The 98,098-nt window shown below is 64.5% G+C and carries 96 protein-coding genes, 3 tRNA genes and 1 pseudogene; 46 read left to right on the forward strand and 54 right to left on the reverse strand.

The annotated features are described in order from the left end of the window. Window positions 1-345: 345 nt before the first annotated feature. Together XH81_RS11265 and XH81_RS11270 are read left to right on the forward strand one after the other, a co-directional pair. On the forward strand, window positions 346-816 hold the full coding sequence (locus XH81_RS11265) for an aminoacyl-tRNA deacylase (protein WP_028140455.1): 471 nt from the start codon (window positions 346-348) through the stop codon (window positions 814-816). 182 nt (window positions 817-998) lie between these two features. After that, window positions 999-1,418: a CBS domain-containing protein gene (locus XH81_RS11270; protein ID WP_028140456.1), complete on the forward strand. Its 420-nt coding sequence runs from the start codon at window positions 999-1,001 to the stop codon at window positions 1,416-1,418. Between the two features lie 318 nt (window positions 1,419-1,736). Here XH81_RS11270 and XH81_RS11275 read toward each other — a convergent pair. Together XH81_RS11275 and XH81_RS11280 are read right to left on the reverse strand one after the other, a co-directional pair. Continuing rightward, window positions 1,737-1,811, reverse strand: a tRNA-Glu gene (locus XH81_RS11275). Window positions 1,812-1,868: 57 nt separating this feature from the next. Further along, entirely contained in the window at window positions 1,869-2,213 is a 345-nt protein-coding gene (locus tag XH81_RS11280; RefSeq protein WP_028140457.1) for a hypothetical protein, read from the reverse strand. On the opposite strand from XH81_RS11280, the gene XH81_RS11285 reads away from it, so the two are divergent. From XH81_RS11285 to XH81_RS11300, 4 genes are all read left to right on the forward strand, one after another. Next, window positions 2,212-3,219: an RluA family pseudouridine synthase gene (locus XH81_RS11285; RefSeq protein ID WP_028140458.1), complete on the forward strand. Its 1,008-nt coding sequence runs from the start codon at window positions 2,212-2,214 to the stop codon at window positions 3,217-3,219. The genes XH81_RS11280 and XH81_RS11285 overlap by 2 nt on opposite strands. A 217-nt stretch (window positions 3,220-3,436) precedes the next feature. Further along, window positions 3,437-4,336, forward strand: a complete 900-nt coding sequence (gene rpoH / locus XH81_RS11290) for an RNA polymerase sigma factor RpoH (RefSeq protein WP_018318222.1) — start codon at window positions 3,437-3,439, stop codon at window positions 4,334-4,336. A 183-nt stretch (window positions 4,337-4,519) separates the two neighbouring features. After that, on the forward strand, window positions 4,520-4,861 hold the full coding sequence (locus XH81_RS11295; RefSeq protein WP_028140459.1) for a hypothetical protein: 342 nt from the start codon (window positions 4,520-4,522) through the stop codon (window positions 4,859-4,861). A 307-nt stretch (window positions 4,862-5,168) separates the two neighbouring features. Continuing rightward, window positions 5,169-5,516 (forward strand): hypothetical protein, encoded by a 348-nt coding sequence (locus XH81_RS11300; RefSeq protein ID WP_244439184.1) that lies wholly within the window; start codon window positions 5,169-5,171, stop codon window positions 5,514-5,516. A gap of 89 nt (window positions 5,517-5,605) precedes the next feature. On the opposite strand, the gene XH81_RS11305 is transcribed toward XH81_RS11300, so the two are convergent. From XH81_RS11305 to XH81_RS11320, 4 genes are all read right to left on the reverse strand, one after another. Further along, entirely contained in the window at window positions 5,606-6,232 is a 627-nt protein-coding gene (locus XH81_RS11305) for a peptidoglycan recognition protein family protein (protein WP_097668850.1), read from the reverse strand. Between the two features lie 34 nt (window positions 6,233-6,266). Further along, complete coding sequence (locus XH81_RS11310) at window positions 6,267-7,478, reverse strand: GGDEF domain-containing protein (protein WP_038948169.1); 1,212 nt, start codon at window positions 7,476-7,478, stop codon at window positions 6,267-6,269. Between the two features lie 622 nt (window positions 7,479-8,100). Continuing rightward, window positions 8,101-8,712 (reverse strand): LysE family translocator, encoded by a 612-nt coding sequence (locus XH81_RS11315; RefSeq protein WP_038971080.1) that lies wholly within the window; start codon window positions 8,710-8,712, stop codon window positions 8,101-8,103. Between the two features lie 243 nt (window positions 8,713-8,955). Further along, window positions 8,956-9,330 (reverse strand): response regulator, encoded by a 375-nt coding sequence (locus XH81_RS11320; RefSeq protein ID WP_028140464.1) that lies wholly within the window; start codon window positions 9,328-9,330, stop codon window positions 8,956-8,958. A gap of 121 nt (window positions 9,331-9,451) precedes the next feature. On the opposite strand from XH81_RS11320, the gene XH81_RS11325 reads away from it, so the two are divergent. Then, window positions 9,452-10,282 (forward strand): SDR family NAD(P)-dependent oxidoreductase, encoded by an 831-nt coding sequence (locus tag XH81_RS11325; protein WP_038971081.1) that lies wholly within the window; start codon window positions 9,452-9,454, stop codon window positions 10,280-10,282. A gap of 213 nt (window positions 10,283-10,495) precedes the next feature. On the opposite strand, the gene XH81_RS11330 is transcribed toward XH81_RS11325, so the two are convergent. Beyond that, complete coding sequence (locus XH81_RS11330; RefSeq protein WP_152103544.1) at window positions 10,496-11,302, reverse strand: lytic murein transglycosylase; 807 nt, start codon at window positions 11,300-11,302, stop codon at window positions 10,496-10,498. A gap of 188 nt (window positions 11,303-11,490) precedes the next feature. Here XH81_RS11330 and XH81_RS11335 point away from each other — a divergent pair, with 188 nt between their 5' ends. The 6 genes and pseudogenes from XH81_RS11335 (at window position 11,491) to XH81_RS11360 (ending at window position 16,730) form a co-directional block, all read left to right on the forward strand. Beyond that, the gene (locus XH81_RS11335) at window positions 11,491-12,018 is read left to right on the forward strand and encodes a hypothetical protein (RefSeq protein ID WP_152103545.1); all 528 of its coding nucleotides are present in this window, start codon (window positions 11,491-11,493) and stop codon (window positions 12,016-12,018) included. A gap of 146 nt (window positions 12,019-12,164) precedes the next feature. Next, window positions 12,165-13,079 carry an OmpA family protein gene (locus tag XH81_RS11340; protein ID WP_370126370.1) on the forward strand — a complete coding sequence of 305 codons (915 nt, stop codon included), beginning with the start codon at window positions 12,165-12,167 and terminating at the stop codon, window positions 13,077-13,079. Window positions 13,080-13,196: 117 nt separating this feature from the next. Continuing rightward, window positions 13,197-13,545: pseudogene (locus tag XH81_RS11345) on the forward strand (hypothetical protein). Between the two features lie 548 nt (window positions 13,546-14,093). After that, window positions 14,094-14,330 carry a hypothetical protein gene (locus XH81_RS11350; RefSeq protein ID WP_028140470.1) on the forward strand — a complete coding sequence of 79 codons (237 nt, stop codon included), beginning with the start codon at window positions 14,094-14,096 and terminating at the stop codon, window positions 14,328-14,330. 496 nt (window positions 14,331-14,826) lie between these two features. Continuing rightward, on the forward strand, window positions 14,827-15,771 hold the full coding sequence (locus tag XH81_RS11355; RefSeq protein ID WP_271596187.1) for a retron St85 family effector protein: 945 nt from the start codon (window positions 14,827-14,829) through the stop codon (window positions 15,769-15,771). Next, entirely contained in the window at window positions 15,768-16,730 is a 963-nt protein-coding gene (locus tag XH81_RS11360) for a retron St85 family RNA-directed DNA polymerase (protein ID WP_271596188.1), read from the forward strand. The genes XH81_RS11355 and XH81_RS11360 overlap by 4 nt, the downstream gene beginning before the upstream one ends. A gap of 85 nt (window positions 16,731-16,815) precedes the next feature. Here XH81_RS11360 and rpoD read toward each other — a convergent pair whose 3' ends face one another. Together rpoD and dnaG are read right to left on the reverse strand one after the other, a co-directional pair. Continuing rightward, window positions 16,816-18,954: an RNA polymerase sigma factor RpoD gene (rpoD, locus tag XH81_RS11365; protein ID WP_212474904.1), complete on the reverse strand. Its 2,139-nt coding sequence runs from the start codon at window positions 18,952-18,954 to the stop codon at window positions 16,816-16,818. Window positions 18,955-19,329: 375 nt separating this feature from the next. Beyond that, a complete protein-coding gene (gene dnaG / locus XH81_RS11370; protein ID WP_271596189.1) occupies window positions 19,330-21,354 on the reverse strand; it encodes a DNA primase in 2,025 nt (674 codons plus the stop codon). Between the two features lie 161 nt (window positions 21,355-21,515). On the opposite strand from dnaG, the gene XH81_RS11375 reads away from it, so the two are divergent. Then, window positions 21,516-22,079, forward strand: a complete 564-nt coding sequence (locus XH81_RS11375) for a chlorite dismutase family protein (protein WP_271596190.1) — start codon at window positions 21,516-21,518, stop codon at window positions 22,077-22,079. 77 nt (window positions 22,080-22,156) lie between these two features. On the opposite strand, the gene XH81_RS11380 is transcribed toward XH81_RS11375, so the two are convergent. Continuing rightward, complete coding sequence (locus XH81_RS11380) at window positions 22,157-22,555, reverse strand: gamma-glutamylcyclotransferase family protein (RefSeq protein ID WP_028140474.1); 399 nt, start codon at window positions 22,553-22,555, stop codon at window positions 22,157-22,159. Between the two features lie 75 nt (window positions 22,556-22,630). Between XH81_RS11380 and XH81_RS11385 the strand changes: the two genes are divergently transcribed. Beyond that, a complete protein-coding gene (locus tag XH81_RS11385) occupies window positions 22,631-23,434 on the forward strand; it encodes an N-formylglutamate amidohydrolase (RefSeq protein WP_028140475.1) in 804 nt (267 codons plus the stop codon). A 3-nt stretch (window positions 23,435-23,437) separates the two neighbouring features. On the opposite strand, the gene XH81_RS11390 is transcribed toward XH81_RS11385, so the two are convergent. Both XH81_RS11390 and XH81_RS11395 read right to left on the reverse strand, forming a co-directional pair. Next, window positions 23,438-24,058: a LysE family translocator gene (locus XH81_RS11390; protein ID WP_080670083.1), complete on the reverse strand. Its 621-nt coding sequence runs from the start codon at window positions 24,056-24,058 to the stop codon at window positions 23,438-23,440. Between the two features lie 318 nt (window positions 24,059-24,376). Beyond that, window positions 24,377-25,822, reverse strand: coding sequence for an LVIVD repeat-containing protein (locus XH81_RS11395; RefSeq protein WP_028140477.1), 1,446 nt, complete (start codon window positions 25,820-25,822; stop codon window positions 24,377-24,379). Window positions 25,823-26,029: 207 nt separating this feature from the next. Between XH81_RS11395 and XH81_RS11400 the strand changes: the two genes are divergently transcribed. Genes XH81_RS11400 through XH81_RS11410 form a run of 3 tightly spaced genes read left to right on the forward strand, consistent with a single transcriptional unit; the run spans window position 26,030 to window position 27,316 of the window. Then, the gene (locus tag XH81_RS11400) at window positions 26,030-26,344 is read left to right on the forward strand and encodes an ArsR/SmtB family transcription factor (protein ID WP_028140478.1); all 315 of its coding nucleotides are present in this window, start codon (window positions 26,030-26,032) and stop codon (window positions 26,342-26,344) included. Beyond that, window positions 26,337-26,807, forward strand: coding sequence for an SRPBCC family protein (locus XH81_RS11405; protein WP_028140479.1), 471 nt, complete (start codon window positions 26,337-26,339; stop codon window positions 26,805-26,807). Before XH81_RS11400 ends, XH81_RS11405 begins: the two co-directional genes overlap by 8 nt. Then, complete coding sequence (locus XH81_RS11410; RefSeq protein WP_028140480.1) at window positions 26,804-27,316, forward strand: SRPBCC family protein; 513 nt, start codon at window positions 26,804-26,806, stop codon at window positions 27,314-27,316. The genes XH81_RS11405 and XH81_RS11410 overlap by 4 nt, the downstream gene beginning before the upstream one ends. 18 nt (window positions 27,317-27,334) lie before the next feature. Here XH81_RS11410 and XH81_RS11415 read toward each other — a convergent pair whose 3' ends face one another. Then, window positions 27,335-27,514: a hypothetical protein gene (locus XH81_RS11415; protein WP_028140481.1), complete on the reverse strand. Its 180-nt coding sequence runs from the start codon at window positions 27,512-27,514 to the stop codon at window positions 27,335-27,337. A 389-nt stretch (window positions 27,515-27,903) separates the two neighbouring features. Here XH81_RS11415 and XH81_RS11420 point away from each other — a divergent pair, with 389 nt between their 5' ends. Continuing rightward, a complete protein-coding gene (locus XH81_RS11420) occupies window positions 27,904-28,710 on the forward strand; it encodes a transglutaminase-like domain-containing protein (protein WP_028140482.1) in 807 nt (268 codons plus the stop codon). Then, on the forward strand, window positions 28,710-28,901 hold the full coding sequence (locus XH81_RS11425) for a hypothetical protein (RefSeq protein ID WP_028140483.1): 192 nt from the start codon (window positions 28,710-28,712) through the stop codon (window positions 28,899-28,901). The genes XH81_RS11420 and XH81_RS11425 overlap by 1 nt, the downstream gene beginning before the upstream one ends. Before the next feature lie 28 nt (window positions 28,902-28,929). Here the strand turns inward: XH81_RS11425 and XH81_RS11430 are convergent, their stop codons facing one another. After that, window positions 28,930-29,703, reverse strand: coding sequence for a DUF2189 domain-containing protein (locus tag XH81_RS11430; protein WP_028140484.1), 774 nt, complete (start codon window positions 29,701-29,703; stop codon window positions 28,930-28,932). Between the two features lie 240 nt (window positions 29,704-29,943). Here XH81_RS11430 and XH81_RS11435 point away from each other — a divergent pair, with 240 nt between their 5' ends. Further along, on the forward strand, window positions 29,944-32,175 hold the full coding sequence (locus XH81_RS11435; RefSeq protein ID WP_028140485.1) for an ATP-binding protein: 2,232 nt from the start codon (window positions 29,944-29,946) through the stop codon (window positions 32,173-32,175). A gap of 1 nt (window position 32,176) precedes the next feature. Here XH81_RS11435 and XH81_RS11440 read toward each other — a convergent pair whose 3' ends face one another. The 7 genes from XH81_RS11440 to XH81_RS11470 form a co-directional block, all read right to left on the reverse strand. Further along, window positions 32,177-32,620: a hypothetical protein gene (locus XH81_RS11440; protein WP_028140486.1), complete on the reverse strand. Its 444-nt coding sequence runs from the start codon at window positions 32,618-32,620 to the stop codon at window positions 32,177-32,179. A gap of 2 nt (window positions 32,621-32,622) precedes the next feature. Then, a complete protein-coding gene (locus tag XH81_RS11445; RefSeq protein WP_271596191.1) occupies window positions 32,623-33,009 on the reverse strand; it encodes a nuclear transport factor 2 family protein in 387 nt (128 codons plus the stop codon). Window positions 33,010-33,089: 80 nt separating this feature from the next. Further along, the gene (locus XH81_RS11450; RefSeq protein ID WP_095426765.1) at window positions 33,090-33,557 is read right to left on the reverse strand and encodes a MarR family winged helix-turn-helix transcriptional regulator; all 468 of its coding nucleotides are present in this window, start codon (window positions 33,555-33,557) and stop codon (window positions 33,090-33,092) included. A 42-nt stretch (window positions 33,558-33,599) separates the two neighbouring features. Continuing rightward, window positions 33,600-35,210, reverse strand: coding sequence for an acyl-CoA synthetase (locus tag XH81_RS11455; RefSeq protein WP_271591252.1), 1,611 nt, complete (start codon window positions 35,208-35,210; stop codon window positions 33,600-33,602). Between the two features lie 159 nt (window positions 35,211-35,369). After that, window positions 35,370-36,506, reverse strand: coding sequence for an epoxide hydrolase family protein (locus XH81_RS11460; RefSeq protein WP_271596192.1), 1,137 nt, complete (start codon window positions 36,504-36,506; stop codon window positions 35,370-35,372). A 127-nt stretch (window positions 36,507-36,633) separates the two neighbouring features. After that, on the reverse strand, window positions 36,634-37,089 hold the full coding sequence (locus XH81_RS11465; protein WP_271596193.1) for a GatB/YqeY domain-containing protein: 456 nt from the start codon (window positions 37,087-37,089) through the stop codon (window positions 36,634-36,636). A gap of 51 nt (window positions 37,090-37,140) precedes the next feature. Continuing rightward, window positions 37,141-37,851 (reverse strand): alpha/beta fold hydrolase, encoded by a 711-nt coding sequence (locus tag XH81_RS11470; protein ID WP_271596194.1) that lies wholly within the window; start codon window positions 37,849-37,851, stop codon window positions 37,141-37,143. 146 nt (window positions 37,852-37,997) lie between these two features. On the opposite strand from XH81_RS11470, the gene carA reads away from it, so the two are divergent. Both carA and XH81_RS11480 read left to right on the forward strand, forming a co-directional pair. Further along, window positions 37,998-39,188, forward strand: a complete 1,191-nt coding sequence (gene carA, locus XH81_RS11475; RefSeq protein ID WP_038948142.1) for a glutamine-hydrolyzing carbamoyl-phosphate synthase small subunit — start codon at window positions 37,998-38,000, stop codon at window positions 39,186-39,188. A gap of 173 nt (window positions 39,189-39,361) precedes the next feature. Beyond that, the gene (locus XH81_RS11480; RefSeq protein WP_271596195.1) at window positions 39,362-39,883 is read left to right on the forward strand and encodes a hypothetical protein; all 522 of its coding nucleotides are present in this window, start codon (window positions 39,362-39,364) and stop codon (window positions 39,881-39,883) included. Window positions 39,884-39,998: 115 nt separating this feature from the next. On the opposite strand, the gene XH81_RS11485 is transcribed toward XH81_RS11480, so the two are convergent. Continuing rightward, window positions 39,999-40,523, reverse strand: a complete 525-nt coding sequence (locus tag XH81_RS11485) for a Dps family protein (RefSeq protein WP_028140495.1) — start codon at window positions 40,521-40,523, stop codon at window positions 39,999-40,001. A 114-nt stretch (window positions 40,524-40,637) separates the two neighbouring features. On the opposite strand from XH81_RS11485, the gene XH81_RS11490 reads away from it, so the two are divergent. Both XH81_RS11490 and XH81_RS11495 read left to right on the forward strand, forming a co-directional pair. Then, window positions 40,638-41,339 (forward strand): class I SAM-dependent methyltransferase, encoded by a 702-nt coding sequence (locus tag XH81_RS11490; protein WP_028140496.1) that lies wholly within the window; start codon window positions 40,638-40,640, stop codon window positions 41,337-41,339. 54 nt (window positions 41,340-41,393) lie between these two features. Next, window positions 41,394-41,469 (forward strand) — tRNA-OTHER (locus XH81_RS11495). Between the two features lie 109 nt (window positions 41,470-41,578). Here the strand turns inward: XH81_RS11495 and XH81_RS11500 are convergent. Continuing rightward, on the reverse strand, window positions 41,579-41,950 hold the full coding sequence (locus XH81_RS11500; protein ID WP_271596196.1) for an ArsR/SmtB family transcription factor: 372 nt from the start codon (window positions 41,948-41,950) through the stop codon (window positions 41,579-41,581). 113 nt (window positions 41,951-42,063) lie between these two features. Here XH81_RS11500 and XH81_RS11505 point away from each other — a divergent pair, with 113 nt between their 5' ends. The 3 genes from XH81_RS11505 (at window position 42,064) to greA (ending at window position 47,536) form a co-directional block, all read left to right on the forward strand. Continuing rightward, window positions 42,064-43,233 (forward strand): MFS transporter, encoded by a 1,170-nt coding sequence (locus XH81_RS11505; protein WP_028140498.1) that lies wholly within the window; start codon window positions 42,064-42,066, stop codon window positions 43,231-43,233. 142 nt (window positions 43,234-43,375) lie between these two features. After that, entirely contained in the window at window positions 43,376-46,840 is a 3,465-nt protein-coding gene (gene carB, locus XH81_RS11510; protein WP_028140499.1) for a carbamoyl-phosphate synthase large subunit, read from the forward strand. A 222-nt stretch (window positions 46,841-47,062) separates the two neighbouring features. Next, on the forward strand, window positions 47,063-47,536 hold the full coding sequence (gene greA, locus XH81_RS11515) for a transcription elongation factor GreA (protein ID WP_007596674.1): 474 nt from the start codon (window positions 47,063-47,065) through the stop codon (window positions 47,534-47,536). A gap of 165 nt (window positions 47,537-47,701) precedes the next feature. Here greA and XH81_RS11520 read toward each other — a convergent pair whose 3' ends face one another. Further along, window positions 47,702-48,181 carry an Lrp/AsnC family transcriptional regulator gene (locus XH81_RS11520; RefSeq protein WP_026201989.1) on the reverse strand — a complete coding sequence of 160 codons (480 nt, stop codon included), beginning with the start codon at window positions 48,179-48,181 and terminating at the stop codon, window positions 47,702-47,704. Between the two features lie 266 nt (window positions 48,182-48,447). On the opposite strand from XH81_RS11520, the gene trxB reads away from it, so the two are divergent. From trxB to XH81_RS11545, 5 genes are all read left to right on the forward strand, one after another. Then, the gene (trxB, locus tag XH81_RS11525) at window positions 48,448-49,413 is read left to right on the forward strand and encodes a thioredoxin-disulfide reductase (RefSeq protein ID WP_038971099.1); all 966 of its coding nucleotides are present in this window, start codon (window positions 48,448-48,450) and stop codon (window positions 49,411-49,413) included. Window positions 49,414-49,418: 5 nt separating this feature from the next. Continuing rightward, a complete protein-coding gene (locus XH81_RS11530) occupies window positions 49,419-50,342 on the forward strand; it encodes a LysR family transcriptional regulator (protein WP_026201990.1) in 924 nt (307 codons plus the stop codon). 459 nt (window positions 50,343-50,801) lie between these two features. Beyond that, the gene (dapA, locus tag XH81_RS11535) at window positions 50,802-51,710 is read left to right on the forward strand and encodes a 4-hydroxy-tetrahydrodipicolinate synthase (protein WP_028140501.1); all 909 of its coding nucleotides are present in this window, start codon (window positions 50,802-50,804) and stop codon (window positions 51,708-51,710) included. 160 nt (window positions 51,711-51,870) lie between these two features. After that, window positions 51,871-52,023: a hypothetical protein gene (locus tag XH81_RS11540; protein ID WP_154694126.1), complete on the forward strand. Its 153-nt coding sequence runs from the start codon at window positions 51,871-51,873 to the stop codon at window positions 52,021-52,023. Window positions 52,024-52,156: 133 nt separating this feature from the next. Then, on the forward strand, window positions 52,157-52,321 hold the full coding sequence (locus tag XH81_RS11545; RefSeq protein WP_131233054.1) for a hypothetical protein: 165 nt from the start codon (window positions 52,157-52,159) through the stop codon (window positions 52,319-52,321). Between the two features lie 79 nt (window positions 52,322-52,400). Here the strand turns inward: XH81_RS11545 and XH81_RS11550 are convergent, their stop codons facing one another. Both XH81_RS11550 and XH81_RS11555 read right to left on the reverse strand, forming a co-directional pair. Next, window positions 52,401-53,078 carry a ParA family protein gene (locus tag XH81_RS11550; RefSeq protein WP_025032179.1) on the reverse strand — a complete coding sequence of 226 codons (678 nt, stop codon included), beginning with the start codon at window positions 53,076-53,078 and terminating at the stop codon, window positions 52,401-52,403. Window positions 53,079-53,461: 383 nt separating this feature from the next. Beyond that, the gene (locus XH81_RS11555; RefSeq protein WP_095424844.1) at window positions 53,462-53,803 is read right to left on the reverse strand and encodes a hypothetical protein; all 342 of its coding nucleotides are present in this window, start codon (window positions 53,801-53,803) and stop codon (window positions 53,462-53,464) included. Window positions 53,804-54,230: 427 nt separating this feature from the next. Between XH81_RS11555 and XH81_RS11560 the strand changes: the two genes are divergently transcribed. Both XH81_RS11560 and XH81_RS11565 read left to right on the forward strand, forming a co-directional pair. Next, on the forward strand, window positions 54,231-55,397 hold the full coding sequence (locus tag XH81_RS11560; RefSeq protein ID WP_212429204.1) for a CaiB/BaiF CoA transferase family protein: 1,167 nt from the start codon (window positions 54,231-54,233) through the stop codon (window positions 55,395-55,397). Window positions 55,398-55,399: 2 nt separating this feature from the next. Next, entirely contained in the window at window positions 55,400-56,320 is a 921-nt protein-coding gene (locus tag XH81_RS11565) for an HpcH/HpaI aldolase/citrate lyase family protein (protein WP_271596197.1), read from the forward strand. Between the two features lie 48 nt (window positions 56,321-56,368). Here XH81_RS11565 and XH81_RS11570 read toward each other — a convergent pair whose 3' ends face one another. Next, window positions 56,369-57,508, reverse strand: a complete 1,140-nt coding sequence (locus tag XH81_RS11570; protein ID WP_028140505.1) for a helix-turn-helix transcriptional regulator — start codon at window positions 57,506-57,508, stop codon at window positions 56,369-56,371. A gap of 311 nt (window positions 57,509-57,819) precedes the next feature. On the opposite strand from XH81_RS11570, the gene XH81_RS11575 reads away from it, so the two are divergent. Both XH81_RS11575 and XH81_RS11580 read left to right on the forward strand, forming a co-directional pair. After that, window positions 57,820-58,758, forward strand: coding sequence for an AEC family transporter (locus XH81_RS11575; RefSeq protein WP_028140506.1), 939 nt, complete (start codon window positions 57,820-57,822; stop codon window positions 58,756-58,758). Between the two features lie 84 nt (window positions 58,759-58,842). Continuing rightward, a complete protein-coding gene (locus XH81_RS11580) occupies window positions 58,843-59,247 on the forward strand; it encodes a nuclear transport factor 2 family protein (RefSeq protein ID WP_028140507.1) in 405 nt (134 codons plus the stop codon). 35 nt (window positions 59,248-59,282) lie between these two features. Here the strand turns inward: XH81_RS11580 and tenA are convergent, their stop codons facing one another. The 4 genes from tenA to XH81_RS11600 all read right to left on the reverse strand — a co-directional run bounded on the left by tenA (window position 59,283) and on the right by XH81_RS11600 (window position 61,992). Further along, window positions 59,283-59,966 carry a thiaminase II gene (gene tenA, locus XH81_RS11585; protein WP_028140508.1) on the reverse strand — a complete coding sequence of 228 codons (684 nt, stop codon included), beginning with the start codon at window positions 59,964-59,966 and terminating at the stop codon, window positions 59,283-59,285. A gap of 433 nt (window positions 59,967-60,399) precedes the next feature. Further along, window positions 60,400-60,837 carry a hypothetical protein gene (locus XH81_RS11590; RefSeq protein ID WP_028140509.1) on the reverse strand — a complete coding sequence of 146 codons (438 nt, stop codon included), beginning with the start codon at window positions 60,835-60,837 and terminating at the stop codon, window positions 60,400-60,402. 178 nt (window positions 60,838-61,015) lie between these two features. Continuing rightward, window positions 61,016-61,092: transfer RNA gene (locus tag XH81_RS11595), tRNA-His, on the reverse strand. Between the two features lie 465 nt (window positions 61,093-61,557). Next, window positions 61,558-61,992, reverse strand: coding sequence for a phasin (locus XH81_RS11600; RefSeq protein ID WP_028140510.1), 435 nt, complete (start codon window positions 61,990-61,992; stop codon window positions 61,558-61,560). A 581-nt stretch (window positions 61,993-62,573) separates the two neighbouring features. Here XH81_RS11600 and XH81_RS11605 point away from each other — a divergent pair. Beyond that, on the forward strand, window positions 62,574-66,035 hold the full coding sequence (locus XH81_RS11605) for a PAS domain S-box protein (RefSeq protein ID WP_028140511.1): 3,462 nt from the start codon (window positions 62,574-62,576) through the stop codon (window positions 66,033-66,035). 131 nt (window positions 66,036-66,166) lie between these two features. On the opposite strand, the gene XH81_RS11610 is transcribed toward XH81_RS11605, so the two are convergent. From XH81_RS11610 to XH81_RS11665, 12 genes are all read right to left on the reverse strand, one after another. Further along, on the reverse strand, window positions 66,167-68,140 hold the full coding sequence (locus tag XH81_RS11610) for a methyl-accepting chemotaxis protein (protein ID WP_028140512.1): 1,974 nt from the start codon (window positions 68,138-68,140) through the stop codon (window positions 66,167-66,169). A gap of 247 nt (window positions 68,141-68,387) precedes the next feature. Then, window positions 68,388-69,560 carry a thiolase family protein gene (locus XH81_RS11615; RefSeq protein WP_028140513.1) on the reverse strand — a complete coding sequence of 391 codons (1,173 nt, stop codon included), beginning with the start codon at window positions 69,558-69,560 and terminating at the stop codon, window positions 68,388-68,390. 156 nt (window positions 69,561-69,716) lie between these two features. Continuing rightward, window positions 69,717-71,306: a phosphoglycerate dehydrogenase gene (gene serA / locus XH81_RS11620; protein WP_018318279.1), complete on the reverse strand. Its 1,590-nt coding sequence runs from the start codon at window positions 71,304-71,306 to the stop codon at window positions 69,717-69,719. Between the two features lie 168 nt (window positions 71,307-71,474). After that, window positions 71,475-72,647 carry a phosphoserine transaminase gene (locus XH81_RS11625; protein ID WP_028140514.1) on the reverse strand — a complete coding sequence of 391 codons (1,173 nt, stop codon included), beginning with the start codon at window positions 72,645-72,647 and terminating at the stop codon, window positions 71,475-71,477. Window positions 72,648-72,728: 81 nt separating this feature from the next. Beyond that, entirely contained in the window at window positions 72,729-72,920 is a 192-nt protein-coding gene (locus tag XH81_RS11630) for a hypothetical protein (RefSeq protein ID WP_240536301.1), read from the reverse strand. A 172-nt stretch (window positions 72,921-73,092) separates the two neighbouring features. Next, window positions 73,093-73,557, reverse strand: a complete 465-nt coding sequence (locus XH81_RS11635) for a GNAT family N-acetyltransferase (RefSeq protein ID WP_028140516.1) — start codon at window positions 73,555-73,557, stop codon at window positions 73,093-73,095. 17 nt (window positions 73,558-73,574) lie between these two features. Beyond that, window positions 73,575-74,165: a glutathione S-transferase family protein gene (locus tag XH81_RS11640; protein ID WP_028140517.1), complete on the reverse strand. Its 591-nt coding sequence runs from the start codon at window positions 74,163-74,165 to the stop codon at window positions 73,575-73,577. Between the two features lie 74 nt (window positions 74,166-74,239). After that, the gene (locus XH81_RS11645; RefSeq protein WP_028140518.1) at window positions 74,240-75,049 is read right to left on the reverse strand and encodes an outer membrane protein; all 810 of its coding nucleotides are present in this window, start codon (window positions 75,047-75,049) and stop codon (window positions 74,240-74,242) included. A gap of 168 nt (window positions 75,050-75,217) precedes the next feature. Continuing rightward, window positions 75,218-76,069 carry an outer membrane protein gene (locus tag XH81_RS11650; protein ID WP_028140519.1) on the reverse strand — a complete coding sequence of 284 codons (852 nt, stop codon included), beginning with the start codon at window positions 76,067-76,069 and terminating at the stop codon, window positions 75,218-75,220. A 226-nt stretch (window positions 76,070-76,295) separates the two neighbouring features. After that, window positions 76,296-77,540, reverse strand: coding sequence for an MFS transporter (locus XH81_RS11655; protein WP_028140520.1), 1,245 nt, complete (start codon window positions 77,538-77,540; stop codon window positions 76,296-76,298). A gap of 268 nt (window positions 77,541-77,808) precedes the next feature. Continuing rightward, a complete protein-coding gene (gene glmM / locus XH81_RS11660) occupies window positions 77,809-79,152 on the reverse strand; it encodes a phosphoglucosamine mutase (RefSeq protein ID WP_028140521.1) in 1,344 nt (447 codons plus the stop codon). Window positions 79,153-79,372: 220 nt separating this feature from the next. After that, the gene (locus XH81_RS11665) at window positions 79,373-79,540 is read right to left on the reverse strand and encodes a hypothetical protein (RefSeq protein ID WP_162832259.1); all 168 of its coding nucleotides are present in this window, start codon (window positions 79,538-79,540) and stop codon (window positions 79,373-79,375) included. 116 nt (window positions 79,541-79,656) lie between these two features. Between XH81_RS11665 and XH81_RS11670 the strand changes: the two genes are divergently transcribed. Then, window positions 79,657-80,793, forward strand: coding sequence for an alpha-hydroxy acid oxidase (locus XH81_RS11670; RefSeq protein WP_028140522.1), 1,137 nt, complete (start codon window positions 79,657-79,659; stop codon window positions 80,791-80,793). A gap of 236 nt (window positions 80,794-81,029) precedes the next feature. Here the strand turns inward: XH81_RS11670 and XH81_RS11675 are convergent, their stop codons facing one another. The 8 genes from XH81_RS11675 to XH81_RS11710 all read right to left on the reverse strand — a co-directional run bounded on the left by XH81_RS11675 (window position 81,030) and on the right by XH81_RS11710 (window position 90,035). Beyond that, on the reverse strand, window positions 81,030-81,632 hold the full coding sequence (locus tag XH81_RS11675) for a hypothetical protein (protein WP_038974633.1): 603 nt from the start codon (window positions 81,630-81,632) through the stop codon (window positions 81,030-81,032). A gap of 29 nt (window positions 81,633-81,661) precedes the next feature. Further along, window positions 81,662-82,288, reverse strand: coding sequence for a hypothetical protein (locus XH81_RS11680; RefSeq protein WP_018318290.1), 627 nt, complete (start codon window positions 82,286-82,288; stop codon window positions 81,662-81,664). 56 nt (window positions 82,289-82,344) lie between these two features. After that, a complete protein-coding gene (locus tag XH81_RS11685; RefSeq protein ID WP_028140524.1) occupies window positions 82,345-83,184 on the reverse strand; it encodes a shikimate dehydrogenase in 840 nt (279 codons plus the stop codon). A 73-nt stretch (window positions 83,185-83,257) separates the two neighbouring features. Next, the gene (locus XH81_RS11690) at window positions 83,258-85,000 is read right to left on the reverse strand and encodes a SulP family inorganic anion transporter (RefSeq protein WP_028140525.1); all 1,743 of its coding nucleotides are present in this window, start codon (window positions 84,998-85,000) and stop codon (window positions 83,258-83,260) included. 95 nt (window positions 85,001-85,095) lie between these two features. Next, a complete protein-coding gene (locus XH81_RS11695; RefSeq protein WP_026201995.1) occupies window positions 85,096-85,368 on the reverse strand; it encodes a helix-turn-helix domain-containing protein in 273 nt (90 codons plus the stop codon). Between the two features lie 317 nt (window positions 85,369-85,685). After that, window positions 85,686-87,734 (reverse strand): elongation factor G, encoded by a 2,049-nt coding sequence (locus XH81_RS11700; RefSeq protein ID WP_028140526.1) that lies wholly within the window; start codon window positions 87,732-87,734, stop codon window positions 85,686-85,688. A 190-nt stretch (window positions 87,735-87,924) separates the two neighbouring features. Beyond that, window positions 87,925-88,404, reverse strand: coding sequence for a DUF992 domain-containing protein (locus XH81_RS11705; RefSeq protein WP_028140527.1), 480 nt, complete (start codon window positions 88,402-88,404; stop codon window positions 87,925-87,927). A 428-nt stretch (window positions 88,405-88,832) separates the two neighbouring features. Next, entirely contained in the window at window positions 88,833-90,035 is a 1,203-nt protein-coding gene (locus tag XH81_RS11710) for a pyridoxal phosphate-dependent aminotransferase (RefSeq protein WP_026201996.1), read from the reverse strand. Between the two features lie 638 nt (window positions 90,036-90,673). Between XH81_RS11710 and XH81_RS11715 the strand changes: the two genes are divergently transcribed. The 6 genes from XH81_RS11715 (at window position 90,674) to XH81_RS11740 (ending at window position 94,542) form a co-directional block, all read left to right on the forward strand. Next, on the forward strand, window positions 90,674-91,324 hold the full coding sequence (locus XH81_RS11715; protein ID WP_028140528.1) for a glutathione S-transferase family protein: 651 nt from the start codon (window positions 90,674-90,676) through the stop codon (window positions 91,322-91,324). A gap of 150 nt (window positions 91,325-91,474) precedes the next feature. Further along, complete coding sequence (locus tag XH81_RS11720; RefSeq protein WP_018318299.1) at window positions 91,475-91,651, forward strand: hypothetical protein; 177 nt, start codon at window positions 91,475-91,477, stop codon at window positions 91,649-91,651. Between the two features lie 73 nt (window positions 91,652-91,724). Next, window positions 91,725-91,880, forward strand: a complete 156-nt coding sequence (locus tag XH81_RS11725) for a hypothetical protein (RefSeq protein ID WP_092255007.1) — start codon at window positions 91,725-91,727, stop codon at window positions 91,878-91,880. Window positions 91,881-92,008: 128 nt separating this feature from the next. Then, on the forward strand, window positions 92,009-92,821 hold the full coding sequence (locus XH81_RS11730) for a PAS-domain containing protein (RefSeq protein ID WP_028140529.1): 813 nt from the start codon (window positions 92,009-92,011) through the stop codon (window positions 92,819-92,821). 71 nt (window positions 92,822-92,892) lie between these two features. Further along, entirely contained in the window at window positions 92,893-93,348 is a 456-nt protein-coding gene (locus XH81_RS11735; protein WP_028140530.1) for a GNAT family N-acetyltransferase, read from the forward strand. A gap of 252 nt (window positions 93,349-93,600) precedes the next feature. Then, window positions 93,601-94,542, forward strand: a complete 942-nt coding sequence (locus XH81_RS11740; protein WP_028140531.1) for an aldo/keto reductase — start codon at window positions 93,601-93,603, stop codon at window positions 94,540-94,542. 16 nt (window positions 94,543-94,558) lie between these two features. Here the strand turns inward: XH81_RS11740 and XH81_RS11745 are convergent, their stop codons facing one another. The 3 genes from XH81_RS11745 to XH81_RS11755 all read right to left on the reverse strand — a co-directional run bounded on the left by XH81_RS11745 (window position 94,559) and on the right by XH81_RS11755 (window position 97,736). Then, window positions 94,559-94,873 (reverse strand): antibiotic biosynthesis monooxygenase family protein, encoded by a 315-nt coding sequence (locus tag XH81_RS11745; RefSeq protein WP_028140532.1) that lies wholly within the window; start codon window positions 94,871-94,873, stop codon window positions 94,559-94,561. An 86-nt stretch (window positions 94,874-94,959) separates the two neighbouring features. Further along, window positions 94,960-96,177: a DUF1501 domain-containing protein gene (locus XH81_RS11750; RefSeq protein WP_049801861.1), complete on the reverse strand. Its 1,218-nt coding sequence runs from the start codon at window positions 96,175-96,177 to the stop codon at window positions 94,960-94,962. Between the two features lie 2 nt (window positions 96,178-96,179). After that, window positions 96,180-97,736, reverse strand: coding sequence for a DUF1800 domain-containing protein (locus XH81_RS11755; protein ID WP_028140534.1), 1,557 nt, complete (start codon window positions 97,734-97,736; stop codon window positions 96,180-96,182). A 114-nt stretch (window positions 97,737-97,850) separates the two neighbouring features. Between XH81_RS11755 and XH81_RS11760 the strand changes: the two genes are divergently transcribed. Then, entirely contained in the window at window positions 97,851-98,057 is a 207-nt protein-coding gene (locus XH81_RS11760) for a cysteine-rich CWC family protein (RefSeq protein WP_028140535.1), read from the forward strand. The last annotated feature ends 41 nt before the right edge of the window (window positions 98,058-98,098 follow it).

The following is a 98,098-nucleotide window of genomic DNA, read 5'->3' on the forward strand; positions in this document are numbered from 1 at the left end:
GAGGCTACGTGCGTAGCAGAGCGGTCTCTCCAGGCTCACATGGTTGCCCAGAGTGTGCAGGTTTTCAATGGCTTAGGATTTGTCCGGCGCGCCGCTCAGGACATCGCGAACTCTTATGTAATTGAAATTGCCATACAACTTCGGCGAGACCTGGTGCCCAAACGGAGCGCAGCAAGAGCCGGTTCGAAAGAGGAGGCGATTATCCGACTATCTGATGATGATTTGCAGCTTGCGGATGGAAGACCTATGTTGAGTCTCTAGTCAGGCAGCCGCCCATCGTATGGCGAGAGTCTGCAGGGTCGACCTCACGGTGGATGGTTTGCATTCCGCATCGGAGGTGATGTCATGGCCATTGCTCCCACGCTCCAAAAATACCTCGCCGCTGAGAACATCCAGTACGAGGTGATCCCGCACGAACTCAGCATGACGTCGGCTCGAACGGCCGAGGCATGCCATATCTCGGGGGACCGCCTCGCCAAGGGCATCGTGTTGCGGCGCGACGGCGGATACATGCTGGCCATCTTGCCCGCATCGCATCACCTCCGCCTGTCGGACCTGAGGACAAGCCTCGGCGACAATGTCCACATGGCCAATGAAACCGAGGTCAATCGGCTGTTCAGCGACTGTGCACACGGTGCGGTTCCCGCCGTCGGCAAATGCTACGGATTGGAAATGATCGTCGACGACAGCATCGAGGCACAGCCAGACATCTATATGGAAGCCGGCGATCATGAGACGCTGCTCCATATGGGTCACGCGCAGTTTGCGCGCCTGACGGCCAACGCACCGCACGGGCGCTTCAGCGCGCATGACTGAGGATTTTGTAGACCGCCCATTGCCGTTGCGATCTTGGGCGGGAACTCTGGCCGCGAGGTCGCCGTCATACTGTTCCGCAGGGTGGCGGCGAGAGTGTCTGCGCTTGTCTGGTCGGAGTTCGGAAGATTGGGGGGCCGTTGCATTGCATCAACGCACTTGAAACCCACGAACGGAGGCTCGCCATGAAAGTCAAAGACGTGATGCACAAGGGTGTCGACTGGGTCAGCCCCAACACCCCAATCACCGAGCTTGCCAAACTGATGCGGGCGCATGACATCGGCTGCATTCCGATTGGCGAGGATGACAAGCTGGTCGGAATGGTGACCGACCGCGATATCGTCTGCAAAGGGCTCGCGAGCCACAGCTTCGATGCCGGCCGCGCGACGGCGCGCGACGTGATGACCGAGGGCATCCATTGCTGCCGCGAGGACGATGACCTCGCCAAGGCGATGCATCACATGGAGAAGCTGCAGGTCCGCAGGCTGCCGGTGATCAACAAGAGCAAGCGGATGGTCGGCATCATCAGCCTGGGCGACGTCGGCCATTCCGCGTCCGGTGATATGCTCACCGAGACCGTCAGGAGCATTTCGGCGCATCACTGAACTTGCGGCCAGGACTCACGGCCAAGGCTTACGGCCAGGGCTTACGGCCAGGGCTCTTCTCGCGATCGCCGCTCAAACAGGCGTCGAGCGGAGCCCGAGCCGCGCGCCTCGTCATGCAACCATCGCGCGGCACGGAAGCGACGGCGCGATGTGGCTTACTTTGCGCCGGAGTGAATGTGAGGGCGGGTCCACTCGATCGCTTCATCAGCATCAGCGTCGACGCTGCGGCGCGCAACCTATGACCAAGCGAGATCGCGCGGCCGGACGGGGCCGCCGTCGGATGGGGGCGCAGCAAAAAGTCGAGGAATATCGCGGATTTGGCGCTCCCTAGGGGAATCGAACCCCTGTTTCAGCCTTGAGAGGGCCGCGTCCTAACCGCTAGACGAAGGGAGCGTGAGGGCTAGCCAATAGCCTCGAAATTTGTCCGCCGCAAGGACCCCGAGGAGCCTTTTACGGCTCATTGGCGAATTTCAGCCGTCCGGCCGGCTTGAGGGTATGGGCGTCGAAGGTGCGGATCTCGATGACACCGCCGACATCCAGGCTGACAACGAGGCGGTCGCCGGCGAGGCCGGTCGAGACGATTTTGGCGCCCTTCGGCAGGATGGCGGTGACGTCACTGGCCGCCTCGGCCGCCCTTCCCTCGGACTTGAAAAGGCGGTAGCCCACCGCGATCAGCACGGCGCAGATCGCCAGCGCCGTGGTCAACCCCGCGATCAGCATCATCCGCCGCACCCGCGCGAACAGCGCGGCCTGCTCGGGGCTCGGTTCGGGAACAGCGGTATCAGTCGTCGTCATGGAAAATTCTGGCTCTGCGCAAAGGTTGGAGGTTGTCGTCGCCGGCAACGAGGGCTCGACCCGGCTCGACCGCGTGCTGGCGGTCCACCTCACCGACCTGTCGCGATCGAGGCTGAAAGCCCTGATCCTGGCGGGCGCGGTGAGCCTGAAGGCCTCCGCGGTCCGCGACCCCGCTTATCACGTCACATCCGGCGATACGATCATAATCGACGTGCCGGAAGCGGCCCCGCCGGAGCCGAAGGGGGAGGATATCGCCCTCGATATCGTGTTCGAGGACGACGACATCGTCGTCATCAACAAGCCCAAGGGCCTGGTCGTGCACCCCGCGGCCGGCCACGAGACCGGCACGCTGGTGAACGCGCTGATCGCCCATTGCGGCTCTTCGCTGTCGGGCATCGGCGGGGTGCGCCGGCCCGGCATCGTGCACCGGCTCGACAAGGACACCACGGGACTGATGGTGGTCGCCAAGAACGACCTCGCCCACGCCTCGCTGACCGCGCAATTCGCCGACCACGGCCGCACCGGTGCAATGCGCCGCGGCTACATGGCCTTTGCCTGGGGCGTCCCTGGCCGCCATCGCGGCACCGTCGACGCGCCGATCGACCGCCATCCGCATGCGCGCGAGAAGATGGCGGTGCGCCAGGGCGGCCGCGAGGCGGTGACGCATTGGGAGATCCTGGAGAGTTTTAACGGGCGCGACGGCAAGCCGATCGCGACGCTGCTGGCCTGCGAGCTCGAGACCGGGCGCACCCACCAGATCCGCGTCCACCTCGCCCATATCGGTCATCCCCTGATGGGCGATGCGGTCTATGGCCCGCATTTCAAGACCAAGGCGAACCAGCTCGGTCCCGAGTCGCAGGTCGCGCTGACCGCGCTTGGGCGGCAGGCCCTGCATGCGTATTTGCTGGTATTGGAGCACCCGAGGACCGGAGAATTACTCCACTGGGAGGCGGCTTTGCCGGAGGATTTGCTTCTCCTCCAGGGCTCCCTGAAAGCGGCGGTATGACGCAGGCCCTTTAAGAAAAGCGTTACATTACAAAAAGTTATAGCTGCCACACGGGGTCGTGACGTCAGCAATCCTTCCCTTTTTGGCCCCCCATGGGGTATATTGCGCGTGCGTTGGAAATGACCAACGGAACATCGCAGCTACGGCCGGCTTTAACACAGCGGTCGTCTGCCTGGCCCGCCGCTATCGGGGGCCTGAACCTTTGGAGGGCTTCAGTATGGCCCGTACCGCTGCTTTGCCGGTCCTCAATGGAGAATCCGGCCTTTCCCGTTACCTCGCCGAGATCCGCAAGTTCCCGATGCTGGAACCCCAGCAGGAATACATGCTCGCCAAGCGTTGGCGCGAGCATGACGATCGCGACGCGGCGCACCAACTCGTCACCAGCCATCTCCGGCTCGTGGCCAAGATCGCCATGGGCTATCGCGGCTACGGCCTGCCGATCTCCGAGGTCGTCTCGGAAGGCAATGTCGGCCTGATGCAGGCGGTGAAACGTTTCGAACCCGAGAAGGGGTTCCGTCTCGCCACCTACGCCATGTGGTGGATCAAGGCGTCGATTCAAGAGTACATTCTGCGTTCCTGGTCGCTCGTGAAGATGGGCACCACCGCGAACCAGAAGAAGCTGTTCTTCAACCTGCGCAAGGCGAAGAGCAAGATCAACGCGCTGGACGAGGGCGATCTGCGCCCCGACCAGGTGAAGATCATTGCCAAGCGCCTCGGCGTCACGGACCAGGACGTGATCGACATGAACCGCCGCCTCGGTGGCGACGCGTCGCTCAACGCACCGATCCGCGACGACGGCGAAGCCGGCGAATGGCAGGACTGGCTGGTCGACAATACGCCCAACCAGGAAGCCATGCTGGCCGAGCACGAGGAGTACGACGAACGCCGTGACGCGCTGAACGGCGCCATGGGCGTGCTCAACCCGCGCGAACGTCGCATCTTCGAGGCTCGCCGCCTCGCCGATGAGCCGATGACGCTGGAAGACCTCGCTGCCGAGTTCGGCGTGTCGCGCGAGCGCGTCCGCCAGATCGAGGTCCGCGCCTTCGAGAAGGTGCAGTCCGCGGTCAAGGGCACGATCGCAAGGGCCGAACAGGCCGCGCTGGAAGCCGCGCACTAAGCGGGGCTTCGCCGCGAAGAGAGATTGGCGGATCGAAAAGACAGAAAGCCGGCGGCAACGCCGGCTTTTTTGCGTGTGATGTCCAGCATGTTCGCGGAGGCGCGGGGCCAGTCATCTTGAACCAGCCTCGCCGCTCATCCGACTCAGAATGATCGGACCGACAGCATCGATTGGGCGATCACCATGTCGATCATCCTGCAATCCACCGTCGGCGGCTTCTCAGCCCAGTTCATGCGCAAGCTGCCGCTGGTCGAGCAGGCGATGCGCGAGCGCGGGCTGGAGCCGTCCGAGTTCGTGATATCGAAGGATTATGCGGGCACAGCGACCATCCCGCTCATGGGTCCGTTCTTCTTCAGTTACAGCGTGTTCTTCGGCGAGGAGAATTTCACCGTCACCGAGCCGAACGACATGGTGTTTTTGGATTACTTCTTCAAACGCGTGCTGGCGGCAGATGGACCGCCCGAATTGCCGAAGCGGCCGGGCCTGATCCGGCGGCTACTGGGCTGGATGGCGCAGCCGGTGTGAGACCGCGGTCGATGCGTCCCGCTCGATCGCGCTTGCCGCGTGATGCCTCCTCGTGTATGTGCTGCGGCCCCGGCGCGATACCGCGCCGCTTTGTTCACGCTCTCGAGGGAGGCGGCATGAAGTTGAAATCGACACGTTCCGACCGCCGCCCACGGCTCGCCCGCGGCCGGTCATGAGCTGAACGCCGCTTCGCGGCCGTTCTTCCGATCATTCAATCTGGTTACGAGGGGCGTGACGCAACACGGCGTCGCGCCGTGTCGTCATGTATTTGCGGTTCGTTACACCGCTCATCCACCCGCACAGCCGCGTGGAGAGCGGCTTCTTTCGTGCGTCCTGGTATCTCGACCGGACCAACTGCCCCGACTGGATCCGGCACGAGTTGGCAGACCAGTTCGACTGGTTCGCACGGCATCTGCCGATCCCCGGACGCATCGCGCGGCACTTCAAGCGGCGCGATTCGATCTGGGGCATCTGCTGGTTCGACCCCGGAGCCCGCGAGGCGGTCAGCCGCGCGCGTTACTGCGCCTGGCTGCTCGGGGAAGGCGGCCTGCCGGTGCGTGCAATCACGACTTCGCACCAGCGTGAAGTGATCTGGCGCGATGCGCATCAGATCGTCACGAAGCCTTCGGCCGACCTTCCCAAGGCCTTCCCCTGAACGGGGAAGGCTCGCCGGGCCTTGGCCATTCGGTGCCGGCGGTTTCGGCCGCCCGCTGCCGCGCCCCCTCCCCGGGCTCCGAATGCCGCCTACTCCCCCCACATCCTCGCCAGCGTCGCGAGCCAGCAGCCTTCGCAATAGCGCGCGTCCTTGTAGTCGATCCAGTTGTGGGCATAGACGCGTTCGAGCGGGATGTCGTAGCGCGCGCGCAGCACCTTCACGAGGATCTGCCACGCAGCGACCTGCGCCTCGGTGGGGCCGGCCGCGACATCAGGATAATTGCCGGCGAACTCGACGCCGATCGAATTGTCGCGCACGACCTGGCGATAGGTCGCGCCGTTGTCGATGAACTTGTTGTCGTTGCGGTTGGCGCCGTCGCCATGGGTCGGCACCAGGTTTTCCGCGACCGCCCAATACACCGTGCCGTCGGTCTCGACCCACACCGTGACGCCACGCCGCGTCGGGGTCTTCGCTTGCGCTTGCGCGCCGCCGCGCGCCGACCCCGCCGGCCCTTCGGTCTGGTGCACGATGATGTTGCGCCAGGGTCTTGCGCTCCGGACGTCACCCCATGGCGCCAGCCAGACCATCTTCAGGCCGGGAATATCGGGCGTGCCGGAGGCGCGGGCGAGCTTTGCGAGCTCGGCATCCTCGGCAGCGGCGGGGGCGATCAGAAAGAAAACGGCGAGGGCGGCCGCGAGCAGGCGAGCGATCATCATGCGGGTCCAACAGAGACCCAAACCTAGCATGGCCTCAGGCGAAATGGCGCGCGGTCTCGCCCCGGCCGATCGGCTCAGGCGAGAGCGGCGGCGACGGATCGTAGACGGCAAAATCGTTCTTGCCGTTCTTCTTGGCGGCATAGAGGGCGTGGTCGGCATTGGCCATCAGGCGATCCGGGAATTCTCCGATGCCGCGATCCCACTGCGCGACGCCGATCGAGATCGCGATCGGGATCTCGCTGCCGGTGCAGGCCTCGGCATCCTGACGGCAGACCTCGAGCACGCGGCGGGCGATCGCGGCGGCCTCGCGCAAGGACGAGGACGGCAGCACGACGCAGAACTCGTCGCCGCCGGTGCGGGCCAGCATGTCGCCGGGCCGGAGCCGCGTCTGCGCCATCAGTGTGAAGTGCTGCAGGCAGGCATCGCCGGCGGCATGGCCGTGGGTGTCATTGATGGTCTTGAAGCCGTCGAGATCGATCACCAGCAGCGAGAACGGCGCGCCGCTACGCTCCGAGCGGGCGCATTCCTCGGTCAGGCGCTGCAGCAGATGCCGCCGGTTGGCGACGCCTGTGAGATCGTCGAGCAGCGCGAGATCGGCGACCTCGCCGCGCAGCCGGTCCATCGCCATCAGCAGGAAGCCGAAATTGAGCGTCATCGACAGGAACAGCAGCCCCAGCACCATGACGGCATGGGTCTGGCCGCCGGCCTTCGCCGACAGATCATGCCCGAGCAGATTGCCGATCGTGCGGGCAATGAGGATCGCGATGATGGTGAGGATGACGATGCCGGACAGCCGCGCGCCCGGGCTGACGCGCCCTTCCGGCGGCGACAGCAGCAGGCGCAGCGCCAGCACCAGCGGCAGGGCCTGACCGAGCGTGTAGCTGAGCATGCGCAGTTGCATGTGCTCGAAGCCGACCATGAAGACCACGACGCCGGCAAGGCTCAAGCCTCCCGTAGCCGTCATGAGGCGCCAAGAGACAGGCCGGCCATAGAAGCGCTCAATGCCCATCGCGGCGAGGCAGCTCGCGGCGATGACGCCGGCCGCGCCGAGCAGAAGCGGGAGGGGAGAGGCGACGAACAGGCGGACCAGGGCCGTCATCGCCCCGATCGCGCCGACGAAGGACGATGCCATCCAGAACCGCGCGGCGACGAACTTCGGATAGGAGCGCGTCACGTAGGCCCAGATCACGCCGAGCGCCAGGAAGTTGACGACGAAGACGGTCCAGAGCGTCGGTACGTTCAGCATGACGCGCGCGGCATGCGCAGCGTCGCGCCCCCCGTCCCTGGCAGCCGTCCGTCCATGACCCATCCCCGTTTTCTTGCGGAGAAGAATGCGGCCCTCGCGCTTAATGGAGTCTCACCGCGATCCGGCAAAACGCGCCTTTGGTTTTGGATTCATGAACGGCGCCGCTTGCGTTGTCGGATCGTTAGGGATGTCGGCGGCGACGCTGCTTCGACGCCGCGATGCGGATTCGCGCACCAAAATCACCCGAAAATGCATCTGAGCTGTGGATAACGCGATGACACGGATGTGACAGCGCGGGGCAGAGACCCGCGAATCTGCTGAGTTTGTCGTCGAGGATGTTGCGAGGCTGGCCCTCCGCCGAGCATCCCTCGTGTCGCGTTCCACCATTAACCCTTAAGAGGATCCTATGGCTAAGAAAGCGAAGAAGGCGACGAAGAAGAAGGCGAAGAAGGCCAAGAAGGCGAAGAAGAAGTAACGAGGCTTCTGTTTCTTTGCCCGGGTGGAGCCTCGCTCCGCCCGGGCTTCGGGTAGAGAGTTTGAAGGCGGCGGGCGCGAGGCCCGCTTTTTTATTGGCTGAGTGTTGGAGACGCGGACGCTCCCGCACCTTCGAGAGGGAAAGAAGTTACCTCTCCGCGAAGGCCAGCTTGGCGCCGAGTGCGGCGAAACCGGCGGCGAAGCTGCGGCGCAGCCAGGCCATGATGCGCGGGCGGGAGATGACGTGCTCGCGCACCGAGGCGGCGCAGAGGCCGTAGACCACGAACACCGCAAGGGTCATCGCCATGAAGGCGCCGCTCAACTCCAGCATGCGCGCCAGCACATGGGCTTCGTCCGCGGTGATGAACTGCGGCAGGAAGGCGAGGAAGAAGATCGACAGCTTCGGATTGAGGATGTTGATGAGAAAGCCGGTGACGATCACACGGCCGACCGAACGCTCGCGGATCTCGCCCTCGACCGCCAGCGCACCTTGTTCGCGCAGCGCCTGCCAGGACATGTAGAGCAGATAAAGCACCCCGCCCCATTTCAGCGCGGCAAAGGCGAGCGCGCTGGTGTGGAGCACGGCGGCGAGCCCGAGCATCGCCGCCATCATGTGCGGCACGATCCCGAGCGTGCAGCCGAAGGCGGCGGCGAGGCTGGCGCGCGAGCCGCGCGTCAGCGCCGCAGCCAGCGTGTAGAGCACGCCGGTGCCGGGGGAAGCGACGACGATGAGCGAGGTGAGCAGGAAGGACCAGGACATGGGCCGACGCTATCACCCGGCATCACGGCGGGAAAGTCAGACCTTGGGCCTTCAGGTTCTCATTCCGTCACCCCCGCGCAACGGCGGAGCCGTTGTCGCTGGAGGTGCTCGCCTCTTCGGCCAGCCTCGAAGGGCGACGGCCCGGCTGCATCTCGGCCGTGCATCCTTCGAGGCTCCCGGTGGGGCGCCGAGCGCCCCATCACTCGCGCCTCAGGATGACGGATTTGATAGTGAAACCTTCGCTCAAGCCAGTTGCGCGAGCTCGGCTTCGCGCAGCACGTCGAGTGGCGCCCAGGGTTTGGCCCAGAACTTTGCGCCGTCGGGCAAGGGCTGCCTCAACGGACGGCCGGAGGTGACGACGACGTCGAGCTTGGGATTGCGGTCCTTGGCGACGTGCGCGAGTTCGACGCCGGTCATGCGCCCCGCGAGCTGGACGTCGGTCATCATCAGGCAGAGCGCGCCGGCGCTCTTGTCGAGGACGCGCTCGGCGGCCTCGGCGCTTTCGCACTGGATGACCTGGTAGCCGCTCTCCTCCAGCAGCAGGCTGAGCATCTCCCGCTGCATGACGTCGTCCTCGACGATCAGCGCAGTCGCGCGAAATGGTTGTGCTTGTCCCATCGGCGTCTCCCAATGCTTGCTCGCGTAACGTAAGTTAAGGAGCCAACTCGGCTGCGGTTCGGTTCCATTCTGAAAAAATGTAAAGCATAGTTCCCGCATCAGGGGCTTGACGGGGAACATCATGACAGCGATTCGCGGCGCCGCCGCCATCACGGGAGCCGCCAGCGGCATCGGCCGGGCGCTGGCGATCGAGCTTGCGCAGCGCGGCTGCGATCTCGCGCTGGCCGACCGTGACGAGGCCGGGCTGAAGACGCTCGCGGCCGAGATCGGTGCGGGACGCAAAGTCAGCGTGCACCGCATCGACGTCGGCGAACCCGACGACATCGCGCAGTTCGCAAACGAGGCGATCTCCGCGCATCCCGCGCTCGGCATCGTCGTCAACAATGCCGGCGTCGCGCTGATGGGCTCGTTCGAGGAGATCGACCAGGCGCAGATGGACTGGCTGTTCGACATCAATTTCTGGGGCGTGGTGCGCGGCACGCGCGCCTTCCTGCCGCATCTGAAGACGAGGCCCGAGGCGCATATCGTCAACCTCTCCTCGATCTTCGGCATCATCGCGCCGCCGGGGCAATCGGCCTATGCGGCGGCGAAGTTCGCGGTGCGCGGCTTCTCCGAGAGCGTGCGGCATGAGCTCGCGGTGGCGGGCAGCCCGGTCAGGCTGTCGGTCGTGCATCCCGGCGGCGTCGCCACCGCCATCGCGCGCAACTCCCGCACCGGGGTCGGCGTCACCGACAATTCCCGCCGCGCGCAATCAATCGAGCGGTTCGAGACCGCGGCAAGGACCACGCCGAAAGACGCCGCGCTGCGCATCATCAGGGGTGTCGAGAAGAACGAACCCCGCATCCTGATCGGCAACGACGCCCGCTTCATGGACCTTTTGCAGCGCTTCCGCCCGGCAACGTATTGGGCGCCGCTGCAGCGGCGGCTGGAGAAAATGGCGAAGGGGACGTGAATTCGTAGGATGGGTAGAGCGCAGCGAAACCCATCATGTTTCCGCAAAGAGAGTACGCGATGGGGTTCGCTGCGCTCTACCCATCCTACAAACGACAAGCTGCGCCGTCGTAGGGTGGGCAAAGCGGAGCGTGCCCACGACTTCCGACGACGGATGGAAATGGTGGGCACGGCGCGTTGCGCCTTTGCCCACCCTACGAGACTGAGTATGTGGTCACTGCCCCGCGAGCCGATCGGCGAAATACCCGATCGTCTTGCGATACACCACCGCCCTGTTCCACTCGCGCATCGCTTCGAAATTGGCGGTGCCTTCGCCGTAGGGCTGGCCCATCTTGAAGCCGCTGGTGTGGAGCAGGTTTGCGGTCGAGGCGAGCACGTCGGGGACGCTGTGGCGGAGATCGACATGGCCGTCGCCGTCGAAATCGACGCCGTATTTGATGTAGGACGACGGCAGGAACTGGGTCTGTCCGATCTCGCCGGCAAAGGCGCCGATGAGGTCGTGCAGCGGCAGGTCGCCGCGCTGCACGATCTTCAGCGCAGCGAGCAGCTCGCCCTGGAACAGATCGGTGCGGCGGCAATCATGCGCGAGCGTCGCCAGCGTACGCACCACCGGCATCTTGCCGATGTCGCCCTTGCCGAAATCGCTCTCCAAGCCCCAGATCGCGACCAGGATATAACGTGGCACGCCGAACTGCTGCTCGATGCGCGAGAGCAGCGCGGCGTGGCGCTGTAGCAGCGCGCGGCCGCCATTGATGCGGCCGGGGCCGACGCGGGTCGAGACGTACTGCTCAAAGCTCTTGTTGAAGGTGTGGCGCTGGCGCCGGTCGAAGGCGAGCACCGCGCCATCAGGAGTGACGCCGCTGAGCGCCGCGCTGGTTACGCTTGCCGAGACGCCGGCCGCTTGCGCTTCCTGGGCCATGCTGGCGACGAAGCTGTTGAAGTCGCCGCCGCAGCGCGCGGCCTGCGCCGATCCGCCGGCCAGACAAAGGACGGACGCGGCGGCGAGAAGCAGTCTCAGCATGTGGAGCAATCCCCTGAAAATCCTAGCTGCGAAGCAGCGTGCGGATCATGCCCGGGAAAGACGCGAGCGTCAAAGCGCAAGGCTTGAAAGCGCAAGACTTGAATCAGAAGGCTTGATCCGCATCAAACTGTCTCACGTCCCGCTTCCTAGATTGCAGCGAACAGGAGAGTCGCCCAGGAGAAGCGTCCATGACCGGAATTACCTTGACCGCCGAGCAGATCCGCAATGCCCCCGCAGCGGTGCGGCAATGGATCGAACAGGAGGTCATCACCTCGCTCGGCCTTGCGCCGCGCGCGCCCGTGACGATCCCGCCCCAGGCCTCCCATCTCGTCGCCTGCAGCGTGGAGGACGTCGCCGGCGTGCTCGAGCACATCAGGGGCGTGCTTCCGGCCGTGAACGTGCTGCTCGAGCTCGGCCGTCCCGGCATCAGCTTCGGCCAGCCCGCGGTGATGACCTTCCGCCTGATGGACATCCTGCATCACACCCGCCTGCCCGACATCGGCGGGGTCATGACGTGCCTGGAGATGATCAACCAGGCGCTGATCGAGGTGAAGAAGGACCCCTCGGTGCGGTTCTGCGGCTTCGACAATGAAGGCCACTGCCTGATCGCGCCGCAGACGCAAGCGAGCATCGCAACGCTCTGGCAGACCATGATGGAACGGCAGCAGGCGGCGCAGGAGCGTGGGGCCGTCGGCCGGGCCACGCCTGCGGCCTGAGGCGGCTGCGCGCTTTCCGGGACAATCGAACCGGGATTGGTTCGTCGGTTAGAACCGGCAGGACGGCGCGCGAGACTAACGTCTTGCGTCCCGTCCCCCGCAACCGACAGAGAGTGCCGATGTCCGCGCCGCAGAACATCCCGGGAATGCTCGTCCTTGCCGCCCTGCTCGTCCTGCACGCAATCCCCGCCTCCGCGCAGACGCGCGACGTGGCGGGCGCGCGCGACTATCCCGGCATCGGCCGGTTCGCCGGCAGCGTCGTCACCGGCTATGTGGTGAAGGATTTTGACGCGGCACGGATGCAGGCCGCAAGCTTCAGGGACGGCCAGCCGACCGACGCGCGGCGGCTCGAGGGCCGCATCATCCGCATCGCCTATCGCACCAATCCCGGGCCCTCGATCCTGGAGGTGTCGCGCAATTTCGAGACGCAGCTTGCCAAGGCCGGCTTCGAGACCTTGCTGGCCTGCGACACCGACGCCTGCGGCGCCATCCCCTTCACCGAAAGCATCGACACGCTGCCGGTGCCGCAGATGTGGGTCGACGGTTTCAACTACCGCTATTTTGCCGGCCGCAAGGCCGAAGGCGGGCGCGAGATTTATGCCAGCGTCATCGTCAGCCAGAACAACCAGGACATCACCGCGCAGGTCACGATCGCCGAGCTCGGGGCCATCGCGAACAAGATGGTCGACGCCGCCGCGATGGCGAAGGGTCTTGGCGAGACCGGCCACATCGCGCTCTACGGCATCTATTTCGACACCGACAAGGCGGTGCTGAAACCGGAAAGCCGGCCGACGCTGGAGCAGATCGCCAGGCTGCTCGCGAGCCAGCCGCAACTGAACGTCTTCATCGTCGGCCACACCGACAGCCAGGGCGCCTATGAGTACAATCTCGACCTCTCCAAGCGTCGCGCGGAGGCGGTGGCCGCCGAGCTGGTGAAGAGCTTTCGGATCGTGCCGACACGCCTGCGCACCGCCGGCGTCGGATTGCTGGCGCCGGTCGGCCCGAACGCGACGGACGCCGGCCGCGCGCTCAACCGGCGCGTGGAGCTGGTGGCGCCGTGAAACGTCGCGCGGGAGTTTGATGCGGGTCAACATCGCGGCGCGGACGGCGTGAGATGGATGCCGCAGACTTCTCTCTCTCGTCATTCCCGGGCGCGACAAAGTCTGAGGCAACCAGCGATGCCCGACCATCAGAACAAGCCGGCCCGCCCCTCGCTCCTGCGCATCCCCTTGTTCCGCCTGCTCGCCATCAACCTCGCGATCGGCGCCTGCGCCGCGGCGCTGCTCGTCGGCGGCCTGCTCTGGCTCAACCCCGGACATCTGCGCGAGCTGATCTTCGCCGACAGTTCGCCCGGCATCGCGCTCGCGCTGCTGCTGGCATCCTTCCTCATCACCTTCGGCTCGGCTGCGATGGGCAGCGCGATCATGGCGCAGGGACTTAAAGAGCACAGCGGCAAGGGCGGCGGACACGGATCGCGGCTCGCGGCTCGCGGTGCAGGAGACGGCGCGGCGCACGCGCACGCATTGAGACATGAGCGGCGACGATGGAACCCGCTATTGCGGATCGGGATCACACTGTCTGCACGCAGGCGGGAAGAGGTGCAGGTTGGCGCGCCTTCCGACACTGCACGGCACGCGCGTTGCATCGCGAAGCCGGCAAGATGAACAAATTGATTTGACGTTCTAAACAATTGCTTCGACGTGGATGGTAATCACACGTCGCAACCCCCGCATATCTGATCCGCTGGCTGCGACATCGACGCCGCCACGATTTGCCTTGCCATCGCAGGGCACCTTCTATAGCCTTCTATTTTAGGTTGTCGCCCCGCCAGCCCCGGGCGACACTGAAGACCAGAAATAGACGGCGGGCTTCGGCCCGCCGTTTATTGAGGCAAGCGTTGCCTGAACAAGGGCTGGTTGAGCAAGGGTCTCGCCAGATCGCAACAGGCGCCCGCCGCCCTCCCCGCAGCCCGATTTCAATCAGCCGCATCGATCCCCGTCGCGTTCGGGCCTGGACTGACATCGGTGGCCGCCAAAGTCATTTGACTGCGGCCCTCCAATCGACGACAAGCCGCCATGGCCAAGAAACCCGGAACCAATCCCAAAGGCGAATTCGCCTTCTTCAACGTCTTCTATGAAGACGATTCCCAGCGCTCCAACCGCCGCGTTCCTAGCGAACTGCTCGGCGGCCTCGACGGCGACGAACCCGCGCGCAACTTCATCATGGAGCAGGACCGCGAGATCGCCGAAAAGAGCGGCCGCCCCGCGCTCGAGATCAAGCGGATCGAGCGGGTCGGGGTGAAGAAGAAGTAGGGCGGTGGTCGCGCGACACACGACGCGTCAGCACAAATGAAAAACGGCGGGCTTTGCGGCCCGCCGTTTTCGTTTGGGATGGATGCCCGGGTCGAGCCCGGGCATGACGATCCGAATCAGTTATCCAGGAACGACCGCAGCTTCCGGCTCCGCGACGGATGCTTCAGCATGCGCAGTGCCTTCGCTTCGATTTGGCGGATACGTTCGCGGTAGCAACGCGTTACCGTCTTTTAGACTCCCTCCGCCTGTTGACAACTTAGAGGGGATATTGACCAACGGAGATTCTTAATCCAACTGTTGTTCCACTCTTTACGCGTTCAAGTTCACTGGCTTGCTAGCTGAGCTTGTGTCGGGCGTTTCGCCAGACAATTCGGTATTGTTAAGGCTTATCGGTAGGAACAAATCCGTCGAGCTTATCTCTCGTCGCCTTCGCTCCTCGCCCTCCGGGACGATAAGCTCGCCAAACTTGTTCCTACCTTTAAGGGTAAAGAGACCTTTGGTCGCTGAGCTTCGTGTCCTCTACGACGATTTGAGACTGGACGGGGTAAGAGTATCTCGTCCGTCGAAGTTTATGTTTTTGTGCGGCGGTTATATTTCGAAAGACCAGAACGCCAAACCGGTCAATCTCCGGGATTATCTATTTCGCGTGAGACAGATTGCGAATCGCTACAATATCGTCCTCGCAGAGAAAGCAACGCAACTCTTCCGTGACAGCGAGTACGGCGATCTAATATCGTTTGAGGAAGATATCGCCAGAATATCTGCTGTCGTACTTGTCATCGCAGAAAGCCCCGGTTCGCTGGCAGAACTGGGAGCCTTCACCGCAAACGAAACGATACGCAGCGCTCTTCGAGTTGTGATTCAACAACAACACGAGATTGCCGAATCGTTTGTCCGCTATGGACCAATCGAAAGGATCAAAAATGCAAAGCGTGCGAACTTGGCAGTCTATCCATGGCGGGTTCACGCTAACGGCACGCTAAACTTAAGCTCAACGAAGCCCCATTACGCACAAATTGTAAAATTTCTTGACGAACACGTCAGTTCAGTTCCAGCATCAACTATCTTTACTAAACTCGGCGAAGCCGAAATCTTCTATGTAATCTATTGGATTGTTCATCTCTGCCTCGCGGTAAGCACTACGCAGCTTCGAGACTATGTCCGATTAATCCTTCCGAGCGCCACTGACGAAACAATAAAGAACAAACTTTACTGCATGCAGCTCGCTGGCTGGATTGAACGTCGATCGTATTCGAATAAGGACTACCTCTGGGCCCTGCACGACGCTGATCCATTTGAATATGAATTCAAACCTGGAGTGAGCGAACGCGTTAGCGTGCGTCGAAAGTTGACCGTAACGGCCGCACTACGCAAGGCCGTACCTCTGCCGTCCCATATCCGCACCGAGGCAACGGCCGCGAGATTGGCAGCAACCGCATGAGCCTGCTGCGCGAACTTGTAGAACAAATCGGGCTAAGTGCGGCTGAAATACAGCGCATTATTGGGACGGCCCCTGCACGATACAAGGTCTATGACATTCCAAAGCGCGATGGAGTTGGTTGGCGAACAATCGCCCAGCCTTCGAGAGAACTTAAGGCCATTCAGAATTACATACTTTACAAGAAACTGATTGGCTATCGTGTTCATCCGAATTCCATGGCCTACGCCAAAGGCCGCAATATCCTGCAGAATGCATTAGCTCATGCGGGGTCTCGTCCAATTCTAAAGCTAGATTTTCAGCAATTCTTCCCGTCAATCAAGGTTGCGGATTGGGAGAAATTTGCGAAGCGCACCCCAAACGCCGAGGTGCAACATAGCGACATTAGACTCTATTCGCAGATCATGTTCTGGGGGCAGCAGAAGAGATCAATTACGCCAAGATGCTTGTCGATTGGTGCACCTACGTCGCCGGCGCTTTCGAACATTCTGCTCTATGATCTAGACGTCACGCTTAGCGCAGAGGCGGAGCGAGTAGGGGTCATCTATACGCGCTATGCTGACGACATCACCTTATCTGGGCCGACATTGGACGTTATCCAGGCTTTCGAGAAATTTACGAGGCGCTCCGTAAAGAGTTTGAAATCGCCAGTGCTTGCTTTCAATGATGAAAAGCGAGGCCTTTACAAGAAGGGCCAACGAAGACTCGTCACCGGTCTCGTTGTGACCCCGATCGGAGACATCTCCGTAGGGAGAGAAAGAAAGAGATTGATCTCTTCGATGCTCCATAGATCGTCCAAGGAAATGTTAGACCGGAAAGAGCGAAGTCGCCTAAAGGGTTTACTTGGATTTTGTGTGGCAAACGAACCGTCATTCCTCAGCAGGATGCGGACAAAGTACGGCGACCAGATCGTAGACGCAGCCCTGAGATTTCATGCGCCTAAACGAAGCGAAATGGTGTAGCCCCCGAGCGCGGCAGCATCGCACAAAGATACAACTAAAAACGGCGGGCCTCGGCCCGCCGTTTTCGTTTTGAAGGATGCTTGGATCAATTATCCAAGAAGCTCCGCAGCTTCCGCGACCTCGACGGATGCTTCAGCTTCCGCAGCGCCTTGGCCTCGATCTGGCGGATACGTTCGCGGGTCACCGAGAACTGCTGGCCGACTTCTTCCAGCGTGTGGTCGGTGTTCATGCCGATGCCGAAGCGCATGCGGAGCACGCGCTCTTCGCGCGGCGTCAGGGACGCCAGCACGCGCGTGGTGGTCTCGCGCAGGTTGGACTGGATCGCGGCGTCGATGGGGAGGATCGCGTTCTTGTCCTCGATGAAATCGCCGAGGTGTGAATCCTCTTCGTCACCGACCGGCGTCTCGAGCGAGAGCGGCTCTTTCGCGATCTTGAGGACCTTGCGCACCTTCTCCAAGGGCATGCCGAGCTTTTCGGCGAGCTCTTCCGGGGTCGGCTCGCGGCCGATCTCGTTGAGCATCTGGCGGGACGTGCGCACGATCTTGTTGATCGTCTCGATCATGTGCACGGGAATGCGGATGGTGCGGGCCTGGTCGGCGATCGAGCGGGTGATCGCCTGCCGGATCCACCACGTCGCGTAGGTCGAGAACTTGTAGCCGCGGCGGTACTCGAACTTGTCGACCGCCTTCATCAGGCCGATGTTGCCTTCCTGGATCAGGTCGAGGAACTGCAGGCCGCGGTTGGTGTACTTCTTGGCAATCGAGATCACCAGACGGAGGTTGGCTTCCACCATCTCCTTCTTGGCCTGGCGTGCTTCGCGCTCGCCCTTCTGCACGGAGTGCACGATCTTGCGGAACTCGACGATCTCGAGGCCGGTCAGGGCTGCAAGCTGATGCACCTCGTGGCGGAGATCCTTGATGCGGTCCTTCTCGTGATGGACGAAGTTCTTCCAGCCCTTGGCCGAGAGTTTCGAGACACGATTGAGCCAGCGCGGATCGAGCTCCGAGCCGGTGTAGTTGCGCAAAAAGTCCTCGCGCGCGACGCCGTGGCTGTCGGCAAGGCGCATCAGGCGGCCCTCGTGCGAGACGAGGCGCTTGTTGATGTCGTAGAGCTGCTCGACGAGTGAGTCGATGCGCGCCTGGTTGAGGCGCAGCGACTTCACCTCGACGATGATCTCGTCCTTCAGTTTCTTGTACTTGCGCTCCTGGTGCGGCGAGAGCGACTCGTTCTGGAGCTGGTTCTGGATGTCCTGCTCCTGAAGCTTGCGCAGCTTCTTGTAGCTGTCGGCGATCTTGTCGAAGATCTCGACCACCTTCGGCTTGAGCTCGGCCTCGATGGCCGCGAGCGACATCTGGTTCTCGAACTCGTCGTCGTCCATGTCGGACTCGGCCGCGGCCTCGCCCGGATCCTTCTCCTCGCCGGCCTCAGCGCCGCCCGGCGCAGGTGCGGCACGGAACGGGGTCGGCGACGGCGGCGCGGCGGGCGGAGCGACATGCGCGGGGGCGCCGGTCGCGGCGGCCTGGCCCTCGGCGGGCGCTTCGCCGTTCTCGCCGGTGGGACCTGCGATCATCGCATTGTTCATGCCGGCCTTGGCGTCGGGGCCGGCATAGGTGGCTTCGAGATCGATGATGTCGCGGAGGAAGATCTTGCCTTCGTTGAGTTCGTCGCGCCAGATGATGATGGCCTGGAAGGTCAGCGGGCTTTCGCACAGACCCGCGATCATCGCCTCGCGGCCGGCCTCGATGCGCTTGGCGATGGCGATTTCGCCTTCGCGGGACAAGAGCTCGACCGTGCCCATCTCGCGCAAATACATGCGCACGGGATCGTCGGTGCGCTCGCCCGGCTCGCTCTTCTTGACCTCGGTGACGGCCTTCTGGGTGACCTCGACGAGCTCGTTGTCGGTCTCGTCCTCGCCGCCCTCGTCCTTGTCGTCCTCGCCTTCGCTATCGTCGGCTTCGGTGACGTTGATGCCCATGTCGGAGAGCATCGACATGATGTCCTCGATCTGTTCGGGCGAGGTCTGGTCGGACGGCAAGACTTCGTTGAGCTGATCGAAGGTCACGAAGCCGCGCTTCTTGGCCTGCTTGATCATCTTCTTTACGGCGGCGTCGGACAGGTCGAGCAACGGCGAGGGCGCGTCCTGGGAATCCTTTTCCGGCGCGTCCGCTGCCTTGTCGTCTTTTTCCTTGTCCTTCGCCTGCAGCGTCTTTGCCTTGGTGGCCATCCATTGCTCCTAAACGCGCTTCAATGCAGTCGGCTCGCCGCGCCTGCCTGAATTCACATGAACCTGTTGCCCGACGCTCTCGCTTCGGCAGCTCTCGACACGGAAAGGGCGGCGCACATGTCTCTCGCCACCCCCAACTCTCTCTCGCCGGAAATGCCTAACGCTTCGTCAGCCTCTTTGTCGCAGCGGATGCAGGTGTAGTGCCAACAGCAATGCGCGGATTCATTCCTGACGCGTCTGTTCTGCCTGCGGCCGCCTGGTGGCCAAAGTGCTACAAGACCGTTAAGCCTCGATTAACCCTGTTTTTGCCGCCAAACCTTGGATTTGGCGAGTCTTTTAGCGGTTCCGGCTCCGGCCGTCCGCATGATTCTTTCATCACACGCTCTTCTGGAACCGGCCCGACAGCTCGCCAAAACCCTCGATCAGGGCCTCGGTGCCGTCGACCTCGGCCAGACGGGCCTTGACGTCACGCAGCCACGCCAAATTGGCCTCGCTGGGGTCCTCCCCCAAGGCCAGCTCGGCGTCCTTCAACTCTCTAAGTAGTGAATGGTATTGCCGATGCAAGGCAACCAGCTGGTGCCAGGTGGCGAGAACGTCGTCGGGGGCGGCCCCTTCGCGGGCGCCCCACACCGCCGCGGTCGTGATGCCGCTCTCAACCCTTTGAAGAACTTGCGAAAATCCGCTCCTGGCGAGATCGCCGCGCATCTTTTCGGCCTGCTCGCCGGGGTCCGGGGAGTGGTGGTGGTCGTTGGCAAAGGCGGCGATGATGCCGGCCCTGAGCTTGTGGGCCTCGGGATGGGCCAGCTCCAGGGCGGCGACCTCCTCGAGGTGGTCGTGCAACAGCCAGGGATGGTTGATCAGGCTTTGCAGGATCAGGGCCTCACGGCGGGAGATGGCGCTGCGCTGGCCGCGCATGATCGGGCTTGCCGCCAGCTGCGGGCTCGCCGCCTGGTAGGGGCCGGAGGGTAACAGGGTGGGGCCGGGCGCGCCGCGGCGGCCGCCACCGAAGCCTCCACCGAACCCCTGGCCACCGAATCGATTCGCGCCTCCCGCAGCCCGGGGCTGGAATTGGCGGCCGCCGCCACCCTGGCGGAAATTGCCCCGGCCGCCGAAGCCGCCGCGCCCACCCTCGGGCGCAAAGGCGCGCTGCAGCCGCTCGACGAATTCGTCGCGATAATAGCGCCGCACCACCTCGTCTCGGATGCCGTTGGTGAGCTCCTTGATGCGCGCCTCCAGCGCGGCGCGGCGCTCGGGGGTGGCAAAATTGCCGCCTTCGAGCTCGCGCGACCAGATCATCTCGGCAAGCGGCTTCGCCGCCGCGATGACTTCCTCGATGGCGCCGCGACCGCCGGAGCGCGCGAGATCGTCGGGGTCCTGCCCCTCCGGCAACAGCGCGAAACGAAGACTCTTTCCGGGTGCTAGGAAAGGCAAGGCAAGGTCTGCAGCGCGATAAGCCGCCTTCTGGCCGGCGCGGTCGCCGTCGAAGCAGAGGATCGGCTCGTCCGCCATCTTCCAGAGCAGCGCGAGCTGGCTTTCGGTGAGCGCGGTGCCGAGCGGCGCAACCGCGCCCGCAAAGCCCGCGGTGACCATGGCGATGACGTCGACATAGCCTTCGACCACGACCAGCGCGCTGCCGTCATGGGTGGCTTTGCGCGCGGTCTGGTGGTTGTAGAGATTGTCGCCCTTGTGAAAGAGCGGCGTCTCCGGCGAATTCAGGTACTTTGCCGGAACGTCCTTCTCCAGCGCGCGCCCGCCGAAAGCGATGACGCGGCCGCGCAGATCGGTGATCGGGAACATCACGCGATCGCGGAAGCGGTCGTACGGCACGGGAATGTCGTTGCCGGCCACCAGCAGGCCGGTCTCGACCATGTCGTCGACGGAAACGCCGAGCTTGCCGAGGTGCTCCTTCAGCGCGAAGCGATCGGGCGAGGCATAGCCGAGGCGGAATTGCAACTGCGTCGCCGGCGAGATCGCGCGGTCGGCGAGATAGCCGCGCGCCTTGGCGCCGACGCGCGAGGCCAGGGTCTCCGCGAAATAGGTCGCGGCGAGATCCATGACGTCATGCAGCGTCCTGCGGCGCTGCTCCTGCCGCGCCGCATCCGGCGTCACCGCCGGCAGCGCCAGGCCCGCCATGCTGGCGAGCCGCTCGACGGCTTCCGCGAAGGGCAGGCCGTCGGTCTCCATCACGAAGCTGATGATGTCGCCGTGCTTGCCCGAGGAGAAGTCGTGGTAAAAACCCTTCTGGTCGTTGACGTAGAAGGACGGCGTCTTCTCCTGCTGGAACGGCGACAGCCCCTTCCACTCCCGCCCCGCCTTCTTCAGCTTGACGCGCTTGCCCACGACTTCGGAGACCGAAAGCCGGGCACGAAGCTCGTCGAGGAATTGGGGTGTGAAGCGCATTATGCTGATTTCTGGGCTGAGTCGGGCGTTATGGCCAACCGGATAGGCATATAGGGACGGTCCCGGGAAATACGAAGCATGTGTGGCTTCTCCCGGCTATTCACAGGCGAAAGTTTCGACGGAAAGCTTGAACCCGCCCCGGTTCCGCGCTTCCATAGGCCATGTTCAGGACGTTTCGAGGCGGCCACAGCGGGGGTTGGCGCGTCACCTCGATTTCATCAGTGACCGGCGAGCCCCTGCCCTTCATGCCGGCGCTGTCGGTCACCGACAGCGAGGCCGTCTCATTGCCGCTGGTGCCCTCGCGCAATGCGTGGCGGCTGGTCGGGGCCCCGAGCAATTTGCGCTACACCGAGCGGCCTGAGAAGGAGCAACTCGTGGCCGTGCAGGCCGGGCTCGGCCGGATGGAAGCAACCAGCGCGGCGCTGATCCCGATCCGCAAATCGCAGGCCTGGTGGGAGCTGACCCAGGAAGAGCGCCGCAAGATTTTCGAGGACAAATCGCACCACATCGCGAGCAGTCTTCGTTTCCTGCCCGCGATCGCGCGGCAGCTCTATCACTGCCGCGACCTCGGCGAGCCCTTCGATTTCCTGACCTGGTTCGAATTCGCCCCCGCGCACGCCCGGCTGTTCGAGGAACTGGTTGCGGCGCTCCGCGAAACCGAGGAATGGAGTTACGTCGAGCGCGAGGTGGACGTGCGCGTGGTGAAGGAAGTGCTGTCGGCTTAGAGCATGATCCGGACCCGGACGGCCGCGTCAGCGCAAAGTGCGAAGCGGTTTTCCGAGAAGATCATGCTCGAAAATAACTAATGCTCCAGAAAGCGCCCGGACTCGATGCGCGGCAGACCCGTGACCGGCCAGTTGTAGACATAGGTCCAGGCCTTCTCCGTGGCGCCATCAGCCAGCGTCACGTCGATCAGCCGGCGCAGATATTCGGTCGGCTCCGGAAAGCCTTCGCCGCAGGCTTCGTACATGTCGAGCTCACCCAGCAGCTCGTCAGGCACGCGCATCCGGAAGAGCTCGCCATGAACGATGTCGGAGGCTGCCTCCGACAGCAGCAATCCCGGATAATGCTTCACCAGGACGAGGCTGCCGCGGCAGGTCGCTTCACCCAGAAAATCCGCGTGGCCCGCAAGCAGCCGCGCCATCGGATGGTCGAAGCCGCGCATCAGGGTGCCGTAGACGAAAAGGCGATCGGAGGTCATGCTGCTCTAAAGTTGCGACGTCGGTGCAATATCGTTACTCCGTTTAGACACGTAATCGTTTCATAGGCAATCAGGATGGACCTGCACACGGCCGAGGCCGCCGATCAACTGCTCGATGAGGGCGATATTCCGCCGGTGCATGAGGTGAACGCGGGAGGGACTTCGCCCTTCCTGCTCACCTCGGATCATTACGGACGGGTGCTGCCGCGCGCGCTCGGCGATCTCGGCGTCACCGAGGCCGAACTGACGCGACACATCGCCTGGGACATCGGCATCGCCGGCGTCGCCGAGCGGCTCGCCAGGTTGCTGGATGCGCACCTGATCGCGCAGCGCTATTCGCGGCTCGTGATCGACTGCAACCGCCCGCCGGCCGCGGTGAGCTCTATCCCCGTAATCTCCGAAGCGACCGCGATCCCGCGCAACGAAGGGATTTCGGATGGGGAGCGCGAGGCACGGCGGCGCGAGATTTTCGAGCCCTATCATGATCGCATCGATGCCGCGATCGACGCCCGCCTGCACGACAAGTGGCCGACGGTGCTGGTCTCATTGCACAGCTTCACGCCCGTCTATGCCGGCGTCGCGCGGCCCTGGCACATCGCCGCGCTGTACAACCGCGACACCGTGCTGCCGCAGCTGCTGCTCAAGCATCTGCGCGCAGAGGGCGACCTCGTCGTCGGCGACAACGAGCCTTACGCGGTCAGCGACCTCACCGACTACACCATCCCCGTCCACGGCGAAGGGCGCGGCCTCGTCAACACCGGCATCGAGATCCGGCAGGATCTGATCGCCGACCACGCGGGCCAGCAGCAATGGGCCGAACGGCTGGCAAGAATCCTTGCCGGGGTCGCGGTGGAGCTGAAGGCGGAGCTGCTGGTATAAGCCTCACTTCGCCCTGGTCAGCGCCAGCCAGATGCCGCCGCCGATCATGAAGCCGCCGGAGATGCGCGACATCATCCGCGTGCGGCGCGCCGAGAAGAATTTTCGCGCGCGGCCTGCGGCAATGGCGTAAAGCGCATCGGTCACCACGGCGGTGACCATGAAGGTTGCGCCCAGCAGCGCGACTTGCGGAAAGTGCGGCTGGTTCATGTCCATGAACTGCGGGATGAAGGCGCCGAAGAACACCAGCACCTTCGGGTTCGACAGCAGCACCAGAAAACCCTGCAGGAAGAAGCCGCCGCGCGGCGGCGGAGGCGGTGTGTCGACATCGACGCCCTCGACCGGCGCCCAGATCAGCTTGATGCCGAGCCAGACGAGATAAGCGGCGCCGGCAAAGCGCACCCAGTCGAACCAGTAGCCCATGGTCGCCATCAGCGAGGTCAGGCCGACCGCGACGATGCCGATGACGATGGCAAGGCCGGCCTGCGCACCGGCCACGTTGGTCAGCGCAGCACGCGTGCCGTGGCGCAGGCCGTTGGCGATGACGAGGGTGACGATCGGCCCCGGCAGCAGCGCCAACGCAATGCAGGCGGCGACGAAGGCGAAATAGGCTTGCATGGACATCATGGGGAGGACTCGGCTGGTGGGGTCTGGGGCATTAATGCATGGGACGGGCGGGAACGGAAGCTGGCTTATTCCCTCTTCCCGCACGCGGCAGGGCAGTCGCCAATGGCATTTTTGCGCGACTCGAGCGCGCGCCTCGTCCTTCGAGACGACCGCTTCGCGGTCTCCTCAGGATGAGGCTAAGCAGTATCGGTGCTCGTTGAAACGACTGCCCACGCACTCGATCCTCATCCTGAGGGCCCGCCAACGGCGGGCGTCTCGAAGGATGGCCACGGGTGAAATCGCTCCATATGCGATAGTCCTAGCGCCCGCGCCGCATCGTCAGTTCTTCGGCAGGCCGGCGACATTGCGCGCCGGGCCGGTCAGCTCCAGGATATGCAGGCCGGTATTGGCGCGGTCGACGATGTAGATGAAGCCGCGATCATCGGTCTCGACATTGTTGGTCTGGATCGCGACCTTGCAACGCTCGCCGCCCTCGATCGGGATGCAGCGCTTGTCGGTTGCGCCAGTGATCGACGGAATGAAATAGCCGACCTCCTTCGGGTGATAGGGATCGCGGATGTCGAGCGCGCGCACGCCGGCATTGAAGAAGGCGATGAAAGCCATCTTCTTGTAATAGACCGGCGCCATGCTCTCGTTCGAGGAATGCGAGCCGAACCGGCCGCCGCGCTGGCAGAACTGCCCGCTCGCCTCCGGCACGGTGTAGCTCGAGATCATCATCGGCCGCGTCTCGGTGGTGACGTCGGCGAACCACACCATCTGCCGCGCCTCGCCGCATTCGTTGAGGATCGCTTCATTCACGATCATGACGATGTCGCGGGTCTTGCCGTCCTTGTCCTCGGCGAATTCGGCGATCGGCATGTCGAGCATCGGAAACGTCGTATGCGCTCCGTTGAAGGCCGACATCGGCATGCGCGAAATCTCGGGATAGCGCAGATTGTCCGGCGTCGGCTCTTTCGGCCCGTTCAGGAGCTTGTCGCGATCGACGATCTGCAAAATGCCTCCCTTGTTGGTGCCGTAACCGAAATAGACGCGGTTGCCATCGGGCCCGGTCGAGAACGGCCCGTGCAGCTCGGTCGGCACCGCGCCGGTCGAACCGGGCTCCTGACCGGGCAGTCCGAAGTCGCGGATCTTCTGCGGATGCGCGGGATCGGAGAGATCATAGACCTGCGTCATGCGCCGCGTGCGCCAGTCCGGCGCGCCCGAGACGAGATAGGCGATACCGGTGTCGCATTCCCACCAGCTCTTGTGCGTGTCCTTCAGGCCGCCGATGCGCGTGATGAGGACCGGGCTCGCGGGATCAGTGACGTTCCATATCTCATGCGCCTCGCCGCCGAAGGTCCTGAGCATGTAGACCGCGTTGGGATCACCCTTCGGCAACGCCTTGCCGTCGCACACCCGCACCATCTGCGCCCCGCCGGAGTCGTACTTGCCCTCCTGCCCCGGCAGATGCCTCAGATATTTCGGTCGCGCGGGATCGGTGACGTCGACGATCGAGGTTCCGTTCGGCTCGGCCTTGCCCGTCATCGGGTTGACAGGCGCGGGCACATCATCAGTGCCGCCGTGATGGCCGATATAGGCGATCCAGCGATCGCCCTGGTGATGGATGGTCGGCTGATAGGCGCTGCGGGCCTGGAGGTCGTTGCTCCCGACGAGCTTCATGTTGGACGCTTCGGGCGGCGCGCCGATGGTCTGCTTCTGCGCCTGGGCCCCGGTGCTGCACGCGAAAAGGACGAGAGCGGCAGCAAATGAAACGCGACGGAACATGAAAATCCTCCCGGAACCAATCTGCGTTGGCTGAGCTGAAAGGCTAGCACGGCCGATTGCGGGCGACCAAAACACGATTCTGCGGCTGGACATTCCGGGGCGCACAAAGTGCGAACCCGCAATCTCGAGATTCCGGATAATTGCTGCGCGGTTTCGGAATGACGGCGCGCTTGACACGCAACCATTTGGTTGCCTATTATCGGTGTCATGGATGAGGTCTTCAAAGCGCTCGCCGATGCGTCACGACGGTCGCTGCTCGACAGGCTTCACGCCAAAAACGGCCAGACGCTGAACGAGCTCTGCGAGGGCCTTGCGATGACGCGGCAGGCCGTGACCAAGCACCTTGTCATTCTGGAAGAGGCCAATCTGGTCACGGCTATCAGGCATGGCCGCGAGAAGCTGCACTATCTCAACCCGGTGCCGATCCATCAGATCGGCGAACGCTGGATCAAAAAATTCGAGCGCGGCAAGCTCGCCGCACTCAGCGAGTTGAAACGCCAGTTGGAGAAGCGCGATGAGTAAGCCGGAGTTCGTCTACGTGACCTATATCGAGACCACGCCGGAAAAGCTGTGGGAGGCGCTGACGTCGAGCGAATTCACCAGGCAATATTGGTTCGGCGCCGAGGTCCGCTCCGACTGGAAAGCCGGCTCGCCCTTTGCGCTCACGCTCGACGGCGAGATCACCGATTCCGGCGAGATCCTCGAGGCCGATCCGCCGCGCCGCCTGTCCTACAGCTTCAAGCACCAGAAGTTCGAAGAGCTGCGCGGCGAGCCGATCTCACGCGTCATCTTCACCATCGAACCGTTCGGCGCGCTCGTGCGTTTGACCGTGTTGCATGACGGCTTCGTCGAGGGCGGCAAATATCTCGGCGCCGTCTCCAATGGCTGGCCGGCGATCCTGTCCGGGCTCAAGAGCCTGCTGGAGAGCGGCAAAGTGCTCGCCATCCCGCGCACGGCGCTCAACAAGGGATTCGACGCAAAATGAACCTCGATCAATTCAAGCCGCTGACGGTCTACACCATCTACATCGCTTCGACGCCGGAGAAGGTATGGGAGGCGCTGACCTCGGCCGAGTTCAGCAAGCAGTATTTCTTCGGCAATGCCGTGGAGGTCGAGCCGCGTCTTGGCGGTGCGTTCACCGTGCGCACGCCCGATGGCGCGTTGCACATCAGCGGCGAGGTTCTCGCCTACGATCCGCCGCGAAAGCTTTCGGTCACATTCAACGTGAACTGGCCCAAGCTGATCGAGAAGCTCGGCCCGACGCTCGTCACCTACGAGATCGAACAGGCCGGCGATGCGGTCCGCCTCACCATGAGCGAAGGCCACGACCGCCCGCTCGGCGACGACATCCTCGAAGGCGGACGGCAGGGCTGGCCGGCGATCCTGTCCGGTCTCAAGAGCGTGCTCGAGACCGGCAAGCCGCTGGTGGTGAAGATGGGCCCGCCGCAGCGGATGCTGGATGCGCTGAAGGCGATGGGGATCAAGACGCCGTAGCGGCCGGAACCTGGGCCCTCATCGCTTCTTCTTCACCAGCGGCGGATGAATCTCGTCGATCTTGCGACGGCATTCCCCTTCAGAGTCGTGCGGCCCCGAGACAAAGGTCCCGCTGACTTTGATCGCGTACCAGCCCGACTCCACGCCGAGCCGGAGCGCTTCGTCTGCCTTGACGTGCCGTGGGGAGAGCGTTTGCATCAGGTGCTTTCGGTTGGCGTTCGATCTCACATCGACCGCGATGGAATCTTCCCGTCATCGAGCGGCACGAGCCCGCCGCGCGCGGCCCAGCCGCTGAAACGGGCAATACGCCAATGGTCGTCGTTACGACGTGTCGGTTCCGCCGACGCCAGAAATGAGCCGTTCACGTCGCGCGCTTGGAGTCGTAGCGGCCTGTGTGCGCAGAGACGACCGGCCTGCCCGACATTGGCGCACCGTGCGCGCAATCACTGCAATTAGCTATCGTTTTCTCGCCCGCGCCGCGCTTTTGAAGCGCCAAATGCCGCTCGCGGGCGAATAAGGCGGTCGAAGCCTTGTGTTCGACCGCTTCGTAGCCATGTTGAGAGCTTAGCCAAGGGAAAGTGTTTCGTATGAAGCTCCGCGTCGGGTACGAGATGCTGTACGAATTCCCGCAGCCGACGCCCATGATCATGGTGTTGGGCACGCACTTCACGCGCGCCTCCGATGTGATCGTGCCCGATCTGCTGACCACCAGCCCCTCGGTGGCGATCAGTCCCTATCGCGACCTCTTCGGCAATTGGTGCAGCCGCATCGTAGCGCCAGCCGGCGCCTTCCGCCTTGCCGGCGATGGCGTCGTTGGCGACAGCGGCCTGCCCGACCCGGTGTTTCCAAAAGCGATTCAGCACGCCGTCGAAGCGCTGCCGGCCGACGCGCTCGTCTATCTGCTCGGTAGTCGCTACTGCGAGACCGATCGCCTGTCGGACATCGCGTGGAAGTTGTTCGAGCAGACGCCGCCGGGCTGGGCGCGGGTCCAGGCCATCTGCGATTTTGTTCATCGCCGCATCACGTTCGGGCATGAGCACGCGCGTGCGACCAGGACAGCCCGGGAAGCCTACGACGAAGGCAAGGGCGTATGCCGCGACTATGCCCATCTCGCCATCGCTTTCTGCCGTTGCATGAACATCCCGGCGCGTTATTGCACCGGCTACCTCAGCGACATCGGCACACCGCAGCCGTGGCCTGCGGGAGATTTCGCGGCCTGGTTCGAGGCTTTCATCGGTGGGAGCTGGCACATGTTCGATCCGCGCAACAACACGCCGCGGATTGGCCGCGTGCTGATCGCACAGGGACGCGACGCCGCAGACGTCCCGATCACCCAGACCTTCGGGCCGAATACCCTGCTCAATTTCAAGGTATGGACGAACGAGGTCGCCTGATGACAGACAGCACCGCTGCGCTCAGCGCCGATGAATTCGCGTCGCTGGCCGAGGTCGGCAAGGGCAAGGCGCAGGACGATATTCCGCAAGGACACGGCGAACGCCTGGTCAACCTGGGTTATGCGATCAGGCGGCTCGGCGAACTCGAACTGACCTCATCCGGCGTTCGCCGCTTGGCAACGGGCGAATAGCTCGCCGCCGTCGCGCCCGGCTCCCTTCTTACGCCGCCGGCACCACCAGCCGCCGATAAAGATGCCAGGTCGCATGCCCGAGCACGGGCAGTGTCACGATCAGCCCGAGAAAGTAAGGCAGCGCCGAGACGATCAGCAGCATCACGATCACGGCGGCCCATGTGATCATCGGCAGCGGGCTCGTCACCACTGCGCGCACGCTCGTCACCATCGCCGTGACGAAATCGACCTCGCGGTCGAGCAGCAGCGGAAACGACACCACGGTCAACGAGAACAGGATCAGCGACAGCACCGCACCGACCGCATTGCCGATGCCGAGGAACAGCAGGCCTTCATTCGTGGTCAGCACCACGGTCATGAATTCCTGAAGGCTCGAGAACGAAGCGTGCAGGCCGAGCAGGAGCGCGATCAAAAGCCGCACCTGGTACATCCATATCACGAACACGAACAGCGTGACGAACGCCATCCAGCCGATCTCGCTGCGCGCGCGCACGGCCGACCAGATCGCGCCGAAGGAGACCGGCTCGCCGCGCTCACGGCGGCGGCTGACCTCATAGAGTCCGATCGCCACGAACGGCCCGATCAACGCGAAGCCGGCCGCCAGGGGATAGACGAGATAGACCATGCCGAAGGCGGTGAGGCACAGCATGATGGCGATGCCGCCGGCGGCGTAGAGCGCGCCGAAGCAGAGACCGTAGAACGGCAGCGCCTGGAAATCGCGCAGACCCTCGACCAGCGCCTCGGCGATGTCGGTCGCCGCGACGCGACGTACCACCGGATCGACCTTGCCGGAGATGGACATCAGCTCCCTCCACACATCGACGCGATCTTCGTCGCGCGCAGGCTGCGATACTAGCGCCGCCGCGCGCAGGCGCAACTTGATGCGAGCCGGCGCGAAGAATAGCGGCGAGGTAACTATGCTCGCGGTGTGAAATCCTTGACCATCAGTGCGATTTTCGCCCAATGGCTATGGACTGAGCAGACGATCGTGCCGCAAATTATACCTCCGAGCAGATACGCCTGAGAGCGGACCGCCCCACCGATGAGCCTGCGTACCCGGTTACTGATCCTCGTCATCGCCGCCATGCTCGTGCCGGCGATCCTGGTCGGGCTGCGCTTCGTGCAGAACCGGGCCAGCGAGATCGACGCGGCGCTGGCCAATCTGGCCGCATCCGCCGACGACATCGCCAGCGATCTGAACGAGAAGATCCAGGGCACCGCCCAGCTCCACTACGGTCTGGCCCGGGCCCGCGACCTCGACACGCGCGACAAGGCGGCGTGCTCGGCGTTTCTGTCGGAAGTGCGCGAAGAATACCCGCAGTTCACGGGCATCCTGACCATCGATCCCGACGGCAGCCTGTTCTGCGACTCGCTTCGGACCAACCGCACCCTCGACCTGAACGACCGTGGCTATTTCAAAGAGGTCAAGGGTCTTCAAGGCGTCGTTGCCGCAGAGCCGGTGTTCGGCCGTCTTACCGGGCTATCGGTGCTGCAGATCGCCTATCCCGTGCGATCGGAGACGGGCGCGCTGAAGTTCGTGCTGCTCGCGTCCTTCAACTTGAACAAATTCGCGGAATTTCACGACAAGCGGCTGCTCGCCGAGAAGGATATCCTGTTCGTCGACGCCAAAGGTACGGTCCTGGTCGCCCCCAAGGGCGGCGGCTGGAGCGAGCCTGTCGGCGGGACCATTGCGGGCTCCGATCTGTTCCGCTTTGCCGCAGCGCCCGATGGCGAGCCATTTCGGGAAGTCACCGACCGCGGGGGCCGCACGCAGATCTGGGGCGTTGCCCGCTCGCCCTCGATGCGCAAGGCCGGCCTCACCATCATGGTCGGACGCTCCAAGGACGGACTGGTCGCGGCGGCGAACCGCCGGCTTTACGAGGATATGGCGATTCTCGCGGTGGCCTTGCTGCTGCTCCTGGCCGGCTTATGGATCCTCACGACCGTGAGCATCGGCCGCCAGATCGGGCGGCTCGCCACCATGGCGAAGAGGCTCGCGCGCGGCGATCTCAGCGCCCGCATTCCGGAGCCCCATCCGGGCGGCGAGCTCGGCGGATTGATGAGCCTGCTCAACGGCACCGCCGAATCGCTAGAACAGCAGCGCGCCGCGATCGCGGATCTCAACCAGAAGCTCAGCCAATCCCAGAAGATGGAAGCCATGGGCCAGCTCACCGGCGGCGTGGCGCATGATTTCAACAATCTCTTGACCGTCATTCTCGGCAACTCGGAGCATCTCGCCGACCGGCTGGCGGGAAACAAGGAATTGCACCGCATTGCCGGCGACATCGCGACCGCCGCCGAGCGCGGTTCTGACCTGACGCGGAGCCTGCTCGCCTTCGCGCGCAAGCAGCCGCTGCGGCCGAGAGAGATCGACATCGCCGAGAAAGTGCTCGGCATGGAGCAGCTTCTGCGCCGGACGCTGGGCGAGCACATCGAGTGCCGCTTCGCGTTCGACCGGGATTTATGGCCGACCAGCGTCGATCCCGGCCAGCTGACGACGGCCCTACTCAACCTCGTACTCAACGCGCGCGACGCGATGCCGGAGGGCGGCAAGCTGACGGTCGAGGTCCATAACAGCTCGCTCGGTGAATCCGACCTCGACGTCAACGGCGAGCCGCGGCCCGGCGACTATGTGATGGTGGCCGTCACCGATACCGGCAGCGGCATGAGCGCCGAGGTGGTCAGCCGCGCGTTCGAGCCGTTCTTCACGACCAAGGAGGTCGGCAAGGGGACCGGCCTGGGCCTGAGCATGGTCTACGGATTTGCACAACAGTCCGGCGGACTTGTGCAGATGCAGTCCGAGCCGGGACGAGGCAGTGTCGTCAGGCTGTTCTTTCCCCGTATCGCAACGCCGCCAGGCCAGGACCTGCGCCCGGCGGAAGCGACCGTCACACAAGCGGGACACGAGACCATTCTCCTCGTCGAAGACGACGACATGGTGCGGGCCTATGTCGAGAACGAGCTCAGGACGCTGGGCTACCGGGTCATCGCCACGTCGAACGGACCGGCGGCGCTGGAGGTGCTGCGCCAGCCCGGGGACATCCAGTTGCTGTTCACCGACGTCGTCATGCCCGGCGGCATGTTCGGGCCGGAGCTTGCGAGGCAAGCAACCGGGCTGCGGCCTGATCTCAAGGTGCTCTTCACCTCCGGCTACAGCCAGACGCCCGTCAAGACACCGGACGGGGTCGGCGACGCCCGCATTCTGACCAAGCCGTTCCGGCGAAAGGATCTTGCGGCGATGCTGCGGGCCGCGCTCTCGGAGCCGTCGCGGTAGATCAGGATGCTATCGCGAGCTGGAGCGCCACTGCGAGATTGGCCGCGAACAGGCCCGCGTCGATGACGAAGATCCGGAGCATCGGCCCCTTCAACACCGGCCAGTAGGCGACCCCGACGCGTCCGCCACGCATCAGCACCGGGAGGTTATAGGCGAACTGGCTGAAATGGCAGGCCGAAAAGAACAGGAACAGCGTGAGCTGCGCCTCGACCGGCTGAAAGAAGAGCGGACGCGCAGCCAGAAGGTAGAACGACAACACCCCTATCGGCAGGTTCATCCCGCCCAGGAACGCGACGCTGGCCGCCAGGGTTGGCGCGATCGGATTGCTGCGCTCTTCCCGCGGCAGCAAGATCTTCAGGGTGTTGGCCTGCGCAATGCTGAACTGGATGAAGGCGCCGCCGAACCACAGCGTGTTGAGGAGCAGGACGATATCCGAAAGGCGCATGGTCATTTTCCGTAAAAGGCTTCGCTGCGCACGACGCGCCCCGTATCGTCGAAATCCATGAACTCGCTGGCGCGCGTGTCTCCCAGCTGCCACCACACCGTCAGGCGCGCGATGGTGTCGTCCCAGCTCCAGCTCAGGATCCTCAGGTCCGCGCTTTCGATGTGGCCATAGGCTTTGCGCCAATAGGCGCGGATATTCTCGATGCCGGCGACGACGGGAGAACCGGTCAGCGTCAGCGCCAGAGGGCTGCGCATCTGCGCATTCTCGGCAAAATGCGCCACCACCGCGTCGATATCGACCTTGCACCAGCTCGCGCACCAGGCCGCGACGAAGCGTTCGGCGGCCACGCGATTCATTTTCTGCGCGCTCAATGGATTCTGTCCGCTCATGACACGAGCCCTCCCCGGCTCGTTGCCAGGACAGTGACAAAGCCCGCTTCTCATGTCAACTATATTGACTTTAAGAACGGTCAATTGTTGTCGGCGATCGTCCCCATGACCGCCATCCATGCCGCCGCCCCGGATGCGCCGACGCGATCGAACGCCTCGCGCAAGACCTTGCGCTCGTGGTCCGAGGCCCGTTGCTCGATGCGCTGCCCGGCGGCCGTCAGACGCAGCAGCTTGGAGCGATGCTGCTCGGGCGAGCGCTTCGACGTCACCAGCTTGCGCTCGAGCAGCAGACTGAGCGGCCGGCTCAAGGCCTGCTTGGAAATGCCGAGGACCTCGAGCAGCGAGCCGATCGCAATATCGGGCCGCCGCGCCACCACGTAGAGGATGCGATGATGCGGACGCGACAGGCCCTGCTTTGCGAGATATTCGTCGGCTTCCAGCGTCATGCCGCGCCAGCCGTAATACATGAGCTCCAGCGCCGCATCGAGATCGTGCAGCTTGTCGAGCGAAGCGCGGTGAAGTCCCGCGGCTTGAGACGTCCTGGCCATTGTCGGAAGTCAGCCCTTGTAAGAAGTCAGCCCTTGTAAGAGTCAGCCCTTGGCCCGCAGCTCGCGCCGCAGCACCTTGCCTGTCGCCGTCATCGGCAGCGTCTCGGCGAATTCGACGAACCGCGGATATTCATGCGCGGCGAGCTGCACCTTGACGAACTCCTGGATCTCGCGCGCCAGCGCGTCGGTGCCGGTGAAGCCGGGGCGCAGCACGATCCAGGCCTTGATCGATTCGGTGCGGATCGGATCGGGGATGCCGACCACCGCGGCCATTGCCACCGAGGGATGCTTCATCAGCGTGTGCTCGATCTCGGACGGGCCGACGCGATAGCCGGCGGTGGTGATGACGTCGTCCTCGCGGCTGACGTACCAGAAATAGCCGTCCTCGTCCTGCACGCCGAGATCGCCGGTGAGCAGGAATTCGCCGGCATATTTCTTCGCCGTCGCCTCCGGATTGCGCCAGTATTCGAGCATGGTGACGGGGCATGGCTGGCGCACGCCGATGATGCCCCGCTGGCCGCGCGGCAATTCTTCGCCCTTGTCGTTGACGATGCGGACGTCGAAGCCCGGCGTCGCCTTGCCCATCGAACCCGGGCGGATCGGAAACAGATTGGAGTTGCTGCCGATCACGAGATTGCACTCGGTCTGGCCGAACACCTCATGGGCGTCGATACCAAAAGTCTCGCGAACCCAGCCGAGCAGTTCGCCGCCGAGCGATTCTCCGCCGGTGAAGATGCTGCGGAGCTTGACGCCCGGATGCTTCACCCCGGCCTGCCGCATCAGCTTGAGCGCGGTCGGCGGCAGGAAGACGTTGCGGACGCCAAGGTCGGCCATCATCTGCATCGCCGCCTGCGGCTCGAATTTGCGCGCGCGATGCCCGACCAGGGGGATGCCGTGATACCAGAATGCGAGCAGGCCGTTGACGAGGCCGCCGATCCAGGCCCAGTCCGCCGGCGTCCACATGAGATCGCCGGGACGCGGCAGGAAGTTGTGACACATCTCGACATTGGGGAGATGGCCTAGCACGACGCGGTGCGCATGCAGCGCGCCCTTGGGATTTCCCGTCGTGCCCGAGGTGTAGATGATCAGCGCGGGATCGTCGGCGGCGGTGTCGACGGTCGCAAAGTCCTCGGACGCGGTTTCGATCGCCGGCCAGAATGGCTTTGCGCCGGCGTGGACGGCGCCGCTCGTGACATAGATGTCCTGCAGATAGGGCAGCCGCTCGCGGATCTTCGTGAGCTTCTCCCAGCCCGCCTCATCGGTGATGATTGCCCTCGCCTGTGAATTCGACAGGCGGAATTCCAGCGCGTCCTCGCCGAACAGTGCGAACAGAGGGATCGAGACCAGGCCTGAGCGGAATGCCGCCATATGCGCGATCGGCAGCTCCAGCGATTGCGACAGGAACACCGCGACGCGGTCGCCGCGCGAAAGCCCATCCGCCTTCAGCACGTTGGCGAAGCGGCGCGACATGTCCGCGACCTCGTCGAAGGAGGTTCGCGTGGTGGCGCCGTTCTCGTCGACATAGATCAGCGCGAGCCGGCCGGTGCCGTCGGCATGCCGATCGCAGCACGCTTCCGCCATGTTGAAGCGCGCCGGGATGTCCCAGCGGAAGTTGCGAGTGAGTTCGTCGTAGGTTGCGGCTTCGGTCAGCATGGGCTTGGATCGTTTCCGTCAGTCTCGGTCATGGCCGGCAAAAGCGCAAAGCGCGTCTTCTCGATCAAGTCCCGGCCATCCACGCTCTTCTTGCTTCACTGCTAGTCTAAGGCCGTGGATGCCCGGGACAAGCCCGGGCATGACGTTTGAGGGGACCCTTCACCGCACCGTCGCAAAGAACTTCCTGACATCGCGCACGAACAGCTCCGGCTGCTCGAACGCGGCGAAATGGCCGCCCTTCTCCATCTCGCTCCAATGCCTGATGTCATGGAAGTTCGGTTCCATCCAGCGTCGCACCGGCGTGATGATCTCCTTGGGGAACGCGGCGACGCCCGTCGGCACCTTGACGACAGGCGTGGTGCGGCGTTTGCCAAAGCTCTCCCAGTAGAGCCGCGCCGAGGAGGTCGCCGTCTCCGTCACCCAGTACAGCATGACGTTGTCGAGCAGCTCGTCCTTGCTGAAGATGTTCTCGGGGTGCCCGTTGCAATCTGTCCAGGCCCAGAATTTCTCCAGAATCCAGGCCGCCTGCCCGCTCGGCGAATCCGTGAGGCCATAGCCGAGCGTCTGCGGGCGCGTCGATTGCTGCTTGGAGTAGCCGGAGTCGAGATCGACGTAATGCTTGAGGCCGGCGAGTGCTCGCTTCTCCTCCGCGGTCGGCTCGCCCTCCATGCGCGGCGGCGAGTTGAAGGACAGCGTGATGTGAATGCCGGCGCAGTGCGCCGCATCCTGCGCACCGAGCGAGGCCGTCACCGCCGAGCCCCAGTCGCCGCCTTGCGCGCCGTAGCGCGCATAGCCCAGCCGCTCCATCAGCTGCGCCCAGGTCGCGGCGATGCGGTCGACGCCCCATCCGGTCGCCTTCGGCTTGGCGGAGAAGCCGAAGCCCGGCAGCGAGGGACAGACGACGTGAAACGCGTCCGCGGGATTGCCGCCATGCGCGACGGGATCGGTGAGCGGCGCGATCACCTTCTGGAATTCGACGATCGAACCCGGCCAGCCATGGGTGATGATCAGCGGCAGCGCGTTTGGCTCTTTCGAGCGCACATGCGAGAAATGAATGTCGAGCCCGTCGATCTCGGTGGTGAACTGTTCGAAGCGGTTGAGCTTTGCCTCGCGCGCGCGCCAGTCGTAGCCATCGGCCCAATAGGTGCAGACCTCCTGAATCCACTTCAGCGGCGCGCCCTGGCTCCAGTCGTCGACCAGCTCCGCCTCCGGCCAGCGCGTGCGGGCGAGACGCGACTTGAGATCGGAGAGAATGTCGTCGCTGATGGCGATGCGGAACGGTTTGATGGCGGTCATTGGCTGCCTCCCTTCTTCTTCTTGTCATTCCGGGGCGCGCGTAGCGCGAGCCCGGAATCCATTAAGCAACGGACTCAGCAGCGCGATGGATTCCGGGTTCACGCTACGCGTGCCCCGGAATGACGACTTAGCCCGACAGCGCCGCCTTCACCAAACCGCTGGCCTTGCCGAAATCCATCTGTCCGGCATACTTGGCGCGCAGCACGGCGATCACCTTGCCCATGTCCTTCATGCCGGCGGCACCGGTTTCAGTGATCGCCTCCGCGATCGCCTTCTTCACCTCGTCGTCGGCCATCTGCTTCGGCAGATACGCCGAGATCACTGCGATCTCCTCGCGCTCCTGGGCCGCAAGCTCGGCGCGGCCGCCTTTTTCGTAGAGCTCGACCGACTCCTGCCGCTGCTTGATCATCTTCTGAAAGACGCCGAGCAGGTCGGCGTCCGACAACGGCGGCTTGCCCTGCCCGCGCGCATCGATGTCGGCATTCTTGATGGTCGAATTGACCATGCGCAGCGTGGACAGCTTGCGCTCGTCCTTGGCCTTCATGGCCTCCTTGACCGCATTGTTGATGTCGTCGCGCAACATGATCGTGATCCCTTCGAATATCTGACGCCTGATCTAGGCCGTTCGCGGCCCCTAGACAACCTCGGTTCCGAGCCATTCGGTCAAGGCCCGCACTGTCGCTTGCGGCTGCTCGGCTTGCGGCAAGTGCCCGCAGCGATCGAGGACTTTGAGCCTTGCGCCGGCGATGCCCTCGGCCATCTCCCTGGAGAGAGCGTTCGGGATGGTGTTGTCGGCATCGCCCGTCAACACCATCGTCGGGCATTTGATGGCTGCAAGCGTCGGGCGCGAATCCACCCGTGCGATGATCGCGGTCTGCTGCCGCAGATAGCCCTCGACACCGACATCCTCGTCCTGCGCATGCACCAGCTTGAGAATATCGGCATCATCGCGCCGCGACGGATGCACGAGCTCCGGAAAACTCTCCTCGCGGATTGCGCGGAGCTCGCCGCGCCGGGCGCGCTCCATCAGGCCGCGGCGGCGCACGGTCGCCTCCGGGGTGTCGGGCCGCGCCTGGGTGTTGATCAACGCGAGCTTGGCCACCCGCTCGGGCGCCTGGCGCATGATCTCGAACGCGATGTAGCCGCCCATGGAATGGCCAGCGAGCGCGAAGCGCGGCGGGGCCTCGCTCAGCACGCGGGCGGCGATCGCCGCCATGCCGTCGTCGCGGATATGGTTGGCAACCATGACCGGGCCGAAGCGCCACAGCGCCGGGATGACAGGGGCATAGATCCGGGCCGAGGAGGCCAGCCCCGGAACCAACAGAATCGGGGTGGTCTGGTCCATTATTGCCTCGCAAGCCCAGGAATTTGCCGGAAATTGTGCGGCCAAGCTTAGGAGCCCGAGACGGGCTGTCAAATATGCAAAAACGCATGTGAATCGGCGCATCTGCGCTTTGACGGGGGCGTCCGGCAGGCTTATGAAACGCGCTCATGACACAACATGACAACGATCCCGCCTGGCCGGACCATAAACCGACCGCGCTCCTCGTGCTCGCCGATGGCACCGTGCTCGAAGGCTTTGGCCTCGGCGCCGAAGGCCACGCCGTTGGTGAAGTCTGCTTCAACACCGCGATGACCGGCTATGAGGAGATCCTCACCGATCCCTCCTATGCCGGCCAGCTCATCACCTTCACCTTCCCGCATATCGGCAATGTCGGTACCAACGAGGAAGACATCGAGACGGTGAACATGGCCGCGACGCCGGGCGCGCGCGGCGTGATCCTGCGCACCGCGATCACCGATCCCTCGAACTACCGCGCCACCAAGCATCTCGACCAGTGGCTGAAGGCGCGCGGCATCATCGGCCTCTCCGGCATCGACACCCGCGCCCTGACTGCGCTGATCCGCAGCAAGGGCATGCCCAACGCCGTGATCGCGCACGCCAGGAACGGCGAGTTCGACCTGCATGGGTTGAAGGAAGAGGCGCGCGAATGGCCGGGCCTCGAGGGCATGGACCTCGTGCCGATGGTCACAAGCGGCCAGCGCTTCACCTGGGACGAGACGCCGTGGCTGTGGGACAAGGGCTTTGGCCGCCAGGACAAGGCTGAGTTCAACGTCGTCGCCATCGACTACGGCATCAAGCGCAACATCCTGCGCCTGCTCGCCGGCGTCGGCTGCAAGGTGACGGTGGTGCCGGCGACGACCTCGTCCGAAGACATTCTGGCGATGAAGCCGGACGGCGTGTTCCTGTCGAACGGTCCGGGCGATCCGGCCGCGACCGGCAAATATGCCGTGCCCGTGATCCGGGACGTCATCAAGTCGGGCACGCCGACCTTCGGCATTTGCCTTGGCCACCAGATGCTCGGCCTCGCCGTCGGCGCGAAGACGAAGAAGATGCATCAGGGCCATCACGGCGCCAACCACCCCGTGAAGGACGAGACCACCGGCAAGGTCGAGATCACCTCGATGAACCACGGCTTTGCGGTCGACGAGACCACGCTGCCGAAGGGCGCGACGCAGACCCACATCTCGCTGTTCGACGGCTCCAATTGCGGCATCCAGCTCGACGGCAAGCCGGTGTTCTCGGTGCAGTACCACCCGGAAGCATCGCCCGGCCCGCGCGACTCGCACTATCTGTTCCAGCGTTTTGCGGATCTGATGCGTCAGAAGAAGAGCGCGTAAGACGCGCGCTCTCATGCCCCCGCTGAACCGGGGCCTACCACTCGCGGCTCTCTGGGTCCCGGCTCTGCGCCGCAGCGTTGCCCGCTGCAGCGCGTCCGGGACAGGTGACCCGTTGAGGAACACCTCCACACGATAGAATGTTGTCCCGCTGTCTTTTGCAGCCGGAGCCCGCCATGTCCGTCGTCCGCGACAAGGCCGAGCCGCTCGCCATCGTGTTCGAGGATGATGGGCTCGTGCCGAACAACATCCGCCCCGTCCTGGTCTACCAGGGTGCGGTGGAGCTCGACCCGAAGCAGCCGGAAGAGACCATCGAGAACCTGTTCGAAGCGAACGGCTGGGGCGGGACGTGGCGCAACGGTGTCTACGATTATCTGCATTACCACGCGACGGTGCATGAGGTGCTCGGCGTGGCGCGCGGCAGCGCCCGCGTCCGCTTCGGCGGCGACCATGGCCAGGAGCTCGAGATCAAGGCGGGTGATGTCGCGATCCTGCCGGCCGGCACCGGACATCAATGCATCAGGGCGAGCCGTGATTTCTGCGTGATCGGCGCCTATCCGCGCGGCGCGAAGATGGAGATCACGCGCGCAACGCCGGACAACCACGCCACGGCGCTGAAGACGATTCCACAAGTCGCGCTGCCGCCGGCTGATCCCGTGACGGGCAAGGATGGGGCGTTAATGCGGTTGTGGCGGTAGACAAAAGCGAAGGTGCGTAGGGTGGATTAGCGAAGCGTAATCCACCACGTCTGTCTCCGCCGAAACAGAAGAGGTGGGTTACGCCTGCGGCTAACCCATCCTACGGCAGTTCGCCCTACGCCGCGTTGCTGCCTTCCTGCCGCGTGGCCTCGAACAGGAACCACGTCCGGCGCTCGGTCTCGTCGATGAACACTTCCAAAATGCTGGCGCTGGCGACATCGCCGGCGTCGTCGCAGACGTCGTGCGCTTTGCGCATCGCGGCCGCGACGTGCTTGTTGTCCTGCATCAGTTCGCGCAGCATCTCGCGCGGCGGGACGTAGTCCTCGTTGTTGTCCTTGATGGTCTGGAGCTTTGCGACCTGGCCGATCGACTTCAGCGTGGTGCCGCCGATCTTGCGGACGCGCTCGGCGAGCTGGTCGGTGGTGGCGAAGATCTGGTCGGACTGCTCGTCGAGCAGCAGATGATAGTCGCGGAAGTGGCGGCCGCTGATGTGCCAATGGAAATTCTTGGTCTTCAGATACAGCGCGAAGGCGTCGGCCAGAAGTACGTTGAGCGCCTCCGAGACCTTCTTGACCCCGTCGGGCGACAGGTCGGTGGGGGTATCGAGATCGGGCGAGACCTTGTTGTTGGTTTTGCTCACGGGAAGCCTTCCTGTTAGGACGCGGACATTGACGGCGCGCCGTCGCACCCCTAACGCAAGGCGGGCAGCGCCGGTTCCTTGACGGGAACCGTTTGGCCGGGACCTTCGAATACCATGGACGATTGGATCGATTATTACGACTCGACGCATACGATCTATGTCAGCAAGCTGCATCGCGACTTGCACTTCCAGATCATCGCGCGGGACATCATCGGCTACATCTCCTCGCCGGACGCGACGGTGCTGGACTATGCCTGCGGCGAGGCGCTGTCGGCGAGCCAGGTGGCTGGTAGCTGCGGCAAGCTGATCCTCGCCGAGCCCGCGCCGGGCGTGCGCGGCCGGCTGATCGCGCGGTTTGCCCCGAACACCAAGATCCGCGTCCGCTCGCTCGACGATGTCCGCAAGATGCAGGACCAGTCGATCGACCTCGTCGTGATGAACTCGGTCGCGCAATACATGGCGCCGGAGGAGCTCGACGCCGCGCTCCTCACCATCCGCCGTATCCTGAAGCCCTCCGGCAAGCTGGTGCTGGGGGACATCCTCCAGCCCAATGTCGGCATGGTCAGGGACGTCATGGCGCTGCTCGGCTTCGGCCTGCGCCACGGTTTCTTGAAGGACGCGCTGGTCGGGCTCATCAGCACCGCGCTGTCCGATTACCGACATCTGCGCACGCGCATCGGGCTCCAGCGCTACAGCGAGGAGGAGATCACCGCCAAGCTGAGAGCGGCCGGGTTCGCGGTCCAGCGCGCCCACACCAATATCGGCCATAATCGCTGGCGCATGACCTTCGTCGCGCGGCCGCCTCTGGTTCGTTAAGCATAACAATTAGCCGTTGTGGCTTGTCGCACTGCAATCGGTAATGATCGCCGTGGCCCGGTGGCGGAAGCGTCTACGCGAGGGCGGTGCAACGCTCTACATCCTGGTTCAAATCCAGGCCGGGTCTCCACGCTTCGCCTTCGGGTCAAGCGTGGCGCAGCCACGCTTGACCCGAAGGCGAAGCGTGTCCGGCATAGCTGGAGCGCAGCGGAAGCGTAGACGGACTGCCCGCGCAAACCTCAACCTGCCTCCACCACTTCACACTCAGCCATCAGCTGAAGCCGCTCGGCATCCTTGGCGGCAGAGCTGATCACCGCATCGAGCAGGCCGGGAAAACGCGCGTCCAGATCCTCACGGCGCAGCCGCATGAAGCGGTTGGTGCCGGCCACGCGCGTCTGCATCAGGCCGCATTCGCGCAGCTTGGCGAAGTGATAGGCGAGGTTGGATTTGCCCGCGAGCCCGTTGAAGTCGCCGCAGCAGAGCTCGCTGCTGACACGTTCCTGCTGGGCAAGCTGGTAGACGATGGCGAGCCGGATCGGATCGCTCAGGCAATCCAGCACCATCGGCAATTCGATCTGCTCGCGGGTCGGGTGGAGAGGTGTGCGGCTCATGACCCGGGAATCATAGCGAAGCGGCCGCAATGTTCAATAGTTCTTGAACCAATTGACTTACAAACCACCATATCCAATAGTTCAATAAACGTTGAACATAGGGATATCGTCCAATGAGCGTATTCTGGCTGGCCCTGGCGGCCTTTGCGATCGGCACCGAAGGCTTTGTCATCGCGGGTCTTTTGCCCGGCATCGCCGCCGATTTGCAGATTTCGGTCTCCGCCGCCGGCCAATTGGTCACGGCCTACGCCCTCACCTATGCCGTGGGCTCGCCGATCCTGGCCGTCGCGCTGAACAATATCGACCGCCGAACCGTGCTGGCCCTGGCGCTGGCGACCTTCATCGCCGGAAATCTCGCCGCGATGGTGGCTTCCAGCTACGCCCTGCTGCTGGCCTCGCGGATGCTGATGGCGCTGGGCTCCGGGCTTTGCATGCCGACGGCGCTCGCGGTGTCCGTGGCGGTCGCCTCGCCCGAACGGCGCGGCCGAGCGGTGGCGCTGGTCACGTCGGGCCTGACGGTCGCGACTGTCATTGGCGTTCCCCTCGGCAACCTCGTCGGCAGCCTCCTCGGCTGGCGCGCGACCTTTGCGATGGTCGCCATGATAGGCACCGTCGCGCTCGCCGGTCTGCTGCTCGGCCTGCCCCGCGGCCTGCCGCGCAACACGGCCTCGCTCGGCGAACGGCTGGCGGTGGCGCGTCACAGCAATGTCCTGGTCGCGCTTGTGATCACGATCCTATGGGCGCTCGGCGGCTTCACCGTGTTCACCTATTTCGCGGTTCCGCTGCGCGGCCTCGGCTTCGATGCGTCGCAAATCAGCCTTGCATTGCTGGTGTTTGGCGGCGCGGCCGCGATCGGGAACATGTTCGGCGGCTTACTTGCCGACCGGCTCGGTACGCTCGCCACCGTGGGCCTCGGCCTCGCCGGCATGGCAGCCGCGCTGATCCTTCACTCGGTGGTCCTGAAGCTGATGCCGGGCCAGGCGCACTATGCGGTGCTGGGCACGATCTTCCTCTGGGGCATCTCGGGCTGGGCATTCTACCCGGCCCAGGTCTCCAGCATCATCCGGATCGAGCCGCAGGCCTCGATGATCGCGCTCTCGCTCAACGCCTCCGCCATGTATCTCGGCTTCGCCATCGGCGGGGCATTGGGCGGGGCGGTGCTGGCCACCCTCTCGCCGAACGACCTCGGCTGGATCGGTGGAATGAGCGTTGCGGCCTCACTTCTGGTGCATCTCGCCCGTGGCTGGCAGGCCAGGCCAAAACCCGTCAAAATTGCCGGTTGATGGGCGTTTTTCGGGGTTTCGCCGCCCCGGAATCTGGTCTAAGACCCACCCGCGCGCGAGGGAGACCACCGCGCTCTCGGCCAAAGGGACGCGCAGGAGCGCGCCCTTTTTTTGTGCCCAAATTCCAGTCCGGCGAGAGTTGATGCCCAAACGTACAGACATCACCACCATCCTGATCATCGGCGCAGGTCCCATCGTGATCGGCCAGGCCTGCGAGTTCGACTATTCGGGCACCCAGGCGGTGAAGACGCTGAAGGAAGAGGGCTATCGCATCGTCCTCGTCAATTCCAACCCGGCCACCATCATGACCGATCCGGAATTGGCCGATGCGACCTATATCGAGCCGATCACGCCCGAGATCGTCGCCAAGATCATCGAGAAAGAACGTCACGTCATTCCCGGCGGCTTCGCCCTGCTGCCGACCATGGGTGGACAGACCGCGCTGAACTGCGCGCTGTCGCTGCGCCAGCAGGGCACGCTGGAGAAGTTCGACGTCGAGATGATCGGTGCCACCGCCGACGCGATCGACAAGGCCGAGGATCGCCAGCTGTTCCGCGAGGCCATGACCAAGATCGGTCTCGAGACGCCGAAGTCGCGGCTCGCCAATGCCTCCGCCCTGAAGAAGTCCTTCCGCGACAAGCGTCAGGCTGAACGCGAAAAGCTCTCGGGCGCGGCCCTCGAAGAGCACGATCGGCAGTGGACGCTGGGCGAAAGCGACCGCCGCAAGCGCTATCAGGAATATGCGCTGGGCCAGGCCATGATGGCGCTGTCCGAGATCGGCCTGCCCGCGATCATCCGCCCCTCCTTCACCATGGGCGGCACCGGCGGCGGCATCGCCTACAACAAGGAAGAGTTCCTCGACATCATCGAGCGCGGCTTAGACGCGTCTCCCACCAACGAAGTGCTGATCGAAGAATCCGTGCTCGGCTGGAAAGAGTACGAGATGGAGGTGGTGCGCGACAAGAAGGACAATTGCATCATCGTCTGCTCGATCGAGAACCTCGATCCGATGGGCGTGCACACCGGCGATTCCATCACGGTGGCGCCGGCCCTGACGCTGACCGACAAGGAATACCAGATCATGCGCGACGCCTCGCTGGCGGTGCTGCGCGAGATCGGCGTCGAGACCGGCGGCTCCAACGTGCAGTTCGGCGTCAATCCCGAGGACGGCCGCATGGTCGTTATCGAGATGAACCCGCGCGTGTCGCGCTCCTCCGCTCTGGCTTCGAAGGCCACCGGCTTTCCGATCGCCAAGGTCGCAGCCAAGCTCGCGGTCGGCTACACGCTCGACGAGATCGCCAACGACATCACCGGCGGCGCCACGCCGGCCTCGTTCGAGCCGACCATCGACTATGTCGTCACCAAGGTGCCGCGCTTCGCCTTCGAGAAATTCCCCGGCGCCTCCACCACGCTGACCACGTCGATGAAGTCGGTCGGCGAAGTCATGGCGATCGGCCGCACCTTCCAGGAAAGCCTCCAGAAGGCGCTGCGCGGGCTCGAGACCGGACTGACCGGCCTCGACGAGATCGAGATCGAAGGTCTCGGCCGCGACGACGACAAGAATGCGATCCGCGCCGCGCTCGGCACGCCGACGCCGAACCGGCTGCTCCAGGTCGCCCAGGCGATGCGGCTCGGCTGGTCGAACGAGGAGATCTTCAACTCCTGCAAGATCGACCCGTGGTTCCTCAGCGAGATGCGCGGCATCGTCGACATGGAGGAGAAGGTCCGCAAGAACGGCCTGCCGGGCAATGCCTTCGGCATGCGCACGCTCAAGGCCATGGGCTTCTCCGATGCGCGGCTGGCGGTGCTTGCCGAGACGACGGAAGCCGAGGTCACCGCGAAGCGCCACGCGCTCGACGTTCGCCCGGTGTACAAGCGCATCGACACCTGCGCGGCCGAATTCGCCTCGCCGACCGCCTATATGTATTCGACCTATGAGGCGTTGTTCGCCGGCGCACCGGCGGACGAGAGCACGCCATCCGACAAGAAGAAGGTCATCATTCTCGGCGGCGGACCGAACCGCATCGGCCAGGGCATCGAGTTCGACTATTGCTGCTGTCACGCCTGCTTCGCGCTGCACGATGCCGGCTACGAATCCATCATGGTCAACTGCAACCCGGAGACGGTGTCGACCGACTACGACACCGCCGACCGGCTCTATTTCGAGCCGCTCACTGCCGAGGACGTGCTGGAGATCATCGCCAAGGAGCGCACGAATGGCACGCTGCACGGCGTGATCGTGCAGTTCGGCGGCCAGACCCCGCTGAAGCTCGCGCGCGCCCTGGAGGCCGCCGAAGTGCCGATCCTCGGCACCTCGCCTGATGCCATCGACCTTGCCGAAGACCGCGACCGCTTCAAGCGCGTGCTCGACAAGCTCCGTCTCAAGCAGCCGAAGAACGGCATCGCCTATTCGGTCGAGCAGGCAAGGCTCGTCTCCGCCGATCTCGGCCTGCCGCTTGTGGTGCGCCCGTCCTACGTGCTCGGCGGCCGCGCGATGCAGATCATCCGCGAGGAGAACCAGCTCAACGACTATCTGCTCGGCACACTGCCGGAGCTGGTGCCGGCCGACGTCAAGGCACGCTATCCGAACGACAAGACCGGGCAGATCAACACCGTGCTCGGCAAGAACCCGCTGCTGTTCGACCGCTATCTCTCGGACGCAATCGAGATCGACGTCGACTGCCTCTGCGACGGCAAGGACACCTTCATCGTCGGCATCATGGAGCACATCGAGGAAGCCGGCATCCATTCCGGCGACAGCGCCTGCTCGCTACCGGCGCATTCGCTCGAGCCTGAGATGATCGAGGAGCTGGAGCGGCAGACCCGCGAGCTCGCGCTCGGCCTCGACGTCGTCGGCCTGATGAACGTGCAATACGCCATCAAGGACGGCGAGATCTACGTGCTCGAGGTCAATCCGCGCGCCTCGCGCACCGTGCCCTTCGTCGCCAAGGTGGTCGGAACGCCGGTCGCGAAGATCGCCGCGCGCATCATGGCCGGCGAGAAGCTCGCCGATTTCAAGCTGAAGAAGGCAAAGCTCAAGCACGTCGGCGTCAAGGAATCGGTATTCCCGTTCGCGCGCTTCCCCGGCGTCGACACGGTGCTCGGCCCCGAGATGCGCTCGACCGGCGAGGTCATGGGCATCGACCGCAATTTCGAGGTCGCCTTCGCCAAGAGCCAGCTCGGCGGCGGCACGCGAGTACCGCGCAAGGGCACGGTGTTCGTCTCGGTGCGCGAGAGCGACAAGACGCGCATCGCCGAGGCGGTCCGCGAACTGCATTCGCTCGGCTTCAAGGTGCTGGCGACCTCGGGCACCCAGCGCTTCCTGACCGACCAGGGCATCCCGACCGAGAAGGTGAACAAGGTGCTGGAGGGCCGGCCGCACATCGTCGACGCCATCACCAATGGCGACGTCCAGCTCGTCTTCAACACCACCGAAGGCCCGCAGGCGCTCGCCGACAGCCGTTCGCTGCGGCGCGCGGCCCTCTTGCATAAAGTGCCGTATTACACCACTCTTTCCGGGGCCGTGGCGGCCGCGCAGGGCATCCGCGCCTATCTCGGCGGGGACCTTGAGGTTCGTACCCTGCAGAGCTACTTTTCGGAAACCTGATCGCGAGCGGACGGCCGAGCCTTAAGGGTTAAGCCATCCGTTAAGTGATTGGCAATGAAGCCACAATGGCCGGAGGAACTGTCCGGCCATGGTGGTTGTTCTGTTCCGGCGCCAGCCCACATAACGTTCCGGTGGCCGCGTGTTCAGGGCCGGGAATACCGACGAATCAAGGTTGCCGCGCCCGCTGTTGTGGGGACGCGGAGCCGAAGGACGAGAGAAGAGATGGAAAAGGTTCCGATGACAGCGGGCGGCTTTGCCGCGCTCGGGGAAGAATTGAAGAAGCGCCAGTCCGAGGACCGTCCGCGCATCATCGAGCACATCGCGGAGGCGCGCTCGCACGGAGACCTGTCGGAGAACGCGGAATATCATGCCGCGAAGGAAGAGCAGTCCCACAATGAAGGCCGCATCGCCGAGCTCGAGGACAAGCTCGCGCGCGCCGACATCATCGACATCTCGAAACTGTCCGGCGATACCATCAAGTTCGGCGCCACCGTGACCTTGGTCGACGAGGACACCGAGAAGAAGACGGTGTGGCAGATCGTCGGCGAGGTCGAGGCCGACGCCAAGAAGGGCCGCATCTCCATCACCTCGCCGCTCGCCCGCGCGCTGATCGGCAAGAAGAAGGGTTCGACCGTCGAGGTCAACGCACCCGGCGGCGCCAAGGCGTATGAAATTACCAAGGTGGAATGGCGGTAAGAATTTGCCGCCCGCGCTGAGACGTTTCAAAAGGCCGCGCATCGCGCGGCCTTTTTGTTTCGGCGTGTTGCTTGTGTGGGTGGAGCACGCTCTCTCACCGCTGGTCGTTGCGAGCGCAGCCCGCACCTCAATCAGGATGACGGGACTGGCAGGACCTTGGAGCGGCTACCGCCGCCCCTTCACGTCCAGCGGCACCGCCGCCTCGTATTTCGAATTATGCAGCACCAGCGATGTCCGCACATTGCGCACGTGGGGCGCGGCGGTCAGATGCGTGACGAAATCCTGGAAGGTCGCCATGTCGGGGGCGACGCATTTGAGGATGAAATCGACCTCGCCCGACAGCATCCAGCACTCCCGCACCAGGGGCTCGGCGCGGACGAACTCCTCGAAGGCGCGTAAGTCCGCCTCGGCCTGGCTGGACAGGTGCACGGCGGCAAATACGGTGACGTCGAAGCCGAGCTTGCGGGCGTCCAGCAGGCCGCGATAGCCGTGGATATAGCCCTCCTCCTCCAGCGCCCGGACGCGGCGCAGGCAGGGCGGCGGCGAGATGCCGACCCGCTTGGCCAGCTCGACATTCGTGATTCGACCGTCAGCCTGAATCTCGGAGAGAATTTTCAGGTCGATGTCGTCTAGGTTCCGCGACACTTGATTGGAACTCCTGGCCTTTGCGGCTGTATTGGTGGGTTTGCCGCAATCCTCATAGCCCAGTCCGCGCGGCTAGCGCAATTTTATTGCGCGTGCACCGCAATCGACTTTTGTTCCTTGTTGGAAAAATCCGCCGATAGGCAATGCAATTCTTGCATAGCTCACCAGAAGGCTTAGATTAGCTCTGATATTTCAGCGCCTCCGCGAGGCCTCCCGGCACGTTCCGCTCCCGCGCTGTGAATCCCCCGTGAAAGGCGTCCGTCAATATGTCCGCCCCTGTCCATGCAAAGGTCGTCATTATCGGCTCCGGCCCCGCCGGCTACACGGCGGCGATCTACGCCGCGCGCGCGATGCTCGAGCCGATCCTGATTCAGGGCATCCAGCCGGGTGGCCAGCTCACCATCACCACCGACGTCGAGAACTATCCGGGCTTCGCCGACGTGATCCAGGGCCCCTGGCTGATGGAGCAGATGGAGAAGCAGGCGGTCCATGTCGGCACCAAGATCGTCTCCGACCTTGTGATCAAGCTCGACAGCTCGCAGCGGCCGTTCCGCCTCACCTGCGACTCCGGCGACGTCTATCTCGCCGACGCCGTGATCCTCGCCACCGGCGCGCAAGCGCGCTGGCTCGGGTTGCCGTCCGAAGTAAAGTTCCAGGGCGGCGGCGTGTCGGCATGCGCCACCTGCGACGGCTTCTTCTACCGCAACAAGGAGGTCGTGGTGGTCGGCGGCGGCAATACCGCGGTCGAGGAAGCTCTGTACCTCACCAACCATGCCTCGCAGGTCACCATCGTGCATCGCCGCGACCACTTCCGCGCCGAGCGCATCCTGCAGGAACGTCTGTTCAAGCACCCCAAGATCAAGGTGATCTGGGACAGCGCCGTCGACGAGATCTGCGGCACCGAGAACCCGAACAAGGTCACCCATGTGCGCCTGAAGAACGTCAAGTCCGGCGCGCTGACGGACGTGAAGACCGACGGTGTCTTCATCGCCATCGGCCACGCGCCGGCGACCGAGCTCGTGAAAGACCAGATCAAGCTCAAACCGTCGGGCTATGTCGAGGTCGCCCCGAACTCGACCGCGACATCGGTGCCCGGCTTGTTCGCCGCCGGCGACGTCGCCGACGAAACCTATCGCCAGGCCGTCACGGCCGCCGGCCTCGGCTGCATGGCAGCTCTCGAAGCCGAACGTTTCTTGGCCCTGCGCGCCAGCGAGCGCGCGGCAGCGGAATAAAGATCATGCCCCGAACACGCGACGGATTTACAGATATGGACTGGGACAAGCTGAAGGTGTTTCACGCAGCGGCGGAAGCTGGCAGCTTCACGCATGCGGGCGAGCAGCTCGGCCTGTCGCAATCGGCGGTGTCGCGCCAGGTCTCGGCGCTGGAGCAGGAGCTTTCGGTCTCGCTGTTCCACCGCCATGCCCGCGGCCTGATCCTCACAGAGCAGGGCGATTTGCTGTTCCGCACCGCGCATGACGTGTTCATGCAGCTCCAGGCGGCGCGCGCCAAGCTGACCGACAGCCGCGAGCGGCCGAGCGGCGACCTCAAGATCACCACCACCCCCGGCGTCGGCATCAACTGGCTGATCCCGCGGCTCGGCGAGTTCACCGCGCTCTATCCGGAAATCCGGATCTCGCTGATCGTCACCGACGAGGAGCTCGACCTGTCGATGCGCGAGGCCGACGTCGCGATCCGCACCCGCAAGCCGACGCAGCCGGATCTCATCCAGCGCAAGCTGTTCGCGATGGGATTCCACGCCTACTGCTCGCCGGAATACATCAAGCGCTTCGGCACGCCGCGCACGCTGGAGGAGCTCGACTCCCACCGCATCATCACGCTCTCGGACGGCAACTTCGCGCCGCATTTGCAGAACCGCAACTGGCTGGTCGAAGCGGGCCGCAACGGCTCGGGTCCGCGCGAAGCCTATTTCAGGGTCAACAACATCCTCGGCCTGGTGCGCGCCTGTCAGCAGGGCCTCGGCATCGCGGCGCTGCCCGACTACCTCGTCGAGGAACAGAGCAAACTCGTGCAGCTGTTCGGCGAGTCGGATTCGATCCAGCTCGATACGTACTTTGTCTATCCCGAGGAGTTGAAGACGGTCGCGCGCGTGCAGGTGTTCCGCGACTTCGTGGTGAGCAAGGCGCAGCGCTGGCCTTCCTGATTTCCGCATGACTGACATGCGGCCTCGGCTGTTGCTGCATGGCGCTCGTCAAGCTCATACTGCTTGCACGCTGAGCCTTCGCGTTGCGCATTTGTCCCCCTCCTCCAGTGGCGCGGGAGTTCAGTAATCCCTCTTGGAAGGTGATTGTGTCGGCCTCACGTGGCCAATACCTTAAGCCGGGCTCATTCGAGCCCGGCTTTTTTTCGGTCAAATCGGCTTTCGCCTTCCGCGTGTATTGACAGTTCCAGGCATACCCCGCATCATTTGCAGATGATCACGAAGTCGTGCGCAATCTCGTCGAAGGCGATCGCCTCGAAAAAAGGCCCCCATTTGGGGACCTCGGAGTTTTGCGCGCGCTAGACCGGCTTCGTCATCGCTGCAATCCCGAAAACCCCGCCGCCTGGACGGGGTTTTTTCATGTGCCCTCCGTCTCAGGTTTCCCGAGAAGGAGATGGAAACATGACCGGACTTGAAGATCATTTGCACGGGCTGTGGCTGCCGCTGGTGACGCCGTTTCAGGGCGGCGCGCTCGACGAGCGATCGCTGCGGCGGCTGACGCGACATTACAGCGCGCAAGGCATCGACGGCTTCATCCTGGGGGCGACCTCCGGTGAAGGCATGACGTTGCGCGAGGCCGAACTCGAACGTCTCGTCGCCATCGTGCGCGACGAGATGGCGGCGGGCCGGCGCACCTTGCCGATCTGCCTCGGACTGTCAGGCGCGGACACCGCGCGGCTGAAGGACCGTCTCGACGAGACCGCGGACTGGCCGATCGACGGTTATCTGATCGCAAGCCCTTACTATGTGCGCCCCTCGCAGCGCGGCCTCTTGGCGCATTTCGAGACGCTCGCCGATCACGCCGCCTGGCCGATTGCGCTCTACAACATTCCCTATCGCACCTCGGTGAACATCACCAACCAGACCATGCTGCGGCTCGCCGAGCATCCGAACATCGTAGGCTTGAAGGATTGCGGCGCGAGCCGCGAGCAATCGATCGCGCTGCTGCGCGACCGTCCGAAGGATTTTCGTGTGCTCACCGGCGAGGACGCCAACTATTTCGAGGCGCTCGTCGACGGCGCCGACGGCGGCATCGTGCTGTCCGCCCATGTCGAGACCGCGACCTTTGCGGCGGTGTATGCGGAAGCGAAGCGCGGCAACCACGACGCGGCTCTGGCGCGCTGGCACGAGGTCGCCGATCTGACGCAGCTGCTGTTCACCGAGCCGAGCCCGGCGCCGGCAAAGTATTGGCTGTGGCGGTGCGGCCTGATCGACAGCCCCGAAGTACGCCTGCCGATGGTGGAAGTGAGCAGCGAGCTCGCCGCCGCGATCGATCGCGAGATCGAGCGACGGACGAAGGTCGCGGCGTAGTATCGTTTACCCTCCCCTGGAGGGCCCCTCCAGGGGAGGGTAAGAGCGCCGCCCGTGGTTAACATCACCCCAACGGCCTTCGCGCCCGCCGCATGGCGCATCCACCGCTCGTTTACCCATCCGTCCCTATCGTTGCTCTCCAGGAACTTCCAGAGGGGGAATGACCATGGGACATCGCACCCGGCCTACGGCCGCGAGCCAATACGCGCCGGCCGATCTTTTGCAGGGAATTCTCGTCGTTTCGTCGTTCGGGTTCTGGGCAGTGATGCTCGGCCTGATGCCGGTGCTGCTGTATCGGATCTGGCTCGCCTGAAGGCGGCACGTCGCGCGGATGGTTAAGCGGCCGTCACAAATGCGCTCAAAATGCGCAGCGGTTTGCAAGCCGGAATCTTAAAACATCCCGCGTATCGTTCACGCCCATAAGCGAAGAAATCGCGGGGGCGTTTATGAATAGTCATAATGAGATGGCGTCGTATTTCGGCGCCGGACAGGAGAAGCTGTCCACCGAGCAGAGCTTTACCACCGAGGACATTCTCTGGGCCGCCGGCATCTGGTCGGTGATCCTGACCATGTCGCCGGTCATCGTGTTCTACATGCTGATGGTGGCGTAGCTCTCCTTCAGCAGATCCCGAAAACGCAAAACGCGCGGACGTTCCCGCGCGTTTTTCGTCCGGGGAATGATTTAAAGAATTAAGCAGCCTGCTTGTGCATTGCGCCGGACGCCGACGCCGTGCCGCGAATGGCCTTGACTGAACGCTCGATCGCCGCCCACAGCCTTGCGATTTCCTGAGCCGCACGGCTCTCGGCCTGATATTCCCGCGCGCCCTCGCCGTGGCTCAGCGCCATCAGGAGATCCGAACGGTTGGTGATCTGGCCGCCCCACACCGGAGCCCGGAATTTGGCCAGCGCTTCGCGGGCGATGGTGACGATCGGGCTTTCGGCTTCGTCGCGCTTGGCCGGTGCACCGTTGAGCACGACCGCATAGGGCTTGCGCGCGGCGCGGCACATCTGGATGGTTTCCTGCACCGCGTTGACGTCGAACACGCCGGGACGCGCCGGAATGACCACCATCGTCGCGTTCTTGATCGCGTCGTCGACCACGGCCGAGAGGTTCGGCGGCGTGTCGATCAACACCCATTCATAACCGTCGCGCTTGGCAGCGGAGACGATGCCGCTGACGGAGTTCACGGCCGCCTTGATCGGCGGTTCGTTGGTGCCACGCAGCTTGTGCCACAGCGTGAGCGAGCCCTGCGGGTCCGCGTCCACGAGCATGACCTGCTTGCTCGCCTTGATCTGCGCGGCGAGATGCGCGGCTAGGGTACTCTTGCCCGAGCCGCCTTTACGCGATGCAAAAACAATAACGTTCATACCTTCGGCCTCCAGATTGACCCTAGGCCGCGAAAATGAATCACCGCGCTGATTCGTGAAAGAAAAATTTATCGGGGGTTGCGTTACCGCCACGAAATAACAAGGCGTGTTGGCTTTTGAGTCACACTGCGTCGCAGGACGAGAGACCAACTGCAACGAAACGCCGCCCGCGCGAGCATCTGTGCGTTCTTTGAGCAGCCGAGCGGGACCAGGCGGAATGCAACCCTCCCGCGCAAACCCTTATCCGACTCTTTTCCATCGCGCGTTCGTAATTGCCGCAGGCATCAGCGCGGCCTGCGCGAACAAAAGGAGTCCGCTCGCTGGCGCAGGGCTGACGCCGGGCATGACGAAGGTTTCAGACAAGGAACGCGGCTGTCCCGCGCTCAGCTGTCGCTGGTCTTTTTCTTCTTCGCCGGCTTGGTGCTCTTCTTCGCGGTTTTGGGCGCGATGTTGGTCGGCTTGCCGGCGCGGGCCTCGCCCGGCTCGGGTCCGGGCCGGAAGAACACCCGGCATTGCGGCGAGAGCTGCGCCTTCTTCTTGATCATGCAGGCGGTGATGGCGTCGACGTTCGGAACGAACTCGCCGCACAGCCGCATCGCATCCGGCGTGCAGGCCTGCTGCTCCTCCGGGGTGTAGGCGAAGCCGGTGCCGGGCTGGACCAGCACCGCCAGGGCCATCCCGAGGGTTGCAGCAGCCAAGGATGTCTTGAAGCGAAACGCCGGCATCGATCCCCCCAACATGTCGAGTCGGAGGGAATAGTGGGTGAACGGCGGTTCGTTGGCAACGAGGGCAGATGCGAAAGGTCGGACCTGTGCGGTCTTGGCAACAGGATGGGGCAGACTTCCGCTAGCTGTCCAGACGTCATGGCCGGGCATGTTGTTTAGCCCGGGCATGACGACCACATGGAGGCGCGGGGGATGACAGCTGTGCGCGAGGAAAGAGTGCTCCGCCCCACAAAAAACGCGAAAACAACCCCATGCACAGCAGCCAAGTCGCGGCAATCGTTACGCATTTCACGACTTAGGATTTAACGAAGCCGAATTTGACTCGTCGGGCAAAACGGGGGCATGATGTCATCATCAAAAAGATGCGCGTGGGTGGTCGGCCTGTCTCCTGCGCTGGTCGGAAAGCGCACGAGAGGAAGCGATCGCAATGGAAGGGAATGAAGCGGATCTGCCGCTGTCCGGTGTCACGGTGGTCTCGCTCGAGCAGGCGATCGCAGCGCCGCTGGCCAGCCGGCACCTCGCCGACTGGGGCGCGCGGGTGATCAAGATCGAGCGGCCGGGCACTGGGGATTTCTGCCGGGACTACGACCACGTGATGAACGGCATGTCGAGCCAGTTCGTCTGGACCAACCGCTCCAAGGAAAGCCTCGCCATCGACATCAAGAGCGAGGACGGCCGCAAGGTGCTCGACGCCCTGCTGCCGCAGGCCGATGTGTTCATCCAGAACCTGGCGCCGGGTGCGGCGGAGCGGCTCGGCCTCGATGCCGCATCGCTTCTGCGCAGACATCCGCGCATCATCGCCTGCGACGTGTCGGGCTACGGCACTGGCGGCCCCTACAGCGACAAGAAGGCCTATGATCTGCTGGTCCAGTGCGAGGCCGGTGTTCTCGCCATCAACGGCACCGAGGCGGAGCCGGCCAAGGTCGGGCTGTCGGTGGTCGACATCGCCACCGGCATGTACATCCTCAACGGCGTGCTGATGGCGCTGTACCGTCGCGAGCGGACCGGCAAGGGCACCGCCTTTCAGGCCTCGCTATTCGATTCCATCACGGACTGGATGAGCTATCCCGCCTTCTACACGCAAAGCACGGGACGGCCGTTGCCGCGAACCGGGGCCAGGCACGCGACGATCGCGCCGTACGGCCCGTTCCGGGTCGGCGACGGCAACACCATCTTCTTCGGCATCCAGAACGATCGCGAATGGCGCTCGCTGTGCCGCATCGTGCTCGGCGACGCCGGCTTCGCCGACGACCTGCGCTTCCGCACCAATCCGCTGCGCATGCAGAACCGCGACGATCTGCAGGCGCATATCGAGCAGCGCTTTGCCGCCATGACCAGCGAGGAGGTGCTGCGCCTGCTGGATGAGGCCGCGATCGCCAACGCGCATCTGAATTCGGTCGAGGCCTTTCTGGAGCACGAGCAGCTCCGCGCGCGGTCCCGGGTGCAGAGCGTCGGCTCGCCGTGCGGGCCGGTGATGAGCTTCCTGCCCGCGCTCACCATTCCAGGCGTCGAGCCGCGGATGGATCCGGTGCCGGATGTGGGGCAGCACAATCAAGCCATTTTCAGCGAACTCGGTCTGGCGAAGGACATTTGACGATGGCACAACGGCCAACGCGGGCTTACCTCGCCGTCCCCGCGCATCGCTCCCGTCTCGTCGCCAAGGCAGCGGCCTCGGCTGCGGACGCGGTCTTCATGGATCTCGAAGACGCGGTGCCGCCATCGGAGAAAAGCCTCGCACTGGAGGAAGCCGTTCGCTCCCTCCCCTCGCTCGACTGGGGCAACAAGCGCGTCACGGTGCGGGTCAACGCCGCCGACAGCCGCTTCATCGCGCAGGAGATCCGCGCGCTGGCGACGCTTCCCCGGCTGGATGCGGTGATCGTGCCGAAGGCGGAGCGCGCCGGCGACATCGTTGCGATCGCCGATCAGCTGCGCGCCGCCGCGCCGGATCGCGCTTCGCCGGTCGCGCTGGAATTGCTGATCGAGACTGCGCTCGGCCTCGTCAATGTCGATGCGCTCGCCGCGTGCCACGACAGCGTCGCCGCGCTGCATCTCGGCGTCGGCGATTTCGCGGCGTCCATCGGCGCCCGCTCCTCCGACATCGGCGTGTCGCCGGACGGCTACCGCCATGTCGGATCGGCGCAAAGCGGCTATGCCTCTGCCCCGCTCGATCTGTTCGCCTATCCGATGGTGCGCCTTCTGGTCGCTGCCCGCGCGCGCGGCCTGATCGCCATCGACGGCCCCTGCGGCGCGTTCCGCGATGCCACGCTGACCGAAAGCAGCGCCCAGAAGGCCGCGGCGATGGGGTTTGACGGCAAGCAGGTCATCCATCCCGACCAGATCGAACCGACGCTGCGCGCGTTCATGCCGTCGGAGCAGGAGCTGGCCCAGGCGCAGCGGATCGTCGAAGCCATGGAGCAGGCTGAGGCGCAGGGACAGGGGGCGGTGACGCTGGACGGCAAGATGATCGACTATGCCAATGTGCGGATGGCGCGCAGGATCATCGCCCTGGGGTCGTAGCGGCGCTTACGAGCCGCTCCCGACGCTGATCCTTCAAAGGCCGGTGACTCAAGGCCCTCGCAACACGAGCCGGCCGAGCAGTGCCGCGAGCTCGCTTTGCCTGGATATGCCGAGCTTCTGAAATACGCGCTTCAGCACATTGCGCGCCGTGTCTTCGGCAATCCCGAGCCGGCCCGCAGCTTGTTTCGGCGGAACGCCCGAGCCCACCAGCGAGGCGATCCTGGCCTCCCCGAGCGTCAAGCCCAGGATGTCCCGCACGATGGCGGGATCCGGAGGCTCGGCAGATTTCTGCTCGATCGCGAGCACGATCGCTCGCGTGCGGGTCAGAAAATGGCCGTCTGAAAGTGCGCCGGCGGTGATCGGGAGCAGGTAGATGACGAAACGCCTGCCTGTTGCGCTCGACTCGACGAGAATGGGTCTCGGCTCGGCCAGCAGATCGCGCGCCTCGGCGCGAAGCGTTTGCGTCATGGCGGCCTCGAACGGCGCCCGGCTCGCCACCATGCGAACACGCAGACGATCGTTCACGAGGTCGAACACCTCGCCGAGAAGGCTCTCCCCCACCGGATTGGCGAACAGCACACGCGCGGACGAGTCCAGCGCGAACACGCCGATGCCGATCCGCGCGAGGGCGTCGCCAAGGCCCAGATTGGCCAGTTCGGTATCAAGCAGCCTGATCGACAGCCGCAACGATTTCTCGGCATGGCGCCCGAGCGTCGCTATCAGGTCCAGTTCGGCGTCGGAGAACTGCGGCCTGGCGAAGGCTCGCTGCACGCTGAGAGCCACGATGATCCGGGGGTCGGGTGACACCCCGATCGATCCGAACCAGCCCAAACCGTGCCTTGCAAGGAATTCCCTGCTGAACGGATGGTTGAGGTAGGCGTCGTCGATCGGGCCGATGTGTCGATCGGTGAAGGGCTCGCCGCTGACGTAAAGGCCGGCCGAGATGCAACGTTCGGCCTTGAAATCGTGCTGCGCCCAACGCGTCCCATAGTCGGTGAGCGCCGGCGCGAGGCTTTCGGAGGCGATGGCTCCGAAGGCCCCGTCGTCCCTTCGCCATTGCAGGATCGCGCCGGCGTCATCGAAGCAGCCTGCGATCTTGCCAAGAGCGGATGGCCAGAGTGATGGGCTCGCTGCTGTATCGTAGATCGCTTCGACGGCAGCGAGGAGACGGTCGGCGGCGAGGGGCATGGGATCCAAATCGATCAGAGAATGCATTCAGGTTACACGAGATTGCCCTCCAACAATTGCCGTCCGGCCGCTTTCCCGGGACTTCTACCGGATTTCTACGTGAGAGATCGGTTACGGGGGCGGTGCACAAAATTGTCTTTGGTCCGCCTTGCGGCTAACGTGGGCTCTGCGGTGCGGGCGTTCTTGTGGACTATCACCGTCATCAAGCACTGCCACCGTCATCAGGGGCGGTGACGCTGGAAGGCAAGATGATCGACTATGCCAATGGGCGGATGGCACGCCGGATCATCGGACTGGGGTCGTAGCGGCGCATGGCCACGCTATTGATCGTCGCGCCGGTGTTTGCGCTGATCGCGGCCGGCTATGCCGCGGTGCTGTTTCGCTTCGTCTCCGAGGCCGCGCACAAGGGCATCAGCGAATTCGCCTTCAGCATCGCGATCCCAGCGCTGCTGTTCCGCACCATCGTCGTGTCGGAATTCCCCGATGTCAGCCCCTACAGGATGTGGGGCGCCTATTACGGCGCGCTGGCCGTCATCTGGATCGCGGCGCTCGCGATCTCCGCGCTGCTCCGCGCGCCGCGGGAAGATCGCGAGGACGGCGTCGTGTTCGCGATCGGCTCGGTCTACGGCAACATCGTGATGCTCGGCATTCCCCTGACGCTCTCGGCGCTGGGTAATGAGGCCGCCGGACCGATGGCCCTGATCCTGTCGGTGAACACGCCGCTGCTCTGGCTCTGCGGCATCCTGCAGATGGAGCTGGTCAACCGCAAGCGGACCGGCTCGGCCCTGTCGGTGATCTGGCCGGTGCTCACGGACCTCGCCCGCAACCCGCTGATGCTGGCGATCGGCTTCGGCGTGGTCTGGCGTTTTACCGGCCTCGGCCTCACCCCGGTCGTCGACCGCACCATCGAGCTGCTCGCGCAGGCGGGCTCGCCGACGGCGCTGATCGCCCTCGGCATCAACCTGTTCCGCTTCGAGGTGAAGGGCGAGAAGCTGAGCATCTTGGTGATGTGCGCGCTCAAGCTGGCGGCGATGCCGGCGGCCGCGTTCGTGCTGGCAAAGCTGCTCGACCTGCCGCCGCTGGCCGCCGGTGTCGTCGTGCTGTTCGCGGCAATGCCGACCGGCGCGAATGCGTACATCTTCGCGGTGCAGTATCAGCGGCTGGTGAACCCGGTGTCGGGGGCGGTGGCGCTGGGCACGCTGCTGGCGGCGGCGACGCTGCCGGTGGTGGTTTGGGTGGTGGCGCGCTGAGCACGCGCAGCATCGTCTCGAAGATTTTGCCTTTACACGCGAAGGTCGCTAGGCTGCCCTGATACGTGTTTCAGGGAGGGGCACATGGCACAGCGCGAAGACATGCTCGCATTGATCAGGACCGCCTACGCCGCGCGCGGCGACGGCGACGTCGAAGGCCTGGTGGCGGCTTTTCATCCCGACGGCCACTTCACCTTGATGGGCGACAAGGGTGCGCTCGAACTGACGGGACGCATGGAGGGGCACCCGACCCTGCGCGGGGCTTTCACTCAGTTCACTGCCACCTTCGGCTTCGAAAGCCGCGAGATCCTGGCTGAGCTGGTCGACGGGGATCGCGTTGCAGTCCATTCCCGGGTTCTCGTTCGATACAATCCGAGCGGAAAGACTTTCAGCACCGAGATCCTGGACCTGTTCAGATTTCAGGATGGCAAGATCGCCGAGCTGATCGAGTTTGCGGACACGGCGCAGATCAAGGCGATGATTGCGTGAGGCGGGATGCAGCTCCGTAGGAGTTTCGCGCACTGTCACCGTAACTCGGCAACACGCTGGCCCTCGCGCCAGGCCATCTCCCAGAAGTCTGCCTCGAGCCGGGTGGCTTCCTTGAAGATCGCAGTCAGCTCGGCCTCGCGGGCCGGCGTGGCGTAGAGATCGGCGAGATGGTCGAGGTGCGCACGGGCTTTGGCAGCGACCTCCTGGTACGGCACGCCGGCGTACTCCGCGATCCAGACGCGATAGGCGTTCGTCGCAGCGTCCGCATGGGGTCGCGAGGCGAGCCGCGTTGCGATCTCGGCGTACCCGATCACGCAGGGGGCAAGCGCCACCTTGAGTGCCAGCAGATCGCCGCGCATTCCAGCGTCGAGCACGTAGCGTGTATAGGCCAGCATCTCGGCCGCCGGAGGGGCCTGTTCAAGATCGGCCGGGGATAGGCCCCAATCGGCACAGAGCTTCACATGCAGGTTCATCTCGACATCGAGGATGGCCGACAGGCCGGCCGCTGCTTCACGCATGTCGGCAAGCCTGGGCGACTTGTAGACCGCGAGCGCGTAGGCGCGAGCAAACTCGATGAGGAACAGGTAATCCTGAACGAGGTAGTGACGAAACGCAGCTTCAGAGAGCGAGCCGTCCGCCAATCCGTTCGTAAAGGGATGTTCGGTGTAGGCCCGCCACTCAACGGATGCTTCTGTCTTGAGACGCTCGAAGAAACTCACGATGGTTTTTGCCTGGCTTGTTGGTCCTTGAACGTCTTTGGTTCACTACCGATAGCGCATTGCGGAACGAGGAGCTACGGTGACGGCGGACAGAATTGGCTTTGAACAGCGTTGCGGATGGGGCACTCCCCGCGTCGAGGGTTTGGTGCACTGTCCGCGCAAACGTCTTTCGTGCACCCTCACCGCAATTCCCTGCTTGCGTTACGGCTGCGGCACCCATGCGTTCAGGCGGAAACTATCGCCCGGCGAATGCATGAAAATATCGCTCCGAATTACGGTGACAGTGCGCTTAACTGACAATGAAAGTTCTTCCGTCTTTGCCGCGGCTCGACCAGTGCTTACTCCGTTGCATGAGCAGTACTCGCGGCACTTCATTTTCCGGGAACGTTGAAAATATATCGCAAGGGACGCTACTGAAAGAGCAACACAATCGTTAGACGTCTGGCGCGACACGCGCGCGCGAGAACCACTGGCGGGCGTCGCTGCGAAAGAGCAGCACCACGGCGACTACCAACAATAGATATCCGATGTGAAAGAGGATCGCCGCAACAGCGTTGAGCCGGAAACGTTCGTCGAAGTCGATGATGACGCTCGGAATTCCGATAATGACCATGACGAGACTGATCCAGCGAGCCCAATTCTGTCGCTTTCGCGCAATCAGCCAAATCCAAAGCGACTGCCCTAAGATGGAGCAAAGGAACATGATCGGATAGCCGATTGGATACAGGCTGTAGTACTTGGCGAGGCTGGCGGGATTCGCAGCAGCCGACCCCAAGCCCGTGACAAGCGCCGCACCAGCCAGGCGCTCGTACCAAATGACACTATCCGGGCGGCTCGCGCCCCCTACTTTCTCCGAAGCTCCACCAATCATGCACCACCCCGACGACCAACGAGCCTCGGCCCAATGCGAAGACGATAGAGCGCTCAGTCCCAATCCGAGAAGCCGGTTGAGACGCATGCACGTTCAATCTTTGATTAAAGTGACTTGGCTTCAGGAGAGCTGCTGATCTCAGACCGTTCGACAAGCTGGATGGCTGACGTGGAGGCGCTGGTACAGTTGGGTGGGCTCGAACCACCGACCTCCTGTTCCACAGACAGGCGCTCTAACCAACTGAGCTACAACTGCATCCTGGCGAGCCGCCCTCGGGGCTACCTGAAAAGGCCGTCGACCTAGGGGGCTGGACGGGGCGGAAACTAGGTGCAACGGCCCGGTTTGGCAAGGCCGCAATGGGGCGAAAAACCAGCTGAAATCGCCGTCGATGCGACGAAATCGGGCTTGATGGCGGGCATCGAGGGGTTACGCTGCCCGCCGTCCGCTCGAGCAGGGCACCGCGTGTGACGCTGAAGCTTTAGGCGCTCAGGCTCCCACATCGTCATGGCCGGGCTTGGCCCGGCCATCCACGCCTTTGCGCGCGGCACTGAGAACGTGGATGCCCGGGCCTTCGCCTCGCCGAAGCGGCTTCGGCCGCGCAGGCGGGACAAGCCCGGGCATGACGACCTTCGTGGCTACCAGCATACCCGCAAGCGGGAGAGGCAAAGAAAAACCCGGGCGCTTGGCCCGGGTTTCGCCAGTTCAAACCTGCCTCACCGCTCAGGCGGCGGGCTTGTAGAACTTCGAGGCGCTGGCCTTGATCGGCTCGGCGGTCTCGGCGGCGACGCGCTGGGTGAGCTCGACCAGCTCCTTGGCCTGGGACTGGAGGGTCTCGAGCTGGGTGCGGGTGTGGCCGGTCCACAGCTCCAGCGCTTCCGCCGGCGACTTCAGGCCGAACAGCTGCTGGGCGAAGTCCAGCTGGGCGCTGGTGTTGGCCTTCATGAACTCCACCAGCTTGGCGGTGTATTCGCTCGCGCCCTTGCTGGCCGAGGTGAACACGGCCTCGACGGTGCCGTTGTGGCTCTCGGCCACGTCCTTGAACTTGGCGTAGTTTTCGCGGGCCTGCGACACGCCCTTTTCGGCGAACGCACGCATCTGCTCGGGGACCTCGAACGGAATGATCGAGGCAGAAAACGGATCAGTCGCACCTGTCATGGTTGTCCCTCACGCTAATTGAAAAAAATGGAGTGAGCCTTCTGGCGCGCCCGCCGGCCCCCGGTCTGGGCCGTCACACATTGAGCGGGTACGAAAGACTGGAAACGCGAAACAAAGAGATGGCTCGCCCAGCGCTCAGCATTATGGCTGCCTATCGTGTCAACATTGTGCAGCGCAATGCGCCAACAGGGTGCGCTGCGAAATTTAATCTAGGTTAGGATGAGGTTCCGGTATGGGGGAACCGGGGGTTGAGGTGGGTGGGTCGGGCTAGCCCGCTGTCATTCCGGGGCGCGCTCAGCGCGAGCCCGGAATCCATTCCACCACCGTCTCTGCGGCCCGATGGATTCCGGGTTCGCGCTGAGCGCGCCCCGGAATGACGGCGGAGAGCGCCTCGCCTCGAATCCCTTGGATGAACCGGGCGGCGGCTTGCGGGTTCGGGCTGATTAAGGTTATCGCGGCTTAGGGCCGCCGCCGCGGACCGGGGCCGTGGACCTGCCCGCGGGCGCGGGCGATACTAACCCTTTCTTAAGGCTGTCATTCCCGGCAGCCGCCAGCTTCAAGCGTGAGACACAGCCGGTCGGATGACGAGTTCGGATTTCCAGTTGCGAGGTGTGGGCGATCCCCGGCTGGCCGTGCATGCGACCTCGCAGCTCGCGACATGGCTGTGGTCGATCGACGGGACGCGCGTGCTGTGGGCCAATCCGGTCGGCGCAAAGCTGTTCGGCGCGGCGAACGGCGCAACGCTCGCGGACAAAGTGTTCGGTCCGGCCGACCCCCATCGCCGCCAGGTTGCCCGGCTCGCCCGGCAGTTGCCCGCGAATGGCACCGTGCGGCTCGAACGTCTGCGCGGCTTCGGCGCCCGGTTCGGCACGCTGATGACCTGCGCCTGCGCCCGGCTCGACTTTGCCGATGGCGGACACGCGGTGCTCGTCACCGCGATGGACGCGACCTTGCGCACCATGCCGCTGGTCGAGCGGCTGCATCGCCTGGTCGAAGACGCGAAGATGCCGATGGCGGCGTTCGCGCCCGACGGCCTGTTCGTCGGCGCCAGCGAGGCCGCCCGCTCCCTGCTCGGCTTCCGCGATCTCGGCGAGGCCGGCCTCGAACAGGCGCGCAACGATGCGCTGCGCGAGGGCCGCGTCGAAACGCCGATCGGCATCGGCCAGATGGTGCTGCAACGGGTCGGCCTAGGGGCCGATGTCGGCCTGATCGCGCTGATCGAGCCGGCCAGGCAAGCTGCGCCCGCAGCGGCCGTGCAAGAGAGCACGGCGGAAGCCGCAAACGAGACGCCGGTTGAATCTGCGCCGCAGGCCGCGGCCACGCCGAGCGAGCCGCCACCGGCGCAGGACGGATCGGCCGGGATCTCGTTGTTCGATGCGTTCGCCGAGCCGATCGAGGCGCCCACGGCAACCGAGACGACCGCGCCTGAACCGCAGGGCTCGGCAAGGATTGAGGACGCGGCCGAAGAGCCTGTTCGAGAACCAGCTCGCGAAACGCCGGACCAGACCGCCGACATCGCGCCAAAGACTCCGGTTGAAAACCCGCACCAAGCCATTGTGTCGCCGCAGGCTGCGCCGATCACATCAGGCATGGTCGAGCCGCCGTCGGGCCAGGAATCGTCTGGCCGGGAGTCGTCGGGCCAAGAATCGCCCGCACCGCGTCAGCATCCGCTGCGCTTCCTCTGGCAGATGGATGCAGAGGGTCGCTTTGTGCTTCTCTCCGACGAATTCATCCGCCTGATCGGCGCGCGCACCGCCGCCGGCTTCGGCCGCCCTTGGCGCGAGATCGCCGAACAATTCTCGCTCGATCCTGATGGCCGCGTCGCGGAGGCGCTTGCAAGCCACGACACCTGGGCCGGGATCACCGTGAACTGGCCAGCTGACGGCGGCGAGCATCTGCCGGTCGAGCTCGCGGGCCTGCCGGTCTACGACCAGTCGCGCAACTTTGCCGGCTTCAAGGGCTTTGGCGTCTGCCGCGATCTCGACGGCCTCAACCGTCTCGCAGCGATGAGGCGCTTCGAGACGGTGACCGAACCGCCGGCGCAGCACGGCCCGTCTGCCGAACTGGTCGCGCCCGAGGCCGAGCCGGTCGCGGAGGCGCCGCCTCCGCCGATCGAGCCGCCCGCAGCCGAGCCCGAGCCAACACCCGAACCTGAACTGCTAGAGCCCACCAGCGACGCGAATTCACACCCAACCGATCCGGAAACGTCAGTGGAAACGCCAGTCGAAACCCCTCCGAATGTCGTGCCGTTCCGCCCGCACGGCGACGTCAGATCACTCAGTGATCAGAGATCGCCGACGCTGACGCCGGTCGAGAACAGCGCGTTCAATGAGCTCGCCCGGCAATTGTCCGAGCGCCTCGAACGCGAGCGCGAGACGATCGCGGCAGAAGCTTCCGAGCCTGTGGCGGAGACCACCATAGAGCCGCCGGCGCCGGAGCCCGAACCGCCCCACGCGCCGGCCGAATGGCTGACCGAGCCCGCGCCGCCGGCGCGCGGCGCCAGCGCGCGCGACCGCACCCTGCTCGACCTGTTGCCGACGGGGATCCTGATCTACCGGCTCGACCGCCTGCTCTACGCCAACCCCGCCTTCCTCGCGCGCATGGGCTATGCCGGCATCAACGCGCTGGAGAATGCCGGCGGGCTCGATGCGCTCTATGTCGAGCCCGGCGTGTCCTCGGCCAGCAGCACCTCGCAAGCCGGCACGCCTGTCACGATCAGCGCGACGCTCGCGAACGGCGAGCAGCCGCTTGCGACCACCGAGGCGCATCTGCACACGATCGACTGGGACGGCGAAAGCGCGCATGCGCTCATCTGCGCGCTGCCGCAGGCGGCGCCCAGCGTCGCGGCGTCCGTGATCGCACAGACGATCGTCACTGAATCTGTTGTCGCCGAATCCTTCCCCTACGCGCCCGAGCTGGACTCCGCGGCCGGCGATGCCGATGCCGAGGATCTCGCCGCGATCCTCGACACCACCGCCGAGGGCATCGTCATGTTCGATGCCGAAGGCAACATCCACGCCTGCAACCGCAGCGCCGAAGCGCTGTTCGGCTATGACGGCGCCGACCTGCTCGAGCAGAATCTGGCGACGCTGTTCGCGCCGGAGAGCCGGCAGATCGTCGCCGACTATCTCGAAAGCCTCAAGAGCCAGGACATTTCGAGCCTGCTCGACCACGGCCGCGAGGTGCTCGGACGCGAGAAGAAGGGCGGCGTCATTCCGCTCGCGATGATCATGGGCCGCACGCGGCCGGACGGCCCGAACTTCTTCGCCGTGTTCCGCGATCTCTCGCAGAGCAAGAAGGGTGAGAGCGAGCTGACACAGGCGCGCCACCTCGTCCACAGCGCGGCCAACGCCAAGGCCGACATGCTGGCGCGGATCAGCCACGAGATCCGCACGCCGCTCAACGCCATCATCGGCTTTGCCGAGGTGATGATCTCCGAACGCTTCGGCACGCTCGGCAACGAGCGCTATGGCGAATACATGAAGGATATCCGTGCCTCCGGCGAGCGCGTCATCGCGATCATCGACGATCTGCTGGAGCTGTCGCGGATCGAGACCGGCAAGCTCGATCTCAACTTCGCCAACCTCAGCCTCAACGACCTCGTCGAAGCCTGCGTGACCGTGATGCAGCCGCAGGCCAATCGCGAGCGCATCATCATCCGCACCTCGCTCGCGCATGCGCTGCCGCAGGTCACGGCTGACGCGCGCGCGATGCGGCAGATCACCATGAATCTGATCTCGAACTCGATAAGGCTTGCCAGCGCCGGCGGCCAGGTCATCGTCTCCACCGCGCTGTCCGACCGCGGCGAGATTTGCTTGCGCATCCGCGACACCGGCCATGGCCTCTCCGAGCGCGAAGTCGCCGCCGCGATGGAGCCGTTCCGCACCCCGCCGCCCGGGGACGCCGCAGACAATTCGGCGCTAAGCCTGTCGCTGACCAAGGCCCTGGTCGAGGCCAACCGCGCCCGCTTCAACATCAAGAGCGCGGGGAATTCCGGCACGCTGATCGAAGTGGTGTTCGCACCGGTGGTGGCGGGGGCGTAGGCGTCGCCACAGGCGTCATGCCCGGGCTTGTCCCGGGCATCCACGTTCTAGGTACCGCAGGCAAGACGTGGATGGCCGGGACAAGCCCGGCCATGACGATGTGGAAGCATCGACGCGCTAGAACTCAGACATCACGCCGCGCGCACGGTGTCCAAGAACCTGCTCACCTCGATCTTCAGCCGGCTGCTGTCGTTCGACAGCGACTGCGCCGCGGACAGCACCTGCGAGGAGGCCGAGCCCGTCTCGGTCGCGCCCTGGCGCACGCTGCTGATGTTTGCGCTCACCTGCGTGGTGCCGGCGGCCGCGTTCTGGACGTTGCGCGAGATCTCGCCGGTCGCGGCGCCCTGCTCTTCCACGGCGGCAGCGATGGTGGAGGAGATCTCGGACAGCCGCTCGATGGTGCCGCCGATGGTCTTGATGGCGCCGACCGAATCCTCCGTCGCAACCTGGATGCTGGAAATCTGCTGACCAATGTCGCCGGTGGCCTTCGCGGTCTGCTCGGCCAGCGCCTTCACTTCCGAGGCGACCACCGCAAAGCCGCGCCCGGCTTCGCCGGCACGCGCGGCCTCGATGGTGGCGTTCAGCGCCAGCAAATTGGTCTGACCCGCGATGGCGCTGATGAGCTCGACCACGTCGCCGATGCGCGCAGCCGCTTTCGACAATTCGCTGACGCGGTCGTTGGTCTGCCCGGCCTGGCTGACGGCTTCGCCGGCCATGCGCGCGGAGGCCTGCACTTGGCGGCTGATCTCGTGGACGGAGGCGGTCAGCTCCTCCGCCGCGGAGGCCACCGACTGCACGTTGGTCGCGGCCTCTTCGGAGGCCGCCTCGACCAGCGTGGCAAGCTCGGTCGAGCGGCTGGCGGTTGTGGTCAGCGAGGTCGCCGACGCCTCGAGCTCGTTGGCGGCAGACGACACGGTCTCGACGATCTCGCCGATCGCGCCTTCGAAATCGTCGGCCATCCTGATCATGTCGGCGCGGCGGCGCTCGGCGGCAAGCTTGTCCTGCCTGATCTTCTCTTCCGCCTCTTCCTGCGCCTTCCGCTCGGCATTGACCTTGAACGTCTCGACGGCCTGCGCGATCTCGCCGATCTCGTCGGGACGGCCGAGCCCGGGCAGCACGATGGCGAAATTGCCGTTGGCGAGCTCGATCATCGCCGCGCGCATGGCCGACAGCGGCTTGGAAACCGAGCGGCCGATGAAGATGCCGAGGCCGAGCACGACGGATGCGATCAGCGCGATCGCAACGCCGATCCACCATTGGATGCTGTCGCGCTGGGCATCGTTCAGCCGGTCGGCTTCGGCGCGGATCTGGTCGACCGCTTGCGACACCTGCTCGATGACGGGCTCGACCGCGGAGAAGGCCTCCGACATCGCCTTGAGTTCGATTCCCAGAGCCAGCGCGGTCTCCATCCAGGCGAAGAAGTCACGCTGGTAATCGGCGAGCTTCTGGCGCAACTCGGCCTTCGCATCGGCGGGAATGGAGGGCTCGTCGAGGCCCGTCACAAACTCGGCCGCGCGCTTCTTCATGTCGTCGCCGTATCTGGCGTCGCGACGCAGCATGAAGTCCTTCTCGTGCCTTCGCATCATCAGCATGGTCACCTTGAGCGACGGATTCCGGAGCTCGCCGACCTTGGTCTCGATGTCGTGGACCGAGGCCCGCAAGCGGCCTTCGAGACCGGACTTTTCATCGAGTCCGAGCCGCTGTCTCTGCTCGACCACCGCGGCGAAACGGGTCTGATAGGTCTTCAGCGATGCGGTCATCGCGTCGATCCTCGCGACCAGCTCGGGCTTGCCGAGCCCTGAAATCCTGGCGCGAAGCTTCTCGATATCGAGCGAGACCTGCTGGCTGATCTCGGCCTGGCGCTGCGCCTTGGCCGGTTCGCTGCGCAAGAGGAAGTCCTTCTCGGCGCGGCGTCCCTCGAGCAGCTCGACGGCGATCCTGTTGTTCAGCTCGAAGATGGTGCGCGCCTTCTCGGCGGCGTCGCGATAGAACGCCATCGCGTTCTCGCCGTAGAGATGGATGCCGCCGATCAGGACGACACCGATGACGCCGATGACGCCGATCGCGGTGATCTTGTGGGTGAGACGAAGGGAGAGAAATCGCATCTTGGCTTCAAAAATCGGTTGTGGCTGATGCGAGTATGAAACGTCAGGGCGAGGAAACTACCGTTAATTTACCGGCACGTATGAATACGTACTTGTGCACGATACCCGTCATACGAGAGGTAACGAACTCCCCACGCCAGGTTTCTACTGGCATATTATGCACGGTGAGATACACAGGCGCGGACAAAAAAACACGGCGCTCGTGGCGCCGTGCTGTCCTGTCTTCAAACGACGGTGGCGGTCCGGATCAGCTGTAGATCTCGAACAGGCCGGCGCCGCCCTGGCCGCCGCCGATGCACATCGTCACGACGCCCCACTTGGCCTTGCGGCGCGCGCCTTCCTGCAGCAGGTGGCCGGTGAGGCGGGCGCCGGTCATGCCGAAGGGATGGCCGATCGCGATCGAGCCGCCGTTGACGTTGTATTTGGCGGGATCGATGCCGAGCTGGTCGCGGCAGTACAGGCACTGGCTGGCGAAGGCTTCGTTGAGCTCCCACAGGTCGATGTCGTCGACCTTCAGGCCGGTGCGCTTGAGCAGCTTCGGAATTGCGAACACCGGGCCGATGCCCATTTCGTCGGGCTCGCAGCCCGCGGTCGCCCAGGCGACGAAGCGGCCGAGCGGCTTGAGGCCGCGCTTCTCGGCGTCCTTGGCTTCCATCAGCACCACGGCGGCGGCGCCGTCCGAGAGCTGGCTGGCATTGCCGGCGGTGACGAACTTGCCGGGACCCTTCACCGGCTCGAGCTTGGCGAGACCTTCCATCGTGGTCTCGGGCCGGTTGCACTCGTCGCGATCGACGACGTAGTCGACGATGCTCTCCGCCTTGGTCGCCTTGTCGACGACCTTCATCTTGGTCTTCATCGGGACGATCTCGTCCTTGTACTTGCCCGCCTGCTGCGACGCCGCCATGCGGCGCTGCGATTCCAGCGAGAACTCGTCCTGATATTCGCGGCTGAGCTTGTAGCGCTCGGCGACGATGTCGGCGGTGTCGATCATCGCCATGAAGATATCGGGCGCGACCTTGAGCAATTCAGGATCGATCGATTCCTTCGGGGTGCCGCCGCCCGGCATCGAGATGCTCTCGACCCCGCCGGCTACGATGCAGTCGGCGCCGTCCGAGCGGATCGAGTTGGCGGCCATCGCGATCGTCTGCAGTCCCGAGGAGCAGAACCGGTTCACCGATACGCCGGCGGTGGTCTTCGGCAGGCCGGCGAGCAGCGCGGCCTGGCGGCCGATGTTGGGCGCGCCATGGGCGCAATTGCCGAGATAGCAGTCCTCGACATAATCCTTGTCGACGCCGGCGCGCTTCACCGCGTGCTGGATGGCGTGGGCCGCGAGCGACATCGGCGGCGTGATGTTGAACCCGCCGCGGCCGGATTTTGCGAGGCCCGTGCGCGCATAGGAAACGATGACGGCTTCACGCATTGTTTTCTCCCTTGTCGAGCGATTTTGAACGGAGCGCTCTTTGAACGAGTTGTCCTGGCGCCATTGGTACACAAAGTTTGGCAGGCGCGGAAAATAAAAACGCCGCCTCCCGTGACGGAGGCGGCGTTGTTCCGCGGGTCGGAATATGTCAGCGTCTCAGAACGTCAGCGCCTTGACCTGCTTGACCTGCGGCAGGGCCTGCACCTTCGCGAGCACGTCCGCCGGGACCGCGCCATCGACCTCGACCAGCGCGATAGCGTCGCCGCCCTGCTCGACGCGGCCGAGATGGAAGGTCGCGATGTTGATCTTGGCGTCGCCCAGCAGGCCAGCGAAACTGCCGATGAAGCCCGGCTTGTCCTCGTTGGTGACATAGATCATCGACTTGCCGAACTCGGCGTCGACGCGGATGCCCTTGATGTCGACCAGGCGCGGCTTGCCGTCGTGATAGACGGTGCCGGAGACCGAGCGCTCCTGGCGTTCGGTCGCGACCGTCACGGTGATCAGGCTCTCATAGTCGCTCTGGGCGGCGCGCACGATCTCGTCCACCACCATGCCGCGCTCCTTGGCAACGACGGGCGCGGACACCACGTTGACCTCGCCCAGCATCGGCCGCAGCAGGCCCGACAGCACGGCGGAGGTGATCGCCTTGATCTTCATCTCGGCGACGTGGCCCTCATAGGTGATCTCGACCTTGAGGATGCCGGTCTCGGTGAGCTGGCCGGCGAACGAGCCGAGCTTCTCGGCGAGCGAGATGAACGGCTTCAGCTTCGGCGCTTCTTCCGCCGTGATCGAGGGGAAGTTGACCGCGTTCGAGATCGCGCCGGTGAGCAGGTAATCCGACATCTGCTCGGCGACCTGGAGCGCGACGTTCTCCTGCGCTTCTGTGGTGGAGGCGCCGAGATGCGGCGTGCAGATCACGTTGGGATGGCCGAACAGCACGTTGGCGTTCGCGGGCTCCTCGACGAAGACGTCGAACGCGGCGCCGGCAATGTGCTTGGAATTGAGTGCATCGACCACCGCCTGCTCGTCGACGAGACCGCCGCGCGCGCAGTTGATCAGGCGCACGCCCTTCTTCATCTTGGCGATTGCGGCAGCGTCGATGATGTTCTTCGTCTTCTCGGTCAGCGGCGTGTGCAGCGTGATGAAATCGGCGCGCTTGAGCAGGTCGTCGAGCTCGACCTTCTCGACGCCGATGTCCTTGGCGCGCTCCGGCGACAGGAACGGATCGAACGCGATCACCTTCATGCGCAGGCCGAGTGCGCGGTCGGCGACGATCGAGCCGATGTTGCCGCAGCCGACGACGCCGAGCACCTTGCCGGTGATCTCGACGCCCATGAAGCGATTCTTCTCCCACTTGCCGGCCTGGGTCGAGGCGTCGGCCTGCGGGATTTCGCGCGCGAGCGCCAGCATCAGGGTGACGGCATGCTCGGCGGTCGTGATCGAATTGCCGAACGGCGTGTTCATCACGATGATGCCCTTGGCCGTGGCGGCGGGGATCTCGACATTGTCGACGCCGATGCCGGCGCGGCCGATGACCTTGAGGTTGGTCGCCTTGTCGAGAATCTTTGCGGTCGCCTTCGTCGCGGAGCGGATCGCAAGGCCGTCGTAATTGCCGATGATCTCGGCGAGCTTGTCCTTGTCCTTGCCGAGATTGGGCTGGAAGTCGACCTCGACGCCGCGGTCTTTGAAGATCTGCACGGCAGCGGGCGAGAGCGCGTCGGAAATGAGAACTTTGGGTTTGGTCATGGGATGTGTCCTTCACACCCTCCCCTGGAGGGGGAGGGTCGGCGCGAAGCGCCGGGGTGGGGTGAAGCTGCGAATTCGAAATTCGCCAGTGCGCCGTGTGGAGAGATCACCCCACCCCGCCGCACCTGACGGTGCGTCGACCCTCCCCCTCCAGGGGAGGGTCAGAACTCAGGCCGCCTTGGCGAGCGTGGCCTTGGTCTCGGCAAAAGCCCAGTCGATCCACTGCGTCAGCAGCTCGACGTCCTTGGCCTCGACGGTGGCGCCGCACCAGATGCGCAGGCCGGCCGGCGCATCGCGATAATACGCGAAGTCGTAGCCGGCGCCTTCCTTCTCCACCAGCGCCACCAGCTTCTTGGAGAAGTCGGCTTGCGCATCCTCGGACAGCGAGGTGATGGCGGGATCGGTGAACTTCAGGCACACCGAGGTGTTGGAGCGGATCGCGGCGTCCTTGGCCAGGAAGTCGATCCAGGGCGTCTTCGCCTTCCAGTCGGCGAGCACCTTGGTGTTGGCGTCGGCACGCGCGATCAGCGCCTTGAGGCCGCCGATCGACTTGGCCCAGTTCAGCGCGTCGAGATAATCCTCGACGCAGAGCATCGACGGCGTATTGATGGTCTCGCCGACGAAGATGCCTTCATTGATCTTGCCGCCCTTGGTCATGCGGAAGATCTTCGGCAGCGGCCAGGCCGGCTTGTAGGTTTCCAGCCGTTCCACCGCACGGGGCGACAGGATCAGCATGCCGTGCGCGGCTTCGCCGCCGAGCGCCTTCTGCCAGGAGAAGGTGACGACATCGAGCTTGGCCCAGTCCAGCGGCTGCGCAAACGCGGCCGAGGTCGCATCGCAGATGGTCAGGCCTTCGCGGGCAGAGCTGATCCAGTCGGCGTTCGGCACGCGCACGCCCGACGTGGTGCCGTTCCAGGTGAAGACGACGTCGCTCTTGGGATCGACCTTGGCGAGGTCGGGGATCTCACCATAGGCTGCGTTGAGCTTGGTGACGTCCTTGAGCTTCAATTCCTTGACGATGTCGCTGACCCAGCCCTCGCCGAAGGATTCCCAGGCGAGCGTGGTGACGGGGCGCGCACCGAGCAGCGACCACAGCGCCATCTCGACCGCGCCGGTATCGGAGGCCGGCACGATGCCGATGCGATAATCGGCGGGCACCTCGAGCACTTCGCGCGTCAGATCGATCGCGAGCTTGAGCTTGGTCTTGCCGACCTTCGCGCGATGCGACCGGCCGAGCGCTGCGTCCTGGAGATTTTGGGCGTTCCAGCCGGGGCGCTTGGCGCAGGGGCCGGAGGAGAAATGCGGCACGTTCGGCCGCGAAGCGGGCTTCGCTACAGTCATAATATCTACCCTTCCAGATAGTCAGCCTCCCGTTGGGGGGAGGTGTCCCGCCGCGGCTGATACGGGAAACAGGAAGAGTCGTCAAGGAAGTTCCGGCGTCTCACGGCGGCGTGATGGTGCTTCCGGTGCGATATCAGGGGATTCGACGACCGCGAGCGCATTCAGCAAGTCCGTGGCCTCGCTGATCAATTGCGCGGCTCTGCGACGGCTGCCGACTTTCAAAATGCACTTGTCATTGGCCTGCACGACGTAATCGTTGCCGACCTTGATCATTGAATAGCTTGTCATCGAAATCCCCGAACCGACAGAGCCCGGTGTCTGACGCTGCCTAGCACCGTTCGTTCCCGGATCAACGCGAACGACGGCTGGGTAGTTTATCAGCTGTTAATATGAACAAGCGCGCGATCCGAATTCGCTGATCGCGCAAGGCTCGCGAGGAGCTGCCTCAAAAGCGGACAGTCATACCGACGTGGCTCGCCGCGAACCCGAGCCGCTTGTAGAAGCGCTGCGCATCGACGCGGCTCGCATGCGTCAGCAACTCGACCAGACTGCAGCCGCGCGCTTTCGCTTCCGCGATCGCCCATTGCACCAACCGCTCGCCGATGCCGCGGCTGCGACAATCCGAAGCAACGCGAACGTCTTCGAGCAGGCCGCGCACGCCGCCTTGCGAGCTGATGCCCGGCAGGATCGCGAGTTGCAGGCAGCCGACCACCCTGCCCTCGCTCTCGGCAACCACGAGCGTGAGGTTCGGATCGCGCTCGACCCGCGCGAAGGCCTCGTAATAGGCGGCAGGCAACGGATCCTCGACGCGCTCGCGCGCGCGGCCCAGATGATCGTCGGCGAGCATCGCCACGATCGCTGGAACGTCGTCGCGGCGCGCGCGGCGAATGGAGACGGATTCGGCGTTCATGTCAGGCAACTCCAACCTCAGCGCGCCGGCGGGAGGCCGAGAAGCGCTTCGACCTCGCCGATCCAGCGGCGGAGAGCGGCATAGCGGCCGAGATCGAAGCCGCCTTCATGCGCCACGCGGGTATAGGCGAGCAGCGAGACGTCGGCGAGCGAAACCTCTTCACCGGCGAAGAAGCGGGAGGCCAAAAGATGCTGCTCCATGCGGTCGAGCGCCGCATAGCCGCGCTTGACCTTTTCGGGGTCGAGCTCGGATGCGTCCTTGCCGAGATAAACGAGGAGGAAGCGGCACACCGCGATATAGGGCTCGTGGCTGTACTGTTCCCAGAACAGCCATTCGTCCATCTTGGCCGCCATGAAGGCGTCGCGCGGGACGAGCGCGCTGTCGCGGGCGAGATAGCGGATGATGGCATTGGACTGCGCCAGCGTGCGGCCGTCGTCGAATGCGACGGTGGGCACCTGGCCGGCGCCGTTCATCTCAAGGAATTGCGGCGTGCGCGTCTCGCCCTTGCGCGTGTCGATCTCGATCCATTGGTAGGGCAATGCGAGCTTGTCGCAGACCCACTTCACCTTCAGACAATTGCCGGAATTGCTGTCGCCGTAGATCTTCATCGCTGCCGCCCCGCGTTGGAACGACAGAGCATCAGGACGGCGCGGAGCTGTCAACCGCGGCGTGCGCGGCTGCGTCAGAACTTGTAGCCGAGGCCGGCGCGGACGGTGTTGATACTGGTGTCGACCTGGGAAGTGAAGCGAATGTATTCCCACTCGGCGCGCATGAAGAGACCGCCGACGAGGTTGACGTCCACGCCGAGACCCCCGCTGTAGCCGTAGATCAGATGATTGTGCTGCGCCTCGCTCGCGGAAACCGGCCCCAGAAGAACGCCGGCAGGCGTCACGAAATCCTGAGCGCTCACCGTGCGGACGATATCGGCATTGCCGAGCGCGAGCCCGCCGAACACGTAGGGCAGGAAGCATCCCCATGCATAACCGGCCCGGCCGCGAAACGTTGCCATGTCCTTGATCGCGATCGAAGCCGTCGAGCTCGCCGTCACCGTGTGCACGTTGCCGTCGGACAGCGTATTGCTGCGAGCTTCGCTGGCAGTGGTCGATCCGCCGAACTTACCGTGCAGGTAACTGGCCTCCAGGCCGATCACGACATCGTCCCATTGGGCATTGTAGCCCACGAAAGCACCATATCCGCTGCTGCGCTGAGAGGCCTTTCCGAGGCCGAGATTCCATTGCGAGACCTGCATCTCCTGCTCGATCAGGGTGTCTGCGAGCAGCGCCGCCATCATATTGCTGGTCGACCCGTTGAAATTCTCATCGGACGAGCCGTAGCCACCCTGCCCGCCGACATAGAAGCCTTGCCAGTTGACGCTGGACCTGGTGAGACCGTCGGTGAAGCTGCCGCGCAGGATGGGAAGATCGGGCATATCGGCCGCATGCGCGGCAGACACCGTCCCCAACATCGCCGCCGCCAAAAAAAGGCCACGCATCGCAACGCTCCATCGAACTCGAACTTTCATCCGTGATCATGGCTCGTTAACCTTAACCAATGGTTGCGTCGGCCGCCTTCATCGCTACTCGCCATGAAAAATACGCAAAGCAAAACGGCGCGGGATGATCCCGCGCCGTTAAGAAGTCCTAACCGATCGAAGTGTCGATCAGCCCTTGGTGACAAGCGGCGGCGGCGGCATGTAGGCCGGCGCGCTGTCGAGATTCCAGCGCACGCCGAGCTTCAGGTCGTGCGAGGTGATATCCTTGAACTTGAAGACGTTGCCCGTGGTCCCACCGGTGTAGTCCGACAGGACACCGGTTTGTCCGGGGCCCAGGTCGACATAGCTGTAGGCGAGTTCGAGGACGAGATTGGGATTGACCTTATAGGCAAGACCGGCATGGGCCGCCCAGGCGAAATTCCACTTCGAGCCGGACGGCGCGCTCGCGAAGCTGGTATTTCCGACGGCGAGGTTGTTGATGCCCGTGTCGGTGAAGTTCGCGATCGAAACGCGTGCACCGCCGACGCCGGCGCCGATGAACGGCGTGATGCACCACCAGGTGCCCAGATCAACGTACGCGTTGGCCAAAACCAGCCATTCGGACTTGCTTGCGCTGTAATTGTCGATGCCGCTGTACGGCACGCCGCCCGCGGTCCCGGTGAAACGATCGGTGCCCTTGAAATTTGAATTGCCGCGATACTGCCCGGTCACGTCGGCACGGAACCAATTGTTGAACCGGTAGCCAACGCCCACGCCGTAGATGCCGGCCGCGTCGAACGAAGTCTGCTGATCGAACGAGGTGAGCTGCGAATAAGCCGACTCGCGACCGTAGCGCAGATCCTTCGTCTTCTGATTGCTGAAGCCGATGTCGCCGCGCAGATACCAGCCGCCGAAATCGGCGGGCGGGGCCGGCGGCGCGTACATGGGAGGGGGCGCCGCGATCGGCATATCGGCGGCGAATGCCATCGACGAGATCAGGGTTGCCGCACCCGCGGCAAGGAAAGACTTAACGCTACGCATTGGCTTCGTCCTTTTGGCCGGTGAGGCAAATACGCAGGCCTCACGTTCTGGAAACTCACGGAGCGGACGATGCCAGCAAATGTTTAAGCGCCACTTAACCCTAATTTTTAAGGTTGATTTTTCCTGACTGCTCGCGCGCATGGACGAGAAGCGTTGCAAAATTGCAGCGCCTCACGCCGCAATTGCTAACGATGTGTAAAGCCGCAGTGCAGCGGGAGAGAATCCGTTAACGCGCGTGCCGCGGCAGCTTGGGCAGGAACACCGCAAGCAGGCCGATCGCCGGCAGGTAGGCGCAGACCTGGTAGACGAACTCGATCGAGGTGTGGTCGGCGAGCTTGCCGAGCACGGCGGCGCCCAGGCCCCCGATGCCGAAGGCAACGCCGAAGAACACGCCGGAGATCATGCCGAATCTGTGCGGCACCAGCTCCTGCGCAAATACGATGATCGACGACGTCGTCGAGGAGATGATCAGGCCGATGATGACTGACAGCACCGCGCTGCCGACGAGCCCGGCATAGGGCAGCGCCAGCGTGAACGGCAGCGCGCCCAGGATCGAGATCCAGATCACGATCTTGCGGCCGAAGCGATCGCCCAGGGGACCGCCCAGAAACGCGCCGACCGCATTCGCCGCGAGGAAGATGAAGAGATAGATCTGCGCTGCCTGCGTCGACACGCCGAACCGGTCGATCAGGTAGAAGATGTAATAGCTCGACAGGCTCGAGACATAGAGCTGTTTTGAAAACAGCAGCGCGACCAGCACGAGCAGCGCAACGGCGACGCGGCGCGAGCTCGGCGCGTCGGGATGCGCCTGAACGGCCGCCGTCTTCTTCGCCTTGATCTGCGGCGCATACCAGCGGCCGATGCGCCAGAGGATGAGGATTGCGAGGAATGCGATCGAGGAGAACCAGGCGATGCTGCCCTGCCCGAACGGCACCACGATCAACGCCGCCAGCACCGGCCCCATCGAGGTGCCGAAGCTGCCGCCGAGCTGGAACACCGATTGCGCAAAACCGTAGCGGCCGCCGGAGGCGAGCCGCGCGATACGCGCGGATTCGGGGTGAAACACCGCCGAGCCGAGACCGACCAGCGCGGCGGCGACGAGGATGACGAGATATTGGTGCGCGGCACTGAGCAGCAAGAGGCCGAAGAAGGTCGAGGCCATGCCGATCGCCAGCGAATAGGGCTGTGCCTTCTTGTCGGTGTAATGCCCGACCACCGGCTGCAGCAGCGAGGCCGTGAACTGAAAGGCGAGCGTGATCATGCCGATCTGCGCGAAGTCGAGCGCGTAGGTGTCCTTCAGGATCGGATACACCGAGGCGATCAGCGACTGCATGGTGTCGTTGAGGAAGTGCGAGAAGCTGATGCCGGCGAGCACGACATAGGCCGGCCCTGCCGCTTTGGCGGCGGGTGCCACGTCGACGACGACGGGCTCGGTCAGCGTTTCCTCTGAGACGACGACAGGCTTGTTCAATGCAGCGGTCCCGGCCGGCGCGGCGAACCGCCGCATCGGCTCATTACGATGCAAGCGGCGATGGAACCACCGTCAATCGCAAATGGCTGGAATGCGCGGGTCTTACCCTCCCCGCGAGTCCGATATCGTAGGGTGGGCAAAGGCGCATTTGCGCCGTGCCCATCATCTTTCCGATACGCGCCAGAAGCGTGGGCACGCTGTCGCTTTGCCCACCCTACGATACTGCCCGTGGGGTGAGATCACCCTACCCGCTCGTGCTTGAAAGACCTCAGGCCGCCGCCTGGCCGAGTGCGAAGACGATGGTGTCGACGACGTCCTCGACCAGGATGCGGTCTTCGCCCTCGCCCATGACGCGGATCACCGGCTCGGTGCCGGAGGAGCGGATCAGGAGGCGGCCGTGGCCGTTGAGCCGTTTCTCGCCGTCGGAGATCGCCGACTTGACGTCGGAATCGTCGAGCGGCTTGCCGCCCTTGTGGCGGACGTTCTTGAGGATCTGCGGCAGCGGATCGAAGCGGTGGCAGACTTCCGACACGGGGCGGCGCAGCTTCTGCACCACCGCCAGCACCTGCAGCGCAGCGACAAAACCGTCGCCGGTGGTGGCATAGTCGGACAGGATGATGTGGCCCGACTGCTCGCCGCCGAGATTGTAGCCGCCGTTCAGCATCTGCTCGAGCACGTAGCGGTCGCCGACCGGCGTGCGCACCAGATCGAGCCCCTGCCCTTTCAGGAAGCGCTCGAGCCCGAGATTGGACATCACGGTGGCGACGATGCCGGGACGCGACAGGCGGCCGTCTTCCTTCCAGCTCTGCGCGATCACCGCGAGCAACTGGTCGCCGTCGACCACATGACCGCGCTCGTCGACCAGGATGACGCGATCGGCGTCGCCGTCGAGCGCGATGCCGATGTCGGCGCGCATCTCGCGCACCTTCCGCGACAGTGCTTCCGGCGAGGTCGAGCCGCAATCCTTGTTGATGTTGAAGCCGTCGGGCTCGACGCCGATCGGCACGACGTCGGCGCCCAACTCCCACAGCGCTTCGGGCACCACCTTGTAGGCGGCGCCGTTGGCGCAATCGATCACCACGCGCAGGCCGTCGAGCGAGAGGTCTCGCGGCAACGTGCGCTTGGCGAATTCGATGTAGCGGTCATGCACGCCGTCGATGCGGCGGGCGCGGCCGAGGCTCGCGCTCTGTGCCAGCCGCTTGTCGATGGGCTCGTCGAGCAGCTGCTCGATCTGCCGCTCGACGTCGTCGGAGAGCTTGAAGCCCTGCGGGCCGAACAGCTTGATGCCGTTGTCCTCGAACAGATTGTGCGAGGCCGAGATCATGACGCCGAGATCGGCGCGCATCGACTTGGTCAGCATCGCAACCGCCGGCGTCGGCATCGGGCCGACCAGCAGCACGTCCATGCCGACCGAGGTGAAGCCGGCGACCATCGCGTATTCGATCATGTAGCCGGACAAGCGGGTGTCCTTGCCGATCACGACTCGGTGGCGGTGGTCACCGCGCTGAAACGCAAGGCCTGCGGCCTGGCCGACCTTGAGGGCGAGCTCCGGCGTGATCAGTCCGTTGGCGCGGCCCCGAATCCCGTCCGTCCCGAAATATTTGCGACTCATATCGTCCCCCAAGCAACAACCAGGGGATCCCCTTGACAACCACGGGCTGCCCGAACGGGGCCCGCATCCCTGATTTGCTAGGCGTGTTATAATGCCTGTGAGGCTAACTTGGCTTCAAAAAATATGATGAATCATTACGGAACCGGGGCGCCGCCGTACCGACAACGTCTTGTTAACATTATATTTCCGGCCCATGGCCTCGAAACAGGGTGGAACCCGTTTAATCGCTGCGCTTCACGTGGCCATCGCCGCGGCTCGGCGCCGGCTGGGTGACGTTGACGGGATCGGAGCCCGGAAAGGTCTCTTCCAGACCCTCTTCCAGGGCTTCCTCGAGATCACGCTTCTCCTTGATCTCTTCCGGCGAAGGTCCAGCGTGCGGCTTCGTCATGGCGCCCTCCTGCAAAACGGTCTGCAAACGGATTTGGCTGTGCATCCAACCATGCTAGATGACCCCGAAATCTTCCGATGCAAGACTCTTGGTACAAGACGGGCCGGGGAACGATCATGAAACATATCACCTGTATCGACGATCTTCGCACGCTGCATAAGCGCCGCGTGCCGAAGGCGTTCTTCGACTATTGCGACCGCGGCTCCTATGCCGAGGAGACGCTGCGCGCCAACCGCGAGGATATGCAGGCGATCAAGTTCCGCCAGCGCATCCTGGTCGATGTCTCCAAGCGCGACACTTCGACCACGATTCTCGGCGAGCCCTCGACCATGCCGCTGATGCTCGCCCCCGTCGGGCTGCTCGGCATGCAGCATGGCGACGGCGAAATTTATGCCTGCCGCGCCGCGCAGGCCGCCGGTATCCCGTTCACGCAATCGACCATGTCGATCTGCTCGATCGAGGACATCGCCGCCAATGTCGAGAAGCCGTTCTGGTTCCAGCTCTACGTCATGAAGGACCGCGGCTTCATCAAGGAATTGATCCAGCGCGCGATCGCGGCCAAGTGCAGCGCGCTGGTGCTCACCGTGGACCTCCAGGTCATCGGCCAGCGCCACGCCGACATCAAGAACGGCATGACCGTGCCCCCCGAATGGTCGCTGTCGAAGCTGCTGGATTTCGCCAGCAAGCCCAGCTGGGTCTCCGGCGTGCTGCAGGGCAAGCGCCGCACCTTCGGCAACATCGCCGGCCACGTGAAGAACACCGAGGATCTCAATCGCCTCGCCGAATGGACGGCCTCGCAGTTCGACACCTCGCTGAACTGGAAGGACGTCGAGTGGGTCCGCAGCATCTGGCCGGGCAAGCTGGTCATCAAGGGCATCCTCGACGTCGAGGATGCCGAGGAAGCCGCCAAGACCGGCGCGCAGGCGCTCGTCGTCTCCAACCATGGCGGCCGGCAGCTCGACGGTGCACCGTCATCGATCGAGGTGCTGCCGGAGATCGCCGATGCGGTCGGTGACAGGATGGAGATCATGTTCGACGGCGGCATCCGCTCCGGCCAGGACGTGATGCGCGCGCTCGCGCTCGGCGCAAAGTCCTGCATGCTCGGCCGCGCTTATGCCTACGGCCTGGGTGCCGGCGGCCAGGCCGGCGTCGCCAAGGCGATCGACATCATCCAGAAGGAGCTGCTCACCACCATGGGCCTGTGCGGCGTCAACCGGATCGACGAGATCGACGATCATGTCATCGCGATGTGAAAGGCATGCCGGGACGCGGCAGCAACAACGGCTGTCGTCCCGGACAAGCGCAGCGCTCGACAACGCGTAGCGTTGTCGGGAGCGGAGCGCTGATCCGGGACCCATAGCCACAGGAAGGTGTGGTTACGCGACTCGGGGTTACCAATCTTCGCCAAACTCCGCCCTGTGGTTATGATCCCGGATCTGCGCTTACGCTTGTCCGGGATGACACCGAGAATGCATCGGCGACTCTAGCCTCACATCGGTGGCGTAACTCCATCGCGCCCGACATTGACGCGGTTGGCCTCCAGCGAGCCGTCGTCCTTCTTCGCCGCGCCGAAGATGATCAGCTTGGCGCCCGGCTTCACTTCCGACTTGTCCGTGGCGATGAAGGTGACGATTGGCGTGTCCGGCGGCACCACGACCTTCTTCTCGCCGTCCTTGTATTTGACCGTGATGTTCTGGCCGTCGGTGCCTTTCACCGTCTGCGCCACGGTGGCATTGGTCATGGTCGAATTGGCACGCGCGTCCCAGGGACGAAAACCCTCGGCCGCGCCGCGCTGGTTCTCCGGGAAGATATGCACCGCGATCGCCTTCTGCGTGCCGTCCGGTTCAGGCATGCCGGTGACGCCGATATAGGAGCCTTCCTTGATTTCCGACAGCTCCGTCTTCACCACGGCGAAGACGGCGACGTTGTCGGTCATGCGCACCTTCACGTCGCTGCCTTCGCGCGTCTTGATGCCGAGCATGTTGCCGTCGACACTTTCGATGGTGCCGCGGATGCGGACCGTCGGCGCCTGCTGCGCCGAGGCCGCGAACGAGGCGAGAGCGAGGACCGCTGCGAGCAGGCCGGATTTCATCGTCGAAGTCAGCATGATCCGGTCCTTTCTCACATCGGCGGCGTCAGGCCGTCACGGCCGACGCTGACGCGGTTGGTCTCGAACGAGCCGTCCGGCAGTTGCTTCATGAAGGCGATGACCTTGGCGCCGGCCTTGAGGTCGGATTTGTCGCCGGGCACGAAGGTCACCACCGGCGTGTTGTCGGCGACGAACACCTTCTTCTCGCCGTCCTTGTACTTGACCAGCAGCGTATGGCCGTCATTGCCGACCACGCTCTCCGACACCGTGGCGTTGGTCATGCTCGAATTCGGCTTGAGGTCATAGGGCCGCGAGCCCTCGCCGGTGCCGCGCATGCTCTCCGGAAACACGTGGACCTCGACCGCATTCTGGCCGCCGTCCGGTCCGGGCACCGTGGTGGCGCCGACGAAGGAGCCGACCTTGATGTCGGCGAGTGAAATTTTGGTAATCCCCGATACGTTCACGTCGGGAGCGATGCGCAGCTTGACGTCCTCGCCGCTGCGCGACTTGACCTGCATCGTGTCACCATTGACGCTTTCGATCGTGCCGCGCACGCGCGTCGGCACCGGTGCCCTCTGCGCGTAGGCATAGAGGGTGGAAGCGGCCACCATCGCGACGGCGATCAGCGGACGTGTGAAAGTTGCACGTTGAACAGACATGACGGTCTCCGATTGTCCCCACGGATGGAGAACTCCGGACGACGCGCGCTATTCTCTCAAGTCTTTGTGAGATCGGCCTCGACCAGCGCCCGCAGCTCGGCCGTGACCTCCGGCCGCCGGCCGAACCACAGCTCGAAGCCGCGCACCGCCTGGTGCAGCAGCATGCCGAGCCCGTCTGCCGTCTTCAGGCCGCGCGCCGTTGCGGCGGCGAGCAGCGGCGTCACCAGCGGCACATAGACGAGGTCGGCGACCACCGCCGCCTGCGGCAGGCGCGCGACATCAACATCGAGTGAGGGCTGGCCGTGCATGCCGAGCGAGGTCGTGTTCACGAGAAGTTTTGCGCGCGGCAGCACGTCGTCGATCCCGTCCCACGTCACGGGATGCACGTTCGGCCCGAACTGTCTTGCCAGCGTCTCGGCCCGCGCGATGGTGCGATTGGCCAGATGGATGCGCTTGATCCCACGCTCGAGCAGACCGAACACGACCGCCCGCGAGGAGCCGCCGGCGCCGAGCACCAGCGCCTCCTCGGCGGCATCCCAGCCGGGCGCGCTGGCGTCGAGATTGCCGATGAAACCTTCGACGTCGGTGTTGGTCGAGCGCAGCTCGCCGTCGGCAAACCACAGCGTGTTCGCCGCGCCGACGGCCTTGGCGCGGGCATCGGGCGCCGACAGCGCCAGCACGCCCTCCTTGTGCGGGATCGTGACGTTGGCCCCGACGAAGCCGCGCAGCGACAGCCGCAGCACGAAATCCCTGAGATCCTCGGGCGGAACCGCTTCGATGACATAGCCGCCGGCAATGCCGAGCGTGCGCAGCCAGTAATGATGGATCAGCGGCGAGCGCGAATGCGCGGCCGGCCATCCGATCAGACAGGCTGCAGGAGCTTTGGGCGCGGTCATCTTTTCCTCGGGGTCGTATTCCCGAGGCGATCCATTTCGCGTCCCGTGGGGCCTGTCAAGCGTGCGGAGGTCGCTAGTCCGCCGCTGCCTCCTCGCCCGCAGAGCCCTTGATGTCGGCAATCGCGCGATCGAGGCTCTGGCGATAGCGCGCCCGCGGCGGCGTCACGCCATGGGTGAGCAGCGCGCGGCGGACCGCGGGCGAGGCGCCTGTGATGAACAGCCGGATGCCCTGGCGGTGCGCCTTGGCGGCGACGCGGCCCAGCACGTTGGCCGCCGTCGAATCCAGGAACGGCACCGCGGCGAAATCGACCACGAAGGCCTTGCGCTTGTCGGCGACCTCGTCGAGCACGCCTCCGATGGCGGAGGCCGCGCCGAAGAAGAACGCGCCGGTGATGCGATAGACCAGCACGTCGCGATCGACCGCAAGCGCAGGATCGTAGCGAACGCGCTCGCCGTTGCCGTCGTCGGGACGATCGCCGGCGACCAGAGGCGAGCGTTCCTCGATGCCCGTCATCTCCGCCATGCGATGGATGAACAGCACGGCGCCGAGCGCAAAGCCGACCAGGATGCCTTCGGTCAGATCGCGGAAGATCGTCAGCAGGAAGGTCGCAAGCAGCACGACGGCGTCGCCCCACGACGAACGCAGGAGCGTGGCGAATTCGTGCTTCTCCGCCATGGTCCAGGCCACCACGACCAGCACCGAGGCGAGCGCGGCCAGCGGAATGTAGCTTGCGAGCGGCGCCGCGATCAGCATGAACAGCAGCAGGAACACGGAGTGCAGCATGCCTGCCAACGGCCCGCGCGCGCCGGCGCGGATGTTGGTCGCGGTTCGCGCGATCAGGCCGGTGACGCAGATGCCGCCGAACAGCGCCGAGCCGATATTGGCGGCGCCTTGCGCCACCAGCTCGCAATTGGAGCGGTGACGGCGCCCGGTCATGCCGTCGGCCACCACCGCCGACAGCAGCGATTCGATGGCGGCCAGCAGCGCGAATGAGATCGCATCCGGTAGCACGGCGGTCGCCTTCGCAACCGAGAACGCCGGCAGCACCGGCGAGGGCAATTCGCGCGGAATGCCGCCGAAGCGCGACCCGATGGTTTCCACCGGCAGCGACAGCACGGCACACGCAACGGCGGCGAGCACGACCGCGATCAGGATGCCGGGCCAGGACGGCCGCCAGATCCGCAAGGCCGCGATGATGGCGATGCTGATGATTGCGACCGCCACGGCGGATGGATTGATGGTGTTGAGACCGCCGGCGAGCGCGACCAGCTTTGGAACGAACTCGCTGGGCTCTTTCCCCGCAAGCGTGATGCCGCCGAGATCGCGGAGCTGGCTGGCGAAGATGATCACGGCGATGCCAGCGGTGAATCCGACCGTCACCGGATAGGGAATGAACTTGATGTAGGTGCCGACCCGGAGCAGGCCCGCGGCGATCAGGAATACGCCCGCCATCAGGGTGGCGAGGATGACGCCATCGACGCCGTGACGTTCCGCGGTCGCCGCGACCAATACGATGAAGGCGCCGGCGGGTCCGCCGATCTGGAACCGGCTGCCGCCGAGCAGCGAGGCGATGAAGCCGCCGACGACGGCGGTGTAGAGACCGCGGTCCGGCGTCACGCCCGAGGCGATCGCGATCGCCATCGACAGCGGTAGCGCCACGATCGCAACCGTCAGGCCCGCGAAGACGTCGGCGCGGAAGTCCGCGGCGCCGTAGCCTTCACGCCAGACGGTGACGAGCTTTGGCAGATACAGTTCGGCAAAGGTCGGCTGACGCAGCTGGTGCAGCCGGCTTGCGTGATCGCTTGTGATGCTCATGCTCCGCTGCCCCACAATGCTCCACTGCATCGTGCGGCCGCGATTCGGACGCGACGGTGCGTTGGTTCAGTCTGCTCCGGGCATGACCCGCAAGATCACGCCCCCACCCGACGCGGCGGCCCGGGCTCCTTCAGGCGGACGCCACGCCCGCCGCTGTCGCTGCGGACCTGCTCGCCGATCAGCTCGACACCGGCCCGGTCGAACGCCTCGACCACCTTGATCAGGGTCTCGACCACGCCACGCACATTGCCGGTGCTGGCCTCCATCCGCTGGATGGTCGGCAGCGAAACGCCGGCGAGCTCGGCCAGGGTTTTCTGGTCAATGCCCAGCAGCGCGCGGGCTGCCCGCATCTGGAACGACGTGATCACCTTGGCCTCACTTACCAGAACTTATAAATGATATCTGAGACGTGTACAATGATGTAAAATACATCATCGGTGGGCAAGCGCAAGAGGGCTTGCGCCTATCGCCTCCGTCATCGCGAGGAGCTCTTGCGACGAAGCAATCCAGGCTCCCTGCGCAGAGACAGTCTGGATTGCTTCGCTACGCCCGCAATGACGAGTGGAGAGAGGGCGCGGCCTGAATGAAGCGCCGCACCCGTGGAGACAGCCCTCACCCCAACCCTCTCCCCGTAAGGACGGGGAGAGGGTGTGAGAGAGTGCGGTCCCTGACTAAGCCAGCTTGATCAAGCCGCGTGTTGATGCGCGGCGATGATCTGATCGGCGGCGCGGCCCGTGACTTCGGCCATGTGGTCGAACTGGCGGGTGAAGCTGCCGGCGCCGGCAGTGGCCGAGCGCAGCTCCACGATCAGTTCGCCGATCTCGGCTTCCGGCATCATGGCGCGAACGCAGTCCCAGCCGCCCCAGCCGTCACGCGTGTCGAAGCCGAGGATCTGGCCTCGCCGCGCCGACAGGATCGCGTTGATCTTGGCGGTGGCGTCGGTCGGACAGACGATCTCGACCACGTGGATCGGCTCCAGCAGCACTGACTGACAATGCGGCAGGCCCTCGTTGAGTCCGATCCGCGCCGCCGTGCGGAAGGCGAGATCGGAAGAGTCGACGCTGTGATAGGAGCCGTCGGTCAGCGTCACCTGCAAATCGGTGACGGGGAAACCGAGCGGACCTCGCGTCAATCCGTCGACGACGCCTTCTTCCACCGCGCCGATGTAGTTGCGCGGCACGGCGCCACCAACGACCTTCTCGGCGAACTTGAAGCCCTCGCCGCGCGGCAAGGGCCTGATGTCGAGCACGACGTCGCCGAACTGGCCGTGGCCGCCGGACTGCTTCTTGTGGCGGCCGCGCTGGACGATCGGCTTGCGGATGGTCTCCTGATAGCCGATGGCGGGTGGATGCGATGTGATCTTGACGCCGAAGCGGTCGCGCAACCGCTCGCCTGCGACGCGCAAGTGCATCTCGCCCTGCCCCCACAGCACGGTGTCGTGGGTCTGGGCGTTCATCACGATGACGAGCGACGGATCCTCCTCGTGCAGCCGCGTCAGCGCCTGGCCGAGCTTGACGTCGTCCTTGCGGTCGGTGGCCGCAACCGAGATCGCGAGCACCGGTGGCGTCGGCTCCGGGACCGCGAGCGCCGCAGGCGGGGTCTTGCCGCTCGAGACCGTGTCGCCGGTCTTGACCGGATCGAGCTTGGCGAGCGCCACCGTGTCGCCGGCTTCGGCAGCGGCACGCTTGGTGTCGTAGGCGCCGTTGACGGCGAGGATGCCGGAGATGCGGCCCGCTCCTCCGGAAGCGGATTGCAGCGTGGCGCCGTCGTCGAGATGGCCGGCGAGCAGCCGCGTCAATGACAGTTTGCCGCCATGCTGCGAATGCAGCGTCTTGAACACGAAGCCGAGCGCGTCCCTGGTCTCGGGAACGCCGAGACGTTTTGCGGTCTCCGCTATTCCCGGCGCCTCGTGACGCAGCGCCTTCATCAGGCGCAGCACGCCGTTTTCGCGCGCGGCTGCCCCTAACAGCACAGGGCAGATCACCCCTTCGCGCAATTCGCGGGCGAGATCGTCGAACACGGCATCACGCGGCGGCTGGATGTCTTCGAGCAGCTGCTCCATCAGTGCGTCGTCGTGATCGGCGAGCTTCTCCAGCATCGAGAAGCGGGCTTCCTTCTCGCGATCGAGATTGCCGCCTTCGAGCGCGACCACCTCGGAGGCCTTGTGCTCACGATAAATGAAGGCGCGTTCCAGCGCGAGATCGACGAAGCCCTCGATCAGCTCGTCCTTCCAGATCGGGATCTGGCGCAGCACCAGCGGCACGCGGGAGGCGGGCTGCAGCATTGCGAGCGACTCGCGGATGCGCTGGCTCGCGCGGTCGATCTTGTTGAGGAACAGGAAACGCGGGATCTTCAGCTCCTCCAGCTCGCGCAGGATGATCTGAAGCTGCGGCAGCTTTTTCTCGTCGGCCTCGCAGACCACGATCGCGGCATCGACCGCGGGCAGCGCGGCGCGCATGTCGTGGGCAAACTCGACGGAACCGGGACAATCGAGGAAAGTGTAGCTGTCGCCCATGAAACTCGTGGTAGCGGCAGTGAGCCCGACGGTCATCTTGTGATGACGGGCCTCGGGCGCAGCGTCGCCGACGGAAGTTCCGGCGTCGACACTGCCGGCACGCGGGATTGCGCCCGTTCGCGCCAGTATTGCTTCGAGAAGTGTGGTTTTACCGCTTTGGAAAGGGCCCACCAGCGCGATGCACCGTGGACCTCGGGGACTTCTGACGTCTTGTCCCATTCGCCGCCTCCTTGGTGTGGAGCTCGGCCCGTGATTGGGTCGGCAATCGCGGATGCTCTGCCCGTCCCCGAGATTTGGCAAGCATCAAACGTCGCTGCGGTGCGTCGTCGATTAGTCCAAGTCTTAACAGTGGTGTTCCACCTCTTCCCGCTGGGAAGAGGTGGAGCAGCACCACCCGCCCGGCGCGCGATCAACGGCCCGGACGAAGTTCCAGGCTCTCGAGGCCGGCGGCAATGTTGAGGCCAACCTGGCCCTGCACGCTGAGCGGCTGGAGCGCGATCGAATTGTTGGAGCCGCCGACCAGCACGTTACCCCCCAAGCCGACACCGACCGAGGCGCTGCCCTGCGCACCGGCATAATTGCCGGAGAGGTCGCCGGGGCCGAGCCGGTCGACCGGCGCGAACACGCCCCACGCCAAAGCCGTCTCCTGGGTGATGCCGATGTCGAGACCGACTTTGCGGATGGTTGCGACGTAACGATCGTCGGGCAAACCGTCGGCGCGCAGCACGCAGCCGAGATGGGTCACCGATCCCACGATGAAGCCGACGCTGGCGCCGCCGCGGCATTCGAGCACGCCGACCCGCGCCATCCGCTGCTGCGCACTGCCGCTCACGCTGGAGGCAACGAGGCTGGCGGCGGCGAGCCCGGCGAAGATGAACGAACGGCGCATGAAATTTCTCCGGCGATGAAGTGATGCGAGCAGAGAAGGCGCACTGCACGCTGCGCGATGGTCTATGCCACAAGTGCGTTGTGGGTGCCAGATCGCAGGCGGTTAGAATCGAGCTTGTGGAGAGAGCCCCTCACCCCACCCTCTCAGGGCGAGCTTTGCTCGTCCCGCCCCCGTGAGAACGGGGCGAGGGAGTGAGAGAGCGGCGCGCCCCTCGCTCAAAGCCAATCAAACTTCAATCGCGCGTGGCGGGCGTCCTAACCTCTCCCCGCTCTTCAGCGGGGAGAGGTCGGATCACATCGCAGATGTGATCCGGGTGAGGGGCATGGCACAATGTCGGCCAGATCAATAGTCCATCCAACTCCACTTATCGAACACGCATAAAAAAGGCCCGCACGAAGCGGGCCTTTTCAATTCTCGTTGCGACAGTCTCAGCGCAGATTACCGCAGAAGCGCTGGATACGCTTGCAGGCATCTTCGAGGTCCGAGGTCTTGGTCGCGTAGGAGATGCGGAACGCCGGGCCGAGGCCGAAGGCCGAACCCTGCACCACCGCGACGCCTTCGGTCTCAAGGAGCTCGGTGACGAAAGTCTCGTCATTGTCGATCACCTTGCCCGACGGCGCGGTCTTGCCGATCGTGCCGGCGCAGGACGGATAGACGTAGAAGGCGCCCTCGGGACGAGGGCATTCGATGCCCTTGGCCTGGTTGAGCATTGAGACGACGAGGTCGCGCCGCTCCTTGAACACCTTGTTGTTGGCGGGGATGAAGTCCTGCGGACCGTTCAGAGCTTCCACCGCGGCCCATTGCGCGATCGAGGACGGGTTCGAGGTCGACTGCGACTGGATGGTCGACATCGCCTTGATCAGCTGCGCGGGACCGCCGGCATAGCCGATGCGCCAGCCGGTCATGCAATAGGCCTTCGACACGCCGTTCACGGTGAGCGTGCGGTCGTAGAGCTTCGGCTCGACCTGCGCGACCGTGGTGAACTGGAAGTCGTCATAGACGAGATGCTCGTACATGTCGTCGGTCATCACCCACACATGGGGATGCTTCACCAGCACGTCGGTGAGCGCCTTCAGTTCCGAACGCGTGTAGGCGGCTCCCGTCGGGTTCGACGGCGAGCACAGGATCACCCATTTGGTCTTCGGCGTGATCGCGCGCTCGAGCGCCTCGGCCTGGAGCTTGAAGCCGGTCGCGGCGGTGCAGACCACCGGCACAGGCTCGCCGCCGGCGAGTGCCACCATCTCAGGATAGCTGACCCAGTACGGCGCGGGAATGATCACCTCGTCGCCCGGATTGATGGTCGCCATCAGCGCGTTGTACAGCACCTGCTTGCCGCCGGTGCCGACGATGATCTGGTTCGGCTTGTAGGCAACGCCGTTCTCGCGCTGGAATTTCGCGATGATCGCGTCCTTCAGCTCGGGAATGCCGTCGACCGCGGTGTACTTGGTCTTGCCGGCCTCGATGGCGCGGATCGCGGCCAGCTTGATGTTGGCGGGCGTGTCGAAGTCGGGCTCGCCGGCACCGAGGCCGATGACGTTGCGGCCCGCCGCTTTCAGCGCGCGTGCTTTATCCGTGACCGCGATGGTCGCGGACGGCTTCACACGGTCGAGCGCAGCGGCAAGGAAGGACATCGTCATCTCCTGACAAGCGTCGAAAAGCCCTGGGCCTCACGACTCTGATTGTGGGAATGAGATACCCTAAAACGTGTGCCGCTGCGCCGCAAGAAACTTCGGCCCGATCTCGGAAAAACTTACGGATCTGGAGTGGTTCAAGCAACGATTCCAAGCAATTTTCCGCAACTTTACCGCGCGAATCGCTCATATCCCGGAAAGCTTGTCCTCGGAGCAATTTTGCGTGTTGCGCGCTCAAGCTCCGTCATGGCCGGGCATAGCCGCCCGAAGGACGGCGTCGCTCTCCGCTCGCCTGTGTCCCGGCCATCCACGCCTCACCGCGGCACGACGAACGTGGATGCCCGGGGACAAGCCCGGGCATGACGGCACACTGGATTGCACTGGATTGATGACAGCGCTCTTCCCCAATCGCTCGCCCTGCGCACGATCGCGCGAGCCAAGCGCTCGCATGCTGACGCAAGCGTGATCTGATTTGCATCGTCGCGCGGAAATGATCTTTCGCGGCGTTGCAGTGCGGTAGGGATTTCGAGTTTTTCTATTGGCCGGCCCTTGCGGCGGATTCGCATCGGCATCATTGTTTAGCCGCCTCGCGCGGCAACGAGCGACGCGTGTCCCCGTCTTCCGGAATCATTCTCAGAATGTACAAGCTCTATTCGATGCAACGCTCGGGCAACAGCTACAAGGTCCGCCTTGCGCTGGCGCTGCTCAACGTGCCTTACGAAGCGATCGAGGTGGACATTCTGCGCGGCGAGAGCCGCACGCCGGACTTTCTGTCCAAGAACCCGTCGGGACAGGTGCCGCTGCTCGAGGTCGGAGACGACCGCTTTCTCGCGGAGTCCAACGCCATCCTCTGGTACGTCGCCGTCGGCACGCCACTCGCGCCGGAGAACCGCATCGACCGCGCCGAGGCGCTGCAATGGATGTTCTTCGAGCAGCACGCGCTGGAGCCGAACATCGGCGCCGCCTATTTCTGGCTATCATTGGTCAAGGGCGGCCGCGACCTCCAGACCCATTCGCTGGAGGACTGGATGGAGCGCGGCTATGGCGCGCTCCAGGTGATGGAGAACCACCTCAAGACCAACGCCTATTTCGCCGCGCGCCAGCTCACGGTCGCCGACATCGCATTGTACGGCTACACCCACCTCGCCGACCGCTGCGACTTCGACCTCCAGGCCTTCCCGGCGATCCGCGACTGGCTGAAGCGGGTGGAAGCGGCGCCAGGCTTCGTGTCGATGGACTGGCGGCCGGCCGACGTCGACGACCCCGCCAGCATTGCCGCCGGCGCCTGAGCGCGCGCTCTGGCGAATAGCGGGTACAAGGGCAACATTCGCCGCAATCCCGCCATTTTCCGCGCGATAGCCGCCGCAATATTGCCGGTTGAAACTGGGAAATTGTGGAAAGTCGCGGGTGATTCGCTCGCGCTTTGAAGGATTTAGACCATGATACGGGCGTCCGGCACGGCAGGCTTTCAGGGCCATCCCGCTACCGTCGCGTCTTCCCGGCTGACCAACGCGGTCGCGGCCTCGCTCGCCGTCGCCGCGCTCTCGCTGTGCCTGATCGTCACCCTGACGGTGCTGTCGACCAAGGCGACCATGGCGATGGGCCTGCCGGTCTGATTCCCGTTTCATCCTGGTCCAGCCTTCAAGGCGCCGCGTGCCCCGCGCCTTCAGGCATCGCGACAGGACGTCGATGAAATCACCCGTGGTAGTCGTTGCAATCACACTGACTGCGGCCATTTTGGTCGCGGCGTCGCTGTTGATTGTCGTCACGCGCAAGGGCCCGGGGATTTCGACGCTGAATGCGCCGGCGCTGCAACAGCCCCTCAAGCACGCCCACTTGGTCTAAAATCATCCGAAAACCTGAAGCTTGCACGCAAGCGGGCCTTAAACACATCGCGGGAAAACGTATCGCGGTGACGCAACGATCAGTCAGTGTTGCGACGTTACCTCGTTCGGGAGTAGCGAGACGGGTCCATGCGGTTCGGATGGCGTGCGATCTCCGGTCCGGTGCTGACGGCAGCAACCCTGCTGCTGGCGATGCTTTTCGATCGCTTTCTCCCCACTACCTCGCCCGTTCCGCTGCTCGTCGGCATCGTGGCGCTCGCCGGCGCACTGTCGGGTCTCGCCTCCGCCGTCACCAGCGCGGCCGTCGCGGTGATCGGTGCGGCGCTGCTCCTCCTCGGCCGCCACGGTGTTTCCGGCTTGACCATCACCGATCTGGTCCAACTCGGCCTGCTGGCGATCACGGCTGCCGCCACCGCCGGCATCACCGGCCTGATGCGCGAGCGGCTGCTCGGCACGGTCGCGGCCGAGCGCCGGAGCCACGCCACGGCGGCACGGCTGTCGGCCGCGCTCGACCAGGTCGATATCGGCATCGTGCTGCTCGATACCGAGACGCGGGCCGAGTTCATCAACCGCGCGTTTCGCGATTATTTCGCGGTGCCGGACGAGATCGCCGACGGCAGGCCGCCCTTCATCGCCCTGATGTATCACGGCCGCGACACCGGCGCGTTCGAGCTGCCCGAAGACGAGCTCGGCACCTTCATCGCGCAGCGCATGGAGATGGTGCGCATCGGCGATGCCACGCCGATCAACATCGCCTTGCGCACCGGCGAGGTGTTGCGCTTCGTCTGCGCCGCGCTGCCCGACGGCGGACGCATGCTGAGCTACACGCCGGTGACCGACCTCGTCCGCCACACCGACGCGCCCTCACGCGCCGACTACTACCGCTCGCTGCGCGATCCCACGGGCCGCAGGCTGATCCGGCATCTGCGCGCCGCGGAGTGATGCGACTGGCGATTGATCGGCACGCCCGTCATCACGTATGAAGGACGTCCCATCGATCGCAGGAATTCCACATGTCGCTCACCATTCGCGCCGTCACCAGGCAGGACTACGATCAATGGCTGCCGCTGTGGGACGGCTATAACGCCTTCTACGGCCGCTCCGGCCCGACCGCGCTGGCGGGCGAGATCACTGCAATGACGTGGCAGCGTTTCTTCGATGCCTATGAACCGGTGCATGGGTTGGTCGCCGAGAGCGACGGCAAGCTGCTCGGCATGACGAACTACCTGTTTCATCGCAGCACCACCGCGATCGAGCCGTCCTGCTATTTGCAGGACCTGTTCACGCTGGAAGCCGCGCGCGGCAAGGGTGTCGCCTCGGCGCTGATCCACGGCGTGTATGAGCGGGCGAAACTGGCGGGATCGCCACGCGTCTATTGGCAGACGCACGAGACCAATCTCACGGCACAGCGCCTGTACGACAAGGTCGCGGAGCGTTCCGGCTTCATCGTCTATCGCAAGCTATTCTGATCCCCGCCCGCACCCTGTGGATAACTCCGCCTGTCACCCGCCCGTAACATAGCGGGGCTACGCTGCATTTGCGTCTGATCAGGCCCCCCGTCACCGATCAAGCGCCCCAAGCGGTCCCCGTCAGTCGCCGCGTCTGACAGGGGCCGCATTTTTTTGTCCGCCTTGTCAGCATGGCAGCAGCGCGGCGCGCGCCTTGCTGCTGCGGCGCACGATGGTCACAATGAGTGGCTGCTCTCTCTGACAGGATCTCCCATGGAAATTCGCAATCTCGGCGCCTCCGGCCTTCGCGTGTCCGCGGTCGGGCTCGGCTGCAACAATTTCGGCCAGCGCACGGATCTGGAGACCTCGCGCAAGGTGATCCATCGCGCGCTCGACCTCGGCATCACGCTGTTCGACACGGCCGACATCTATTCGAACATGGGCGGCTCGGAAAACGTGCTCGGCGCCGTGCTGGGCGACCGCCGCAAGGACATCGTGCTGGCGACGAAATATTCAAAGCCGATGGCGGAGGACGGAACCAAGCAGGGCGCCTCGCGCCGCTACATCATGGACGCCGTCGAAGCGAGCCTGAAGCGGCTGAAGACCGATTACATCGATCTCTATCAGCAGCACGACTATGACCCGCTGACGCCGATCGAGGAGAGCCTGCGCGCGCTCGACGATCTCGTCCGCCAGGGCAAGGTCCGCTACATCGGCAATTCCAACTTCCCGGCCTGGCGCGTCGCTGAAGCCGAGTACGTCGCGCGCGCGATGAATGTCAGCCGCTTCGTGTCGTGCCAGGACGAATACAGCCTCCTGGTGCGGGACATCGAAAAGGACCTGCTGCCGGCAGCGCAGGAGTACAAGCTCGGCCTTCTGCCGTTCTTCCCGCTCGCCAGCGGCCTCCTGACCGGCAAGTACCGGAAGGGCGAGGCCGCGCCCGACGACACCCGCTTCGGCAAGGTGGAGCGGCTGCGCGACCGCTACGTCACACCGCGCAACGAGGACATCGTCGAGAAGCTCCAGGCCTTCGCCAAGGCCCGTGGCCACAGCATGCTAGAGCTCGCCTTCTCCTGGCTCGCCGCCCGCCCGCAGGTGTCCAGCGTGATCGCCGGCGCCACCCGCGTCGAGCAGATCGAGCAGAACGTCAAGGCGATCGCCTGGAAGCTCAGCGCGGATGAGATGGCGGAGATCGACAAGATCACGCTGGGCTGACGTTCGAGGCGCGGCGCTACTTCGCGACGGTCTGAATCACCTCAAAGCCTTCGAACTGGGGATGGCCGAGATAGAGCGGCTTGTTGTCGCCTGCCTTGTGGTGCGCGGCCCGAAACGCTTCGGACTTGGTCCAGGCGTCGAACGCGGCATGGTTTGCCCACACGGTGTGCGAGGCAAAGAGCGTGTGGTCCTCGAGCTCGGGGCCGCGCAGCAGATGGAATTCGACGAAGCCCGGCACCTTGTCCAGATGCGTATCGCGGCCGAGCCAGACCTGCTCGAAGGCGGCCTCGGAGCCCTTGACGACACGGAAGCGGTTCATGGCGATGTACATGGGGATGGTTCTCCTGATGCTGCACCATTATCTCGTCATTCCGGGATGCGCCGCAAGGCGCAGGCCCGGAATGACGGGGCGTGGGGTTAGGCGACCAATCCCTTCATCGGCCGTACTCCCGCACTATCCGGGAACACCGTCTCGGCCAGCACGCGATCGGACAGGCCGAACTGGCCCTGCAGCACGCCCTTGATCACGGAGCGAAGATCGGTGGTCGGCTTGAGATCGCGAGCTTCATACAAGTTCGCGAGCTTGAGGCCCGGCCAGTCGGAGATGACCCGGCCGCCTTTCACGGCGCCGCCGGCGAGCAGCGCGATCGTGCCGGTGCCGTGATCGGTGCCGTCGGTGCCATTGATGCGCGCGGTGCGGCCGAATTCAGTGGCGACGATGACGACGGTGTCGCGCCAGCGCTCCCCCAAACCGCTTTGGAATTCGGCGAGTGCGCCATCGAGCCCGCCGAGCAGGAAGGCGAGACGACCGACCGGGCCGCCTTCATTGGCATGCGTGTCCCAGCCGTCGAAGGCGAGCGCGGCGATGCGCGGGCCATCGTCGGCCGCCATCAGCTTCGCAGTACCGCGCGCGACCTGGCGCATCTGCATCACCGCATTGCCGGGTTTTGGCTTCATGTCGTCACCGCTTGCGGCCTTGTCGAGCTGAAGGCCTTGCGACAAGGCCATCGCCAGCGCGGGATCGCGATGACGGTAGAGATCGACGAGGCGCATCGCGGTGTCGTCATCCGCCTGCGGCAGCGCCACCGGCGCCCAGCCGACGGTCGGCGCGTTTCCGCGCAGCACCAGCGGCGTGGTAGGCCCGACCGCAAGAGCGCTCGATACGCGCTCGCCGCGCGGCAGCGCTTCCAGCGCGCGATTGAGCCAACCGGACTGCACGCGGCCAGGCCCGGCATAACCGCTCTCCAGCACGTCCTGGCCGTCGAAATGCGAGCGGTCGCGATAGGGGGTCGCCACCGCATGGATCACCGCAGCGTGCTTGTCGCGATACATCCGCGCGAATTCCGGCATCGCCGGATGCAGCGCGAAGAAGGAGTCCAGCATGATCGCGGGATGCGCGCCGTCCGCGGCCAGCGCGATCGAACCGTGCAGGCCGGCATAGTCAGGGTCGCCGATCGGCGCGACGGTCGAGAGACCGTCGAGCGCGCCGCGCAGGATCACCACGAGCAGCCGGGGATCGCGCCCATCGGCGGCGCGTGCGAATTTCGGCAAGTAAGCCCAGGCCGCGAAGGAGGCGCCGCCGAGCAGCAGGCCGCGGCGCGAGGTGAGGAGCCGGTTCTCGACGCAGTCGACCATCATCATCTCCTCTGCATTTCCGGCGACATCAAGAGCAGCGCCAGCGCCTGCTGGCGCGACTCCGCGCGCTCGATGGTCCGGCGCGTTTCGATCGAGGCCGCATCCGCCGCCGCGAACTCCAGCAGATCCAGCGGATCGATGTTGGGCCCGAGCCGTGCGCCCATTTGCGCGGCGATATCGAGCCTGAGCTTCATGCCCTCGGGCGCGGCCCATGCGGCGCTGGTATCGGGGAAACCATTGGGGCCGGCCGGCGACCACAGCGGCTGTCCAAGCAGATTGAGATTGTTCAGATAGGCGCCGGGATCTTCCGGGACGCGCGCGAGCAGCCGGCCGCTCGCGACGAGGAAATCGTAAGGGCTGCGCATCTTGGTCAGCGGCGCCGTCCACGCCTCGTCGGAATCGACCAGCCCCGCGGCAAGCGCCTTGAGGTCGCCGTCGGTCTTGACGAAGAGTTCGCGCAGCCGCGCCACCAGGCCCGGCGGCGGATCGTCGGCAACGAAGTGGCGAACGAACTTGGTCGCGATGAAGTTCGCGGTCGACGGATGGCGCGCGATGTCGGCGAGCGCGGCCTCGCCTTGCGCGAGACCCGTCGCCTCGTAGCTCTTGCCGAGCAGCATCTGCGCGCCGGGCTGGTGCGCATTGGTGTTGAACACGAAGGAGCCTGGTGTGCCGAGCTGCCCCTGCCGTCCGGCAAAGGTCCAGCCGGTGATGATGCGCGCGAGCGAGGTGACGTCCTCCTGCGTATAGCCGCCACCGACGCCGAGCGTATGCAGCTCCATGATCTCGCGCGCGAGATTCTCATTGAGCCCGCGCTTGCGATTCTGGCCTGCGCGCGAATCCGGCCCCAGCGATTGCTGGTTGTCGAGGAAGAACAGCATCGCCGGATGCTGCTCGACCGCTTTCAGCATGTCGGCGAAGCGCCCGAGCACGTGCGGCCTGATCGCCTCGCGCTCGAACACGCCGGCCCAGATCCGCGCCAGCTCGCCCTTCGTCGCGGAAATGCAGAAATGGTTGGACCAGAACGCGACGAGACGCTCGGTGAAGCCGCAGGTGGCCAGCGTCGCGCGCTGCAGGCGCGCCAGCGCTTCGGTACGGAAGGTCTTTTGAATTACGTTGAGCGGCTGCGGGGCCGGCTTTGCCGCCGGCGGTGCAGCCGCATTGGGCTGCATCGCGTCCGGCTTTGCCGCATTGTCCGCCGGCTTGGTCTCCGTCATCTGGCCGGCGACCTCCGTTGCTGCCGCATTCAGCGAGAGATTGCGGCGGAGCCCGGGCTTCTGTTCGGTCGGCGCAGGCGACGGCGCCTCGGCGGGCGCGGCCGCCTTCGCCGCTTCGCGCGCCTGCCTGACCTGATCCTGATAGGCGAAGACGGCCTGCCCGAGTTGCTGCGTCGATTGCAGACCGGGCGCCTCCAGCAGCACCCCGCTCGCACGGAGCAGCTCTGCCTTCACGAAACCGCGCGGATCGGAGGCTGCGTTGATGAGATCTCCGGACGCGCCGCCGCGCGCGCCGAAGCCAAAACGGTTGAGCGCGACGAGCGCGGCTTGCGAATCGCGGGTCATCGATTTGTCCTTCGCGTGCCGGGAGCCGCTTTCGGAGTCCGTGCGCGACGCCTAATATACCGCAACGACCGATGAACCCGACATGAAAATCACGGCGAAGCTTCGACGCAAATCATGACAAATCCGAAAGAATCCCAGCCGCCGGAACCGCGCCGCCTCGCCTGCGCGCGCTGCGGCACCGAATTCGGCTGCGACCTCTCGGGCACCTGCTGGTGTGCGGAGGAAACCGCGAAGCTGCCGATGCCGGTCGAAGGCGAGGATTGTTTATGCCGGGAGTGTTTGCGCAAGGCGGCGGCGGAAGCGAGCGCGGCGGCTCGTTAACCGCGAGAGGATCACCGCACCCTCCCTGTCGTCCCTGCGAA

The sequence above is a fragment of the Bradyrhizobium sp. CCBAU 25360 genome, assembly GCF_028128695.1.
In the GTDB taxonomy this organism is placed as follows: Bacteria; Pseudomonadota; Alphaproteobacteria; order Rhizobiales; family Xanthobacteraceae; genus Bradyrhizobium; species Bradyrhizobium ottawaense.

Bases quoted from the DNA above. Each gene is read 5' to 3' on its own strand.
- XH81_RS11645 (WP_028140518.1), bottom strand. From the start codon at position 75,049: ATGCGTGGCCTTTTTTTGGCGGCGGCGATGTTGGGGACGGTGTCTGCC.
- XH81_RS11465 (WP_271596193.1), bottom strand. From the start codon at position 37,089: ATGTTGCGCGACGACATCAACAATGCGGTCAAGGAGGCCATGAAGGCC.
- XH81_RS11305 (WP_097668850.1), bottom strand. From the start codon at position 6,232: ATGATGATCGCTCGCCTGCTCGCGGCCGCCCTCGCCGTTTTCTTTCTG.
- XH81_RS11390 (WP_080670083.1), bottom strand. From the start codon at position 24,058: ATGATGTCCATGCAAGCCTATTTCGCCTTCGTCGCCGCCTGCATTGCG.
- XH81_RS11360 (WP_271596188.1), top strand. From the start codon at position 15,768: ATGAGCCTGCTGCGCGAACTTGTAGAACAAATCGGGCTAAGTGCGGCT.
- XH81_RS11410 (WP_028140480.1), top strand. From the start codon at position 26,804: ATGAACCTCGATCAATTCAAGCCGCTGACGGTCTACACCATCTACATC.
- XH81_RS11500 (WP_271596196.1), bottom strand. From the start codon at position 41,950: ATGAGCCGCACACCTCTCCACCCGACCCGCGAGCAGATCGAATTGCCG.
- XH81_RS11545 (WP_131233054.1), top strand. From the start codon at position 52,157: ATGAATAGTCATAATGAGATGGCGTCGTATTTCGGCGCCGGACAGGAG.
- dnaG (WP_271596189.1), bottom strand. From the start codon at position 21,354: ATGCGCTTCACACCCCAATTCCTCGACGAGCTTCGTGCCCGGCTTTCG.
- XH81_RS11445 (WP_271596191.1), bottom strand. From the start codon at position 33,009: ATGAGCGGACAGAATCCATTGAGCGCGCAGAAAATGAATCGCGTGGCC.
- XH81_RS11590 (WP_028140509.1), bottom strand. From the start codon at position 60,837: ATGATTGGTGGAGCTTCGGAGAAAGTAGGGGGCGCGAGCCGCCCGGAT.
- XH81_RS11340 (WP_370126370.1), top strand. From the start codon at position 12,165: ATGCTCGTCCTTGCCGCCCTGCTCGTCCTGCACGCAATCCCCGCCTCC.
- XH81_RS11265 (WP_028140455.1), top strand. From the start codon at position 346: ATGGCCATTGCTCCCACGCTCCAAAAATACCTCGCCGCTGAGAACATC.
- glmM (WP_028140521.1), bottom strand. From the start codon at position 79,152: ATGAGTCGCAAATATTTCGGGACGGACGGGATTCGGGGCCGCGCCAAC.
- XH81_RS11435 (WP_028140485.1), top strand. From the start codon at position 29,944: ATGAGCCTGCGTACCCGGTTACTGATCCTCGTCATCGCCGCCATGCTC.
- XH81_RS11280 (WP_028140457.1), bottom strand. From the start codon at position 2,213: ATGACGACGACTGATACCGCTGTTCCCGAACCGAGCCCCGAGCAGGCC.
- XH81_RS11745 (WP_028140532.1), bottom strand. From the start codon at position 94,873: ATGTACATCGCCATGAACCGCTTCCGTGTCGTCAAGGGCTCCGAGGCC.
- XH81_RS11600 (WP_028140510.1), bottom strand. From the start codon at position 61,992: ATGACAGGTGCGACTGATCCGTTTTCTGCCTCGATCATTCCGTTCGAG.
- XH81_RS11635 (WP_028140516.1), bottom strand. From the start codon at position 73,557: ATGAACGCCGAATCCGTCTCCATTCGCCGCGCGCGCCGCGACGACGTT.
- dapA (WP_028140501.1), top strand. From the start codon at position 50,802: ATGACCGGACTTGAAGATCATTTGCACGGGCTGTGGCTGCCGCTGGTG.
- XH81_RS11580 (WP_028140507.1), top strand. From the start codon at position 58,843: ATGGCACAGCGCGAAGACATGCTCGCATTGATCAGGACCGCCTACGCC.
- XH81_RS11270 (WP_028140456.1), top strand. From the start codon at position 999: ATGAAAGTCAAAGACGTGATGCACAAGGGTGTCGACTGGGTCAGCCCC.
- XH81_RS11440 (WP_028140486.1), bottom strand. From the start codon at position 32,620: ATGCGCCTTTCGGATATCGTCCTGCTCCTCAACACGCTGTGGTTCGGC.
- XH81_RS11385 (WP_028140475.1), top strand. From the start codon at position 22,631: ATGGACCTGCACACGGCCGAGGCCGCCGATCAACTGCTCGATGAGGGC.
- XH81_RS11700 (WP_028140526.1), bottom strand. From the start codon at position 87,734: ATGGGACAAGACGTCAGAAGTCCCCGAGGTCCACGGTGCATCGCGCTG.
- XH81_RS11720 (WP_018318299.1), top strand. From the start codon at position 91,475: ATGATACGGGCGTCCGGCACGGCAGGCTTTCAGGGCCATCCCGCTACC.
- XH81_RS11565 (WP_271596197.1), top strand. From the start codon at position 55,400: ATGGCACAACGGCCAACGCGGGCTTACCTCGCCGTCCCCGCGCATCGC.
- greA (WP_007596674.1), top strand. From the start codon at position 47,063: ATGGAAAAGGTTCCGATGACAGCGGGCGGCTTTGCCGCGCTCGGGGAA.
- XH81_RS11760 (WP_028140535.1), top strand. From the start codon at position 97,851: ATGACAAATCCGAAAGAATCCCAGCCGCCGGAACCGCGCCGCCTCGCC.
- XH81_RS11380 (WP_028140474.1), bottom strand. From the start codon at position 22,555: ATGACCTCCGATCGCCTTTTCGTCTACGGCACCCTGATGCGCGGCTTC.
- XH81_RS11605 (WP_028140511.1), top strand. From the start codon at position 62,574: ATGACGAGTTCGGATTTCCAGTTGCGAGGTGTGGGCGATCCCCGGCTG.
- carA (WP_038948142.1), top strand. From the start codon at position 37,998: ATGACACAACATGACAACGATCCCGCCTGGCCGGACCATAAACCGACC.
- XH81_RS11400 (WP_028140478.1), top strand. From the start codon at position 26,030: ATGGATGAGGTCTTCAAAGCGCTCGCCGATGCGTCACGACGGTCGCTG.
- XH81_RS11710 (WP_026201996.1), bottom strand. From the start codon at position 90,035: ATGTCCTTCCTTGCCGCTGCGCTCGACCGTGTGAAGCCGTCCGCGACC.
- XH81_RS11670 (WP_028140522.1), top strand. From the start codon at position 79,657: ATGAAACATATCACCTGTATCGACGATCTTCGCACGCTGCATAAGCGC.
- XH81_RS11330 (WP_152103544.1), bottom strand. From the start codon at position 11,302: ATGCTGAGACTGCTTCTCGCCGCCGCGTCCGTCCTTTGTCTGGCCGGC.
- XH81_RS11630 (WP_240536301.1), bottom strand. From the start codon at position 72,920: ATGATCAAGGTCGGCAACGATTACGTCGTGCAGGCCAATGACAAGTGC.
- XH81_RS11640 (WP_028140517.1), bottom strand. From the start codon at position 74,165: ATGAAGATCTACGGCGACAGCAATTCCGGCAATTGTCTGAAGGTGAAG.
- XH81_RS11350 (WP_028140470.1), top strand. From the start codon at position 14,094: ATGGCCAAGAAACCCGGAACCAATCCCAAAGGCGAATTCGCCTTCTTC.
- XH81_RS11610 (WP_028140512.1), bottom strand. From the start codon at position 68,140: ATGCGATTTCTCTCCCTTCGTCTCACCCACAAGATCACCGCGATCGGC.
- XH81_RS11555 (WP_095424844.1), bottom strand. From the start codon at position 53,803: ATGCCGGCGTTTCGCTTCAAGACATCCTTGGCTGCTGCAACCCTCGGG.
- XH81_RS11530 (WP_026201990.1), top strand. From the start codon at position 49,419: ATGCCCCGAACACGCGACGGATTTACAGATATGGACTGGGACAAGCTG.
- XH81_RS11730 (WP_028140529.1), top strand. From the start codon at position 92,009: ATGCGGTTCGGATGGCGTGCGATCTCCGGTCCGGTGCTGACGGCAGCA.
- XH81_RS11405 (WP_028140479.1), top strand. From the start codon at position 26,337: ATGAGTAAGCCGGAGTTCGTCTACGTGACCTATATCGAGACCACGCCG.
- XH81_RS11685 (WP_028140524.1), bottom strand. From the start codon at position 83,184: ATGACCGCGCCCAAAGCTCCTGCAGCCTGTCTGATCGGATGGCCGGCC.
- XH81_RS11505 (WP_028140498.1), top strand. From the start codon at position 42,064: ATGAGCGTATTCTGGCTGGCCCTGGCGGCCTTTGCGATCGGCACCGAA.
- XH81_RS11425 (WP_028140483.1), top strand. From the start codon at position 28,710: ATGACAGACAGCACCGCTGCGCTCAGCGCCGATGAATTCGCGTCGCTG.
- XH81_RS11540 (WP_154694126.1), top strand. From the start codon at position 51,871: ATGACCATGGGACATCGCACCCGGCCTACGGCCGCGAGCCAATACGCG.
- XH81_RS11665 (WP_162832259.1), bottom strand. From the start codon at position 79,540: ATGACGAAGCCGCACGCTGGACCTTCGCCGGAAGAGATCAAGGAGAAG.
- XH81_RS11680 (WP_018318290.1), bottom strand. From the start codon at position 82,288: ATGTCTGTTCAACGTGCAACTTTCACACGTCCGCTGATCGCCGTCGCG.
- XH81_RS11315 (WP_038971080.1), bottom strand. From the start codon at position 8,712: ATGTCCTGGTCCTTCCTGCTCACCTCGCTCATCGTCGTCGCTTCCCCC.
- XH81_RS11320 (WP_028140464.1), bottom strand. From the start codon at position 9,330: ATGGGACAAGCACAACCATTTCGCGCGACTGCGCTGATCGTCGAGGAC.
- XH81_RS11490 (WP_028140496.1), top strand. From the start codon at position 40,638: ATGGACGATTGGATCGATTATTACGACTCGACGCATACGATCTATGTC.
- XH81_RS11420 (WP_028140482.1), top strand. From the start codon at position 27,904: ATGAAGCTCCGCGTCGGGTACGAGATGCTGTACGAATTCCCGCAGCCG.
- XH81_RS11715 (WP_028140528.1), top strand. From the start codon at position 90,674: ATGTACAAGCTCTATTCGATGCAACGCTCGGGCAACAGCTACAAGGTC.
- XH81_RS11460 (WP_271596192.1), bottom strand. From the start codon at position 36,506: ATGACCGCCATCAAACCGTTCCGCATCGCCATCAGCGACGACATTCTC.
- serA (WP_018318279.1), bottom strand. From the start codon at position 71,306: ATGACCAAACCCAAAGTTCTCATTTCCGACGCGCTCTCGCCCGCTGCC.
- XH81_RS11625 (WP_028140514.1), bottom strand. From the start codon at position 72,647: ATGACTGTAGCGAAGCCCGCTTCGCGGCCGAACGTGCCGCATTTCTCC.
- XH81_RS11740 (WP_028140531.1), top strand. From the start codon at position 93,601: ATGGAAATTCGCAATCTCGGCGCCTCCGGCCTTCGCGTGTCCGCGGTC.
- XH81_RS11470 (WP_271596194.1), bottom strand. From the start codon at position 37,851: ATGGACCAGACCACCCCGATTCTGTTGGTTCCGGGGCTGGCCTCCTCG.
- XH81_RS11725 (WP_092255007.1), top strand. From the start codon at position 91,725: ATGAAATCACCCGTGGTAGTCGTTGCAATCACACTGACTGCGGCCATT.
- carB (WP_028140499.1), top strand. From the start codon at position 43,376: ATGCCCAAACGTACAGACATCACCACCATCCTGATCATCGGCGCAGGT.
- XH81_RS11575 (WP_028140506.1), top strand. From the start codon at position 57,820: ATGGCCACGCTATTGATCGTCGCGCCGGTGTTTGCGCTGATCGCGGCC.
- XH81_RS11310 (WP_038948169.1), bottom strand. From the start codon at position 7,478: ATGCTGAACGTACCGACGCTCTGGACCGTCTTCGTCGTCAACTTCCTG.
- XH81_RS11735 (WP_028140530.1), top strand. From the start codon at position 92,893: ATGTCGCTCACCATTCGCGCCGTCACCAGGCAGGACTACGATCAATGG.
- XH81_RS11455 (WP_271591252.1), bottom strand. From the start codon at position 35,210: ATGCTGACCGAAGCCGCAACCTACGACGAACTCACTCGCAACTTCCGC.
- XH81_RS11395 (WP_028140477.1), bottom strand. From the start codon at position 25,822: ATGTTCCGTCGCGTTTCATTTGCTGCCGCTCTCGTCCTTTTCGCGTGC.
- XH81_RS11335 (WP_152103545.1), top strand. From the start codon at position 11,491: ATGACCGGAATTACCTTGACCGCCGAGCAGATCCGCAATGCCCCCGCA.
- XH81_RS11705 (WP_028140527.1), bottom strand. From the start codon at position 88,404: ATGCGCCGTTCGTTCATCTTCGCCGGGCTCGCCGCCGCCAGCCTCGTT.
- rpoD (WP_212474904.1), bottom strand. From the start codon at position 18,954: ATGGCCACCAAGGCAAAGACGCTGCAGGCGAAGGACAAGGAAAAAGAC.
- XH81_RS11755 (WP_028140534.1), bottom strand. From the start codon at position 97,736: ATGACCCGCGATTCGCAAGCCGCGCTCGTCGCGCTCAACCGTTTTGGC.
- XH81_RS11285 (WP_028140458.1), top strand. From the start codon at position 2,212: ATGGAAAATTCTGGCTCTGCGCAAAGGTTGGAGGTTGTCGTCGCCGGC.
- rpoH (WP_018318222.1), top strand. From the start codon at position 3,437: ATGGCCCGTACCGCTGCTTTGCCGGTCCTCAATGGAGAATCCGGCCTT.
- XH81_RS11750 (WP_049801861.1), bottom strand. From the start codon at position 96,177: ATGGTCGACTGCGTCGAGAACCGGCTCCTCACCTCGCGCCGCGGCCTG.
- XH81_RS11295 (WP_028140459.1), top strand. From the start codon at position 4,520: ATGTCGATCATCCTGCAATCCACCGTCGGCGGCTTCTCAGCCCAGTTC.
- XH81_RS11450 (WP_095426765.1), bottom strand. From the start codon at position 33,557: ATGGCCAGGACGTCTCAAGCCGCGGGACTTCACCGCGCTTCGCTCGAC.
- XH81_RS11430 (WP_028140484.1), bottom strand. From the start codon at position 29,703: ATGTCCATCTCCGGCAAGGTCGATCCGGTGGTACGTCGCGTCGCGGCG.
- XH81_RS11570 (WP_028140505.1), bottom strand. From the start codon at position 57,508: ATGCCCCTCGCCGCCGACCGTCTCCTCGCTGCCGTCGAAGCGATCTAC.
- trxB (WP_038971099.1), top strand. From the start codon at position 48,448: ATGTCCGCCCCTGTCCATGCAAAGGTCGTCATTATCGGCTCCGGCCCC.
- XH81_RS11480 (WP_271596195.1), top strand. From the start codon at position 39,362: ATGTCCGTCGTCCGCGACAAGGCCGAGCCGCTCGCCATCGTGTTCGAG.
- XH81_RS11615 (WP_028140513.1), bottom strand. From the start codon at position 69,560: ATGCGTGAAGCCGTCATCGTTTCCTATGCGCGCACGGGCCTCGCAAAA.
- XH81_RS11675 (WP_038974633.1), bottom strand. From the start codon at position 81,632: ATGAAATCCGGCCTGCTCGCAGCGGTCCTCGCTCTCGCCTCGTTCGCG.
- XH81_RS11560 (WP_212429204.1), top strand. From the start codon at position 54,231: ATGGAAGGGAATGAAGCGGATCTGCCGCTGTCCGGTGTCACGGTGGTC.
- XH81_RS11325 (WP_038971081.1), top strand. From the start codon at position 9,452: ATGACAGCGATTCGCGGCGCCGCCGCCATCACGGGAGCCGCCAGCGGC.
- XH81_RS11375 (WP_271596190.1), top strand. From the start codon at position 21,516: ATGTTCAGGACGTTTCGAGGCGGCCACAGCGGGGGTTGGCGCGTCACC.
- XH81_RS11550 (WP_025032179.1), bottom strand. From the start codon at position 53,078: ATGAACGTTATTGTTTTTGCATCGCGTAAAGGCGGCTCGGGCAAGAGT.
- XH81_RS11690 (WP_028140525.1), bottom strand. From the start codon at position 85,000: ATGAGCATCACAAGCGATCACGCAAGCCGGCTGCACCAGCTGCGTCAG.
- XH81_RS11415 (WP_028140481.1), bottom strand. From the start codon at position 27,514: ATGCAAACGCTCTCCCCACGGCACGTCAAGGCAGACGAAGCGCTCCGG.
- XH81_RS11650 (WP_028140519.1), bottom strand. From the start codon at position 76,069: ATGCGTAGCGTTAAGTCTTTCCTTGCCGCGGGTGCGGCAACCCTGATC.